Source organism: Sulfitobacter sp. 1A15258 (assembly GCF_043557045.1).
GTDB lineage: Bacteria > Pseudomonadota > Alphaproteobacteria > Rhodobacterales > Rhodobacteraceae > Sulfitobacter > Sulfitobacter faviae.
Window position 1 is genome coordinate 276,652 of sequence record NZ_JBIFFK010000004.1, and the last position, 109,621, is coordinate 386,272.

The window sequence follows — 109,621 nt, forward strand, 5'->3', positions numbered from 1 at the left end:
GTCCATCAGCCGTTTGACCTTGACTGCATCGTTCCAGTCGGGCCGCACCATCGCCGTGGTCTCACTGCCCGAGAACGCCTGTAGCTGCCCCAGAACCGAGGCCATGTCGCTGGGCGCATGTTCCATATCCAGCATCACCCAGTCATAGCCCGCATGGGCCACCACCTCGGCGGCATAGCCGTTGGAGAGGGAGACCCAGAGGCCAAGCTGCTTTTGCCCGGCGCGAATGGCCGCGAGGAAGCTGTTCTCGCGCAATTTCATATCACGGCCCTTTCGACGAATTTCTCGGAACGCACGATCCGCGCGTAGTCTAGCGGCGTAAGGTCGAGCGTGCGGTAGCCGCCGTGGGTGATCAACTCTGCCGTGCCGCGCCCGATGGCGGGGGCCTGTTGCAAGCCGTGGCCGGAAAAGCCGTTCATAAAAACGAAGTTCGCGACCTTGTCGTGCCGCCCCAAAATCGCATTCTGGTCAACGGTGTTATAGGCGTAATGCCCGACCCATTCATTAATCACCTTGACCCTCTCAAAGGCCGGAACGCGGGTGGCGATGGTGGGCCATACCTTTTCTTCCCAGATCGAATGGTCGAAGGTGAAATCATCATATGCCGCGTCGTAGTCATCCTCTGGCGGGCAACCGGCCATGTAATATTTGCCCTCTTGGCGCATATGCACGCCGCTGGGGTCGATGGTCAGCGGCAGGTCCATCTCAAGCGGCTCGGCGGCATCGAAGATGAAGGTGTAGCGTTTGCGCGGCACCACGGGCAGGGTGATCCCGGCCATCTGCGCCGTCGCCGCCGCGCGGGGGCCGGAGGCATTTACCACCGTCCCGCAGGAGACCGTCGCCCCGGACTTCAGCGTCACCGCATCCACGGCGCTGCCCGCAGGGTTCAGCACCATGCCTGTCACCTCGTCATGCACAAAGGTCACGCCGCGGCGCTTGGCCATGCGTTTGAACCAGTCGAACATCGTGCCGCCGTCGAAATAGCCCTCATCCACCGTGTTGTGATTGGCAGCGATCACATCGTCGAGCATGTAGAAGGGATAGCGTGCGGCGATCTCATCCTTGGTCATATGCTGGGTGTGCGCGCCCATGGAGGTCTGGATGCCCTGCGCCTCGCGCAGGGTCTGGGCAAACTCGGGCGTGTCGGCAAGATAGAGGTAGCCAAAGCTTTGCAGCGCCAGTTCCGGCACCTCGGGATCGTCATGCATGAACTGGCGGAAGTTTTTGATGAACTCGGCCCCGAATTGCGAAATCTGGATGTTCACGGGGGCGCTGAACTGCTGGCGGATGCAGGAATTCGTATGGCTGGTCGAGGCGAATTCATAGGTCGGATCACGCTCGACCACCAGCACCTCGCCGTCGAACCCCGGCGTGTTGGTCAGCCACCAAGCCAAAGCCGAGCCATAGATGGCCCCGCCCACGATCACCACGTCATAGGACGTCTCAAGCGCGTTTTGCATGCACAGTCTCCCTTTGCGCATTCCCCTCTGAATCGTGGGTAGCCTAAGCATCCAGAGCCTGCAATCTTTGTGAACGGTGGCGCGAATTTTCGTTTAGCGGCGATGGGTTGCGCCTGTGCCCATGAATGAGGCAGGGTTGACTTTTACTGCGGCTGCCGCACCATGAGCGCAATGCCGCAACACAGATGACCGCCCAAAGGAGTGGCCCTTGGACAGCGACCGTGAAGAGATTGAACGTCTGATTGCAAAGGTCGCAATGGGGGACCGTGCCGCTTTTGAGGCGCTTTATGATCGGGTGTCGGCGAAACTATTCGGGGTCTGCCTGCGTGTGTTGGATACACGCGCCGCAGCAGAGGATGCCATGCAGGACAGTTTCGTCAAAATCTGGAATAATTCCGACCGCTATCAGGCCAATGGCCTGTCGCCGATGACGTGGCTGATTACCATTGCGCGCAACACGGCGATCGACCGGCTGCGCGCCACCCGTAAGGGCCATCAGGATATCGACACGCCGGGGCTGGAACTGGCCGCGCCGGGGCCGAGTCCCGAACAATCCGCCGTGGCCGCGTCAGAGGCCAAGCGCCTGACCAATTGTCTGGATGATCTCGAAGCGGATCGCGGTGCGGCGGTGCGGGGCGCCTACCTCGACGGCGACAGCTATGCCGATCTGGCGCAACGTTTCAACGTGCCGCTCAATACCATGCGCACTTGGCTGCGCCGCGGTTTGATGGCCCTGCGGGAGTGTATGAGCGTATGAGCGACACCCCCATCACCCCGCCCGAAGACGACGATCTGCTGGCCGCCGAAATGGCCTTGGGCCTTTTGGAAGGCGAAGACCGTGCCGCGGCACGCGCCCGGCTGATGCAAGACCGTGATTTCGCCCGCAGCGTGGCCGATTGGCAGGAGCGTTTCGTGGCGATGACCGACGATATCGCCCCCGTCGCCCCGCCCGCGAAGCTGCGCCGCGCGCTGATGGCGCGGCTCTTCCCCGCGCGGCAGGTGCCGCTGTTGCAGCGGCTCTGGCTGTGGCAGGGGGTTTCGGTGGCAGCACTGGCTACTGTGGCCTTCCTTGCCCTGCCGATGCTGCGCGAGCCGCCGATGCAGCCCCCGGCCGAGGTCTATGCCACCCGCATGGCCGCCGAGGACAGCGCGCTGGAATTGCTGGCCGTCATGGACATGTCGCGTGGCGATATCGCGCTGCGCCGCGTCTCGGGCGACGCGCCCGCGGGCCGCGTTTTGGAGCTTTGGGCGATCCTGCCAGACCGCGCGCCGATCTCTCTAGGCGTGCTGCCTGAGGGGGAGGTCAACCGCGTGGCCTTGCCCGCTGATCTGGCGCCCGAGGCGGCGCAGATCACGCTGGCCATCACCGATGAACCGCCCGGCGGCGCACCCGGCGGTGTCCCCACCGGGGAGGTCATGGCCGCTGGTGCTGTAGCGGAACTTTAAACCCCCGAAACGCCCTGCTTTGACTGAGCGGGGCGTTTCATTTTTCATCGCCTTTACAGTGCGTTATGATTTTGTTGCGAATTTTCTGAACCATTCTGAAACTCCTCTCACGTCTGCCCCGTGGGTCCAGTATCGCCGCCCACAACGGGAGGCATTCAAGGGAGGAAACCCAATGAAGACGCTCAAGACATTCGCCGCCGCCACCGCCACTGCCGCTCTGCTGGCCACCGGTGCCATCGCCGCCAATCCCGAAGTGGGCGGCGCGCCCATGTTCGAGAATAAGAACATCGTCGAAAACGCCGTGAACTCCGCCGATCACACCACGCTGGTGGCTGCCGTGAAGGCCGCCGGTCTGGTCGATACGCTGGCCTCCGAAGGGCCGTTCACCGTTTTCGCCCCGGTCAACTCCGCCTTTGACGCGCTGCCTGCGGGCACTGTCGAGACCCTGCTCAAGCCCGAGAACAAGGACATGCTGACCAAAGTGCTGACCGCCCATGTGGTGGCCGGTAAATGGTCCGCCGCCGACATCGCCGCCAAGGCCCGCGCCTCCAGCGATGGGTTCTATCACTTCAACGCCGTCTCCGGCGATGCGCTGTCGGCGCAGGTGAAGGGCCGCAACGTCTATATCATCGACGAAAGCGGCAATGCCTCGCGCGTGACTATCGCAGATGTGAACCAGTCCAACGGGGTGATCCATGTTGTAAACAGCGTGTTGGTGCCCAAATAAGAGGCAACCCGCATGATGTGGCCGGGCCAGTACCTCCATGCTGGTCCGGCGCAATGCCACCCGAAACCCGAGGAGTAACACCATGAACAGACGTCATTTTCTGACATCGGCCTTTCTGGGCGCCACCGCCATCGGGTTCGGCGCGCGCGGCGCTTTGGCCGCTTATGTCGAGGGCGATTTCGAGATTACCCGCACTGAGGCCGAATGGCGCGCGATGTTGAGCGATTTGGAATATGCGGTCATGCGCGAAGGCGATACGGAACGTGCCTTCACCAGCCCCCTGAACGACGAGACCCGCGCGGGCACCTTTATTTGCAAGGGTTGCGATCAGCCGCTTTACGATGCTGCGACCAAGTTCAAAAGCGGCACTGGCTGGCCGAGCTTTTATCAACCGCTCGACAATGCGGTCGAGACGATGGCCGACAACAGCTTTTTCATGCGCCGGACCGAGGTGCATTGCGACCGTTGCGGCAGCCACTTGGGCCATATCTTTGACGACGGACCAGAGCCCACGGGTAAACGGCATTGCCTCAACGGGGTATCGCTGAAGTTCGTCGCGGCCTAATTTCTGGAGATCTGCAAGACCTGACCGCGCGCCGCTTTCGGCGCGCGTTGTCTTGTCAGGTGCCGCGCGGTTTGGCGCGCAGGGTCGGGTCCGCCACTGTGGGGTCTTCGGGCCACGGGTGACGCGGATACCGCCCGCGCATGTCCTTTCGCACATCGGCATAGGAGCTTGCCCAGAAGCCGGGGATGTCCATTGTGACCTGCACCGGGCGCTGCGCAGGCGACAGCAGGGTGACCTGCAATGGCTGGCCGCCCACCGTCGGGTGCCGCGTCACGCCGAACATCTCTTGTAAACGCAGCGCGATGCCGGGGGTCTCTCCGCTGTAGTCGATGGCCACGCGCCGCCCGAGCGGGGTTTCAAAATGGGCAGGGGCCGAGCGGTCCAACTCTTGTTGCTGCTCCCAGCTGAGCCGGGCTTTCAGCGCCGGGGTGACGTCGAACCCTTTCCAATCCGCGCTGCTGCGCACGCCCGTCAGATGCGGCAGCAGCCAGTCTTCCAGCGTCTCCATCAGATGCGCTTCGCTGAAATCGGGGAAGGGCGCGGGCATCAGCCGGGCGCGGGCCAGAAACAGCGCCGCCGTCTTGCCGGGGTTCAGCCCCAATTGCCGCACACCGTCCAGCATCGCGACCGCCACTGCATCGGCGGGCGCATCGGGCCATGTCCGGTCCTCCAGAACTAGCGCGCCAAAGACCTCTTGCTTGCGGGTCAGCACACGCCCCTCGCGGCGCGACCATAGGCAGACATCCTGCCAGCGGATTTGATCGGCAAAAGTGGCGCGCAGCTCGGCGTCCGAGATCAGCGCCGCCTGCCGGATACGCGCCTCACGCGGGTCGCCGTCGAGGTCGGTGGCCACCAAGAGCCGCGTGCCCGCCATCGGGTCGGTCTCCGGCAGCACCGCGCCCTTGCCGCCCGAGAGCACATAACGCGGTGCCTCGCCCTTGCGGCGCAGCCCGACGCGGTCGGGGTAGGCGAGGGCCGCCAGCACGCCCAAGGAGTCCGGCCCGTCGCCCTTCGCGCCGCGTGCAAGGCGTTTCGCCTCGGCCTTGATGCGCGCTAGCGTGGGCGCATGGGGAGGCGTGGCAGTGCGTTTGCCGGCCAGCGCGTCCATCCGCAACGCAAGGTCTACGGGCGCGCCGCGCATGGGGTCCCGTTCGGCCAGAAGGGCCGCCAGCATCGGCGCGCGAGGGCCGCCGCGCGCCACCATATGCGCCAGTCGAGGGTGAAGGGGGAGTTTCGCCAAGGCGCGGCCATGTTCGGTGATGCGCCCGCTGCCGTCGAGCGCGCCCAGCATCTGGAGCACCGATTGCGCCTCGGCCAGACGGCCCGCGTGGGGCGGGGTGACGAAGCTCAGATCACTTGCCTGCGCACCCCAGAGCGCCAGTTCCAACGCAAAACCGGTGAGGTCGCCCGCCTCGATCTCGGCCGGGGGGAAGGCCGCCAGCGCGCCTTCCTCGCCCCGGGTCCAGAGCTTGTAGGCCACCCCGGTGTCTAGCCGCCCAGCACGGCCTGCGCGCTGCGTCGCCTCGGCGCGGGTCACCCGCTCGGTCACCAGCCGGGACATGCCCGAGGCCGGATCGAAGAGCGCGCGGCGCGACCGGCCGCCATCGACGACGATGCGGATGCCTTCGATGGTGAGGGAGGTCTCGGCGATGGAGGTCGCCAGTACCACCTTGCGGCCCGTGCGGGCGGGGGCGATGGCGGCCTGCTGGGCCTTGAAGTCGAGCGCGCCGAATAGGGGCGCGAGGGGGCAGTCCTCGGGAAGGGCGGGGCGCAGAAGCGCCTCGACGCGGCGGATTTCGCCCTCGCCGGGGAGGAAGACGAGCGCCGAGCCCGGCGCCTCTGACAGCGCTTTCAGGGTAAGATCGGCCACGGCGTTCTCCAGCCGTTGCTTGCCCATCGGCTTGTCGAGCCAGCGCGGCTCAACCTCGAAACTGCGCCCCTCGGAGGTCACGATCGGCGCCTCCATCAGCGCGGCCACCGGGGCGGCGTCGAGCGTGGCGGACATGGCCACCAGCATCAGGTCGTCGCGCAGCGCACCCGCGACTTCGAGCGCCAGCGCAAGCCCCAGATCGGCGTTCAGCGAGCGTTCGTGAAATTCGTCGAAGATCACCGCGCCGACGCCCGGCAGGTCGGGGTTGTCCTGCAACATGCGGGTCAGAATACCCTCGGTGACGACTTCGATGCGCGTGGCCTTGGACACCGCCGAGGCGCCGCGCACGCGAAAACCGACGGTCTGGCCGGTCTCCTCGCCAAGGCTTTCTGCCATGCGCGCGGCGGCGGCGCGGGCGGCAAGGCGGCGCGGCTCCAGCATCAGGATGCGGCCTTGGGTCAGCCCGGCCTCCAGCATCGCCAGCGGCACCCGCGTCGTCTTGCCCGCGCCGGGGGGCGCTTGCAGCACGACGCGGCCCGTGTTGCGCAGGGCGGTGATCACATCCGGCAGAACGGCGTCGATGGGCAGGGCGAAATCAGCGTTGGACATGGCGCGGTTATCGGGCATCGCGCGCGCCGCGCCAAGGGTGGGGATGGACAATTCCACGCCGCCCCCGCAAAAGTTGCCCCATGGATATCGAGACATTGGCCGAAGGCATCATAGCAGGAGAGCGCCGCGCATTGGCGCGGGCGATCACCTTGGTGGAATCGGGCCGCGCCGATCACCGCGCGGCGGCGGCAGAGCTGTTGGCGAAGCTGCCCACCGACCGGCAGGCGCTGCGCATCGGGCTTTCGGGCACGCCCGGTGTGGGCAAATCCACCTTCATCGAAAGCTTCGGCATGATGCTGACGGCGCAGGGCAAAGGCGTGGCGGTGCTGGCGGTGGACCCCAGTTCGGCGCGTTCGGGCGGGTCGATCCTCGGCGACAAAACGCGGATGGACCGGCTGAGCCGCGACCCCAATGCTTTCATCCGGCCCTCGCCCAGCCAAACGCATCTCGGCGGCGTCGCGCGCCGCTCGCGCGAGGCGGTGCGGCTCTGCGAGGCGGCGGGCTTCGACGTGGTGCTGATCGAGACCGTGGGCGTCGGCCAGTCGGAAACCGTGGTGGCCGAGATGTCGGACGCCTTCGTGCTGCTTCTGGCCCCCGCTGGCGGGGATGAGTTGCAGGGCGTCAAGCGCGGCATCATGGAGATTGCCGATCTGATCGTGATCAACAAGGCCGACGGCGATCTGAAATCCACCGCCGCGCGCACCCGGGCCGACTATGCCGGTGCCCTGCGCCTGCTCCGCAAGCGCCCGCAAGACCCCGAGGGCTTTCCGCGTGCCACCGCCGTTTCAGCGCTGGAGGAAAACGGGCTGGAGGAAACCTGGGCCGCCTTGCAGGAGCTGACCGACTGGCGCCGTGAACAGGGGTTCTGGGACCGCACCCGCGCCGCACAGGCGCGTTATTGGTTCGAGCAGGACGTGAAGCAGCGGCTTCTGGCGCAGCTTGAGACCCCACAGGCCAAGGACGATCTGACGCGGCTCAGCGATGCCGTGGCCGATGGGGCGCGTGATCCGGCGGAAGCGGCGGCGGAATTCGTTCGCCGGCTCAGGGCAGATTAAGACGCGTTTGCGGGTTCCGAGACGGGGAAGAGCACGTCGTAGATCCAGTTAAATACGAAGGCGTAGATCAGGTAAAACACCGCCAAGGACACGTCGATCAAGAAGGCTTCGCGCAGAGAAATCTCGAGATACCACGCGATGAAGGGCAAGAGCACGAAGAGCAGCCCGATCTCGAAACTCACGGCATGAAGCACGCGGATCGGCACCGTCTTTTTCACCGTGCCGCGCAACCGGCGCAGGGCGTGGTCGAAGCCGAGGTTGTAGACATAGTTCCACCCCGTCGCGATGCTGGCGCTGACCACGGCGACGACGCCGATATGGCCGATGGGCTTGTCAAAGAGCCAAGCACTGGCGGGGGTGACGATCAGCAGGGCGATGATCTCAAAACTAAGGGCGTGGCGGATGCGGTCTGCGGTGCTGCGCATGGGGTGGTCCCGGTATTGGTCGGGTCGTCCCGAGTGGCTGCCCAAATGGGGGAGGTCGTCCTCGCTTGGGGCCAATATGGCGATTGACGCGCGGGGTGCAAGGGGCTCAGCGGCCCGCCTTGGGATGGGCGTTGTTATAGACCTCCATCAGCCGCGCAGTATCGACGGCGGTATAGGCCTGCGTGGTCGAGAGGGAGGCATGGCCCAGAAGCTCCTGAATAGCGCGCAGATCGCCGCCCGCGTCGAGCAGATGGGTGGCAAAGCTGTGGCGCATGGCGTGGGGCGTGGCGCTGGCGGGCAGGCCCAGTTGCATCCGCGCATCGGCCATCACCTGCGCCACGGCGCGCGCGCCCAAGCCACCGCCGCGGATGGCGCGAAACAGCGGGGCCTGCGCCTCACGCGGGTGCGGGCAGAGGGCAAGGTAGTCTTCGACCGCGGCGCGGGCGGCGGGCAAGACCGGCACGACACGTTCCTTCCCGCCTTTGCCGAGGATGCGCAGGCTGGCGGGCAGGGGGGCATCGCCGCCCTCAAGCGCCAGCGCCTCGGAAATACGCAGCCCGCAGCCCCAGAGCAGGGTCAGCACCGCCACGTCACGCGCGGCAACCCATGGCGCGCGGGCTTGGGTCTCGACACAGTCGATCAGCGCGCGGGCGGCGTCTTCGGCCAGCGGGCGGGGCAGTTTCTTGGTGAACTTGGGCGACCGGGCGAGCAGAACGGCAGTGGGCTCGAACCCCTCCCGCTCGGCCAGCCAGCGGTAAAAGGCTTTCACCGCCGAGAGTTTGCGCGCGACAGAGCGTGACCCCGCCCCGCCGCTGCGGGTGCTGGCCATCCATGCGCGCATATCGCTGATGGTGATTTTCGCCAGCGCCCCCAGACCTTGGGTGTCGCCCTTATGCAGCGTCATGAAGGTGAGGAATTCGGTCACATCGCCCCGGTAGGCGATGATCGTATTTTCGGCCGCGTCGTTCAGCGCGCTTTGGTGTTCCAACCACGTCTGAAGCGCGTCCCGCGCGGCGGGGCTGATCAGCAGCGGATTTGCCTTCTCGCTCAAGACAGCCAGCGGCGCATGGATCGCTCCAGCACGCCGGTAAAGAAGGTGAGCAGATCGGTGCCCTGTTGCGGGCCGAACATATGCGGGTCTTCGGCGCCCATGACCAACAGGCCGGGCAGCCGTCCGGGGCCGAAATCAAGCTTGAGACAAGCCTCGGACCGGATCCACCCCGCCTTGCTGCCATAAAGCGCTTCGGAGCCGTCTTGCAGCGCGCGCAGGGTCACCTGCCGCACCATGCCGCCGCGCCCTTGGCTGAGGTAGTCGTCGATGAACCCCGGTTCGGCCACGCTGAGCACATCGCCTAAACGCTGCACCGCCGGGTCATTGTCGTTTTGGGTGGATTCCAACACCAGCCGCACCGCGTCGACGCGCAGGATATCGGCCACTTCGCCGCCGAGATCGCGCAGGAAGGTCTCGAACTCCACCGGGTCGAGCATGCGCAGTATGGCGCGGTGGATCTGATTGGTCCCGGCAAGGTTTTCATAGGCTGCCGCGATCACGCTGCGGTGGGTGTCCTCCAGCCGGTCGAGACGGGTCTCCAGCCGCTCCATCGCGATGCCGCGCAGATCGACGATATTGCCGCCCATGGCCTTTTCATTCGCCGCAATCAGCGCCTGCATCACGTCGCTGTCGTCAAGAATGACGTCAGGCGCTGAGATGATCGCCTCCCGCAGGGCGTCGTCGATTTTGGGGCTGCTGCTCATGGGCGTCTCTTTTTGATTTGCGGTGTCATAGCATGCTGGGGCGTCAAGATCTGCCCCCAATTGGTCACGTCTCCTGCCGCCTGCGGTCTTGTTGCCGCCTTGCGTCAGGCCGGGATGTAGAACGAAGCCTGCCGGAACAAAAGCGGCGCAGACGTGTTGGCCCCGGTCGACGCGCGGATTTCAGCCGTAGGGCCGCGCGTACCTGATCGAAGCCTGCCGCATATCCCCGGATGCGGTGGAACAGGTCTTTGCCGGGAGAGGAAATCTTACATGGAACATGTCTCTGTCGATCTTTGGGCCGCCAACCTTCAGGTCGCGCCGGACTCGCTGCAAAGCTGGCTCGCCAGTGTCGAGACGCGCCTGCAACAGGCCGCCGCGCGTGAGGCGCAGCTTTTGGTGATGCCCGAGTTTTGCTGCGCGCAGTGGCTGAGTTTCGCCCCCGCCGACCTGCCTGCGGAAGAGCAGCTTGGCTGGCTCGCGCAGACCGCCACGCTGGCGCTCGACCCGATGCGGCGCATGGTTGAGCAAACCGGCGTGGCCCTGCTGCCCGGCACCTTTCCCGTGGCCTTCCCTTCGTTCGATGCGCCCGAAGGTTACCTTAATCAAGCGTGGTTCCTGAGCCCCGATGGCGGGCTGCAAGTGCAGAACAAACTGAGCCTGACCCCGCTTGAGGCGAATGGCGCCAGCGGCGTGACCATCGCGGGCACGGGGATCAACCTGTTCGAGTGGAACGGTTTGCGCTGTGTCATCGCGATCTGTCTCGATGCGGAATATACCGCGCTTTGGTCCAAACTGGGGGCGCTGAACCTCGATCTGGTGATCATTCCCGCCAAGACCGATATGATCACCGGCTATAACCGCGTGTTCAGTTGCGCACGGGCGCGGGCCATTGAGTTGCAGACCGCCGTTTGCTGTGTCGGCGCAGTGGGCGCGCCGCTGACCCCGTGGCAGCAGGATACCGGCGTGGGCGGGGCGAGCGTCTATTTGCCCTGCGACGTTTCAGTCGCTTTGGACGGAATGCATGCGGCCCTGCCGCCCCAGACGGCGGCGCAGGGCATGGATTTGGTTTTGCAAGCACCCGCAATTCCCGTGGGACAGTGCCGCCGCATCCGCGCAGGCGCGGCCGAGGCCGAGGTGCGTCCGGGCCTGTGGTCGGGCGATCACCTGACGGTCGAAGGGAGTGCGGCCTAAGGCAAAGAAAAACCCCCTCCGCCACGGGCGGAAGGGGTTTGATGTTCGCAGGCTATGGCCGGATCAGAGGATGTTCTGACCGGTCTTTTTCCAATCGGCCATGAACTGCTCCAGCCCCTTGTCGGTCAGCGGATGCGCGGCCAGTTTCTTGATCACCTCGGGCGGCGCGGTCATCACGTCGGCACCGATGCGTGCGGCGTCCAGAATGTGGTTCACGCTGCGGATGGAGGCGGCGAGGATCTGCGTCTCGAAACCGTAGTTGTCATAGATGGTGCGGATGTCTTGGATCAGGTCCATGCCATCGAGGTTGATGTCGTCGAGACGCCCGATGAAGGGCGAGATGAAGGTCGCGCCCGCCTTGGCCGCGATCAGCGCTTGGTTCGCCGAGAAGCAGAGTGTCACGTTGATCATGTGACCTTCGCCCGACAGAACCTTACAGGCTTTCAGCCCGTCCCATGTCAGCGGCAGTTTGATGGTGATGTTGTCGGCGATCTCGGCCAATTTGCGGCCCTCGGCGATCATCGCGTCGGCTTCCAGCGCCACGACTTCGGCGGAAACGGGGCCATCGACGAGGTCACAAATCTCTTTGGTGACTTCAAGGATGTTGCGGCCCGATTTCAGGATCAGGGAGGGATTGGTGGTCACGCCGTCGACCATGCCAAGGTCGTTGAGTTCGGCGATGGCGTCGATCTCGGCTGTATCTACGAAGAATTTCATGGGCTTTCCTTCCGGGTTGGAATGTGATCGCTATCGGGTCAATTCGTTGCCTTGGCTTTACCGCATGATCTGCGATGCTTAAAGCCTCAATTCCCCCAAGCGACACGGAGCATGCGGCAGACATGGCTGAATTCTACCACCATGGTGAGTTGTTGTCGGTGATGACCACCCAGCCTTTGGGCCGCGCTTTGGATTATCGCGCGCCCGAGGGCGGTTGCCATGCAGGGGCCTTTGTCGAGGTGCCGCTGGGGCCGCGCAAGGTGATGGGTGTGGTCTGGGGGGCGGGGGCCGGGGATTACGACATCAACAAGGTGCGCCATGTGATCCGGGTGCTCGACGCGCCGCCGATGCGCGAGGAGATGCGCGAGTTTCTGCTACGGTCCGCAGCCTATACGCTGACCCCGCTGCCCGCCATGCTGCGGTTGGCAACCCGTGCGCCGGGGCTGGGCGATCCGCCCTCGATGCGCAAAATCTACCGGGCCGGTGAGGGCGTGCCGTCGCGCATGACCGATGCGCGGCAAAGGGTCATGGCGGTGCTGGAGGAATATGGCGATCTGGCCTTCACGCTGAAGGAGCTTTCTGAGATGGCCGGGGTGACGTCCTCGGTCGTGAAGGGCCTGGTGGACCAAGGTGCGGTGCGCGAGGAGGAAAGCCCCCGCGATCTGCCGTTCCGGCGGCTTGATCCATCCTTGCCCGGCAAGGCACTGACCGAGGATCAGGCCAAGGCGGCGGCAGTGCTGCGCGAGGGGATCAAGTCCGAGACCTACGGCACGACGCTTCTGCGCGGGGTCACCGGCTCGGGCAAGACGGAGGTCTATCTCGAAGCCGTGGCAGCTGCGGTGCAAGCGGGGCGGCAGGCGCTGGTCCTGCTGCCCGAGATCGCGCTGACCGAGCAGTTTTTAGAGCGTGTCGAAGAGCGTTTCGGCGCCAAGCCCGCCGAATGGCACTCGGGCGTGACCATGACCGAGCGGCGCCGCATCTGGCGCATGGTGGGGCAGGGCAACGCGCAGCTGGTGATCGGCGCGCGCTCGGCGCTGTTCCTGCCGTTTCAGAATCTCGGGCTGATCGTCGTGGATGAGGAACATGACACCTCCTACAAGCAGGAGGACGGCGTGCTCTACAATGCGCGGGACATGGCGGTGCTGCGGGCCTCGATCTGCGGCGCGCAGGTGGTGCTTGCAAGCGCCACGCCGAGCCTCGAGACATGGGCCAATGCCGAGGCCGGGAAGTACCGGCGGCTGGAGTTGACCTCGCGTTTCGGCCCGGCGGTAATGCCGCAGATGGGCGCGATCGACATGCGGCAGGCGGGATTGCCGGGGGACAAGTGGATTTCGGGCGAGATGAAGCGCGAGGTCGATGCGCGATTGGCGCGCGGCGAACAGGCGATGCTCTTCATCAACCGCCGCGGCTATGCGCCGGTGACGCTTTGCCGTGCCTGTGGCGAGCAGATCGGCTGCGACCAATGCGATGCGCGGATGGTCGAACACCGGTTCCTGAAACGCCTCGTCTGCCATCAATGCGGCGAGAGTAAACCGATGCCCGAGGCCTGCCCCTCATGCGGGGTCGAAGGCAAGCTCGCGCCCGTGGGGCCGGGGGTGGAGCGTCTGGGCGAAGAAGCGGCGGCACTCTGGCCCGAGGCGCGGATCGCGACGCTGAGTTCTGACATGTACGGCTCGGCCCGCGCGCTCAAAGCCGAGATCGCAGGCATCGCCGAGGGGGCGGCGGATATCATCATCGGCACGCAGCTGGTGGCCAAGGGGCATAACTTTCCCAAGCTGACGTTGGTGGGGGTGATCGATGCCGATCTGGGGCTCACCGGGTCGGACCTGCGCGCGGCGGAGCGGACGTTCCAATTGATGCGGCAGGTGGCGGGGCGTGCGGGCCGGGCCGAGGCGCCCGGCGCGGCCCTGTTGCAGACCTATCAGCCCGAGCATCCGGTGATCCGGGCCATCCTGGCGGGCGAGGAAGAGGCTTTCTGGGCCGCCGAGGCCGGAGAGCGGCGGCAAGCCGGGGTGCCGCCCTACGGGCGTATGGCGGGGATCATCCTGAGCGGCAGCGATGCGGCGGCGGTGTTCGATCTGGGCAACCATCTGGCGCGGCATGACGGGCCTTTGCGTGCGGTAGGGGCGCAGGTTTTCGGCCCCGCCCCCGCGCCGATCGCCCGAGTGCGCGGGCGGCATCGTGTGCGGCTGCTGGTGAAGGCCGACAAGGGCGTGGCGCTGCAGGAGGCGCTGGGCCGCTGGGTCGGCGGGCTGCGGCTAAAGGGGGATCTGCGGCTGGCGGTGGATATCGACCCGCAGAGTTTTTATTGAAGCTGGCTGGCAAGACGTTTGCACCTCGCGCACCAGACCGGAATCAAGGCCGAAGGCCGCCGGGCAGCGCCAGACCGGCCCATGGTCTGGCGCTTTTGCAATCGGAGTGGCGGCTTGCGCAAGTTTCATATGAGTTGCCGCCATAAAGTGCCCAATTGAAAAGGTCGTCTGCGCTAGCCCCCGGTCCGGCGCTGCCCGGCTCTGCGCCTTTTCTCTCGCCATCCCCGGGCCTTGGGCGTAATGAAATCCCATGACCCGTTTCATCACCCTCGAAGAGGCCAAGCGCCTGCCGTTCTGGCGCCGTCCCGTGGCCCTGCTGTTTCTCATGGCGCTGGCCATGCCGATTGCTTTCAACACATGGTCGGCGCTGCTCAACAACTTCGTTATCGAGGTCGCCGATTTCGACGGGTCCGACATCGGACTGCTGCATACGGTGCGCGAGATCCCGGGCTTCTTCGCCATCGGTGTCATCGCCATCCTGCTCTTCATGCGCGAGCAGGTGCTGGGGCTGGTCTCGCTCGCGCTTCTGGGCGCGGCCACGGCGGTCACGGCCTATTTCCCCTCCATGGGCGGTATCCTGACGATCACCATGCTCAGCTCCATCGGCTTTCACTACTACGAGACGGTGAACCAGTCGCTGCAACTGCAATGGCTGAAGATTGAGGACGCCCCGCGCATGATCGGCTGGCTCATGGCCGCGGGCTCGCTGGCCACGTTGGTGGCCTATCTCGCGATCATGGCGCTGTGGGAGACGCTGAGCCTCAGCTACAGCATCGTCTATATGATCGGCGGCGGTGTCACCGTCGCTATCGCGATCACCGCCATGCTGGCCTATCCGCAGTTCGAGGCGCCCACGGTGCAGAACAAGAAAATGGTGCTGCGCCGCCGCTACTGGCTTTATTACGCGCTGCAATTCATGTCCGGCGCGCGGCGGCAGATCTTCGTGGTCTTCGCGGGCTTCATGATGGTCGAGCGCTTCGGCTTTGAGGTGCATGAGATCACCATGCTGTACCTCATCAACCTTGTCGCCAATATGCTCTTTGCCCCGCTGATGGGCCGCGCGGTGGGCCATTTCGGCGAACGCCGGACCTTGGCGGTGGAATACATCGGACTGATCTTGGTCTTTCTGGCCTATGGCGGGGTCTATTACCTCGGCTGGGGCGTGGTGATCGCGGCGGCGCTCTATGTCATCGACCATATGTTCTTTGCCCTCGCACTGGCGTTGAAGACCTACTTCCAGAAGATCGCGGACCCTGCGGATATCGCACCCACGGCGGCGGTGGCTTTCACCATCAACCATATCGCCGCGGTCTTCCTGCCGGTGCTCTTGGGGCTCCTGTGGCTGGCCTCGCCGGCGGCGGTGTTCTTCCTTGCGGCTGGGATGGCGGCTGTGTCGCTGATGCTGTCGCTGCTGATCCCGCGCCACCCCGCGCCGGGGCATGAGACGATCTTTCAACCTGTCGTGCCTCAGGCCGCCGAATAGGGCGCGAAACCCGGCACGGCTTGACCCGGCGCGCGCGCGGCCCTAGGCGAAACGCAACCGCACCGCAGCAAAGGACCGCGCCATGCCCACTTTCACCGCCCTCACCACCCTCGAAGGCCGCGACCCCGCCTATGCTCTGGGCGAGGCGATGGAGCGGCTGACTCCAGAGCCCACCGGCGTGGGCGTTTTCGAGGTCGAGGACGGCTCGGGCCTGTGGGAAGTCGGCGGCTACTTCGAAGAAGCGCCCGATACCGCAGCACTTGCCGTGCTGGCCAAGGCCATGGGCGCCAAGGAATTCACCGTCTCCGAACTGCCCGAGACCGACTGGGTCGCCCATGTCCGGCGCGAATTGGCGCCGGTGGAGGCGGGCCGCTTCTTCGTCTACGGCAGCCATGACGCGGACAAGGTGCCCGAAGACTGCGAGCCGCTGCTGATCGAGGCCGCCATGGCCTTCGGCACCGGGCATCACGGCACCACCTTGGGCTGCCTCAAGGCGCTCGACCGGCTGGCGAACGAGGGGTTCCACGGCCGCAACGTCGCCGACATCGGCTGCGGTACCGCGGTGCTGGCGATGGCCGCCGCGCGCATCTGGCCGGAAACCGTGCTGGCCAGTGACATCGACGAGGTTGCGGTCGAGGTGGCGCAGGCTAATGTCGATGCCAACGGCCTCACCGGGCGCGTCACCTGTGTCGAGGCCGCGGGCTTCGACCACCCCGCGCTGGCCGAAGCCGCGCCTTTCGATCTGGTCTTTGCCAATATCCTCAAAGGACCGCTGGTGGCGCTGGCCCCCGACATGGCGGCGGCGCTCCAACCCGGCGGCTATGCGATTCTCTCCGGCCTGCTGAACGAACAGGCGGAAGAGGTGATCGAGGTTTATGCACGATCCGGCATCAATCTGACCCGCCGCGAGAGCATTGGTGACTGGACGACACTAACGCTTCAAACGAAAGTATAATTCACGCCTCATTTTCGTTGCATTCGATCCTTTTGCCGCTTTGTTGCCACATTTGGACTTTATTCAAATTGGCAGCAAACGGTGGGGGCCGGATTGCTACGGAGGCTGTGATGGCTGAAGGACACGCACAATTCGCGAAACGGATCGAGCTTCTGGGGCGCAAGCATCGGAAGCTGGAACGAGGATATGTCACCCGCGTCGGGCGCGACGGGCTGATCTCCGTTTTGCCGAAACGCGCCCGCCGGGGTTTCCCGATGATGGGGCTTTTCCTTATCGTTCTGGTGTTTTTTGGATTCAAGGCCTTCACCCTCGCCGCGATCGGCCCGGTGACCTACAACGAACGTCTCTCACGCCTCGCCAATGGGTCGAACCTTGAGCAGATCGGCGCCAAGATGATGGCCATCGACCCGGTGACCCAGACATTGGCCGAGCTGACCGGCCCGATCATGCGGTGAAGTTGCGCCGCCCATTCTGAAAAGAAAAAGCCGTAGCGGATGCTCTCCGCTACGGCTTTTCTATTTGATGTGGTCTTATCCGGCAGGGCGCGGGGTCAGCGCACGAAGTGGTTCTGCGCGACAAGGTCGATATCGGCCCGGATCAGGCCGATGTCCTGCAACTCAAGATCGGTCAGGTCCGACAGCGCCTTGCGGGTCGCGCGGCTGTCCTGCCAAGCTTCGACAGCCGCGAAGAACGCGTCGAAAAAGCCGAGGATGCGTGTGACGGCCGAGTTGGAGCCGTAAGCGGTGCGGGTGGTGTCGAAAGCTGCCATGGGGCCGTCCTTTGTTTGATCTCAGGTTGCGTCTGCACGGGGGGGGACGGGAAGCGCCCCGTCCAGGTCTGGATTTTCGGCAAGTATGCCCGAAATCCGCCCCGCGCAATCCCTCAAAAACGACAGTGACCCCTGCGTTTTCTGCATGGGTCGAAAACAGGGTTAACCTACTATCAATACGGGAAAGATTAAGGTTTGCGCATGTCGGTTTTGAATTACAGAGAGGCGCAATTCGGCATGGTGGATCAAAAGCGACAGAGTGCCTGTCGCAAACTGTCCGCTGCGCATCAGGGCTTTGCGATGTTCGCGTTTCGTGCTAGTGCACCAAAAAAGCAACAATTTTATCGAGGGCAGAGATGATACGGGTGATCGGCATAGATCCGGGGCTGCGCAATCTGGGCTGGGGCGTGATCGACGTCTCGGGCAGCCGAATCGCCCATGTGGCAAATGGCATCTGTCACTCCGAAGGCGACGACCTTGGCGCGCGGCTCTTGTCCTTGCATGGGCAGCTTACGCGCGTGCTGACGGCATGGCGGCCCCAAGCGGCAGCGGTTGAGCAGACCTTCGTGAACAAGGACGGCGCCGGGACGCTGAAACTGGGGCAGGCGCGGGGCATTGCCATGCTGGTGCCCGCGCAGTTTGGTTTGACGGTGGGCGAATATGCCCCCAACAAGGTCAAGAAAACCGTGGTCGGCGTCGGCCATGCGGATAAGGGACAGGTGGCGCATATGGTCAAGATGCAGATGCCGGGGATCGAGATTGCCGGGCCGGATGCCGCCGATGCACTGGCCATCGCGATCTGCCACGCGCATCACGGCGGGGCCAGCACGCTGGCGCAGGCGGTGGCGAGGGCGAGCGCATGATCGGCAAGCTCTCGGGCCGCATCGACTACCGCGCCACGGATCACGTTCTGATCGACGTGCGGGGGGTGGGTTACCTCGTCTATGTCTCCGACCGGACCATGGCAGCACTCCCGGGCGTGGGCGAGGCGGTGGCGCTTTATACCGACCTCGTGGTGCGCGAGGACCTGATGCAGCTCTTCGGCTTCCAGACGCTGGTGGAGAAGGAATGGCACCGGCTGCTGACCTCGGTGCAGGGGGTGGGGGCCAAGGCCTCGCTCGCGATCCTCGGCACGTTGGGGCCGGATGGCGTGAGCCGCGCGATTGCGCTTGGCGATTGGAATGCAGTGAAGGCGGCCAAGGGCATCGGCCCAAAGATCGCGCAGCGCGTGGTGCTTGACCTCAAGGACAAGGCGCCCGGCGTCATGGCAATGACCGGCACCGTGGCTGATGCGATGGGCGAGACTGAGGCCGCCGCCGACGAGGCGGTGATCGAGGCCGCCGCCCTGCGCCCCGCACCGAAACCTGCCGCCCCCAACGCCTCTGCTCAGTCCGAGGCGCTCTCGGCGCTTGGCAACCTCGGCTATGCGCCGGGCGATGCGGCGGGCGCCGTGGCGCAGGCGGCAGGCGAGACGCCCGAGGCCGATACCAAAGCGCTCATTCGCGCGGCGCTGAAGCTGCTGGCGCCGAAGGGGTGAGCACGAATGCGCGCGGCGGCAGGTGCGTGAACCTTCCGCTGGAAGAACCACGCACCCTACGGCATAACGAGGCCCTATGACCGACATCGACCCCACCGTGCGGCCCGACCCGCTGCCCGAAGACACCGACCGCGCGCTGCGGCCGCAAATGCTCAGCGAATTCGTTGGGCAGGCGGAGGCGCGGGCGAACCTGTCGGTCTTCATCCAGTCGGCCCGCCAGCGCGGCGAGGCGATGGATCACACGCTGTTCCACGGGCCGCCGGGCTTGGGCAAGACGACACTGGCGCAGATCATGGCGCGCGAGCTTGGCGTGGGCTTTCGCATGACTTCCGGCCCGGTGCTGGCCAAAGCCGGTGACCTTGCCGCGATCCTCACCAATCTCGAGGCGCGCGACGTGCTTTTCATCGACGAGATCCACCGACTGAACGCCTCGGTCGAAGAGGTGCTCTACCCGGCGATGGAGGATTTCGAGCTTGATCTGGTGATCGGCGAAGGCCCCGCCGCGCGCACCGTGCGGATCGAGTTGCAGCCCTTCACGCTGGTGGGCGCCACCACCCGCATGGGGCTTCTGACGACGCCGCTGCGCGACCGTTTCGGCATTCCGACGCGGCTGCAGTTCTACACCGAGGACGAGCTTTACATCATCGTCGACCGCAACGCCCGCAAGCTCGGCGCCCCGGCGGACGAAGGCGGCGCGCGCGAGATCGCCAAACGCGCCCGCGGCACGCCGCGTATCGCCGGGCGGCTGTTGCGCCGGGTGGTGGATTTCGCCGTGGTCGAAGGCGATGGCCGCGTGACGCGCGAGTTGGCGGATATGGCGCTGACCCGGCTCGGGGTCGATCACCTCGGCCTCGATGGGGCCGACCGGCGCTACCTGCGCCTGATGGCCGAGAATTACCAGGGCGGCCCGGTGGGGATCGAGACGCTTTCCGCCGCGCTTTCGGAAAGCCGCGATGCGCTGGAGGAGGTCATCGAGCCGTTCCTGTTGCAGCAGGGGCTGATCCAGCGTACCCCGCGCGGCAGGATGTTGGCCGCCAAGGCGTGGAGCCATCTCGGGCTTGCCGCGCCCAGAGGGCAGAGCGACCTTTTTGGCTGACGTTTCGGAGCGAAGGTAGACCAGATGACGATGACCGCAGAGCAGATCGAGACCCTTTTCACCCGCCGCGACGGGCAGTTCGCCTTTGCCCGCTGGGGCCGTCCCATCGCCCCCGTGGCTTTCGGGATCGAGGAAGAGGCGCTGCCGGTGGTGAAAGGCGCGCTCGAAGCGGTGGCCACGCTTGCCGGTCACGACATGGCCGAAACCGACCCGGAGTTGGGCAGCAACCTGATGATGTTCTTCTTCGCCGATTGGGCGGAGCTTTTGGACGTGCCGGGTATGGATGGGCTGGTGCCCGACCTCGCGGCGCAGGTCGAGCGGCTGCAGGCCGCGGGGGCGAACCAGTACCGTTTCTTCCGTTTCGACGAGAACGGCGCGATCAAGGCGGCTTTCGTCTTCCTGCGCATGGACGAGAGCCTGCAAGACATGTCCGCGCAGGTGCTGGCGCTGAGCCAAGCGGTGCAGGTCATCCTTTTGTGGTCCGAGGATGCCTTTCAGGAGCAATCCCCGCTGGCGATGGCCGATGACGCGCTGGTGCTGCGCCCCGAGGTGGCGGATGTGATCCGCGCCGCCTATGACCCGGTGATGCCCCCCGCCGCCAATGATGCTAGCCACGCGCTGCGCCTTGCCGCGCGGGTGCAGGTGGCGTCATGAGCCATAGCTTCCCGGTCCGCATCTTCTATGAAGACACCGATATGGCGGGTGTCGTCTATTACGCCAACTACCTGCGCTATATCGAACGGGCGCGGTCGGACATTGTCGAACAGATCGGCCTTGATCAACGCGCCATGCGCGACGAGGGGCTGGTCTTTGTCGTGACGCGGGTGGAGGCGGATTACCTCGGCGCCGCGCGCTTTGGCGACCGGCTGGAGGTGCAGACGACCCATCAGGCCGAAGGGCCGGTGCGTTGGGTGTTCGACCAAGACGTGCTGCGCGATGGCAAGGTCATCTTTCGCGCCAAAGTTACCGCCGTTTGCATGACAACGGGCGGAAAACCCACGCGGCTGCCAGCGAAACTCCGCTTGTCGGACGGCGATCCGGCGCGGTGATACCATAATTCTGGCAATCTAGGTTGCAGTCCGTTAGCTTTGCTCCAAATTGAGGCCGGAAAATAGGGCCCAGAGATAGAACCCAGAGGCAGAATGCCCCGAAGGGGCGGCAGTAAAAGAGCATAGTTAAATGGAAGCAGAGACGCTGGCATTGGCACAGGGGATCGATTTCTCCCTGTGGGGTCTGTTCGCGAAGGCGACGGTCACGGTCAAACTTGTAATGATCATGCTGATCGGGGCCTCTTTCTGGTCTTGGTCGATCATCATTCAGAAAACCATCCAATACCGCAAAGCCCGTGCAGAGGCGGCGCAGTTCGATCGGGCCTTCTGGTCGGGTGAGCCTTTGGACGGTCTCTTTGACACGATTGGCGCCGATCCCGACGGCCCGTCGGAGAAGATCTTCGCCGCCGGCATGTCGGAATGGCGCCGTTCGCACCGCGAGGACGGGGCGCTCATTCCCGGCGCCACCGCGCGCATCGACCGGTCGATGGACGTGGCCATCGCCAAGGAGGCCGAGCGCCTGCAAAAGGGGCTGCCGGTGCTGGCGACCGTGGGCTCCACCGCGCCCTTCGTCGGGCTGTTCGGCACCGTCTTCGGCATCATGAACTCCTTCATCGAGATCGCGGCCCAGCAGAACACCAACCTCGCCGTTGTGGCCCCGGGCATCGCCGAGGCGCTTCTGGCGACCGGCATCGGCCTTCTCGCCGCGATCCCGGCGGTGGTCTTCTACAACAAGCTGAGCGCCGACAGTGACCGGATCCTCGGCACCTACGAGGCCTTCTCGGACGAATTCGCGACCATCCTCAGCCGCCAGTTGGACAGCTAAGCCATGGGTGCGGGTGTCATGAAAAAGCAAGGCGGCAAGGGGCGGCGGCGTGGCCGCGCCCAGCCGATGGCCGAGATCAACGTTACGCCCTTCGTGGACGTGATGCTGGTGCTGCTGATCATCTTCATGGTCGCGGCCCCGCTTTTGACCGTCGGTGTACCGGTGGAGCTGCCCAAGACCGCCGCCACGGCCCTGCCGGCGGAGCAGGAAGAGCCGCTGACCGTCACCGTCACCGCCCAAGGCGCGGTGCAGATCCAGACCACCGACACGCCACGCGATCAGCTGGTGACCAAGCTGCGCGCCATCGCGGCAGAGCGCGCCAGCGACCGAGTCTTCCTGCGCGCCGATGGCGCGGTGCCCTATGCGCAGGTCATGGAGGTCATGGGCGCGCTCAACGCGGGCGGATTTTCCAACATCGGTCTGGTGACCGACATCGGCGGCCCGGCGATGGACGGCAGCGACACGTCGGGTGGCTGAGCGGTGCATACCGGGCATTACATATCAGGTGCCGGGCATCTGGGTCTTATCGGCTGGCTGTTGTTCGGAAACATCTTCACTTCCGAGCCTGAGCCGGTTGAGATGACCGAGGTCTCAGTGATCTCGGCGGCGGAATATGACGCGCTCGTCGCGGCCCAGCAGCCGCCCGCTTCGACCACCGAGGTGGCCCAGCCCGCATTGCCCGCGCCGAGCGAGGAGGCGCCCGAGGTCACCGCCGAGCCGGATACAGAGATCGAACAGCCCGAGCCGGTGCAGACCGAAACCCCGCCCGAGGACACGCCGCCCGAGGTGACCGAGCTGGAACTGCCGCCGCAGACCGAAGTGGACGACAGCGCGCCCGAACTCAACGAACCCATCGGCGACACCGCCGTGCTGGTGCCCGAGATCGCCCCCGAGGCCCGCCCCCGCGAGGCCCCGCGCGTGGCGCCCGAGCCTGTGGCCCCGCCCGAGCCCGAAGCGCGCCCCGACCTCGACGAACAGCCCGCCGTAGCGCCCGAACCCGAGGCCGAGCCCGAAGTCGTCGTCGAAGAAGAGCCGCAAGAGGCGCAGACGCCTGAGGACAGCACGACCGAAATCGTGACCGAGGCCGATCAGGCCCCGGCGGCCTCGGCCCGCCCGCCCGGTCGCCGTCCGTCCCCGCCGCCGCCCGTCGAGGTGGCCGAGGCCCCGGAGGAACCCGAGGAGGAAGCCGCCCCCGAACCGACGCCGGAGCCCGCCGAGGAACCTGCGCAGGACAGGACCGAAGACGCCATTGCCGATGCGCTGAACGAAGTCCTCGGCCAGCCGGAGGCCGAGGCCCCGGTGCCGAGCGGCCCGCCGCTGTCGTCGGGCGAGCGCGAGAGCCTGCGCGTTGCGGTTTCGGCCTGCTGGAACATCGGCGCGCTGTCGACCGAAGCGGCGCGGACCACGGTGATCGTGGGGCTGCAGATGAATCAGGACGGCACGCCGGTAATCGGGTCGATCCGGATGCTCAGCGCCTCGGGCGGTGGCGATGCCGCAGCAAGGCAGGCCTTCGAGGCGGCCAAACGTGCAATCATCCGCTGCGGCAGCCGCGGCTACGACCTGCCACAAGAAAAATACAGCCAGTGGCAAGACATCGAGATGACATTCGATCCAATGAGGAGCCGATAACATGCTGACGAGACTTCTGGGACTTCTGGCACTGGGGGCCGCGACCGTCTTTGCGGCGGCCCCGGACACCGCGCGCGCCGAGCCGTTGCGCATCGTGATCGACGACCCGACCATCGAACCCTTGCCCTTTGCCGTCCCCAGCTTTCAGCCCGAAAGCGGTGAGGCGGGGCAATTGGCCGTCGACATCGCCCGCGTCGTTTCGGACGACCTGACCGGCACCGGCCTCTTCCGCGAGATTCCGGCCAGCGCCTATATCTCCACCGTGAGCGACTTCAACGCGCCGGTTGAATATGCCGATTGGAAGGCGATCAACGCGCAGGCGCTGATCACCGGGGCGGTCAATGTCACCGGCAACAGCGTGAATGTGAAGTTCCGCGTCTATGACGTTTTCTCGGGTGAGGAGCTGCTGGATGCCAGCGGGCAGGGCGGTTTGCAATTCAGCGGCACTGTCGATGGCTGGCGGCGCATGGCGCATAAGGTGGCCGATGCGGTTTACAGCCGGATCACCGGCGAGGGTGGCTATTTCGACAGCCGCGTGGTGTTCGTCTCTGAGACCGGGCCGAAGGACAATCGCCAGAAACGTCTGGCCGTGATGGACTATGACGGGGCGAACCTGAAATACCTCACCGAATCCGGCTCTATCGTGCTGGCGCCGCGTTTTTCGCCCAGCGGGGACCGTGTGCTCTACACCAGCTATGAAAGCGGCTTCCCGCGCATTTATGTGCTCGACATCGGCACCGTCCAACGCCGCGCGCTGCAAAGCGCCGAAGGCTCCATGGCCTTCGCGCCGCGGTTCTCGCCCAGCGGTCAGACGGTCGTCTATTCGCTGAGCCAAGGCGGCAACACGGATATCTATTCGATGGACATCAACAGCGGCCAGTCGGTGCGCCTGACGAACACGCCTGCGATTGAGACGGCGCCGAGCTTCTCGCCCGATGGCAGCCAGATCGTCTTTGAGAGTGACCGTTCCGGCAGCCCGCAGCTTTATGTCATGCCCGCCACCGGCGGAGAGGCGACGCGAATTTCCTTTGGCGAGGGGCGCTACGGCACGCCCGTCTGGTCGCCGCGCGGGGATTTGGTGGCCTTCACCAAGCAGAACAAGGGCCGCTTCCACATCGGTGTCATGCGGCTGGATGGCTCGGAAGAGCGTCTGCTGACCGCCTCCTTCCTTGATGAGGGTCCGACTTGGGCCCCCAATGGGCGGGTGATCATGTTCGCGCGCGAAACCCAAGGGGCGGGCGGGTCCTCCTCGCTTTACTCCGTCGATATTTCGGGGCGCAACCTCAAGCCTGTGCGCACGCCCGAAGGCGGTTCTGACCCCTCGTGGTCACCGCTGCAAGACTAAGGTTTCCCCATGCCACCCACGGGTGCGGGCAATTCCAATGATCCCGCGCCTGTGTTAATACCAGCAACGATAACGCCACCACAGAGAAGGCAGACCCCCATGAAACGCATCCTGACCAGCACGCTTTTGATTTCCGCATTGGCCGTGTCGGCCTGTACCAACCCTGACCGCTTTGGTGCCGATGGCATGGGCGGGGCAAATGCAGGGGCCGGGGTCAACGCCGGCGTGGTGCCGGGCAGCGCGAATGACCCGACCTCCACCGCCTATTTCCAGCAGGCCGTCGGCGACCGGGTGCTGTTCTTGGTCGACCAATCCACCCTGACCGACGAAGGCCGCGCCACGCTTGACGGGCAGGTCGCATGGCTTCAGGCCAATTCCGACTACCAAGCCGTGATCGAAGGCCATGCCGATGAGCAGGGCACACGCGAATACAACATCGCCCTTGGCGGTCGCCGCGCCAACGCGGTGCGCGAATATATGATCTCACGCGGGATCGCGGCCTCGCGGCTCAAGACCATCAGCTACGGCAAGGAACGCCCGATTGAGATCTGCTCGGCCGAGGCTTGCTATGCCAAGAACCGCCGCGCGGTGACCGTGCTGGCTGGCGGCGCGTTGACCAGCTGATCGCGGCAACAGCCCAAGCAATGACCAATCCAAGGAGGCCGATGTGCTGAAGCGATATATCTTCGTGGCCGTGATGGGGCTGATGACCGCCCCCGCCGCGCTTATGGCGCAGGACAACGATCAAACGCTGGCGGATATTCGCCAGCAGTTGACCGTGCTCAACGTCGAGGTGCAAAAGCTGCGCCGCGAACTGTCGACCACCGGCGGCGCCTCGGTCGAGACCGGCGGTAACTCCGTGTTGGAGCGGGTCAGCACCATGGAGAGCGAGTTGCAGCGCCTCACCTCCAAGACAGAGGAGATGGAGAACCGCATCAACCGGATCGTCGCCGATGGCACCAACCGGATCGGCGATCTGGAATACCGTCTGGTCGAGCTTGAAGGCGGCGATCTGGGCGCTTTGGGTGAGACGTCGACCCTCGGTGGAGGGGAGGCGCCCGCCGTGGCGGCCCCCGCCCCCGAAGCGGGCCGTGAGGTGGTCGAAGTGACCCCCGGCAGTGGTGGCGCAGGTACATCTGGCGGCATCATCACCCCCATCAACGAAGCAGAGCTGGCGGTCAGCGAGAAGGCCGATTTCGAGCGGGCGCAGGAGGCGCTCGCATCGGGTGACTTTCGCAGCGCCGCCGATCTCTTTGCGTCCTTCAATACGACCTATCCCGGCGGTCCGCTAGCCGCCGAGGCCGAGATGCGCCGGGGCGAAGCCCTGACCGGTCTGGGCGACAACCGCGAAGCGGCGCGCGCCTATCTCGCGGCCTTCAGTACCGATCCCGAAGGGCCGGTGGCCCCGCGGTCGCTCTTTGAACTAGGCCGCGCCCTTGGCGTGTTGGAGCAGACCCAAGAGGCATGCGTGACCCTCTCGGAAGTCGCCGTGCGCTTCCCGAACGCCCCGCAGGTGAGCCAAGCCGAGGCGCAGCGCCAGACGCTGGGTTGTTCCTGACCGCTGATGACTGCACCCGCCGCAACGGCTGATGCAGCGCTGACCGAGGGGTTGCTTTCTGGCTTGGGCGGCGCGCTGCCGCCCCGCCTTGGCGTCGCCGTCTCGGGCGGGGGCGATTCCATGGCGCTGCTGTCGCTTCTGCATGGGTTGGCGACGGCAAAGGGCAGCCATCTTGAGACCGTGACCGTCGACCATGGGCTGCGCCCGGAAGCGGCGGAAGAGGCCGCGATGGTCGCGCGCCATGCTGCCCGACTGGGGCTGGCCCATGAAACCCTGCACTGGCGCGATTGGGACGGGCAGGGCAATCTCCAAAACGCCGCGCGTGAGGCGCGCTATCGCTTGATGGCCGACTGGGCCGCGCGGCGCGGGCTTCCCGTCGTGGCCCTTGGCCATACGGCAGACGATCAGGCCGAGACGGTGCTGATGCGCTTGGCGCGCCGGTCGGGGGTCGATGGCCTTGCGGCCATGGCACCGCGCAGCGAACGGTTCGGTGTCACATGGCTGCGCCCGCTGCTTTTCGCCCGGCGCGCGGCCCTGCGCGATCATCTGCGGCGGGCGGGGCTGCACTGGGTCGAAGACCCCAGCAACGATGACCCGCGCTATGCCCGGATCAAAACCCGCCATAGCCTCGATGCCCTCGCGCCGCTTGGCATCGATGTAGAGACTTTGGCCGAGGTCGCGCGCAACATGGCCACCGCCCGGGCGGCATTGGACGTCCAAACCGACCGCGCCGCGGGCGATATTCTGCGTATGGAGGCGGGCGCGCAGGTGATGCAGGCCGATGCCTTTTTCGCCGCGCCGGAAGAGATCCGCCGCCGCCTGATGCTCCGGGCACTTGGGCAGATCAAAGGCGGCGCTTACCCCCCGCGCCGCGGCCCCGTCGCCGCTTTGATCGCGGGGTTGGCGGAAGGGCAGGCGGCCACGCTGGCGGGGTGTCAGGCGCTGCTCCGGCGCGGTGAAATCTGGGTCTTTCGCGAGTATAGCGCGGTGCGCGATCTGCGCGTGCCTGCGGATCAGCTTTGGGACGGGCGCTGGCGTGCGATCCCCCCCGAAGGGCAGCCCCCTGAGGCCGAATTGCGCGCGCTTGGCCCCGAGGGGCTGGCCCAATGCCCCGATTGGCGCAGCCTTGGGCGACCCCGTGCCGCCTTGCTGTCGACCCCGGCCATCTGGCAGGGCCCGCGGCTGCTTGCCGCGCCCCTTGCCGGGCTGGACCAGAAATGGCATGTCCGGCGCGAAAGCGGCGCGGAATGGAACAAAACCGCGCCATTATCGCATTGAACATGAGCGCATCATGTCTATCTTAGTATGGTGGTTGCCCGAACGGGCGCCCCTTGGGTTGCGGGACTTGCCCGCGGCCATGTGAATTTAGGAGAATTCCCTTGGGAAATGTTCGTAACCTCGCCTTCTGGGTTGTCCTGATGTTGCTTGTGCTGGCGCTGTTCAACCTGTTCAGCGGGTCCAGCGGGTCGCTGCAAAACAACGAAGTCAGCTATTCCGAATTCGTCACCTCCGTACAGGATGGTGATGTCCGAAATGTGACATTGGATGGTGAGCAGGTGCGATTCCGCCAAGCGGATGGTGCCGACTACCTGACGATCAAACCCGGCGATGCCGAGCTGACCCAGCTTCTGATCGACAACGACATCCCCGTCAAAGCGCGCCCCCAGCAACAATCCGGTTTCCAGACCTTCCTGATGTCGCTTTTGCCCATCGCGCTGCTGATCGGCGTGTGGATTTACTTCATGAACCGCATGCAGGGCGGCGGTAAGGGCGGGGCCATGGGCTTTGGCAAATCCAAGGCCAAGATGCTGACCGAAAAGCATGGCCGCGTGACCTTTGACGATGTCGCGGGCATCGACGAGGCCAAGGAAGAGTTGGAAGAGATCGTCGAATTCCTGCGCAACCCGCAGAAATTCTCGCGCCTCGGCGGCAAGATCCCGAAAGGCGCGCTGCTGGTGGGCCCTCCGGGCACCGGTAAGACGCTGCTGGCCCGTGCGATTGCGGGTGAAGCGGGTGTGCCCTTCTTCACCATTTCGGGCTCCGACTTCGTCGAGATGTTCGTGGGTGTCGGTGCCAGCCGCGTGCGCGACATGTTCGAACAGGCCAAAAAGAACGCGCCTTGCATCGTCTTCATCGACGAGATCGACGCCGTCGGTCGCCACCGTGGCGCAGGCTATGGCGGTGGCAACGACGAGCGTGAGCAGACACTGAACCAGCTTCTGGTCGAGATGGACGGTTTTGAGAGCAACGAGGGTGTCATCATCCTCGCGGCGACCAACCGCCGCGACGTACTAGACCCCGCGCTGCTGCGTCCGGGCCGTTTCGACCGTCAGGTCACCGTACCCAACCCCGACATCAAGGGCCGCGAGAAGATCCTTTCGGTCCATGCCCGCAAGACCCCGCTGGGGCCGGACGTCGACCTGCGCATCATCGCGCGCGGTACGCCGGGCTTCTCGGGTGCGGATCTGGCAAACCTCGTGAATGAGGCCGCGCTGATGGCCGCCCGCGTCGGCCGGCGTTTCGTCACCATGGTCGACTTCGAACAGGCCAAAGACAAAGTGATGATGGGCCCCGAGCGCCGCTCGATGGTGATGACCGCAGAGCAGAAGGAAATGACCGCCTATCACGAGGCCGGTCACGCGCTGGTGGGCATGACGCTGCCCAAATGCGACCCGGTCTACAAGGCCACGATCATCCCTCGCGGCGGTGCTCTCGGCATGGTGATGAGCCTGCCTGAGATCGACCGGCTAAACATGTTCAAGGACGAATGCCATCAGCGTCTGGCCATGGCCATGGCGGGCAAGGCGGCGGAAATCCACAAATACGGGCCGGATTCGGTCTCCAACGGTCCGGCGGGCGACATCCAGCAAGCGTCTGCGCTGGCGCGTGCGATGGTGCTGCAATGGGGCATGTCGGATAAGGTCGGCAATATCGACTACTCGGAGGCCGCGCAGGGCTATCAGGGGAACACCGCGGGCTTCTCCGTCTCGGCCAACACCAAGGAGTTGGTCGAGAAAGAGGTGCAGCAGTTCATCCAAGACGGCTATGACCGCGCGATGAAGATCATCACCGAGAAAGAGGTGGAGTTCGAGCGTCTGGCCCAAGGTCTGCTGGAGTATGAGACCCTGACCGGCGATGAGATCAAACGCGTCATGGACGGCCTGCCGCCGGCAGAGGACTCCGACGACGACAACTCCGACACCGGCAGCGCGCCGAGCGTCACCGCGATCCCCAAGGCGAAGGGCAAGAAGACCCCGCCGAAGGATGGCGGGATGGAACCTGAACCTTCGGTCTGATCCGACCTTCGACCCAATGAGAGACCCCGCTTCGGCGGGGTCTTTTCGTTTTCGGCACTCCCTCCGGTCGGGGCGGGAATTCCACTATCGCTTCACAGTCGCCATCGCGTTAGACAGGAACGGAATTCTGGAACAAGCCGGGTCTTATGCGACGCATCCTTTCTGCCCTCGCCCTTCTCCTCGCCCTCAACGCCGGACCGGTCTGGGCCGATCCACAGACCTATGCTGTCGCTTTAGGTGGGCGGCAGCTGGGGACTTTGCAGTTCAACGGGCAAAGCCGGAACGCGGCCTTCCTGCTGTCGCTCGACAACGCGCCTTTCGGCATCAAGAACGGCAGCTTCAAGGCGGTCACCCAGTCGCGTGGCACCGCGGTCAGCTATCTCGGGTCCAACCGGGGGAGCGAGACGCGCGATATCGCGATTGACCGGGCTGCGGGTCAGGTCACCTCGGTGGCGATCACCCCGGCTTCGGAAATGACGAAAATGTCGGAGGCCGGAGCGGTGCCTGCCGGCGTCCTCTTCCCGCCCGAGCTTTTCGCCGCCCTTGCCACCGGCAAAAGCTGCCCCGCGCCGCTGTCGCTCTACGATGGGCGCCGCGTGGTGCAGATCGCGACGCAAAGCAGCCGAGAGGAGGGGGCTTCGGTGGTCTGCGATATGTCCTACCGGGTCGTCATGGGGCCGGGCTATGTCTCTCCCTTTTATCTCAAATCTTTCGGGATGGCGCTTGTCTATACAGCGGGCACCCTTGCCAAAGCCTCATTGAGTGGGGGCGGTTTCAAGGTGCATCTGGTCCGGCAATAGGCATAGGATGCCACAGCAAACCACGTCAAAGGACGCCCCATGCCCGAACTGCGCAAGACAGACCATACCGCCCGGATCACTTGGCTGGGCATGGTCCCTCAGGACCGCGAAAACATCCGCTCGGTCGCGGTGGAACAGGTCTTTGCGACCTATGCGGGCATCGAAGGGGATTTTCACGCAGGGCTGACCCGTCCGGCCTGCGTGCGCGTGCGCAACCTGCATGCCAAGGGGACGGAGATACGCAACACCCGCCAACTCTCCATCCTCTCCGCCGAAGAGATGGCCGAGATCGCCGCCGCCATCGACCTGCCCACGCTCGACCCGACCCTGCTGGGCGCTTCGATCATCCTTGAAGGGATCCCGGATTTCACCCTCGCCCCGCCGGGGTCGCGGCTACAAAACGAGCATGGCACCACCTTGGTCGTGGACATCGAAAACGGCCCCTGCAACCTGCCGGCCCGTGAGATCGAGGTGGAGGCCCCCGGCCATGGCAAAACCTTCAAAGCCGCCGCCCAAGGCAAACGCGGCGTGACCGCATGGGTCGAGCGGGAGGGGCCGTTGAGCCTCGGGGACGAACTGCGGCTCTTTGTGCCGAACCAGCCGGTCTGGCCGCATCTGGGCTAAGCACGCGCCGTTTCGCGAACTTTGAGTGTCGGAAACACGGCCCCCCGTCGGGGGCTTGTCGCGCTATGGCTAAAGAATAAAGATCGCCACCAACGGCAACAGGGGATTCTCATGGCTTTCAAAACCGACATTCAAATCGCCCGCGAAGCGGCGAAACGCCCTATCCAAGAAATCGGCGCGAAGCTGGGCATCTCAAGCGACGACTTGCTGCCCTATGGCCATGACAAGGCGAAGGTAAGCCAATCCTTCATCGATTCCGTGCAGGAGCGCGCGAACGGCAAGCTGATCCTCGTCACCGCGATCAACCCAACCCCGGCGGGGGAGGGCAAGACCACCACCACCGTCGGGCTCGGCGACGGGCTGAACCGGATCGGCAAAAAGGCGGCGGTCTGCATCCGCGAAGCCTCGCTGGGGCCGAACTTCGGGATGAAGGGCGGGGCCGCGGGCGGCGGCTATGCCCAAGTGGTGCCGATGGAAGAGATGAACCTGCATTTCACCGGCGATTTCCACGCCATCACCAGCGCCCACAACCTGTTGGCGGCGATGATCGACAATCACATCTATTGGGGCAACGAGTTGGAGATCGACACCCGCCGCGTCACATGGCGCCGGGTGGTCGACATGAACGACCGCGCCCTGCGTCAGATCACCGCCTCCTTGGGCGGTGTGCCCAACGGTTTCCCGCGCGAGACGGGCTTTGACATCACCGTAGCCTCCGAGGTGATGGCGATCCTCTGTCTGGCCAAGAACCTTACCGATCTGCAAGAGCGCCTTGGCGCGATGATCGTCGCCTACCGCCGCGACCGCAGCCCGGTCTATGCCCGCGACATCAAGGCGGATGGGGCGATGACGGTGCTTTTGAAAGACGCGATGCAGCCAAACCTCGTCCAAACGCTTGAGAACAACCCGGCTTTCGTGCACGGCGGACCTTTCGCCAATATCGCCCACGGCTGCAACTCCGTCATCGCCACGACCACGGCGTTGAAACTGGCGGATTATGTGGTGACAGAGGCAGGCTTTGGCGCCGATCTCGGGGCCGAGAAATTCATGAACATCAAATGCCGCAAGGCGGGGCTGGCGCCTTCGGTGGTGGTCGTCGTCGCCACGGTGCGCGCGATGAAGATGAACGGCGGCGTGGCGAAAGCCGATCTAGGGACCGAGAATGTCGAGGCCGTGCAACAGGGCTGCGCCAACCTTGGCCGCCACATCGAAAACGTGAAGTCCTTTGGCGTGCCCGTGGTCGTGGCGATCAACCATTTCGTCACAGATACCGACGCCGAAGTGGCGGCTGTGAAGGACTATGTCGCGGCCCAAGGGGCCGAGGCGATCCTCTCGCGCCACTGGGAACTGGGCTCGGAAGGCTCCGCCGATCTGGCCACCCGCGTGGCAGAGATCGCCGATGGCGATCACGCGAATTTCGCCCCGCTCTATGCCGACGAGATGCCGCTGTTCGAAAAGATCGAGACCATCGCCAAACGTGTCTACCGTGCCGACGAAGTGCTGGCCGATCAAAAGGTGCGCAACCAGTTGAAGGATTGGGAGGCGCAGGGCTATGGCGATCTGCCGGTCTGCATGGCCAAGACCCAGTATAGTTTCTCAACCGATCCCGACCTGCGCGGCGCGCCCACCGGTTTCAGCGTCCCCATCCGCGAGGTGCGCCTCTCAGCAGGGGCGGGCTTCGTTGTCGTCATCTGCGGTGAGATCATGACCATGCCGGGCCTGCCGCGGGTGCCTTCTGCCGAGGCAATCAAGCTCAACGCCGATGGCGATGTGGAGGGATTGTTCTAAGGCGGGTTGCAATGACCCGCCGTCGCGGTGATGTAGAGCATGTTCAACCTGCAGCGAGCGAAAGTGAGACGGATATGGCAGCGACAATCATCGATGGCAAAGCCTTTGCAGCAACGGTGCGTGAGAAGGTCGCGGGCCATGTCGACCGGCTGAAGACGGATCACGGTGTCACCCCCGGCCTCGCCGTGGTGCTGGTCGGCGAAGACCCGGCAAGCCAAGTCTACGTCCGCTCCAAGGGTAAGATGACTCGCGAGGTCGGCATGAAGTCGGTCGAACACAAGCTGCCCGCGACCGTCGATCAGAACGACTTGCTCAAACTGATCGACGCGTTGAACAACGACCCCGAGATCCACGGCATCCTCGTGCAACTGCCATTGCCGGATCATCTGGACGAAACCCGCGTGGTCAATGCCGTCTCGCCCGCCAAGGACGTGGACGGTTTTCACATCTCCAACGTCGGTCTACTGGGCACAGGGCAGAAAAGCATGGTGCCCTGCACCCCGCTGGGCTGCCTGATGATGCTGCGCGACCATCACGGCGATCTGACGGGTATGAACGCGGTGGTCATTGGCCGTTCCAACATCGTCGGCAAACCGATGGCGCAACTGCTCTTGGGCGATAGCTGCACGGTGACCATCGCGCATAGCCGCACCCGCGATCTGCCCGAGGTGGTGCGCCGCGCCGATATCGTGGTCGCCGCCGTTGGCCGCCCCGAAATGGTGCCCGGCGATTGGATCAAAGAGGGCGCCACGGTGATCGACGTGGGCATCAACCGGATCGAGACCGGCGAGAAAACCAAACTGGTCGGCGACGTGGACTTCGACAGCGCCAGCCAGCGCGCCGGGGCCATCACCCCGGTGCCCGGCGGGGTCGGGCCGATGACGATCGCCTGCTTGCTGGCCAATACGGTCACCGCTTGCTGCCGTGCCAACGGGTTGGCAGAACCCGAAGGGCTGATCGCTTAAGCGCCTAGCACCGGCACGATGGTGCCCTGCAGGATGGCGATGAGCTTGGCCGCGCCATCCGTTTCCGCATGCACCTCCGCCGTGACCACACAAAGCCGCCGGCCCGGTTTCACCACCCGGCCCGTGGCAACCAGCCGGTCTCCCCGGGCGGGGGCCAAAAGGTTGATCTTGATCTCCGAGGTCACGACATCGACCTCCGGCGGCAACATGCTTAAGGCCGCATAGCCCGCCGCGGAATCGCCGATGGAAAAGGTCAGCCCCGCATGGCCAAAACCCTGCTGCTGCATCGCGCCCGGCAGGACCGGCGCGGCAACCCTGACCAGACCCGACTGCACTTCGATGATCTCGGCCCCCAAGGTCTGCATCATGGTCTGCTTGGCAAAACTCTCCCGCACCCGGCGTTCAATCTGATCGTCCATCATCGCTTCTTTCCGGGCATGGGGATCGCCACAGGTTGCGGCCCTGTCAGCACCGCACAGGCCTCTGGCCCCATCAAATCACAAAGTACCCGCGACTGGCTGCGCAGCCCGCCGGTATAGGTGCCATATGCAGGCAGGATCAGCCGCTTGCTGTCAAACAAAAACGCCGGACGCGAGATGCTGCGGCCCCGCGCGCGGATCGATGCCTTGGGATGATAATGCCCCGACACCTCGCCGGAGGTCCCCTCCGCCGCAATATGCCGAAAGGTCAGCGGGCCGAGCGCCAACTCACCCAAATGCGTACCGCCCAACCCAACCGGGCCCGGGTCGTGATTGCCTTCGATCCAATCCCACCGCCGCTCGGCCTGCAGGCCGAGAATCCAAAGCCGCTCTTCCTCTGGCAGTGCCCGCGCCGCGCCAAGGTCATCGAAACTATCGCCAAGGCAGATCACATGCCGCGCCTGCGTGAAAGACAGGTCGGCCGCCAACCGGTTCAACGTATGGCGCGTCTCATAAGGCGGCAACGCCGACCCGCCGCGCCGCGCGATCCGTTCCGACTTGCCCAAGTGAAGGTCGCTCACACAAAGCAAATCCCTTTCGCGCCACCAAAGCGCGCCAGAACCAAGCGCAGTCAGCCCGGCCCCGGCGAATGAAAATTCAAGTCCGTTCATCCTTTGTTCATCTGAGATCGGCACTGATTTGGCAAGGGGCCAAACGCGAAGGTTGCGCAGATGGAAAGGTCAGCGCAGAGGTATTTAAGAAAGGATGAATTGCAGAAAGCGCGCCCCGCGATCGGGTGGTCACCGGACCGGAGACGCGCCTTCATCCTTTGCGGTCATCGGCTCCTCAGCCTGTACCGCGAGAGGAAGATGCGCCACCTTAGTTAAAGATCCCTTAATCATCTTCATCCTTTTTCAAATACCTTGCAGAACCTCTCCGCCCGCGAAACGCTTCTGTTCAACGACCATCCCGCCATGGCGGCTGATCCGAGGGCGGCGGGGTGAGTTGCGCGAGGCCGGAGGCTTCCATCAAACGTTCCGCCTCTTCTGCCAACAGACGATCCTGCCCGGCGCCTTCGACCGGAACGCGGCCCATTTCGAGAAACAGCGGTGCGGCCAGGGGGCTTACGCGGGAGAGCTTGCGATGGGTGATCCGCCCGGCAATTCGCCCGAGCATTTCTTCGATTCTGCCGAAATCCACCAACCCGCTCAGCGCTTCTTCGCGGGTGATGTCGAGCATCAGGTGGTCCGGTTCATAGCGCTGCAGCGTGTCGTAGAGGATATCGCTGGAAAAGGTCGTTTGCCGTCCGGATTTGCGCGCCTGCGGGCTGTTGCGCTCGATCAGCCCGGCGATGGTGGCGGCGGCGCGAAACGTGCGTTTCATCACGGCATTGCCCGCAAGCCAACTGTCGAGGCCTTCGTGCAGCACCGTCGGATCAAGCAGCGGCGCCGGGTCGGCGACGGGGGACAGTCCCCAGATCAGCGTGGCATAGTCCGTCGCGACGAAGCCTAAGGGGCGCAGGCCAAGGTCTTCCATGCGTTTCGTGAGCAGAAGGCCGAGCGTTTGTTGGCCGTTGCGTCCGGCGAAGCCGTAGAACACCGTCTGTTCGGCAAAGTCATGGGGGAAGCTTTCCACCAGCAACGTGCCGGGCTGTGGCAGTTGGCTGACCTCACGTTGCAGGCTGAGCCATTCGGCGGTGTGGGAGGGCAGTTCGGGCCAGCTGTCTTGGGTGAACATTTGTTGTACGCGGGCCGAGAGTTGGGTGGAGGTGGCGAATTTCGTGCCGCCGAAGGTCGCCACTTTCGGCTTCTTCGCGGCGTTGCGGCTGACCTCGACCACGGTTTCACGCAGCCCTTCGTAGCGCACGATTTGCCCGCCGATCAGGAAGGTATCGCCTTTGGTCAGCGTGGCGGCAAAGCCTTCTTCGATCTCGCCTAGGGGTTTGCCGCCGCGGTTGCGTTTCATGCGGACCTTGAGCTTGTCGGTGTCCTGAATGGTGCCGATGTTCATACGGATGCGTTGCGCGGCGCGGGGGTCACGCAGTTGCCATTGCCCATCGGGGCGTTGCAGCAGCCTTTGCCAGCGGTCATAGGCGCGCAGCGCGTAGCCCCCCGTGGCGCAGAAATCGAGGCAAGCATCGAAGGCGGCGCGCGAGAGGTTGGCATAGGCGCCGGCGGTGCGGATTTGGGCAAAGAGGTCCTCGGCGTCGAAGGGGCCAGCGCAGGCGGCGATGAGGATGTGTTGGCAGAGCACGTCGCGGGGGCCGTCCCCCCGCGGGTCGCCGTCGAGCGCGCCTTCGAGCACGGCCTCCAGCGCCGCCACGCATTCCACCACTTCGAAGCGGTTGGCGGGGACCAGAAGCGCCTTCGACGGCGCATTGTAGCGGTGGTTGGCGCGGCCGATGCGCTGGACCAGACGTTTCACGTTCTTCGGTGCGCCGATCTGGATGATGAGGTCCACGTCGCCCCAGTCGATCCCGAGGTCGAGCGTGCCGGTGCAGACGATGGCGCGCAAATCGCCGCGTACCATCGCCGCTTCGACCTTTTCGCGCTGCGCGCGGTCGAGGCTGCCGTGGTGGATGGCGATGGGCAAAGCGTCCTCGTTGGCGAGCCAGAGTTTGTGGAAGAAGATCTCGGCCTGCGCGCGGGTGTTGTGGAAGATGAGCGTCGTCTTGTGTTGGCGCACCTGTTCGAGGACCGCGGGGATCGCATAGGCCGCGCCGCCGCCGGCCCAGGGCGGAGCTTCCTCGGTGCGCAGCATCTGGATGTCGGGGGCGGGGCCGGGATCGGCCAAGAGCACTTCGCAGGGGTCGGGGTGGCGGGCCATCAAGTGGGCGATGGCCGAAGGGTCTTCGACGGTGGCCGAGAGGCCCACGCGCTTAAGATCGGGGCACAGCGCTTGCAGCCGGGTCAGCGCCAGCATCAGCTGGTCGCCGCGTTTGCTTTCGGCCAGCGCGTGGATCTCGTCGATCACCACGCGTTTGAGGCCCCGAAAGGTGCGCGCGGCGTCCTCATAGGAGGTCAGCAGGGCGAGGCTTTCGGGGGTGGTCAGCAGGATATGCGGCGGGTCGGCGCGTTGGCGGCGGCGGCGCGATTGCGAGGTGTCGCCGGTGCGGTCTTCGATGCGGATCGGCAGGCGCATCTCCTCGACCGGGCGGGTGAGGTTGCGTTTGATGTCCGCCGCGAGCGCCTTGAGCGGCGAGATGTAGAGCGTGTGCATCCCCTCGTGATCATTCTCGGCCAGATCGACGAGGGTTGGCAGGAAACCGGCCAGCGTCTTGCCACCGCCTGTGGGGGCGATGAGAAGCAGGGCGGGGGCCTCGGCACGGTCCAGCATCTCTTGCTGGTGCGGGTGCAAAGACCAGCCGTTCTGGGCGAACCAATCGGCGAATTTGGGAGGTAGGGCGCGCATGCACCCAATGTAGTATCGGCAGGGCGCGGTGCCAGCGGCGGAGGTTATTTAACGATCACCTCATCGCGAACGAACATATTGGCCCATGCCCGGTCCACCAGATCGGAGTTCATCTGATAGGGGATGCCTTCGAAATCACAGATCGCGATCATTTGGTCGATCAGGAAATTCGGCTGATAATTCGCATAGACATTGTCGATGGTGGGGTATTTCACCTTGAGCAGATGAACCAGCGTCGCCTCATCCAACGGCATGCCGCGTTTGCGGGCGACCATGGCGAAGATCTTGAGGAAGTTCTCTTGGTCCGGCCCGTCGATCTTGATCTTGAAAAAGATACGCCGCAGGGCGGCTTGGTCGAAAATCTCGTTCGGGTGGAAGTTGGTAGAGAAGATCACCAGCGTGTCGAAGGGCACCTCGAATTTCTCGCCCGATTGCAGGGCGAGGATGTCTTTGCTTTCCTCCAGCGGGACAATCCAGCGGTTGATGATGCTTTGCGGCGGCTCTTTTTGGCGGCCAAGGTCGTCGACGATGAAGATGCCGCCCGTGGCCTTGAGTTGCAGCGGCGCCTGATAGGTCCGCGCCGTGGGGTTGTAGACCAGATCGAGCATGTCGAGCGTCAACTCGCCGCCCGTGATGACGGTGGGGCGTTCGCAGCAGACATAGCGGGCGTCATAGCGCGTGATCCGGCGCAGGGAGGTGGGGTCTTGCACCTCAGCCTCGGCGGCGGAATGGACGATCGGGTCATAGACGGTGATGACTTGACCTGCGTATTCGATCGCGCGGGGGACATAGACCCGATCACCAAGCGCGTCGCGTATGCCGTTGGAAATGCTGGATTTACCGTTGCCCGGCGGGCCGTACATCAGGATCGACCGCCCGGCAGAGACGGCGGGGCCGAGGTGATCCAGCAGGCTGTCGGGCAGCACCAGATGGCCCATGGCGCCGGTCAACTGGTCACGGGTGATTTGCAGGTTGCGCACGGATTGGCGTTTGACCTGCTCGCGGTAAACCTCAAGCGGGACGGGCATGGCGCCGAAATATTCCGACTGCGCCAGCGCATCCAATGCGCGCGCCTTGCCCGCGTCGGTCAATTGATAGCCCATCTCATTGCCGCTGGTGGCGCTGAGCGTGCCTGTCGCCTCTAGCAGGCGCTGGCTGCGGGCTTGATCGACCATCTCCTGCGTGACCGGGATCGGCAGGCAGAGCGCTTGGGCCAGATCGCTGACCATCTCGACGTTCTTGCGAAAGATCGTTTTCAGAAGGATATCGCGCATCATCACGATGGGCAGTTTCATATCCTCCAACCGCTTGGGGGGCGGCGGGGCAAGCACGGTGCTGGTCGGGGCGTTCATCAATGGCTTCCTTGGAAAGTCATGCGGCGGTGCGGCTTGTCGGTCAGACTGGAGGGTAAATCTTGAATATGGCGTGAATGTGGACGCTTTTGCGCGATGAAAAGAGTTTGCAGCGGGACGGTCAGACCCCGAAGAGCGCCCCCAAGATCAGATAGAGCCCCAGCGTGGTGCCAAGGGCGAGGCCCATGGGGAATTTCTTGGTCTCCTGCCAGCTTTGCCAATCGGGGGCGAGGCGGCGCAGGGGGGTGTATTTCACCCCGCGATGCGTGGCGGCGGCGGCGAGAAGGGTGGCCATGAAAAGCATCAACAGCAATCGCAGATCGCCCCATGCGATATAGGGCGCGGCGGCGGCGGCGAATTTCGCGTCACCGGCCCCCATGACCCCGGCGGCGTTCAGGACAATGCCGACCACCAGAACCACGACAAGGCTCAGCAGGCGCCAGAGATAGGTATCAAAGGGCAGCAGAAACAGCCCCAGCAGCACAAAGATCGCGGTGAGCACCAAGACCGCCTGATTGGTAATGCGCATCTGCTTCATGTCGGTGAAGGCGACATAGAAGCAGATCGGCAGGACGAAGGGCAGAAACCACAGGGCCGCCGTGGCAGAGATCGCCATGGATCAGCCGTTTTCCAATGCGCGCAGAGAGCGGACGGCGGCTTCGAAATGCTGGGGGTGCGTGTCAATCGCTTCGCGCAGCAGGCCCTTGCCGGTCTCCACATCGCCGCGTTTGATCGCCGACAGGGCCATCGTGTGCAAAAGCTGGGCGCGCTCAGATTGCTCCATCGGCATCACGGGCAGGGTGTAGTCGCGCTGCGCGGCGCGGGCCATGATGAGGTTGTTCTTGGCGGTGAAAAGCGTGTTGTCCTGACGGATCGCCTCGCCGAACAGTCGCTCGGCCTCGGCATAATCGCCGCGGGTCAGTTTGGAATAGCCCCAGTTGTTCATCACGGCGGCGGGGGTCGTGGTCAGGCCGACGGCGATCTCGTAAAAACTGTCGGCGCGGTCCCACTGTTCCTTGCTGTCGGCGACCATGGCCTCGAGCCGGTAGCGGGCAAAGGTCTCATGGGTGGGGGGGATGCCGTTGAGCACCGTCTCGGCCCGCGCCCAATTGCCCGAACGGATCAGCGCATCGGCCAGTTGCACGCGGTCTTCGGGGGTGGCGCCCTCCATTTTGACGACCTTGTCCCATTCGGTCACGGCCTCGGTCGTGCGTTTGGCGCGAACCAGTGACGCAGCGAGCCCGCGCTGGTGGTCGATCCGGTCGGGGCTTTCCTTGATGGACCGCGCGAAATAGCTCACCGCCTCATTGGGGTCGGCCACGGTCAGCATGACGTCAGAAAGGTTGGTTTCATCCACCACATTGACGTTCTTGAAGGCCCGTTCAACGGTGGCGTTCGCGTCTTTTTCACCGCAGCCTGCAAGCGCGGTGACGCCTGCCATGCAGACGGCCAGAATGATTGGATGGCGCATTTTGCGTCCTCTTACTGCTCTGCCGGGTCATGGTGTCGGACGGATCAGGTAGTCCCCGCTGCCGCGCCGCACCAATTTGTAATTATCCTCATTGACTTCTGTTATAACAGATTTTTCCGTTTTTGCGAGCGCCAAGCGCAGATTGTCCCGAATTGCGTCACTTTCGCCATTGTCGAGCGCATAGGCTTTGCGGAAAATCTGCTCGGCCTCGGCGGTCTGGCCGCTTTCCATCAGCACGACGCCAAGGTTGTTCCAGACTTCCGGCTCGGCGGCGTCTTTCTCAACGGCGCGGCGCAGCAGGGTTTCCGCCTGTCCCAAACGCCCGAGTCCGAGGTTGGCGCTGCCGAGGGCCGAGAGGATTTCCCCGGTCAGCCCATGCTCCAGCGCGGCGCGGTTGAAGGATTTGATGGCCAGTTCATATTGCCCCGCCGCAATCAGCCGGTGCCCTACTTCGACCCCGTCGACAGCCTCGGCCCGTTGGTTCACGCCGGGGGCATAGAGGTTTTCGGGTGTCTGATCCCCGCGCAACGCGGAAAAGCCGCCTGTCGAACAGGCGGCCAGAGCAAGGCCCAAGATCGGCCCGGTGAAAACGGCGCGGAGGAGGCTGCGCCGAATTTCCTTTTTCATTAATTCCCCATCTGACCCAGTTGCGAGATGCCATGTGCCGAGGGGCCGATCAGAATGATCAACAGCGGCGGCACGGTGAGGCCCATAGTGGCAAGGGTCATCTTGGTTGGCAACTTGTTTGCCGCTTCCTCGGCCCGCATCACACGTTTGTCGCGCATCTCGGCAGCATAGACGCGCAGGGCGTCGGCGATGGAGGTGCCGAAAGCCGCCGATTGGATCAGCACGGTCACGAAAGAGGAGACATCCTGCACGCCACAACGTTCGCCCATGTCGTTGAGCACCGATACTTTGTCCTTACCGGCTTTCATCTCATAGGCGACCATCTCGAACTCTTCGGAAAGGGCGCGGTAGGAGGCGCGCAACTCGCGCGCGACGCGGACGATGCATTGATCCAGCGATTGCCCGGCTTCGACGCAGACCAGCATCATATCCAGCGCGTCGGGGAAGCCCCGGGTGATCTCTTCTTTGCGGGAATCGACCCGGCGGCGGACCCAGTATTTCGGCAGGTAGTACCCGATGGCGCCGGGGCCGATGGCCCACATCATGGTCTGCTGCGTGGTCAGCCCTTCGCCGCCGCCCAGGACATTGGTATAGACCAGACCGCCCACCAGCCCGAGCATCCCAAGGGCAAATTGGGCAAAGTAATAAAGCCGCACCGCATCGCGCGAGCGGTAGCCCGCTTGGCGCAGCATCAACTGTTTGGCGCTGAGTTCTGCCACGTCCTCCGGCTCAAGGAACTTGGCGAATTTCTGCAACTGCGCGTTTTGATCCGATTGGCGCAGCTTCTCACGCGAACTGTCGCCCGTAGGGGCAGAGCTGGTGCGCTTAAGCTTGGTCAGCGGGTCTTCGGGCTGGCGCAACATCAAGACCAGCGTGATCGCCACCAGGGCGACGCCCAAAGTGCCGATGATGATGATCAGCCCCATCGGCCCCAAGGCTTGGTTGATCTGATCGTTAAGCTGATTGAAAAATTCCATCCCCGGCCTCTCAGACTTTGATATTGGTAAGGATGCGCATCACGAAAAGGTTCAGCACAAGGAAGATCCCCACAAGGAAACAGGCGGGAATGAAATAGGGGTGATCGCGCACCTCGTCGTAGTAATGCGGATCGCCGAGGTTGATCACCACCAGCGCGGCCAGCGGGAAGCCCGACAGGAACTTGCCCGACCATTTCGCCTCGGCTGTGATGGCTTTGACACGGCGGAACAGGCGGAAGCGGGCGCGGATCACCTTGGCAAGACCGGCAAGGATCTCGGCCAAGTTGCCGCCCGATTGCTGCTGAATGGTCACGGCGACGGCGAGAAAGCGCAAATCCTGCATGTCGAGCCGTTCGGCCATATCCTTGAGCGCTTCGCCCAGATCGCGGCCATAGGCGGCCTCATCGGCGATTACGCCGAATTCCGAGGCGAGCGGGTCTTGGATTTCCTTCGACACGATGGAGATCGCGTTGGAGAAAGGGTGCCCCACCCGCAGGCTGCGCACCATCAGCTCCACCGCATCGGGAAGCTGTTCTTCGATCATCGCCATGCGTTTGCTGGCCTTATGCGACACCCAAAAGAACACTGCGCCCACGCCCATGGCGATGGACATCAGCGCGCGCACCGACACGGAGGTATCGGTGCCGATGGTCAGCCCCAGAAAGGCCAAAGCGGCCAATCCGGCCATGATCATCAGCAACTGCTGCGGCGTGAAGGCAATCGCGGCCTTCTGCGCACGTTCTGACAGCAGGGAGTAGAGCGGGATCGACTTGGCGTTCATATGCTGCTGCATTTCCTTGCGCAGCTTATCGAGCACCTCTTCGCGGCGCGCGCCTTTCTCCAGCATCTCAAGGCGGCGGTTCACGCGGCTGTTGAGGCTGATGGATTTGCCGAATGCGACAAGGTACAGCCCCTCGACCAGCACCAGAACGCCGATGAAGATCAGGCCATAGATGATTGGTTCGGCACTCATTGCATCAATCCTTACTGGGCCGCCACGGGTTCGTAGATGGAGGCGGGCAGGTCATAGCCCCACATGCGGAACCGCTCAGAGAAGTGGCTGCGCACGCCGGTGGCGGTGAAATGGCCGATGATCTTGTTCTCGGGCGTCAGGCCGACGCGCTGGAAGCGGAAGATCTCTTGCATCGAGATGACCTCGCCCTCCATGCCCGTGATCTCGGTGATCGAGGTCATCCGGCGCGAGCCGTCTTGCAAGCGGCTGGCCTGCACGATCAGGTTCACAGCCGAGGAGATCTGGCTTCGCATCGCCTTGAGCGGCATTTCGATCCCGGCCATGGCGATCATGTTTTCCAGACGGCTGATGCCATCGCGGGCCGAGTTGGCGTGAATTGTGGTCATGGAACCGTCGTGGCCAGTGTTCATCGCCTGCAACATGTCGATGACCTCTTCGCCGCGCGTCTCGCCGACGATGATGCGGTCGGGGCGCATCCGAAGGGCGTTTTTCAGACAGTCGCGAGGCGAGACTTCGCCCTTGCCTTCGACGTTGGGCGGGCGGCTTTCCATCCGGCCCACATGGGTCTGTTGCAGTTGCAATTCGGCGGTGTCTTCGATGGTCAGAATGCGTTCAGCATTGTCGATGAAAGACGACAGCGCGTTGAGCGTGGTGGTCTTACCCGAGCCCGTACCGCCCGACACGATGATGTTGAGACGCGTGGCCACGGCGGCCTGCAAATAGGCGGCCATCTCTTCCGAGAAGGCGCCGAAGTTCACCAGATCGTCGATGCCCAGCTTGTCTTTCTTGAACTTACGAATAGACACGAGCGAGCCATCGACGGCCACCGGGGGCACCATGGCGTTGAAACGCGAGCCATCCTTGAGACGCGCGTCAACGTAAGGGTTGCTTTCATCCACCCGACGCCCCACCGCCGAGACGATCTTGTCGATGATCCGCAGCAGGTGTTTTTCGTCTTTAAAGGTGATGTCGGTCAATTGCAGCTTGCCGTCGCGTTCGACGAAAATCTGCTGCGGGCCGTTCACCAGAATATCGTTGACGCTGTCGTCTTTCAGCAGCGTCTCAAGGGGGCCAAGACCGGTGACCTCGTCATAAAGCTCGGAGTTCAGCGTCATGCGGTCTTCGCGGTTGAGCACGATGCTCTTTTCGGAAAGGATCTCGACGGCGATATCGTTGATTTCCTGCCGCAAATCAGCTTCCGAGGCATGTTCCAGCGCGGCGAGATTGAGGTTGTCCAAGAGCGCGCGGTGCAGTTCGAGCTTGATCTCACTCATCCGCTGCTTGCGCTTGACCTCACGGTCCTCGGGGGAAGCGGCGGCGGGTTTGACCGCGCGGCGCATTGAAACCGGTTTGGCTGCCGGTGCGGGCGCAGGTGCCGCGGGGGCGGGCTGGGCGGCTTTGGCTGGCTTGGCCTCACGCGCCGGCGCGGGGGCGGCGGCTTTCGGGGTGGCAGAGGCTGGTTTCTTGTATTTCGAGAACATCGGTACGGTCTTTCGCTAGGGGGCTCAGGCGGCTTGCGCCTGCTCGCCCTTGAGATCGTGGATGGAGCTTGCCAGTTTGGCGATTTCGCGGCGCAGCGGGCTTTTCGGCGCGGAATTGGCCAGCGGCAGCCCGTGGTCATTGGCCTGGGTCACCGCCTTGCCGCCATCGGGCATCTGCACATCGATCGAAATGCTCAACGATTCGGCCATGCGCTTGACCCGGCTCTTGGCGCTGAGATCGGTGAATTTCGGCGCGCGGTTCATCACATAGCGCAGCTTTTCAAAAGGCAGTTCCTCGGATTGCAGTGCCCGTTTGAAGCGCAGCGCGTTCTGGGCCGAGCGCATGTCGAGTTCCAGCATGGCAAAGTAGACATGCGCGCTGGTCAGCACGGTCTCGGACCATTGTACCAGCGTCGAGGGCATGTCGACGATGACATAGTCGAACTGGTTGCGCGCCATGTTGAGGATGCGGTCGATATCTTCGTTGGTCACGATGTCGAGCGGCAGCATCTCTGCCGGGGCGGTCAGCACATGCAGCTTGTCTTCAAAGGTTTGCAGCGCTTGGCCAAAGATCTCTTCGTCCATGGATTCCGTGTCGGACATCATTTCATAGACCGCCTCGCGGCGTTGCAGATCAAGGAAGGTCGCGACCGAGCCATATTGCAGGTCGAAATCCAGCAGGCAGACCGAGGGCGGGTTTTTCTTGTCGGCATTCGCCAGTTCCCAAGCGAGGTTCACGGCAAGGGTCGTAGCCCCGGTGCCGCCAGCCAAACCATGCACGACGATCAGTGCGCCATCCTTTTGCGCACCGGCCTTCAACTGCGGTGCACTGCTGTCGGCTGCGGGGGCAGGGGGGGCGTTCTCTCCGGCGCGGACGCGGGCAATGGCCTGTGCCAATTCGCCTTCGGGCAGCGGATAGGGGACGAACTCATCCGCCCCCTTCCGCAGCAGCGAATGCAACGCGGCGGGGGTCATGTCTTCGGCGATCAGGATCACCCGGATGTCGCGCGCCTTGGCCTGTGTGATGATTTCGCTCATCAAAACGAGGTTGTCCTCGTCGGTCTCATCCATGGCGAGGGCGACGAATTCCATCGCCTCGGCTTCGGGTTGGCTGAAGAATGCCAGCGCCTCGGCGAATCCCAGATCGCCCCAGCTTTCGCCCAAAGTGGCTTCCATATCTTCGATCAAGAGGTCGAAGTTCTGTACATCACGGCTGATTGTGCAGGCAACGATCGGCGCTGCTTCGGGTTGTGGCATAGTGCTGCTCATGACCTTTTGTCCTTTACATCAACGGTTTGGCCGGAGGGCGGCGATATTCTGTCGCCGCGAACGCTCTGACCTCTGCCTTATGCGCGGCGCTTGAGCCGGGCACATTTATCCTTCTGCGTCGAATATCACCCCCAACTGGGGCGAGATTGGGGCCAAAAAGCCTCTATTGTTGGGTATCTTGAAACGATACGTCCATTCGCGCCCGATTGGACATGGCTTTTCAGAGACGAAAACCCCCGCGGCCCGAAGGCGCGGGGGGATATTTTATATGCGAAAGAAGGGCTTACCCTTACTCCCCGCCGCCGCCACCTGCTTCGGTGGCACCGGAGCTTAGCTGAGAGGGGGGCACGGCGCTGGCTACATATTCGCGGTAGATGATCTGCGCATATTTGCCGTCCAGCAGCATCGGGTGGCCCTGGACGAAGCCGCTGACCTCGGTCACCGTGCGCCGGTTGCGGCGCTCGCGGCCCTGGGTCACGATCAGCGGCTGCGTTTCGCCAAAGGAAACAACGGCTTCCAAACGGCTGGGGCTGATTCCCAAGGTCGAGAGATAGCGCACCACGGCCTGCGCCCGGCGCAGCCCCAAGGCGCGGTTATAGGCCTGCGAGCCGACCAGATCAGTGTGGCCATAGACGCGGAAGCGAATCTCGGGGAATTGGCGAATCCAGCTGGCCTGCTGGCGCAGGACGGCTTTCGCATTCGCGTCCAGTTGGGCCGAGTTGAAGGCGAAGGTCACGGTCGAGCGGACTTCGTTAGAGAAACGGTTCGCCAAATCAAAGGTCACACGCTTTTCGCCGGTCATGACTTGGCGGTTGTGCAATGTGGCATTGCCGAATTGGCCCGTGTCCACGATCGACCCGGCCTCGCGGTAGAACTGCGTATAGACCGGATCGTTGCTGGGCGCGCAGGCGGCGAGCCCGGCAAGGGCCGCGGTGCCCGCGATCAACGTGATATGTCTGCGTGTCATCGGATCAATCCAGTACATAACCGTAGGAACCGCGGAAGTCCTGCTTGGCCACTTCGCCCGCAGCGCCCCGGCTGGGGGTGCGGGTGCCATCCGCCGTGCGCCCGTGCAGAAACAGGTCTTTCTCAGAGGGCGGCTTGATGCGGTCCGTGGGCAGAGCCAGCGCTTCGCCTCGGGTCGGGGTGACCAGATGGGCGGTGACGATGATGACCAATTCGGTCTGGCTGCGCTGGTAATCCGCCGAACGGAACAGCGCGCCCAGCACTGGCACATCGCCGATCCACGGCAGTTGCCGCGTGCTGTCGGTGAAGTCGTCGGTCAAAAGTCCCGCGATGGCAAAGCTTTCCCCGTCGCGCATTTCGACCGTGGTCGATGTCTCGCGGCGGGTGAAGGCGGAAATCTCGATGCCGTTGCCCAATGAAATGCTGTTGCTTGCGTCGATGGCCGAAACGGCGGCGTTCATCTCAAGATTGATGATATCCTTGTCCACGACGCGCGGGATAAAGGCGAGTTCTACGCCGAAGGGTTTGAACTCCACCGATACCGTATCACTGGTTTGGGCGACCGGGATCGGGTACTCGCCCCCGGCGAGGAACTTGGCCTCTTGGCCCGAAAGCGCCACGAGGTTCGGCTCTGCCAAGAACCGGACGACGCCTTTTTCTTCCAATGCTTCCAACAGGATGCCCACTTGGGTAGAGCCTGCGTTGAAACCGAACAGCACCGCGCCCGCGTTCTGGTTTGCCGACGGGATCGACCCACCAAGCGAGGTCGCGACCCCGCCTGACGTATTGGTGCTGCCGGTGCCCGCGCTGAAATCGGAGCCGCCGTTGATTGCCAGCGAAGAGCCGAGCGATTTCGACACGTTGCGCTGCATTTCGGCGAAGCGGACCTTCATCATGACCTGCTGGATGCCGCCCACGCTCATCAGGTTGCTGACCCGTTCGGGAGCATAGCGCTCGGCCAAGTCGAGGGCGCGTTGCAGCCGCTGTGTGGAAGAGACAATGCCCGACAGCACGATACCGTCATTAGCGGTGCGCACTTCGATCTTCTCACCCGGCAGGATCTGACGCAGCCGTTCTTTGAATTCAGAGACATCCGCCGCGACGCGGACATCGACATTGGTGATCAGCTGCCCCGCCGCGTCGAGCAGCGTGAGCGTGGTCAGCCCCGGCGATTTGCCCAACACATAGATCGTGCGGTCAGACAGGGAGGAGATATCCGCGATGCCGGGGTTGGCGATGCTAAGTTCCGCGAAGGGAATGTCGCTTTCCACCACCACGGCGCGGTTCATCGGGACGTCGAGGCTGGAATTAGTGCCGCGTTTGACAACGCGCAGCGTGTCGGCGCCAGCTGAACTGGGCAGGGTCAATGCCATCGGCATTGCGCCCAGTGTCAGCCCCAGCAGGGCCGCTTTCAGAAATCTATCGATTTTCATGTGACCTGCCTTTTTGATCACGCCTCGGGATGGGTCTTTTTGCCCTCGTTTGGCAACACTCTGCGGCAATTCCAAATTTATTGCAAGAATCAAGCTCTTCGCGGGCGCTGTGCATGTGGGCTATGCGCAACATACGTGCAAAAATGAAAGACGCCGCATGGGGGTGCGGCGCCTTCGTTAACTTAGCAAGAGGTTGTTTTCAGGTCAGTTTGTGCAGGGGATCGGCAGTTCGACCACCTCGGCCCCGCGGCGGGTGCGGATCGTGCAAACCTTCTCTTTGGTTACTTCGGCGATGGTCTCTTGCGCCTCGATTCCCAGAAGCGAGCGTTGGTCGACTTCGATGGCTTCGGCCACGGTGTCGTCATTCGTGCCGACGAGGGAGAGGTAGAGTTTGCCGGTCGATTGTGCCTGTGCAAGCGCGGCAACCTGCTGCGGGTTCACGGCAACCGTCACCGTTTTGGCAATCGATGCTTCCCCCACGACCAACGCATCGGCGCTTTGGTCGATGGCGATTAGCTGAATGGCCGATTCGATCAGCTTGGTGACATCGCCGTTGCTGGATTGGTTGCCAACGTTTACGCGGCCCGTCCAATAGATATCCACCCGGTCACCGGGGCGCAGGAAGCCCGAAACGCCGCTGGAAACATCAACTTTAAGTGCAAAGGCGCGCATGCCGCGAGCCAGACGCGAGGTCAGGCCGGAATCCTCTCCCGGTTCGGTTACTTTCACCGCCATGATCGCTTCATCTTTCTCGATGTTGCGCAGCACGATACGTTGTTCTTTGGTGTTTTCGGGAAACAGTACGGTTTCCTCGAAGAATGAACCCTCGGGAATGGCGTTCTCGGGCCACTTCACGGCGCGGACGTCTTCGCGGGTCAGGGGCTGCCCGTATTTCAAGGATTTGTCGGCCACCCAAACGGTTTTAGTTGGCACCACTTGCGCCAGCGCGGCCTGGGCTCGGGCGTTGGCAGCTTGATACTGTGAAATCCGGTCTTTCGCCAGATAAACGGCCCCACCGGCAAGTGCTATGCCTACTAAAAGAACCAATCCAAATACGGCTCGCATGATGTTACCTCTTTGCTATGGAAGCGAATCTCGGCTCGCTTTGATCACCCCGGCAAATTAGCTGCCGAATATGGCGAGAATTGGTCTGCCCGGAGGCGATCCAAAGGTGCCTGCGGTGGGGGCTAGGGCATTGTTGCTTAGGTGATCATATTTATTCGAATGTATTCGACTAATGCAGTGAGGCTGTCGGAGAATACGCTCAACACTAGTACCGCGAGCCCAACCAGCCCGGCGGTTAGGACAACCCAATCTACACTGATCGCACCGTTTTCGTCGTGGGCGAAATTTCCGACCAATCTGCGCATCGTAGTTTCCATTGATTTGGTAGGCGACGGTTAGAAAAATTAAAGAAGGGCTGCCTTCCGGACGAAGCCAGCCCTTCAAAAGAAGCTATCTATTGTAGGTGTGTTCTATTAGCCGCCGCCATCTGTGCCGCTACCTGTGCCGCCACCACCGCCGCGTTCAGCAGTAGTTTCAAAAGTCTCGATATCGTCAGCAATATTCGTCGCCATTGTCTCTGCGCTGTCGCCAATTGCGTTGAACGCAACAATAGCCAGGCCAACGATCGCAGCGGTCAGAACGACCCAGTCAACTGTCACGGCACCGTCTTCGTCTTTGCGGAAGTTTTTGATAAAGTTCATCATGTCATGTCCCTCCAAGGATCACTGAGTAAAAGGTCTTAACCTCGCCGTCCGGTTTGCCTCGCTCTCTCATTTGAAGCTGTCCGACTTGGTATGACCCTATATAGCCGTCAGATTGGGGCGCGAATTTGGCAGCAAGCGTGCCTTTTCCAGACTGCCCGCGTTTTTCTTGCGGAAACACGTTAACCCTCTGTTTGATGGCGTTTTAATTCTTGTATTGGGTCTTCCGCCTGCGCTTTCCCACCGTTTAACACCTCAATTGCGGCGAAATTGCCATGATCCCCGCCTCAAACGCTGGCCCGATTTCACGATTCGTGTGATATTGCCGCGCAAAGGCGCGTTAGACGCAAGGTAGAGCAGGCATGTATCGCATTTTGGCATTCTCGCTGGTCACGGCTCTCATGGCCCCTGCCGCCATGGCAGAGGGGCCGAAACCGTTCCCTGAGTTCTCGGCCAAACGGGTCGGCCCGCCCAAGAAGGGGGCCAAACGCATCACGGTGCAAATCGATCCGGCGGCCCGCGCCGCAGCAGCGGCGGAGGTGGACACAGGCCCCGCGGTCGCTGCGACCCCGAGCGGCGCGATTTCGCCCTTGAATGCCGGGCAGTTCGATTGGTTCTGGGATAAAATCTCTCCCGCGGCTGAGCGGAGCGGGGCAGGGCGGTTGGCGCCCGCGATGGCGGCGCTGTCCGGCGGCAAGGTGCCCGCCCCGCGCCTGCAACATCTGCAAGATATCGCGCGCAGCAATGGGGTGGATATCCTGAGCGCCACGGTTGGCACCAATGTCTCGCCCGCGCTGGTGCTGGCGGTGATCAGCGTGGAATCCGCAGGGCGTGCCGATGCGGTGAGCCGGGCGGGGGCGGCTGGCCTGATGCAACTGATGCCCGATACCGCCGCCCGTTTTGGCGTGCGCGACAGTATGGTCGCGGCCGAGAATATCTCAGGCGGGGTCAAATATCTCGACTGGCTGATGGGAGAGTTCGACCGCGATCCGATTCTCGTGCTCGCGGGTTATAACGCGGGCGAGGGCTCGGTGCGCAAACATGCGGGCGTGCCGCCCTTTGCCGAGACGCGCGACTATGTGCCAAAGGTGTTGGCGGCGTTTCAAGTGGCGCAGGGGCTTTGCCTGACCCCGCCGGAACTGATCAGCGATGGCTGCGTCTTTGCCGCGATGAACTGAGCGCGACGGGCATGCCCCCGGCGGAAGCCGCCGAGGGCTGTTTTCTTAAACGATGGTCGCTTGGGTTGCGGCGCGCAGCTCGTCCTCGGTCACGCCATCGGCGCATTCGACGATTTTCAAGCCACCTTCGACCACATCGAGCACACCGAGGTTGGTGATGATCCGGTCGACCACACCCTTGCCGGTCAGCGGCAGGGTGCATTCTTTCAGCACCTTCGAGTCCCCGGCCTTGTTCTGGTGGTCCATCACGACGATGACCTTGCGGACACCGGCCACGAGGTCCATCGCGCCGCCCATGCCCTTGACGAGCTTGCCGGGGATCATCCAGTTCGCCAGATCGCCATTCTCGGCCACTTCCATGGCGCCGAGGATCGCCGCCGCGATCTTGCCGCCGCGGATCATGCCAAAGGACATGGCGCTGTCGAAATAGGCGGTGCGGCTCAGCTCGGTAATGGTCTGTTTGCCCGCGTTGATAAGGTCGGGGTCTTCTTCGCCCTCAAAGGGGAAGGGGCCCATGCCCAACATGCCGTTTTCCGACTGAAGCGTGATGTCCTTGTCGCCGACATAGTTCGCCACCAGCGTCGGAATACCGATGCCGAGGTTCACATACATGCCGTCTTCGAGTTCCTCTGCGGCGCGTGCCGCCATCTGATCTCTATCCCAAGGCATTAGGCTTCCTCCCGCTTGCGTGTCGTGACCTTTTCGATGCGTTTCTCATGCTCGCCTTGGATGATGCGATGCACATAGATGCCCGGCAGGTGGATGTGGTCGGGGTCGAGGCTGCCGCGAGGGACGATCTCTTCGACCTCGACGATGCAGACCTTGCCGCACATGGCTGCGGGCGGATTGAAGTTGCGCGCGGTCTTGCGGAAGACGAGGTTGCCGGTGTCGTCGGCTTTCCATGCCTTCACGATCGACAGATCGGCAAAAATGCCTTCTTCGAGGATGTAATCCTCACCGTGGAACTGCTTCACTTCCTTGCCTTCGGCGATCTGGGTGCCGACGCCGGTCTTGGTGTAGAACCCCGGGATGCCGGCACCGCCAGCGCGCATGCGCTCGGCCAAGGTGCCCTGGGGGTTGAATTCCAATTCCAGTTCGCCCGACAGATACTGGCGCATGAACTCGGCATTCTCCCCCACATAAGAGGAGATCATCTTTTTAACCTGCCGCGATTGCAGCAGAATGCCGATGCCGAAGTCATCGACGCCCGCATTGTTCGACGCAAAGGTGAGGTCTTTGGCCCCGTTTTCCTTGATCGCCTGCAACAGCAATTCCGGAATGCCGCAAAGGCCAAAGCCCCCGGCGGCGATCAGCATGCCATCCGACAGAACGCCTTCCAGCGCCTCGGCGGCGGATCCATAGATTTTGTTCACGGGCGACCTCCCTACAGTTTCGCTGCGCCATATGTGACCCTGCGTCGGGGCAGTGTCAATTACGTGGTGCTACGCAGGAAAGGCCGCCCGGAAAGTCAGATGATGCGCACCTGCGTGCCCACGGGGCAGAGGCCGAAAAGTTCTTCGATCTTCTCGTTGTAAAGCCCGATGCAACCGTCCGAGGACCGCCGCCCGATCTTGCGCGTGTCATGGGTGCCGTGGATGATATAGGCAGGCCAGCTAAGATACATTGCGTGGGTGCCGAGCGGATTGTCTGGGCCCGGTGGCATGTATTTGTAATGCGGGAAACGCTCCATCATCGAGGCGGTGGGCGTCCAATCGGGGCCGACTTTCTTGCGCACGATCTCGGTATAGCCGCGTTTGGTCAGCTCTTCGGTGGCGGGCACCGAGGTGGGATAGACCTTATAGGTCTGGCCGTCCGCGCTCCAGTAATGCAGGGCGCGGCTGGTGGTGTCGGCCACGATCGCGCCTTTGCCAAGGCTGTCGAAATGGTCCTGCCAACGCTGGGTGGCAAAGCTCGACGTGTTGCGCGACACCGGAGGTTCGGCGGAATATTCGCGGGGCGCTTGGCCGGGTTCCTGCGCGCGCAGGATCTGCGGCGTCATCAGCGCCGCGCCGCTTGCGGCGATCAGCCCGCGCCGGGTGAATTTCATGCCTGACATTGATCTGCCTTTCATAGTGGTCTTGCCGCCGCCCCTGATCCGAAAATCGAAGGGGAATGGCAAATCACATATTCATGATGCTGGATATAAAGGCAGGCCACAGGCGGAACCGCGCCGATCCCCCGGCGCGGTTGCTGTGCCGAGGCGCGGCTTACGCGCTGTCGGCTTTTTTCGCGGTTGTTTTCTTGGCCGCAGGTTTCTTGGCCGCCGTCTTTGCCGGGGCCTTCTTGGTGGCCGTCTTTTTCGCCGCGGGCTTCTTGGCTGCCGTCTTTTTGGCCGGTGCCTTCTTCGTCGCCGCTTTGCGTTTGGCGGGGGATTTGGCGAGCTTCTCTTCGATCAGCTCCACCGCGCGCTCCATGGTCAGGTCCGCCGGTTCGATCTCTTTCGGGATCGTGGCGTTGACCTTTTCCCATTTCACATAAGGCCCGTATTTGCCTTCCATGACGTTGACCGCGCCGCCCATATCGGGGTGCTCGCCCATCTCACGGATCGGTTTCGCGGCCTTGCCCCGGCCACCGCGGCTGGCGACTTTCTCGGCCAACAACTGCACCGCGCGGTTCATGCCGACGGTCCAAACCTCATCGATGCCTTCGAGATTGGCATTGGTGCCGCCCCGGTGCGAGGTGCTTTCGGCGTGCTTGATGTAAGGCCCATAGCGCCCGATGTTGGCCCAGACCATGACGCCATCCTCGGGGTGGGGGCCGATCTCACGCGGGAGCGACAGGAGCATCACGCCCTGTTCCAGCGTCAGATCCTCGGGCACCCAATCCTTGGGGATCGACTGGCGCGGGGGTTTCTTGTTCTCTTCCGTCACCGGGCCGCGCTGGACATAGGGCCCGAAACGGCCCTTGAATACGCGGATCTCGTCGCCCTGATCCTCACCCAGCAGCTTGCCGTCGGGCGGAATGGCCGAGGCTTCGGCCTCCGGGTCTGGTGGGCCGAAGGGGCGGGTATAGCGGCATTCGGGGTAGTTCGAACAGCCGATGAAGGCACCGCCCGAGCGCGCGGTGCGCATCGACAGGCGGCCAATCTCGCAATTGGGGCAAAGCCGCGGGTCACTGCCGTCTTCGGTGGGCGGGAAGAGATGCGGCTCCAGTACCTCGTTGATCTTTTCCAGCACCTCGGTGATGCGAAGCTCCGACGTCTCCGCGATGGCGGCCGAGAAATCGCGCCAGAAGCGGCGCAGCACTTCTTTATAGGCGGCATCCCCGGCGCTGACCTTGTCGAGTTGGTCTTCCAGATCGGCGGTGAAGTCATAGCCGATGTAGCGGCGGAAATAATTCTCAAGGAAGGCGGTCACCAGACGGCCCTTGTCCTCGGGGATCAGGCGGTTGCCATCCTTGCGAACATATTCGCGGTCCTGAATCGTGGTGACGATGCTGGCATAGGTCGAGGGGCGGCCGATGCCCAGCTCTTCCATCTTCTTGACCAACGTCGCCTCAGTGTAGCGCGGCGGGGGCTGGGTGAAATGCTGCTCGGGCGTGACGCTGCGCTTGTCCATCGCATCACCTTGACTGATCTGGGGCAGGCGCTTGTCGTCCTCGTCGACGACATCGTCGCGGCCTTCTTCGTAGACCCGCAGGAAACCGTCGAAGAGCACGACCTGACCGTTGGCGCGCAGGCCGACCTGCGCATCGTCGCTGCCGATCTCGACGGTGGTGCGTTCCAGCCGGGCGCTCTCCATCTGGCAGGCGAGGGTGCGTTTCCAGATCAGGTCATAGAGTTTCGCCTGATCGGCATCGAGCTTCAGCGCCTTGGCGTCCTTGGTCATATCCGTGGGCCGGATACATTCGTGGGCTTCCTGCGCGTTCTTGGCCTTGTTCTTGTAGATGCGCGGCTCTTTCGGGACATAATCCGCGCCAAACCGGTCCTTGATCGCCTCGCGCGCCATCGAAACCGCCTCGGGCGCCATGTCGATGCCGTCGGTCCGCATATAGGTGATGTGCCCGGCCTCGTAGAGGCGCTGCGCGGTCGACATGGTCTGGCGTGCGCCCATCGAAAACTTGCGGCTGGCCTCCTGCTGCAGGGTCGAGGTCATGAAGGGGGCCGAGGGGTTGCGGCTCGCCGGTTTCGCCTCGACGTTCATCACCTTCAGCGCCCGGCTGGTGATCGCCTGCACCGCCATTTCGGCCTGCGTGGCGTCTGCGAGATCGAACCGCTCCAGCTTCTTGCCAGCGAGCGAGACGAGACGGGCTTCGAACTCCTGACCGCGCGGGGTGGCGAGCAGCGCCTTTACCGACCAATACTCACGGGCGCGGAAAGCCTCGATCTCCATCTCGCGCTCGACGATGAGGCGCAGGGTGACCGATTGCACGCGGCCCGCAGACTTGGCGCCCGGCAGCTTGCGCCAGAGCACGGGGGAGAGGTTGAACCCCACCAGATAGTCCAGCGCGCGGCGGGCGAGATAGGCCTCTACCAGCGGCATGTCGACCTGACGCGGGTTCTGCATCGCCTCGGTCACCGCCTTTTGGGTGATCTGGTTGAAGACGACCCGGCTGACGGGGGTGTCTTTCTTGATCGATTTGCGTTTGGTCAGCGCTTCTTGCAGGTGCCAGCTGATCGCCTCGCCTTCGCGGTCGGGGTCAGTCGCGAGGATCAATGCGTTGTCTTGGGCCAGCGCATCGGCGATGGCCTTGACGTGTTTCTTGCTGTCGCTGGCGACTTCCCATTTCATGTCGAAATCGGCGTCGGTATCGACCGAGCCGTCTTTCGGCGGCAGGTCGCGGACGTGGCCGTAAGAGGCGAGAACGGTGTAATCGTCGCCCAGATATTTGTTGATCGTTTTGGCCTTGGCTGGGGATTCGACGACGACGACGGGCATAAATACAGGCACCTTAGATCAAAAACGGGGGCGGCTTTGCGCTGTCTCATGTGGGATTGCAGGGGTGTTTGTCAATGCAGCTGCTGCGTAACACGGGTTTGCGGCGCAGCGGTTTCGCAGGCCGGATGGGCCATTTCGGCGGCATCGACCCTCGGCATTCGAGGCTTGCTTGGCCCGGCCAAGTGCCCCCCGGTTGGTCCCCGGTTTCGCGGCGCTGAGACCAGGCCGCGCTCCTTCGCGGCGTCAGGCGGAGCGGCTGAGCAGCCCACCGGGTTGGCGCTGAATTTCCCCCTCCATCTCAAGATCGAGGAGCGCGGGGGCGACATCGCTGCTGGGCACTTGCAAGTCGCGGATCAACTGATCCTCCGCAACCGGCGCATGGCCGAGACGAGAGAGGATCTGTGCATGGAGCTTCGCGACAGGGCTTTGGTTTCGCGGCGACGTTTCCGGGCGCGGGGCCGCGGGGGGCTTGCTGCGGGGTGGCGGGGTCTGAGTTTTCTCAACCGGCAAAACCTCCAACACATCCGCGGCAGAGCGCACCAGTACCGCGCCGTCGCGGATCAGCATGTTGCAGCCTGCCGCGCGGGCGTCCATCGGGTGGCCAGGGACCGCAAGCACGTCGCGGCCCTGATCCAGCGCATCGCGGGCGGTGATCAAACTGCCCGAGCGGGCCGCCGCCTCAACCACCACCGTTGCACGGCTCAGGCCCGAGATGATGCGATTGCGGCGGGGGAAATGCCGCGCCATCGGTTGTAGCCCCATCGGTTGCTCTGACAGCCGCAGCCCCTGCGCGGCGATCTGGCCCGCCAGCGCAGTGTTCTCGCTGGGATATATAATGTCGACCCCGCCCGCCTGCACAGCGATGGTGCCGCGGGGCAATGCGGCCTCATGCGCCGCCGCGTCGATCCCCCGAGCAAGGCCGGAGACGACGACAAAGCCAGCTTCGCCCAGTTCGGCGGCGAGGCTGCGGGCCATGCGCAGCCCAAGCGAAGAAGCGTTTCGCGCGCCCACGAGGGAGATCATCGGACGGCCCAGCAATGCCGGGTCGCCGATCAGCCATAGGAAGGGCGGCGCATCGGGAAGGTCGCTGAGCAGGCGCGGGTAGGGTGCCTCCCCCTCAACCAGTAGCCGGGCCCCGGCGCGGCGGGCGGCGTTGAGTTCCGCCTGAACCACCCCTTCGGGGCAGATGCGGTAGTCTGATATCCCGGCGGCACGCGCGACTTCCGGCAGCGCCTTCAGCGCCTCTTGGGCAGAGCCATGTTCATCCAGCAGGCGCCGATAGGTCGAAATACCCACACGGCGAGAGCGCAACAGACGAAGCCGGGCAAACTGTTCATCTTCCTGGGTGGGTGGGAGTGGGGGGTGAGTGGAAGAAGGATGTAGGTCCTTGTCAGTCATCCCGAAACTCCGTCCGTTGCAGAATCAGGTATAGGATTTAGTGCTTAACAACCTATGAAGATTTTCCCGCGTATTTGATTCAACCTCAGCGTGCCACCGTCAGGTCGCGGCCCCGCCGACGGTCAGCCCGCCGATCATCAGAGTGGGCTGGCCCACACCCACCGGCACCCACTGCCCCTGCTTGCCGCAGTTGCCCATGCCGGGGTCGAGCGTCGGGTCGTTGCCAATAGCGCGGATCTTTTGCAAGGCCGTGGCCCCATCGCCGATTAACGTGGCGCCTTTGACCGGCGCGCCGATCTTGCCGTTTTGCACGCGGTAGGCCTCGGTGCAGGAGAAGACGAATTTACCATTGGTGATATCAACCTGCCCGCCGCCGAAGCCCACGGCATAGATCCCGTCCTTGAGATCAGCCACGATATCGCCCGGTGCCGCCTCGCCGCCCAGCATATAGGTGTTGGTCATGCGCGGCATCGGGATATGCGCATAGGATTGCCGCCTCCCGTTGCCCGTTGAGGCGCTGCCCATCAGCCGCCCATTCTGACGGTCCTGCATATAGCCGACCAGCCTACCATCTTCGATCAGCACATTGCGCGCCGAGGGGGTGCCCTCGTCATCGACAGAGATCGAGCCGCGCCGGTCGGGGATCGTGCCGTCATCCAGCACGGTCACGCCCTTGGCTGCGATCTGTTGGCCCATCAGCCCGGCGAAGGCGCTGGAGCCCTTGCGGTTGAAATCGCCCTCAAGCCCGTGACCGATGGCTTCGTGCAGCAGAATTCCGGGCCAGCCGGGGCCAAGCACCACGTCCATCACGCCCGCCGGGGCAGGGACGGCTTCGAGGTTCACACAGGCGATCCGCAGGGCTTCGCGAACCTTGGCTTGCCAGTCTTCGGGGGCGAGCATCCCGTCGAGCCCGATCCGCCCGCCGCCGCCGACACCGCCGCTCTCGCGGCGGCCATCCTGCTCGACAATGACCGAGACATTGACCCGCGTCATTGGGCGCACGTCGCGCACCGAATGCCCTTCGGGGCGAAGAATCTCGACCTCCTGAATGCTGGCGGCGATCGTGGCGCTCACCTGTACCACGCGGGAATCGAGGCTACGGGCATAGGCGTCGATCTCGCGCAGGGTATCGACCTTGACCGGGAAGGCGTGGCCCGCAATGGGGTCTTCGTCCGTATAGAGACGCGTGTTGCTGGCCTGAGGCGCATCTGCCCAAGTGCCGCCGCCATCGCCGACCGCCAGCCGCGCCGTTTCCGCCGCGCGGCGCAGGGCGGCCTCGCTCAGCTCGGTCGAATGGGCGTAGCCTGCCACTTCGCCGCGCACGGCGCGCAGGCCAAAGCCCTCGGCGGCGTCATAGCTGGCGGTTTTGAGGCGGCCGTCGTCGAAAACCAGCGCCTCAGAGCGGCGCCGTTCGAGAAATAATTCACCGTCATCGGCGCCGGCCACGGCCTCGCGCAGCACGCTCAGAGCGGTTTCTCGGTCCAGATCGGCCTCGAAGGGGGTGAAATGCGCGCGGCTCATCGGGGGTATCCTTGCTTGCTGTCACAAAACTGTCTCGCGCGGCTCTATGACGCAAGCATGTGACTTTATCTTGTAGGCAGAATATGATTGTAAGCACCCAGGATTACAACGGCACCGGATCGCAGCAGCGGTTTGGGGTGCTTATCGGCTTCTTAATGGTCACAAGATCAGGACGACATATGAAACATCTACTCCCCCTTTCCGGTCTTTTGACCAGCCTTGCCGCCCTGCCTGCATTGGCACAGGACAGCCTGCGCATTGACGGGCTTGATGTCATCGGCAGACCTGTTGACGGCGAGACAGGCTTTCAACCCGCCGTTACCGAATTGGCGCGGGATATCCATGATTTGGATCACCTGATTCTGGTGATCATCGCCGCGATCACCGTCTTCGTGACCGGCCTGATCATCTGGGTCATGATCCGCTACAACAAAAAGCGGAACCCGAACCCCTCGTCCTTTACCCACCACACCCCGATCGAAATCGCCTGGACGATCGGGCCGATTCTCATCCTTGTGCTGATCGGTGCCTATTCGCTGCCGATCCTGTTCCGCCAGCAGGAAATCCCCGAAGCGGACATCACGATCAAGGCCATCGGCAACCAGTGGTACTGGACCTATGAATATGTCGACGAAGAGATCGCCTTTGACAGCTACATGATCGGCGCTCCGGCGACGCTGGGCGACGGTGATGAGGACGTGACACCCTTCGTGCTGGATGACGCGATGGTCGCCAAGCTCGAAGACGAAGGCTACAGCCGCGACGACTTCCTGCTGGCCACCGACACATCCGTCGTGATCCCCGTGGGCAAGACCATCGTCGTGCAGGTGACCGCCAGCGACGTGATCCACTCTTGGACCATCCCCGCCTTCGGCGTGAAACAGGATGGCGTGCCGGGCCGTCTGGCCGAACTGTGGTTCACCGCCGAGCAAGAGGGCGTCTACTTCGGCCAGTGTTCCGAGCTTTGCGGTCAGGCCCACGCCTATATGCCGATCACCGTCAAAGTGGTTTCGGAAGAGGCCTATGCGGAATGGCTTGGCAATGCCAAGGCGGAATACGCTGGCATCGAACAGCCGCTGACCGTCGCCTCTAAGTAAGCCAGTTCCACGGGGCAGGGCACAGGCCCGTGCCCCGTGTTTACCCTTGGAAGGTTCGGGATGACTGACATCACCAATACGCCAACAAGTGAATACGACGCGCAGCTGGGGGATTACTTCGCCCTGCTGAAGCCGCGCGTCATGTCGTTGGTCGTCTTCACGGCCTTCGTGGGGCTGTTGGCCGCGCCGGTTTCGGTCAATCCCGTCATCGGCTTTTGCGCGATCCTGTTCATCGCCATCGGCGGCGGTGCCTCTGGCGCGCTGAACATGTGGTGGGACGCCGATATCGATGCGGTGATGCGCCGCACGCGCGGGCGTCCGATCCCCTCGGGCCGGGTTCAACCCGGAGAGGCGCTGACGCTTGGCGTGGCGCTCTCGGGTCTGTCGGTGATGATGCTGGCGCTGGCGACCAACCTGCTGGCAGGCGGGATGCTGCTTTTCACCATCCTTTTCTACGCCGTTTTCTATACCATGTGGCTCAAGCGTCTGACGCCGCAGAACATCGTCATCGGCGGTGCCGCGGGGGCCTTCCCGCCGGTGATCGGCTGGGTCGCCGCCACGGGCAGCTTCTCGGTCGAGGCATGGCTGATGTTCGCGCTGATCTTCATGTGGACCCCGCCGCATTTCTGGGCGCTGGCGCTCTTCATGCGCTCGGACTATGACGATGCCAAGGTGCCGATGCTGACCGTGACCCATGGCCGTCCGGCCACGCGCCTGCATATCTTCGTCTACACCGTCCTTCTGGCTGCACTGGCCATCGGCACGGCCTTCACTGCCATCGGCGGCATCTTCTACTTCGCCGTGGCGCTGGTGCTGAACGCCGCCTTCCTGCTGGGGGCCTACCGTATCTGGAACCGGGATGAGGTGATGGCCGAGGGTGACGACTATGCCGAAGAGCGCAAGTTCTTCCGCCTGTCGCTGGCCTATCTCTTCTTGCACTTCGGCGCGATCTTGGGCGAAGCGGCTCTGCGCACCTTTGGCTTGGGGGGCTGGTAATGGGCATCCGACCAGAGCATGAGCTTCACAATCGCCGCCGTGGCCGCAACATCGGCGTGGGCCTGATGCTGGGCGCCTTCGTGGTGCTGATCATGGCGTTGACCTACGTCAAGATCACCCAGACCGATTTCGAACTCCCCCCGGAGCAACGTGAGGTGACACAGTAATGGCGCTTTCCGGTCCTCAGAAAACAGTGATGCAAACCGTCGGCGTGGTGGTGCTTATGGGCGGCCTCGCTTGGGCGTCGGTACCGTTTTACGACTGGTTCTGTCGCGTCACCGGCTTTGGCGGCACGCCGGGGCAGGTCTCTGCCGCCAGCGCCGACGTGCTGGATAAGACGGTCAAGGTCCGTTTCGACGGCTCCCTGAACGACGGTATGCCGTGGGAATTCAAGCCCGTGGTCCGCGAAATGGAGATCCGCATCGGCGAGACCGGGTTGGCCTTCTACGAGGCGTACAACCCGACCGACAAACCGGTGGCGGGGCAGGCGAGCTATAACGTCACCCCGTATACCGCCGGGGCCTTCTTCGAGAAGATCGACTGCTTTTGCTTTACCGAACAGGTGCTGGCCCCAGGCGAGCGCGTGCAGATGCCGGTAAGCTTTTTCGTCGACCCAGAAATGGTCGAAGACCGTGATGGGAAGTTTGTACATACCATCACTCTGTCCTATACATTCTACGAAATTGACCTGCCCGAGGGCTATGCCGCCCTTGATCAGGACAGCGCCACAACAACCAATTAACGACCTGATTGAACAAAGGTGAGGGACCCGCAACCATGGCCCATGCAAAAAACCACGACTACCATATTCTTCCCCCCTCGACCTGGCCGCTGCTGGGGTCGGTAGGCGGATTTGTCATGCTGGCGGGCGCTGTCCTGTGGATGCACGGGATGACCCCCTTCGTCTTCTTGGGCGGTCTGGTGGCCACCCTTTACGTCATGTTCGGATGGTGGGCCGAAGTGGTCTCCGAAAGCGAAGTGGGCGATCACACCGGTGTGGTGCGCATCGGCCTGCGCTATGGTTTCATCCTCTTCATCATGTCCGAAGTCATGTTCTTCGTGGCGTGGTTCTGGTCCTTCTTCAAACAGGCCCTTTACCCGATGTATGAATATGTCGGCACGGAATACGTCCAGCCCGACATTCATGCGGTCGATGCCTTCCACCTGCCGCTGATCAACACGCTGGTTCTGCTGCTGTCGGGCTGTGCCGTGACATGGGCGCACCATGCGCTGGCCCATGAAAACAACCGCAAAGACCTGATCTCGGGCCTGACCATCGCGGTGATCCTCGGCGTGCTCTTCACCGCGCTGCAGGCTTACGAATACTACGAACTGCTGGTCCATGACGATTGGACATTCGGCGGTGACATGTATTTCTCCAGCTTCTTCATGGCGACCGGCTTCCACGGTTTTCACGTGATCATCGGCACGATCTTCCTCTTCGTCTGCCTGCTGCGCGCCATGCGCGGCCACTTCACCCCCGAACGCCACGTCGGCTTCGAGGCGGCAGCGTGGTACTGGCACTTCGTTGACGTGGTCTGGCTGTTCCTCTTCTTTGCCGTCTACATGTGGGGCCAGCCCTGACCATAGGGCGGGGTTGCATCCGCGCCCCACACCCGTAAAACCCGAACGCGCGAAGCCCTCTTCGCGCGTTTGTCGTTTCAGCCAGAGAGATTCGAATGCGGCGCAGCCTGTTCTTCATCATCGTCGGCCTTGGCGGGGCAGCCATCCTCGTCGCACTCGGGGTCTGGCAGGTGCAGCGGCTGGCGTGGAAAGAAGCGATCATCGCCGACATCAACAACCGCATCGCCGCCACGCCCGTCGCCTTGCCCGCCGATCCCGATCCAGAAGCCGACGCCTATCTGCCCGTCACCGTCAGCGGAGAGATCGGGGAACAGGCGCTGCATGTGCTGGTCAGCCAAAAGCAGAAAGGGGCGGGCTACCGCGTCATTGCACCCATGGCGCTGGAAAGCGGGCGGCGCGTGCTCATCGACCTCGGCTTTACCGCCACATCGAACAAAGACGCCATCGCCCCCGCAGGCACCGCCACTCTGACCGGCAACCTGCAATGGCCTCAGGAGGTCGACAGTTTCACACCCGAGGCCGACACGGATCGCAACATCTGGTTCGCCCGCGATGTTGAGGTCATGGCCGAAACCCTCGATACTGAACCGCTCTTGATCGTGATGCGCGAAGGCACCGGGCCGGACCCAAAGATCACCCCGCTGCCCGTCGATACCGCCCGCATCCCCAACGATCACTTGCAATATGCGATCACCTGGTTTTCCCTCGCCGCCATCTGGCTGGCGATGACCGTCCTTTTCCTGCGCCGCCGCCGCGCCCCTGCAACGCCGAAAGTCGACTGACCCTATGCGCTATATCTCTACCCGTGGCTCCGCCCCTGTTCTGTCCTTCGAAGAGGCGATGCTGACCGGCCTTGCCCGTGACGGCGGCCTCTACGTCCCCGAAACGATCCCGACGCTGAGCGCGGAACAGATCGCGGCCATGCAGGGCCAAAGCTACGAAGAGGTCGCCTTCACCGTCATGCGCCCCTTCATCGGTGACACTTTCACCGACGAAGAATTCCGCGCCATCATCGCCCGCGCCTATGAAGGCTTTGGCCACACCGCCCGCGCGCCGATGGTGCAACTCGCCCCGAACCACTTCCTGTTGGAACTGTTCCACGGGCCGACACTGGCGTTCAAAGACTTCGCCATGCAGCTTATCGGCCAGATGTTCCAAGCCGCCTTGGGCCGCAAGGGCGAGCGGGTGACCATCGTGGGCGCCACCTCGGGTGACACCGGCTCCGCCGCGATCGAAGCCTTCAAGGGGCTCGACAATGTCGATGTCTTCATCCTCTACCCCCATGGCCGGGTGTCTGACGTGCAGCGCCGCCAGATGACCACGCCTGCGGAATCCAACGTGCACGCGCTGGCCATCGACGGTGATTTCGACGATTGCCAAGCGCGCCTCAAGGACATGTTCAACGATTTCGACTTCCGCGATTCCGTGCGGCTGGCGGGCGTGAACTCGATCAACTGGGGCCGGGTGCTGGCGCAGGTGGTCTATTACTTCACCGCCGCTACGAGCCTTGGCGCGCCCCTGCGTGAGATCAGCTTCACCGTGCCCACCGGCAATTTCGGCGACATTTTCGCAGGCTATATCGCCAAGCGCATGGGCCTGCCCATCGCCGATCTCGTCGTCGCCACCAACCAGAACGACATCCTGCACCGCTGCCTCTCGGGTCAAGGCTATCACAAGGGAAGCGTGACCCCCTCAATCAGCCCCTCGATGGACATTCAGGTCTCCTCGAACTTCGAACGCGCCCTCTTTGACGCCTATGACCGCGACGCCGGTGCCGTGGCGCAGTTGATGGACGAGTTGGGGCAGGGCGGTTTCGACGTCTCTCAAGGGGCGATGCAAGCGCTGCAAGACATCTACCGCTCGGGCCGCGTCTCCGAAGAGGAAACCACCGCCACCATCGCTGACCGCCGGCGCACCACGGGTGAGCTGCTCTGCCCGCATTCCGCCGTCGGCGTGAAGGTCGCGGATGATCTGCGCGATCCGGCCACGCCGATGGTCACGCTGGCCACCGCCCATCCGGCAAAATTCCCCGAGGCGGTCGAAGCCGCCACTGGCATCCGCCCGGGCCTGCCGCCCCGTATGGCGGACCTTTTCGACCGGGAAGAACGTTTCACCCGGCTGCCTAACGACCTCGACGCGCTCAAAGCGCATATCAAAGGAAACCTCTCCGCGTGAGCCTACAACAGACCACATTGCCCAACGGCTTTCGCATCGTTACCGAACATATGGAGGGGCTTGCCTCCTCCGCCATCGGCGTCTGGGTCAACGCAGGCGCGCGGCATGAGACGCCGCAGCAAAATGGCATCGCGCATTTCCTCGAACATATGGCGTTCAAAGGCACCGCGACCCGTTCTTCGCTGCAAATCGCCGAGGCGATTGAGGATGTGGGCGGCTATATCAACGCCTATACCTCGCGCGAAGTCACCGCCTATTATGCCCGCGTGCTGGAAAACGATGTGGCGCTCGGCCTCGACGTGATCGCCGACATCCTGCGCAACCCGGTGCTGGACCCTTCGGAAGTCGAAGTCGAACGCGGCGTGATCCTGCAAGAGATCGGCCAAGCGCTCGACACGCCCGACGATGTGATTTTCGACTGGCTGCAAGAGCAAGCCTACCCGGATCAGCCCATCGGTCGCACGATCCTTGGGCCGAGCGAGCGGGTCTCCGCCTTCTCGCGCGATGACTTGCAACGTTTCATCGCCGATCACTACGGGCCCGAGCAGATGATCCTTTCGGCTGCCGGTGCGGTGGACCACGACAAAATCGTCAAACTCGCCGAAAGCCTCTTTGGCGACATGCCCGCCAAGACGCTCTACCAGATCGACAGCGCCCGTTTCGGCGGCGGCGAATATCGACAGGTCAAACAGCTGGAACAGGCCCATTTCGCCCTCGGCTTTGAAAGCCCCGGGTACCGCTCCGACGACATCTACATCGCCCAGATCTACGCCTCGGCTCTGGGCGGCGGCATGTCCTCGCGCCTGTTCCAAGAGATTCGTGAGAATCGCGGCCTTTGCTATACGATCTTCGCCCAAGCGGGCGCCTATGCCGATACGGGGATGACCACGATCTACGCCGGCACCAGCGCCGAACAATTGCCCGAACTGGCCAATATCACCATCGACGAGATGAAGCGCGCGGCCTCTGACATGTCGCCTGCCGAAGTCGCCCGCGCCCGTGCGCAGATGAAGGCCGGGCTGCTCATGGGGCTGGAAAGCCCCTCAAACCGTGCCGAACGTCTGGCCCGGCTGATCCAGATCTGGGACCGCGTGCCGCCGCTGGAAGAAACCGTCGCGCAGATCGACGCGGTGACCACCGGCGACGTGCGCGACTTCGCCGAACGCATGGCAACGCAAGCCCCTGCGGCTCTCGCGCTCTACGGTCCGGTCGATGCCGCCCCGACGCTGGACGACCTTCACAACCGACGCGCCGCCTGATGCTGGGGCGACGCAAACTGCGGATTGAAACGGAACGGCTGACCCTGCGCCCGCCGATCCATGCCGATTTCCGCGCCTGGGCGGCCCTGCGCCGCGCCAGCAACGACTACCTGCGCCCGTGGGAGCCGACATGGGCCGAGGATCATTTGACCCGCAAGGCTTTTACAAACCGTGTCTACTGGGCGCAGCGCTCGGTCTCCTCCGGCAACGCCATGCCGCTCTTTCTGATCCGGCGCAGCGATCAAAACCTCGTCGGTGCGATCACCCTCGACAACATCCGCCGCGGGCCGGCCCAATCCGGCACCTTGGGCTATTGGACGGGCGAACCCTTTGCCCGCCAAGGCTACATGCGCGAGGCGATCGAAGCGACGGTGCATCAGGCCTTCACCCGGCTCGACCTGTCGCGCATAGAGGCCGCCTGCCTGCCGGAAAACCAAGCCTCCCGCGGCCTGCTCGAAAAGGCGGGCTTCAAATACGAGGGCGTCGCGCAGAGCTATCTGCAAATCGATGGCCGCTGGCGGACCCATGTGCTCTATGCCTCCCTGCGCAAAGACCGGCGCGGTCGCACGGACGTAGGCTAAGCCTCAACGCGAAACGCTTCGCTGACAACATAAGCATCGCCGGGGCATGATCGCCACGCCTCATGCCCCGCATTCTCCCAGACGTTCCGGCGCTTTGCCCTTGCATCCGCGCGCTCCGCGCAGGATCAAAGGCCCATGACATTGAACCCCGCCGACACCGCCTTCATCGACACCCTGCGCGCGCAACTGCCAGACGATGTGCTGCGCGACCCAGAGCAGCGCTACCTCGAAGAACCCCGCGGCCGCTACGCGGGGCAGGGAGGCGTCTTGGCCCTGCCGCGCACCACCGAAGAGGTCGCCATCCTGATCCGCGCCGCCCATGCCGCCCGCGTGCCGGTCGTGCCCTATGGCGGCGGCACCGGGCTTGTTGCCGGGCAGATCAGTAGCGATGGCCCGGCACCGCTGATCCTCTCCCTTGAGCGCATGAACCGCATCCGCGCCGTGCTGCCCGAAGAGAACGTACTCGTCGCCGAAGCGGGCACGATCCTCGCCGATGTCCAAGCCGCCGCCGAAGAGGTAAACCGCCTCTACCCCCTGTCCCTCGCCGCCGAGGGCACCGCGCGGATCGGCGGCACACTCTCGACCAACGCAGGCGGCACTGGTGTACTGCGCTACGGCAATGCCCGCGACCTCTGCCTCGGCCTCGAAGCCGTCCTGCCCGACGGCCAAATCTGGCACGGCCTGACCCGCCTGCGCAAAAACAACACCGGCTACGATCTGCGCAACCTGCTGATCGGCGCCGAGGGCACCCTCGGCGTGATCACCGCCGCGGCCCTCAAGCTTTACGCGCGCCCCGCCCGTAGTGGCACCGCACTCATGGTGGTCGAGAGCCCCGCCGCCGCATTGGCGCTCCTCTCCCTCGCGCGCGATCACTTGGGCGAAATGATCAGCGCTTTCGAATTGATGCACCGAAGAGGTTTCGATTTCCTTAACGAAACCCTGCCCAGCATCCGCCAACCCTTCGCCAAAACCCCGCAATGGTGCGTCCTGGTCGACATCGGCACCCCCGGAGAGATCGATACCGACGCCGCCCTAGAGGCCCTTTTCGCCGCCGCCCTCGACGCGGGCCTCGTCTCCGACGGCCTCATCGCCCAGAACGCCCAACAGGCCCAAGACTTCTGGACCATCCGCGAAACCATCCCCGAGGCCAACCGCCTGATCGGCTCGGTCTCCAGCCACGACATCTCAGTGCCCCTCGGCGCGATCCCTGAATTCATCACCCGCGCCACCGATGCGCTCTCGGCCCTCGGCGATTTCCGCATCAACTGCTTCGGCCATGTCGGAGACGGCAACCTGCACTACAACGTCTTCCCCGCAAAGGGCAAAAGCCGCGCCGATTACGAAGACAAGCGCGACGCCGTGAAACGTCTGGTGCACGACCTCGTCCACGACCTTGGCGGCTCGTTCAGCGCGGAACATGGCGTGGGCCGCATTAAGGTCGACGACCTCGAACGCTACGGCGACCCCGCCAAACTCACCGCCATGCGCGCCATCAAAACGGCGCTCGACCCTCAAGGCATCATGAACCCCGGCGCCGTCCTAAGGGCTTAAAGCCCGTCGAAAGCGCAGAGCGCATGCACCTCTTTGCCAAGCGCTTCCAAACGCTTGCGCCCGCCCAATTCCGGCAGATCAATGATAAAGGCGCAGGAAACGATCTCGCCGCCCAAACGCTCAATCAGTTTGATCCCAGCCTCCGCCGTGCCGCCGGTGGCCAAAAGGTCATCCACAACCAGAACCTTTTCGCCCGGTTTGATCGCATCGTCATGCAACTCGACAATGGCCTCGCCATATTCAAGCTGATAGTCCTGACTGATCACCGTGCCGGGCAACTTGCCCTTCTTGCGGATCGGCACGAAACCCACGCTCAACTGGTGCGCAATCGCCCCGCCAAGAATGAAACCGCGCGCCTCCAGCCCCACGACCTTATCAATCGCAATCCCCGCATAGGGGTGCAGCATCTGATCGATCGCCATGCGAAACCCGCGCGGATCGGCAAAAAGCGTTGTCACGTCACGAAACATGATCCCCTCATGGGGAAAATCGACGATCGTGCGAATATAGTCCTGAACCTGTTTCATGCCGCCCTTCCGCGTGTTTGACCGGACCCGTCTTAGCGCAACGCGCCGCCCGGGCGAACCCCCCATCTGCGCCCGCCGCACAACATCCAGGAAGGGGCGCCAACCCCACTCCCTTCATCCTTTCGTAAATACCTTCCGCACTCAGCCAAGCAAAGCCGCCGCCTGCGGTCAAAGCATCCGCCCCGCCACCGCATCCAACTTGGCCAGCAATTCCGGATCCCGCGCATCCGGCTGGGTCAGGATCGCAAACTCCAGCGCCCGGTCACAGCCATGCGGGCAGGGCGCGCGCTCGGCCCCCAGAAGCGCGGGCAGGCGCGAGACCATGGCGCGGCCCTTGTCGGCGTTGCCCATAAGCGTGGCGATGATCTGTGTCACATCCACCTCGCCGTGGTCCGGGTGCCAGCTGTCGTAATCGGTGATCATCGCGACACTGGCATAGCAAAGCTCCGCCTCGCGGGCGAGTTTCGCTTCGGGCATATTGGTCATGCCGATCACATCCGCCCCCCAGCTGTCGCGGTACATTTTGGATTCCGCGAGCGTCGAGAATTGCGGCCCCTCCATCGCCAGATAGGTGCCGCCGCGGTGGACGTTGATGCCCGCGTCTCGTGCTGCGGTCTCGCAGGCGTCCCCCAGTCGCGGACAGGTGGGATGGGCGACCGAGACATGGGCCACGCAGCCGGGGCCGAAGAAGCTCTTTTCGCGCGCCATGGTGCGGTCGATAAATTGGTCGACGATGACGAAGTCGCCCGGGGCCATCTCCTCGCGGAACGACCCGCAGGCTGAGACGCTGATCACATCCGTGCAGCCGAGCCGTTTCAGCGCGTCGATATTCGCGCGGTAGGGGGCAGAGGTTGGCGTATGCACATGCCCGCGGCCATGGCGCGGCAGAAAGACCATGGCGACCCCATCCAGCGTGCCAGTCAGCACTTGATCCGAGGGTGCGCCCCATGGGGTCTCCACGGTGACCCAATCGGCATACTGAAGCCCGTCGATGTCGTAAATGCCGGAGCCGCCGATCACGGCGATTTTCGTATCTGTCATGAGGGGTAAGCCTGTGCCTTGGATGGTTGCGGGTAAGGGTCAAAGAACCTCATAGAATGCCACGGGGATCAAGTGTTTTTGCCGAGAGGCAAGACACGACTGCGTCAGGCGAGGGGGTGAAAGTGTTTCTGCATTGCAGCAACCTCCGTGGCCCAATCGCCAAGCCGCTTTTCTTTGCGGCGAAATTCCTCTAGGTGCAGCCAAAAGCGCCCCGCATCCGCGGTCAGGGCGCTATACCCGTTTTCCGAAAGTCAAAGGACGCCCCCATGCGCGCCACGCTGCACAATTTCGCCAAGAACCTCGATGTGACCGATCTGCGTTGGATGCCGGATGACGGTTTCTCCATCGGTCGGCTGCGGATCGAACTGCTGTCGGGGCTGACCGTAGCGCTGGCGCTGGTGCCCGAGGCGGTGGCCTTTGCCTTCGTCGCCGGGGTGCACCCGCTGGTCGGGCTCTATGCCGCCTTTCTCGTCGGTCTCATCACCGCGCTGATCGGTGGGCGGCCCGGGATGATCTCGGGCGCGACCGGCGCGCTTGCCGTGGTCATGGTGGCGCTGGTGGCGCAGCACGGGGTCGAATACCTCTTTGCCACCGTCGTGTTGATGGGGCTGTTGCAGATTTTCGCGGGCGTCATGCAATGGGGCAAGTTCATCCGGCTGGTGCCGCATCCGGTGATGCTGGGCTTTGTCAACGGTCTGGCGATCGTGATTTTCCTTGCCCAGATGAGCCAGTTCAAAGTGCCCGGCACCATGGTCGACACCGGTCATGGCGTGGGCGGTGGTGAATGGCTTTCGGGTCAGCCGCTCTACCTGATGCTGGCGCTGGTGGCGGCGACCATGGCGATCATCTGGATCACCCCGCGCATCACTAAGGTTATCCCCGCGCCGCTTGCGGGCATCGGCGTGATTGCCGCCGTGGTGATCGGTTTCGGCCTCGACGTGCCGCGGGTGGGTGACTTGGCGTCGATCCAAGGTGGCTTGCCGAGCCTCCACATCCCCATGGTGCCGCTGACATGGGAGACGTTGGAAATCATCCTGCCTTACGCCGTCATTCTCGCCGCCATCGGTCTGATCGAAAGCCTGCTGACGCTGAACCTCGTCGGTGACCTCACCGGCAAACGTGGCGGCGCGAGCCAAGAGTGTATCGCCCAAGGTGTGGCCAATACGGTCACCGGTTTCTTCGGCGGCATGGGCGGCTGCGCGATGATCGGTCAGTCTATGATCAACGTGAAATCCGGCGGTCGCACCCGTGTCGCTGGGATCGCCGCGGCGGTATTCTTGCTGCTCTTCATCCTCGTCGGCTCCTCGGTGATCGAGCTTATTCCGCTGGCCGCTCTGGTGGGCGTGATGTTCATGGTGGTGATCGGCACCTTCGCGTGGAACTCCCTCACCATTCTGCGCAAAGTGCCGCTGATGGACGCTTTCGTCATCATTCTGGTGACTGTGGTGACCGTGATGGAAGACCTCGCCGTGGCGGTGGTCGTCGGCGTGATCGTCTCGGCGCTGGCCTATGCATGGAACAACGCGCGGCGCATCCACGCGACCACGCGGGAATCGGTGACCGAGAAGGGCGCCAAGGTCTATGAGATCCACGGGCCGCTGTTCTTCGGCTCTTCCGATGGCTTTGCCGAGCTTTTCGACGTGGAGAACGACCCCGAGGTGGTGATCGTCGATTTCGCCGACAGCCGCGTGGTGGACCAATCCGCCCTGCAGGCGATCGAAGCGATGGCCGCGAAATACGAGGCCGCGGGCAAACGTCTGCAACTGCGCCACCTCAGTCGCGACTGCCATCGTCTGCTGAACAAGGCGGGGCATTTGATGGTCGATAGCGATGACGACCCCGATTACGAATTGGCGGTTGATTACGATGTGCGCACCGGGGTTCTGGGCGGGCATTGAATGGAAAACCCGGCGCCGAAAGGTGCCGGGTTTTTTGTAGCCTTCTTAGTCAGCAACTTCTCGGTCGAGTTTGCCACCGGCCCGGAATCAAGCCGCAGGCGCCGGGCCATCGCCTGCCCGCCCGTCACGCCAAAGGCGTGCCGTATTATTCTGAGCGCACCTCCGGTGCGACCGGGTAGGCGATCTGGTGAGGCTGAGCGCGACATAGAGAACGCACATCACGGCTGAGCCATAAAGTGGCACGACCCTAGCGTTGCATCTCCGACCCGCGGGCAGGCGATGGCCCTCGCATCTTAACTCCGGCCCTCAGCCCTCAATCATCAGGCCGCTTCAACTCGAACACATCCCGCACCACCGTGTAATCGCGGTACCCCAGACGCGACAGCGGCTGGAACCGGGTCACGTCGAACCGCCCGTCAACCACGCAATCGTCGCGCATGTGCACGCCCACGACCTCGCCGAAGACCGCGAAGTTCGCCTCGCCCGGCAGTTGCACGATCTGGGTCAGCTTGCACTCAAGACTGGCGGGCGCATTGGCCACCCGCGCGCAGGCGATCTGTTCGCACTCGGCCTTGTCGATCCCGGCGCGGGCGAATTCATCCTCGCCATGGGGCAGGGTGGCGGAACTCACATTCATCACGTCGCGCGCCGCATATTCCACCACGTTCACGCAGAACACCCCGGTTTCCCGAATATTGGCCACGGAATCCTTGGTGCCGTCCACGTCTTCCTTGGCGCTGGTCGAGGCGAACATCACCTGCGGCGGCACATAGGCCACGGCGTTGAAAAAGGAATAGGGCGCGAGGTTGCAGCGCCCCTGACCATCGCGCGTGGAAATCCAGCCGATTGGGCGGGGGCTGATGATGGCGTTGAACGGGTTATGCGGCAGACCATGGCCGTCTTCGGGACGATAGAACATGTACACTCCTTGATGGTTTGCACCCATGGCTAGCCTCATGCTACGTCCAGCGCCACCCGCAATTGCTCCCGAAAGCCTCCGGCCTTGCATCAGACGCCCTACAAGATGACCCCGGAGGTGCCCGCCGACCATTGGGAGGTCGAAGCGCTCTATGACACCTGTTTCGCGCCGGGGCGCGAGGCGCTGTCGTCGTATCGGTTGCGCGATGGCGTGCCGCCGGTGGCGGGGCTAAGCCATGTGGCCCGTGACAGTGGCGGAATTCTGGCCGGGGCGATCCGCTATTGGCCCGTCCGCATCGGCACGGCAGAGGCGCTCTTGCTGGGGCCGGTGGCGGTACACCCGACAAGGCGGGGCGAAGGGCTGGGCGCGGGGCTGATCGAAACCTCGCTTGCGCAGGCGGCTCCGCTGGGCTGGGAGCGGGTGATGCTGGTGGGCGACGCGCCCTATTACAATCGCTTTGGCTTTGCCCTGTTGCAGGGTGTCGAGATGCCCCCGCCTACGAACCCTGCGCGGATCTTGGGTCGCGCCCTGGCCGAGGGGGCTTGGGCCGGGGTGACGGGCAAGGTTCGCCGCTGGCACGATTGATTTTACCCCGCCCGCGACCCACATTGAGCCTAAGCTCAAAGAGGGACGCCCATGCAGATCGAAAGCAACCTGCCCAGCACCATTGATGTCGATGCCCGGCTGGATGAGATCGCCCGCCGGTATAAACAGGCGGGTGGCGTGGGCATCCATGTGCTCAACCTTATCGGCGGCAGCGCGGATGGGTTGATCGACCGTTTGCCGGGGGTGGTGCGCCGCAACCTTGAAGGGGCGACGATGAAGGCGCTTGGCCATGCCATGCAGGCCGCCCATTCCAGCCGCAGCTATGTGAAAGACCAGCAGGGTTGGCTGAACCAAGCCGTCTCGACCGCCATGGGCGCCGCAGGCGGGGCCGGGGGGCTGCCGACCGCCTTGGCTGAACTGCCGGTGACCACCACGCTGCTGTTGCGGGTCATCCAAGGGGTGGCGGCGGAACATGGGTTCGATCCCTCGGCGGAGAATGTGCAGTTCGACTGCGTGCATGTCTTTACCGCCGCGGGGCCGCTGGCAGATGACGATAGCGCCGATCTGGGGTTTCTTACCGTGCGCATGGCGCTCACGGGCCGCGCGATGAATGCGGTGATCGCCCGCGTGGCGCCGCGTCTGGCGCTGGTGCTGGGGCAAAAGCTCGCCGCGCAGGCGGTGCCCGTGTTGGGCGCTGTGGCTGGGGCTGCGACGAACTATGCCTATACCAGCTATTACCAAGACATGGCCCATGTGCATTTCGGCCTGCGCAAACTGGCGATAGAGGCGGATATCCCGCAAGAGGAACTGGTCGCCCGCCTACGCAAGAAAATGGGCAGGACGCCGCCCAAACTGTGATCAGCGCCCGATGCTGCCCGGGGCCACGGTGGTGGCCTTGAGGATGGCATAGCAGCCCATGCCCTCGCGCAGATCAAGGTCGCGGACCGCTCGCGCCGTAACCCGCGCCAAAAGGCGGTCTCCGCCAGCGTCGAGCGCGATGGCCGCACCCGGCCCGTCGCCCGGATGCACGGCCTCGACCCGGACGGGCAGGATGTTGACCGAAGACAGCCCCTCGGGTCGCGCGCGCGACAGGATCACATCCTGCGCCAAGACCCGCAGCCGCACCCGCGCACCCACCGGCGCTTGCACGCCGGGAAGCTCCAACTGCCCCGCCCGCACGGCAAGGGTCGAAAGCCCATCTTCGGCATGGGCGATGACATCAGCCTCCAGCACCGCGCCGGCTTCGCGCACGCCGAGCAGCGGCACGGCTGCCGGGTCGGCCATCACGTCGAACAGCGCGCCTTGGGCCTTCAACCGCCCGTTTTGCAGCAGCACCAAGCGATCGGCGAGGCGGGCGATTTCGTCCACCGCATGGCTGACGTAGAGGATCGGCAGGCCCAACCCCCCGTCGCGCAACCGTTCGAGATAGGGCAGGATCTCTTGCTTGCGCGGGCCATCGAGGCTGGCCAGCGGTTCGTCCATCAGCAACATGCGCGGATGGCACAGCAGGGCGCGACCAAGGGCGACGCGCTGTTTCTCCCCGCCTGACAGCGTTGCCGGGGCACGGTCGAGCAGGGGCTCGAGCCCCAGAAGCGCCACGACATCGGCAAAACCCGCGCCTTGGCTGCCGCGCGGGGCATAGCGCGCGCCGAAGGTCAGGTTGCCGCGCACGTCCAAATGGGGAAAAAGCCGCGCGTCTTGAAAGACATAGCCCAGCCTGCGGCGATGCGGCGGCACCCAGATGCCCCGCTGCGTATCCAAAAGTACCTCACCGTCCAGCACCACGCGCCCGACATCGGGGCGCAGCAATCCGGCAAGCGCATTGATCACCGTTGTCTTGCCCGCGCCGGAGCGGCCAAAGAGCGCGGTGATCCCGCCTTGGGTCGTGAAAGACAGGTCCAGATCGAAGCCGTCGAACCCATGGCGCAGCGTGACTTCAAGCATCAGTGCGCCCCCGAAATGCGTTTGGCGACCCGCCGTGCCAAGGCTTCGGACAGCAGCACGGCAGCCAGCGCCACCAACCCGGCCAGCGCGGCCATGGCCAGTGCGCGGTTTTCACCGCCGGGCACCTGCAAGGCCGTCCAGATCGCGCTTGGCAGGGTTTGGGTCTGACCGGGGATATTGGCGACGAAGGTAATCGTAGCGCCGAATTCGCCCATCGCCTTGGCAAAGCCCATCACCGCCCCGGCAAGGATGCCGGGAAAGATCAACGGCAGGGTAACGCGGCAAAATACGCTCAAGCGGGGCGCGCCAAGGGTGGCGGCGGCCTCCTCGATCCGCGGGTCCACCGCTTCGATCGCCAATCGCATGGCGCGAACCATCAGCGGGAATCCCATGATCAGCGCGGCCAGCACCGCACCCGTCCAATGAAAGGCAAGACCGATGCCGAGGCTCTCTAACAAACGACCCAAAGGGGCGTTCCGGCCAAAGATGAGCAGCAGCAGATAGCCCGTCACCACCGGCGGCAGCACCAGCGGCAGATGGACCAGCGCGCTCAGCACGCCTTTGCCGCGAAACTCTTTCCGGGCGAGAATCCACGCCACCCAAAGCGCCAGCGGCAGGGAGCAGAGCATCGCCACGCTGGCCACCCGCAGCGACAGCAACAGCGCGCTCCAAGCGGCGGCCTCAAGATCCATGATTGGCCCGAAGAAAGCCGTGGTCCACAAAGATCGCCTGCGCCGCCTCGGTCGTCAGGAAATCGACCAGCGTCTTGCCCTCGGGCGTCAACGCCGCGGCGGGATAGGTGATCGGGGCATGGGCCTCGGCAGGGACCTCATAGACGGTTTGCACCTCTGGCTCGGCCTGCGCGTCGCTGGCATAGACCACGCCAAGCGGCGCATTGCCCCGCGCGACCAGCGCCAGGGCGGCGCGGACATTGTCGGTCTCGGCCAATTGGGTTTGCAGCTGCTGCCAAAGCCCTGCATGGGTGAGCCATGCAAGGGCATAGCTGCCTGCGGGAACGGCATCGCGTTGCCCCATGGCAAGCCGCCCCTCGGGGCCAAGCCGGGCGGGCAGCTCGGCGGGATCGGCAAGTGGGGCGCTGTCGGCGGGGGCAATCAGCACGAGGCGGTTGCGGGCGATGATCTGCGCAGTCTCTGCCCCCTCCACGCCTTTGTCCGTGAGCCATGTCATCCAGTCGCTATTGGCCAGCAAGACCACATCGGCGGGCGCTCCGGAGGCGACTTGCCGCGCCATCGTGCCGGACCCGCCGTAAGACAGCACCACCGGCGCGGGGAAATCCGCCGTGACCTCCTCCAACGCGCCGCGCAGGCTGGCGGCGGCAAAGACCGTCACGGGCGCCTCGGCCCGAAGGGGCAAGGCAAGGCTGCAAAGCACTGTCAGAAGAGCGGAAAATCTTATCATTTTGGTAGTATCTTTGATGCGATGAAAGGGGGCAAGGGGATATGGCCAGACGGGGATCGCCGCGCTAGGGTCTAAGGGAAACAACCTGCCAAGGGGCGCAGCTGCAACGGATGGTGAAACAGGCTCCGATATCCTTGAACGGCGGACAGAAGGATGAGCTGCGCATTCAGTTCGCGGCGCTTTGCTGGCGTCGTAAACGGGGCAAGTTGCAGGTCCTGCTGATCACTTCGCGCGGGAGCAAACGTTGGATCATTCCCAAGGGTTGGCCGATGGAGGGCAAGACCCCCGCCGCCTCGGCCTTGGTCGAGGCTTGGGAGGAAGGCGGCGTTGTGGGGCAGGCGCGGGGGCAATGTCTGGGCGTCTACAGCTATGCCAAAACCGGCGCGGATGGGACCTTGCCCTGTCTGGCGATGCTCTACCCGGTAAAGGTCAAGGCGCTGGCCAAACACTTCCCCGAGAAGGGACAGCGCAAGCGGATGTGGTGTTCGCGCCGCAAGGCCGCGCGGCTGGTGGAGGCCCCCGATCTGGCACGGCTGATCCGTGATTTCGATCCGCGCAGCGGTGGCTTGGCGGGCTGATCGCGCGGCGTTGCGATCCGCGCCGCGCGCGCGCCTGTCTTGACCTCTTTCGCGCCGCAGCCCATTTAAAGCAGAGAGTTTGAGGACCGGGCGAATGATCCGTTATGCACTGAAATGCGAGGCCGGGCATGGTTTCGAAAGTTGGTTCCAATCTGCGGCAGCCTTTGACAGCCTCGCCCGTGCGGGCCATCTGAGCTGTGCGGTCTGCGGGTCGACGGAGGTGAGCAAATCGCTGATGGCCCCGCGGGTCACCTCGGGCGGCAGCGCTCCGGCTGCGCCGGAAGCGGCAGAAAAACCGCAACCCGCCGAGACACCCGCCCCGGCCCTGTCCAATCCGGCAAGTGATGTGGAAAAGGCGCTGACCGCCCTGCGCAAAAAGGTCGAATCCACCTCCGATTACGTCGGCAAGAATTTCGTGCGCGAGGCGCGGGACATGCACGCAGGGCGCAGCCCCGAGCGCCCGATCTATGGCGAGGCTCGGCTGGATCAGGCGCGGGAATTGGTGGCCGAGGGCGTGCCCCTGATGCCGCTCCCGTTCAAACCCAAACGCCAACTTTCCTAAAGGCCCATTTTCATAAAGGATCGCCCATGACCATCGTTATCACAGGCGCCAGCCGCGGCATCGGCGCGGCGCTGGCCCGCCAGTATAAAGACGCGGGCGAAGAGGTGATCGGCACCGCACGCGGCGCAGGCGCGCAGGCCATCCTCGACGTGACTGACCCGGCAAGCCACGCGTCCTTCGCCGCAAGCCTGCAAGACCGTCCGCTGGACCTGCTGATCTGCAATGCGGGTGTGTATCTCGACAAGGGCGATGACTTGGATACCGGCTTTGGCCCCGACCTCTGGGCCCAGAGCTTTGCGACCAATGTGACCGGGGTTTTCCTCACCGTGCAATCTCTGCTGCCCAACCTGCGGGCGGCGCAGGGGGCGAAAATCGCGATCATTGCCTCGCAGATGGGCTCGCAGACGCGGGCGCCGGGGGGCAGCTATATCTACCGCGCCTCCAAAGCGGCGGCGATCAATCTGGGGCGCAATCTGGCGGTGGACCTGAAGCCCGAGGGTATCGCGGTGGGCATTTACCACCCCGGCTGGGTGCGCACCGATATGGGTGGCGATCAGGGCGAGATCAGCGTTGAGGACTCGGCGCAGGGCCTCGCCGGGCGGATCGCCGCGCTGGACATTGCCCAAACGGGTTGTTTCGAAACATGGGATGGCCGCGCGCATCCGTTCTAAGCGGCGCTACATAACGTCATGTTAAATAGGCTTGCCCTTGCCGTGCCGTGGGCTTAGACCGCGCTGGACTGTTGCGCGGGGGACAATATGCCTGTTCTGGTTATGAAATTCGGTGGGACTTCGGTTGCCACTTTGGACCGTATCCGCCGCGCGGCAAAGCGCGTCGGCGTCGAGGTGGCCAAGGGCTATGACGTGATCGTCATCGTATCCGCCATGTCGGGTGAGACGAACAAGCTGGTGGGCTTCGTCAATGAGACTTCGCCGCTCTATGATGCGCGTGAATATGACGCCATCGTGTCGAGCGGGGAGAATGTCACCGCTGGTCTTATGGCGCTGACTTTGCAGGAAATGGACGTGCCCGCGAGGTCTTGGCAGGGCTGGCAGGTGCCGGTGCGCACCACCGACGCCCATTCCGCCGCCCGGATCGAAGAGATCCCCACAGACAACATCACCGCCAAATTCGGCGAAGGCATGAATGTGGCCGTGGTCGCAGGTTTCCAAGGCATTAGCCCGCAGGGCCGGATCACCACGCTGGGCCGGGGCGGGTCTGACACGACCGCCGTCGCCTTTGCCGCCGCCTTTGGCGCGGAGCGTTGCGATATCTATACCGACGTCGATGGTGTCTACACCACCGACCCGCGGGTCGAATCCAAGGCCCGCAAACTTGACAAGATTTCCTTTGAAGAGATGCTGGAACTGGCCTCTCTCGGGGCGAAGGTTTTGCAGACCCGTTCGGTCGAACTGGCGATGCGCTACAAGGTTAAACTGCGGGTGCTGAGCAGTTTCGAAGAACAATCTGACGACGCCGGGACGCTCGTCTGCGATGAGGAGGAAATCATGGAAAGCAATGTGGTGGCCGGGGTCGCGTTTTCCCGTGATGAGGCAAAGATGACCTTGGTGTCCGTGGCGGACCGCCCCGGCATCGCCGCGACGATCTTTACCGCGCTCAGCGAGGGCGGCGTGAACGTCGATATGATCGTTCAGAACATTTCCGAAGAGGGGCGCACCGATATGACGTGGTCCTGCCCCGTCGATCAGGTGATCCGCGCAGAAAAGGCGATGGAAAAGGCCCATGAAGAGGGGATCATCAACTATCAGGAGTTGATCGCCGACAAGGCTGTGGCCAAGGTTTCCGTGGTGGGGATCGGCATGCGCAGCCATACCGGCGTGGCCGCCAAGATGTTTAAGGTGCTCTCGGACGAGGGGATCAACATCAAGGTGATCACCACCTCCGAGATCAAGATCAGCGTGTTGATCGACCGCAAGTATATGGAATTGGCCGTGCAAGCTCTGCACGACGCTTTCGAGCTTGATAAAGCGGGCTAAACACCTGCGATGACACGGGTTTTACGCAAGGTGACCCCTTGCGTAAATCTGCAGCATCCCGCCGATATGCTGGCTGAGGATGTAGGGTATGGCGCGAATAGCATTTCTATCCTTGCGCGAGTGCGCTAAACCCTGCTCCAGAGGGACAGGGACCGGATCATATGGCCGAACGGGTTGAGACAGAAAGCCGCAAGCTGCTGGGGCGGCTGCGTGATGCGATGGCCAGCGATGTGGCGGGCCAGGCGCGGCTGGACAAGATCACCCAGTTGATCGCCAATTCCATGGGCTGCGAAGTCTGCTCGATCTATCTGTTCCGCGACGAAGACACGCTTGAGCTTTGTGCCACCGAAGGTTTGAACGAAGCGGCGGTGCATGAAACGCGCATGAAACTGGGCGAAGGTCTGGTCGGTCGGGTCGCCAAGAGGCGCACGGTCATCAACACGCCCGACGCGCCCCAAGCCGCCGGTTTCCGCTTCATGCCCGAGACGGGGGAGGAGATTTATTCCTCCTTCCTCGGGGTGCCGGTGCAACGTCTGGGCGAGACGCTGGGCGTGCTGGTGGTGCAGTCCAAAGTCGCGCGAGAGTTTTCCGCCGATGAGGTCTATGCGCTTGAGGTCGTGGCGATGGTGCTGGCCGAAATGGCCGAGCTTGGGGCCTTTGTCGGCGAGGGGGCTGCGATGTCGGCCCGGCATAGCCAGCCGGTGCTGCTGCGCGGCACCGTGGGGCAGGAGGGCGTGGCCGAGGGGCACGTCTGGCTGCATGAGCCGCGGGTGGTGGTCTCCAACCCCATTGCCGACGATCCTGAACGTGAGACGGAGCGGCTGACCGAAGCGGTCGAGCAATTGCGGCTCAGCGTTGACCAATTGTTAAGCCTTACCGCCGACAAAGAGCAGCAGAAGGTGCTCGAAGCCTACCGCATGTTCGCCAATTCCAAAGGCTGGATGCGGCGCATGGTGGAGGATATTCAAAGCGGGCTGAGTGCTGAGGCCGCGGTCGAGAAAGAGCAATCCATGGCCCGCGCCCGTCTGGGGCAGGTCAATGATGCCTACCTGCGGGAACGGTTGTCGGATCTGGATGATCTGTCGAACCGCTTGCTGCGCAATTTGACGGGGCAGGGCAGCGATACCGGGGCCGAGATGCCGGTCGATCCGATCCTTGTGGCGCGCAACATCGGCCCGGCGGAACTGCTGGATTACGGGCGGTCGTTGCGCGGCATCGTGCTGGAGGGCGGCTCGGTCGGATCGCACGCCGCTGTCGTCGCGCGGGCGCTGGCGATTCCGCTGATCGTCCATGCCAGCCGCGTGACCAATGACGCGCTGAACGGCGATCACATCATGGTCGATGGTGAGCAGGGTGTGGTGCATCTGCGCCCCGACGATACCGTGGCCACGGCCTTTCGCGACAAGATCGCGATGCAGGCGGCGGCGCAGGAACGCTATGCCTCGATCCGCGACAAACCGGCTGAGACGAAATGCGGGCGGATCATCAGCCTACAGATGAACGCAGGTCTGATGGCCGATCTGCCCTCGCTCGAAGGGTCGGGGGCCGAAGGGGTCGGGCTCTTCCGCACCGAATTGCAGTTTCTGGTGCGCAACCAGATGCCCCGCCGGACCGAGCTTGCCGCGCTTTACGCGCGCGTGCTCGATGCCGCCCATGGCCGCCGCGTGGTCTTCCGTACGCTCGACATCGGGTCGGACAAGGTGCTGCCCTATATGAAGCCCCATGATGAGCCGAACCCGGCCCTCGGCTGGCGCGCGATCCGGGTGGGGCTGGATAAGCCCGGTGTCATGCGGATGCAGTTGCAGGCCCTGATCCGCGCCGCCGCGGGCCGCCCGCTGGCGGTGATGTTCCCCTTTATCGCCCAGTTCGAGGAATTCCGCGCCGCCCGCGCCGAGGTCGACAAAGCGATGGAGCGTGAGCGTATTCTGGGCCATGTCTTGCCCGAAAAGCTGGAGGTCGGCGCCATGCTGGAGACCCCCAGCCTCGCCTTTGCCCCAAAGAAATTCTTTGAAGAGGTCGAGTTCCTGTCGATCGGGGGCAATGACCTTAAGCAGTTCTTTTTCGCCGCCGACCGTGAGAACGAGCGGGTGCGGCGGCGCTATGACACGCTGAACGTCTCTTTCCTGACCTTCCTTGAGGGCATCGTAGAACGCTGCGCCGAAACAGATACTGCGCTGTCTTTTTGCGGGGAGGATGCGGGCCGCCCGGTCGAGGCGCTGTGTTTCGCGGCCATCGGGCTCAAGACCCTGTCGATGCGCCCGGCATCGATCGGGCCGGTCAAAAGCCTGCTGCGGCGTTGCAATCTCGACGACGTGCGCGCGGTCATCCATGCCGCACGAGAGCAGGGCGAGATGTCGGTCAGGGGCGCGGTGATGGACTACGTCCGCCAGCAGCACCAGCACTAAGCGCTGCGGCTATCTGCCGTGATAGTCCCGAAACCAAGCGACGAAACGCGCGATGCCTTCGTGAATGTCGGTCTGTGGGCGGTAGCCGGTGAGCCTATGTAGCAGGGTCGCATCGGCCCATGTGGCGGGGGCGTCACCCATCTGCATCCCCATGTAATTGCGGACCGCCCGTTTGCCGAGCGCGGCTTCGATCGCCTCGACGAAATCGAGCAGGCGCACCTTTTCGGAATTGCCGATATTCACCACGCGGTAGGGGGCCGCGGGGGAGAGCGAATCCCAGTCCGGCGGCGGTGGCGCCGTGCCCGGTTGCGGCGGGACGCAATCCATCAGCAGCCGGATGGCGCGCACCAGATCGTCGACGCAGGTGAAATCGCGGTACATCTCGCCGTGGTTGTAAATATTGATCGGGCGGCCATCGAGGATCGCGTCGACAAATTTACTCAAGGCAAGGTCGGGCCGCCCCCAAGGCCCGTAGACGGTGAAAAACCGAAACATCGTCGTCGGCAGACCCCAGAGATGAGCATAGGCATGGGCCATCCCCTCATTCGCCTTTTTCGTGGCGGCGTAGATCGACAGGGGCCGGTCGGTGGCCCCGGCCTCGGCGAAAGGCATATCGGTATTGGCCCCGTAGATCGACGAGGAAGAGGCCATGAGCAGGTGTTTCACCTCCAGCCGCCGCGCGGCCTCCATCACGTTGAAGGTGCCGGTGATATTCGCCTCCAGAAAGGCGCGAGGGTGGTCAATGCTGTGACGCACGCCCGCCTGTGCGGCAAGGTGCACGATCATGTCGGGGGCAAAGTCATCAACCAGCGCGTCGAAGGTCTCGCGGTCTTCCAGCAGCGCTTCCTTGGTCGTGAAATGCTCGTGTTGCAGCAACATTGCGTGGCGACGTTGTTTCAGGGAGACGTCGTAGTAATCGGTCATCCCGTCATAGCCCTGCACCCGCGCGCCTTCGGCCAGCAGCAGCCGGGCAAGGTGAAAGCCGATGAAGCCGCCCGTGCCGGTGACAAGTATCCTTTGCGTGCTGTTCATTCTGGCATCCTCGCTGGTCCGGCTTGAGTTGCCTTTCCCAATGTCCTGGTAGAGGTTGGGCGGTGAATGCTAAAAATTTGGTTAAATTTGGGCTAGAAACTGCAAGGCATTGTCAGGCGGGCCAAAATTAAGTCTCGGCACGACGAAACGCTTCGCGGGCAGGGCGCGCGAAGGACCATCACAGGGAAAGCGGCTCATGCCCAAGAACGTTCTTTTCATCATGTGTGACCAGCTTCGCTGGGATTACCTTTCCTGCACCGGCCATCCGCATCTGCACACGCCGCATATCGATGCGTTGGCCGCGCGCGGGGTGCTTTTTGACCGCGCCTATGTGCAATCGCCGATTTGCGGCCCCTCGCGCATGTCGTTCTACACGGGCCGCTATGTCAGCTCGCATGGGTCGACTTGGAATGGCATCCCGCTGAAAGTGGGGGAGATGACGCTGGGCGACCATCTGCGCCCCTTGGGCGTGCGCACAGCGCTTTGCGGCAAGACCCATATGGCCGCCGATATCGAAGGGCTGCGCCGCCTTGGCCTGTCGCCCGACAGCGAGATTGGCGTGCTGATCTCGGAATGCGGGTTCGAACCCTATGAGCGGGACGACGGGCTGCACCCCGACGGCGGGCCCTACGCCCGCAACCCCGCCTATGACGCGCATATGAAGGACCGCGGGTGGCAGGATGAGAACCCGTGGCATTCCGTCGCCAACAGCGCCGAAGATGCAGAGGGCAATATCCTGAGCGGCTGGTTTCTGGACCACGCCGACAAACCGGCCCGCGCGGCGGATGAAGAGAGTGAGACACCCTATATCACGGGCCGCGCCATGGATTTCATCCGCGAGGCCGGCGATCAGCCGTGGTGCCTGCACCTGAGCTATATCAAACCGCATTGGCCCTATATCGTCCCCGCGCCCTATCATGATCTCTATGGGCCCGAGAGCCATCTGGACCCGGTGCGAAGCGCGGCGGAAAAGCGCGATCCGCATCCCGTCTATGGCGCATTCATGCAGGAGCGCGTCTCGCAAGCCTTTTCCTATGATGCCACCCGAAGCCGGGTTCTGACCGCCTATATGGGGCTGATCAAACAGCTCGACGACCAGATCGGTCGGTTGATGGCGTTTCTCACCGAAGAGGGGGTCGCGGATGATACGATGATCGTCTTCACCTCGGATCACGGCGATTACCTTGGCGACCACTGGATGGGCGAGAAAGAGCTCTTTCACGACCCCTCCGCGCGCATCCCGATGATCGTCGTTGATCCCCGCCCCGAGGCCGATGCGACCCGCGGCGCAAAATCCTCGGCACTGGTCGAGGCGATCGACGTGGTGCCCACCATCCTTGATTATTTCGGCGGTACCGCCGTGCCGCATATCATCGAGGGCCGATCCCTCTTGCCGCTGCTGCATGGCAAGGCCGAGCGGCTGCGCGATTTCGTGGTCTCGGAATACGACTACGCGCAGCGCGACGTGCGCAAACGCTTGGGGGTCGAGGTGAAGGACGCCAAGCTGACGATGCTCTTCGACGGGCGGTGGAAATACGTTTTTGCCGAAGGGTTCCGCCCGATGCTGTTCGACCTTGAAAGCGACCCCGATGAGCTGGTGGATCTGGGGGCCGACCCCGCCCATGCGCCTGAGCGCGCCCGGCTAGAGCAACTGCTGTTTCGCTGGACGCGCCGCACCGCTCAGCGCACCACCATCTCCGACGCCAAGATCGCAGCCAGCGATGCCACGATGGGCGAGGCGACGGCGGGTATTCTGATCGGCTACCGGAATGAGGATGAGTTGCGCGAGGTTTTGGCGGCGGCGGGGAAATGTGGTGGGGGGTGAGGCATGGCCGCGCCGTTGATGACGAGGGGGCCTGGGTGGCTTTTAAGAGGAGCGCGCGCGAATAGTGGTTTCGCCGGGGGGGGGGGGGCGGTATCGCGTAACCGCTCATGCTGGAGGAAATGGAGGCGAGTACCGGAATCGAACCGGTGTACACGGATTTGCAATCCGCTGCGTAACCACTCCGCCAACTCGCCGACCGGTGGTTGGCGCACTGCTAACGGATCACGAAGGAGGCCGCAAGTCCCATATGCGCGCGAAAATGCGGTCAGGGCGTTGCCGCTGGCCCGGCAATGTGGCACATCACTCTTCAGACACCCTGAACGAATGAGTTTAGCTGATGAGTGATTTCGCCGCCCGCCGCGTAACCATGGTAGATACGCAGGTTCGTCCTTCGGATGTAACCAAGTTTCCAATCATCGACGCGATGCTGACCGTGCAGCGCGAAGACTTCGTGCCGGCGGCACAGCGCGAGGCTGCCTATCTGGGTGAAAACCTCGATCTGGGGCAGGATCGGGTGCTGCTCGACCCGCGGACATTGGCCAAGATGCTCGATCACCTCGACATCACCAATGAGGAACTCGTGCTCGATATCGGCTGCGCCATGGGCTATTCCAGCGCCGTGATCGCGCATATGGCCGAGGCCGTCGTCGCCGTTGAGGAAGACGAAGCCATGGCCGCCGAGGCGCAAGAGGCGCTGGCGCAGGCGGGCGCGGACAATGTGATCGTCCATGTCGCCCCGCTGACCGAAGGCGCGCCGCAGCATGGGCCCTATGATGTGGTCATCGTCCAAGGTGCGGTGGGTGAGCTGCCCGCAGCGCTGGTGGAACAGGTGAAAGAGGGCGGGCGGATCGCTTGCCTCTTTATGGATCGGGGTCTGGGCGAGGTGCGCGTGGGCTACAAGCGTGGCGGTCAGGTGTCTTGGCGGCCCGAATTCAACGCCGGTGCGCCGGTGCTGCGTGGCTTTGAACGTCAGGCAGAATTCCAGCTGTAAGCGACAGGATGGCGCGCCGGTCATACCGCGCGCCACTTCGCCTTCAGGGGAGGGGCACCCGCCCCGATCGGCCTACGGGCCGGTCCAAAGGTCTATAAAAGCCATTCAGGGGCATTGAGCCATGAGCGCGAACAGTTTTACGAAATCCCTCAAACGTTTTGCCATCGCCGTGCCGGTGAGCCTTGTCCTCGCCAGCGGCGCTGCCCTGCCGCGTGTGGCTGCCGCCGAAACATTGGCCGACGCGCTGGTGGGGGCCTATGAGCATTCTGGCCTGCTGGAGCAGAACCGCGCGCTTTTGCGGGCCGCGGATGAGGATGTGGCCGCGGCGAAATCGGCGTTGAAGCCGGTGCTGCGGTGGGCTGCGGGGCTGACGCAGAGCTTTGGCACCACGCGCAGCTCCTCCCTTTTGCCAGCCCAATCGACCGAAAGCCTCAAAGCGTCGATCAGCCTGATTGGCGAGCTTTTGCTCTATGATTTCGGCGCGAGCGCCTTTCGGGTGGAGGCGGCGAAAGAGGCCGTTCTGGCCACCCGCCAGACTTTGGTCAACCTAGAGCAGCAGGTGCTGCTGCGCGCGGTTGCGGCCTATATGGGCGTGATCGAAGCCTCGGAAACGGTTGAGCTGCGCAACAACAACCTGCGGCTGCTGACCCAAGAGCTGCGCGCCGCGCGGGATCGTTTCGACGTGGGCGAAGTTACCCGCACCGATGTGGCCTTGGCCGAAGCGCAGCTTGCCAATGCCCGCAGCGGGCTGGCGGGCGCCGAAGGCGTGCTGCTGCGCGCGGTCGAGGAATATCGCAATGCAGTGGGCCATGCCCCGGGCAACCTTAGCCAACCGCCGAGCCTGCCGAATGTCGGCGGCAACCTCGCCTCGGCCAAGGCTCTGGCCGTGCGCACTCACCCGTCGATCATCGCCGCACAGCATCAGGTGGCGGCAGCCGATCTGAGCGTCGAAGCCAATGAGGCCGCCATGGCCCCGCGGATCACCCTGAACGGGCAATATGGCCTGAACGAGACTTTCGACAGCGAAGCCTATACCCGCAGCGGCAGCGTCGGGGTCGAGGTCGGTCAGACCATCTATCAGGGCGGGGCGCTGTCCTCGGCCGTGCGCAGCGCGATGGCGCAGCGGGACGCGCAGCGCGCGAACCTGCATGTGGTGCGCCAAAACGTCGAGCAGGAAGTGGGCAACGCCTATGCCGCGCTGGCCTCGGCACGGGCGCAGTTGGAGGCTTCCGACCGCCAGATCCGGGCGGCGCGTATCGCCTTCCGCGGTGTCCGTGAAGAAGCGACCCTCGGCGCGCGCACCACCTTGGACGTGCTGGATGCAGAGCAATCGCTGCTGGATGCGGAATCGACCCGCGTGTCGGCCCGCGCCAACCTCTATGTGGCGGCTTATTCCGTGCTGGCGGCCACGGGCCGTCTGACCGCGCAGGATCTGAAGCTGCCGGTGCAGATCTATGACGCGGGGGCCTATTACAACCTTGTTAAGGACGCCCCTGCTAAATACTCGAAAGAGGGCCAAGCGCTGGATCGGGTGCTGCGCGCGCTGCAAAAAGACTGACGGTTTGCGCGGTCGTTTGGCATTTTGCACCGCCCCATTGTGAGAATCCTCCCACGCGGTTAAGCTATCCGCGAGGCAAGAGTGGTAGAGAAATATGTCCGAACCCGTCACAAACGCGGAGGTGGAAGACGTCCTGTCGTCGATTCGCCGATTGGTGTCCGAAGACAAGCGTCCCCTGCAAACGTCCAATCCTACGCCGGTTTCCAAGCCAGAGGCTGGCAATTCTGCTGATGACACCGGGGCCGCGTTCAAAAGCATGCGGGGTGCATTGGACGAGCCGACATCGGACAGCGTGACCTCTGAGGATTTCACCCCGCATCTGTCGCTGCGCACAGCCTCGGGCGGCACGGCGCGTCCCGCTTCTGACGAGGGCGTCGGTGAAACACATAAAGCCGCGCCACAGCCGCTGAGCCTGACCCAAGCCATGCAGACCGAAGCGGAAGACAGTGCCGATGAGGCAGAGCGTCCATTCGTCTCGGCCCGTCACCCCGCGACCCCGCCTGCCGAGAAGGCTCCCGCGGCGTCGAGCGACCGGTTGGTGCTGACCCCCGCGCTCAGGGTCGCCACGTCGGATGGCGAGGATCGCCCAAAGGCCGCTGCCGTTGATCCGGCCAAGGTCTCGCCCTTGGGCTATGACATGCTGCATGACGATCCGAGCGATTTGCATGCCGAGGACTATCGCGCCCCCGCGCCGGAGACCGCGGATGAGGCCCGGTCCCGCGCCGTTTCCGACGCGGCGGCTAAGGCGACCGGGGCCAGCCGCAGCGACAAGCTGGCGGCGCTTGAGACGGCCATCGGCAAGATTTCTGACGACTGGGACCCTGACGCGCCCGGCGATAATGACTATTCCGGCACCGAACCTCCGGCGATGGAGTGGAAAGACGATGCGGAGCTTGACGCGCCAGAGGCCCCGATTGCCGATACGGCGACGGTAGAGGCTGAGACGCCAGCGCCAAGCCGTCCGCAGCCCACGACACCGCAGCTCGAAGAGCAGGTGCGCCGTTTCGCCGACAGCGGCCCGCGTGTGGCCGATCCTGCCGCCACCGCGCCGGAATTTGACTATGCCGCCCCCGCGCAGGAGGCGGGCGGCGCGGGTGAGGATCAGTTCCTCGACGAGGAAGCACTGCGCGACATGGTGACCGAGATCGTCCGCGCCGAGCTTCAGGGTGCCTTGGGCGAGCGGATCACCCGCAATGTGCGCAAACTGGTCCGCCGCGAAATTCACCGCGCGCTGACGGCGCAAGACCTCGAATAAGCGAAGCGGCGGCACCCGCCGCCATGCCCGCCCCGCCAAGGTGACGCTGCGCGACCCGCTTCGCGCGGTCTTGCGCGATAGGCGCTGCCCGCTACATTGGGGGGCACCAGCGCGGAAGGATCACCGATGGAATTGACGGTTAACGGCACGGTCCACGAGGTGGACGTGGAAGACGACATGCCGCTGCTCTGGGTTTTGCGCGATGAGTTGGGCATCACCGGGCCGAAATACGGCTGCGGCATCGCGCAATGCGGTGCCTGCACGGTGCATGTTGATGGACTGGCCGTGCGGTCTTGTCAATTGCGGACGGCGGATGTGAACGGCGATGTCACCACCATCGAAGGCTTGGGCACGCCCGAAGCGCTGCATGTGGTGCAGGCAGCATGGGTGGAGCATCAGGTCGCACAATGCGGTTACTGCCAATCGGGGCAGATCATGCAGGCGGCCTCGTTCCTGGAGCTGAACCCCGAGCCGACCGACGATCAGATCGACGCCGCGATGAGCGGGAACCTCTGCCGCTGCGGCACCTATCCGCGCATTCGCGCCGCTGTTCACAGCGCCGCCGCGCGGCTGCGGGGGGCCTGACATGTCGCGCCTGCGCACCATCACCCGCCGCAGTTTCATCGTCGGCTCCGCCGCCATTGCCGGGGGCGTGGCCTTTGGCACCTATCTGTACAAACGTGACCTGAAGAACCCGCTGCTCGAAGGCTTGCCACCCGGTGCGGCGGCGATCACGCCCTATGTCAAGATTGATGCAAGCGGCGTCACCCTGATCACCCCGCGCGCCGATGTGGGGCAGGGGGCCTATTCGATCCAAGCCCATATGATTGCCGAGGAATTGGATGTCGACCTCGACACGGTGCAGATCACGCCCGGGCCGCCCTCGCCGGTCTATTACAACGGCGTGGTCGGGGTAGAAGCGATGCCGATCGCCGCGACCTCGGAAACGCTGCTGGCGCGGACCGGGCGCGGCGCCTCGGATGTGGCGGGAAAGCTGCTTGGCCTGCAATTGACTGGCGGCAGTTCGACCGTGCCGGATATGTACGACCGGCTGCGCATGGCCGGGGCCGTGGCCCGCGAAACCCTGTTGGCCGCCGCCGTGGCGCAAACCGGGCTAGAGCGCAGCCAACTCAAGACCGAGGCGGGCGCGGTGGTGCTGCCCGACGGCATGCGGCTGGCCTATCAAGACCTCGCCGCGGCCGCGGCGGAGATCGACCCAGTGACCGAGGTCACGCTGCGCGACCCCGGCGCGTGGCGGCACCTTGGCAAGCCGCAAATGCGCACCGATATCATGGCCAAATCCACTGGCACCCAGACCTATGGCATCGACATGGCGATGGAGGGGATGCTTCACGCCACGACCCGTACCAACCCGGCGCAGGGTGGCGAGATCATGGGCTTTGATGCGGGCCGCGCCGAGAAGATGCGCGGCGTGAAAGCGGTCTTGCCGATTACCGGCGGCGTCGCGGTGGTGGCCGACAATACTTGGCGGGCCTTTCAAGCCGTGCAGGCGGTGAAATGCGACTGGGGGCCGTCGCCCTATATCGGCGACACGGCTGAGCAATTAGAGGCCGTGGCGGCCTCCTTTACTGAAGATCGGCAGGACAGCCGGTTCCGAGATGACGGCGATGTGAGCGCCGCTTTGACGGGTGGGGAAGTGCTGGAGGCCGAGTACCGCATCCCCTATCTGGCCCATGCCCCGCTGGAGCCGATGAGCGTGGTGGTGAAGCTGGAGAAGGCCCGCGTCGATATTTGGACCGGCACGCAGATCCCGCGTTTCATGCAGGCCAATGTCGCCGCGCTGACCGGGATCGACGCTGAGAATGTGCATATCCATGTGCTGATGTCGGGCGGCAGTTTCGGGCGGCGGCTTGAGGATGACTATACCCTGCGCGCCGTCGAAGTGGCGATGCAGATGCCCGGCACGCCGATCAAGATGGTCTGGTCGCGCGAGGAGGATTTCACCCATGACTTCCCCCGCCCGCTGGCCATGGCGCGGGCGCGGGGCAAAGTCTCGGAGGGGCAGATCGCGGCCTATGATCTGGCCATCGCGGCATCTTCGACGGCGGAATCGCAGATGGCGCGGTTGAACCAGCCGGTCTTCGGCCCCGACATCGCCATCGTGGCGGGCGCGTGGGATCAGCCCTTCGCGATCCCCGATTACCGCGTGACCGGCCACCGGGTGCCCGCAATGGTGCCGGTCAGCTCTTGGCGGTCGGTTGGGGCATCGGGCAACGGCTTCCTGCACGAAAGCTTCATGGATGAGATGTGCCATGCGGCGGGTGTCGACCCTTTGGAGGAACGGTTGCGCCTTTGCACCCATGCGCCCTCGCGCAAGGTGTTGAAGGCTGTGGGCGAAATGTCGGATTGGGGTGCGGACCTCGGGCCGGGGCGGGGCCGCGGGCTGGCCTTTTGCCTGTCCTTTGGTGTGCCGGTGGCCGAGGTGGTCGAGGTTAGCCAGACCGACGCGGGCCTCAAGATCGATCGCGTTTTCGTCGCCGCCGAAGTGGGCCGCGTGATGGACCCGGTGAACTTCGAGGCGCAACTGTCCGGGGCGGTGATTTGGGGCTTGGGCCATGCGATGAACTGCGAGCTTACCTATCGCGAAGGGGTGCCGCAGCAGGACAATTATCACCTCTATGAAGGGCTGCGGCTGTATCAGACGCCCAAGATCGAGGTGCGCGGCTTGGAGAATGGCGGCAAGCTGCGCGGCATTGGTGAGCCGGGCGTGCCGCCCGCCGCGCCTGCGCTGGCCAATGCAATCTTCGCCGCCACGGGCCAGCGGATCCGTGAACTTCCCCTCTCCAAATCCGTGGATTTCGCATGAGATATCTATCGACCTGCGCCGCACTCATGCTGGCCGCCCCCGCCTTTGCGCAGGAGGCGCCTGATCGCGCCGAAGGGCTGGCCGCTTGGGATCGGATTTTCACCGTCACCGCGCATCCGCGCTGCACCAATTGCCATGTGGGCGAAGAGGGCCGGCCGATGTGGCAGGGCTTGGGCTATGGGCCGGAGGCGGTGCACGGCATGAATGTGCGCGCGGGCGAGAGCCGGATCGGGGCCGAGAGCATCCCTTGCGACGCCTGCCACGTCACCTCTGCCGCCGCGAACACGGTGCCCCATGCCCCACCGCATATCGACGATGCTTGGCGGCTGCCGCCGGTGGAATTGGCGTGGCTCGGCAAATCTTCGGCAGAGGTTTGCACCCAATTGCGCGACCCTGAGACCAATGACGGCCATGACATCGCCTCTCTGGTCGACCACCTGCAAAACTCGGCCTTCGTGAACTGGGGTTTCGCCCCCGGTGCGGGGCGGTCGGTGCCCGAAGGGTCGCTCGATGCGTTGATGCATGATGTGACGGTCTGGGGCGCTGCGGGCACCCCCTGCGCGGGAGATCAGGGCTGATCGCTCATCGCGCGGGCCAGTCTGCGGATGCGCAACGCGCGGTTCAACTCTCCGCCAAAGATCAGCACCAGTGCGGCGAGATACATGAAGTAAAGCGCCGCGATGATCCCCGCCATGCCCGCGTAATAGCTGGCATAGGTGCCAAAGCTGCGCAGGTAGGATGAAAAGAGCACCGCCAGCACCGTCCAAGCGGCGGCGGTGGCCACAACCCCGGGCCAGATGTTGTTAAACCGCGTCCGCCGTGCGGGCAGGATCACATGGGCGGCAAAAAGCGCGACCAGCAGGATCGTCGCCGAGGCGGGAAAACGGACCAGCCCCACGGTGACCGAGCGCGGATCGAAGCCCGGCATCAGCATATGCAGCCAAGACCCGGCCCGCGGGGCCAGCACCAAAAGGTACCCTACGATCACGAGGATCAGGCTCGCCAGCAGCACCATGGCCACCTGCACCGCGTAGATCGTAAAGACCGACCGCGTCTCGCGCAGCCCATAGGCGCGGTTTAACCCCACGCGCACCCCATCGACCCCGCCCACGGCGAACCAGACGGTCAGCAGGATACCCACGCTCAGCAGATCGCCGCGCGGCACGGTCATGACCTTTTCCACCTCCGACACGATCGGTTCGATCAGGGCAGGGGGGACAATGGCGATCAGGAAATGGATCAGGTCATCGGCCATCGACCGGTCGCCGACAAAGGCAGTGAGCGAACTGGTGAAGATCAGAAACGGAAAAATCGCCAGAAGCGCGCGAAAGGCCACATTTCCGGCCATGCCGAAGGCATCATCGCTCCACAGCCGCAGCACCGCCTCGTGCAGGACGGCCCGCACGACCCGCAGCCCGGTGCCGTGAAACAGATCCTCGGGATCCTCGCTGAGAACACCGTGGGTCATGACGACCTCGCGCTTTTGGTCTTGGGCCGGTCTGGCGTCCATTCCAATGCCTCGTTTTCATCCCGTGAGGCTAAGCTAGTGCCCCTTGGGCCGGGCTGCCACCTTGATGACGGGCCGGTGGCAAGAGCAGGCTCATGCGATTGATCTTGCCAAAGGGGCATCGCTCCACTTGACGCTCAGGGAGCGATAAAATAGGAGAGGACCCGTAGCGCGGGCGTTGTGTAATGGTAAGACCTCAGCCTTCCAAGCTGATGATACGGGTTCGATTCCCGTCGCCCGCTCCACTCTTTCCCCGAAGCTTTCATGACCGCCGCCGCGCGGGATAGATGCGCCCGCCGCTGTCTGTCGGGGGCGGCAGATTGTCCTTATCGGGGCGGTCTTGCTTGACCCCGCCCAGCCCCCGCGCCATGACCGATGTGGAAAGACAAAGGAAAGCCCATGGCACGCACCCCAGCCCCCGCACCAAGCGCCAAAGACGAACGCGAAAAGTCGCGGCGGATCGGGGCTTTGGCGGCGCTGATGCCCTTCATGGCGCCCTATCGCTGGCTGATGGCCGCCGCCGGGGCGGCGCTGGTGCTGACCGCGATGATCTCGCTCACCTTGCCCTTGGCGGTGCGGCGGGTGATCGACAATTTCGGCACGGGGGAGAGCGAATTGCTCGACCTCTATTTCATCGCCGCGCTCTTGATCGCGGGGCTGCTCGCCCTTGGCACCGGGCTGCGCTATGCACTGGTGACGCGTTTGGGCGAACGGGTGGTGGCCGATATCCGGCGCGCGGTGTTTGACCGTGTCGTGGGCATGAGCCCCGCCTTTTATGAACGCATCATGACCGGCGAAGTGCTCAGCCGGATCACCACCGACACGACGCTGATCCTCTCGGTGATCGGCTCCTCGGTCTCGATCGCGCTGCGCAACCTGCTGATCTTTGTGGGCGGCTTGGGGCTGATGCTGCTGACCTCAGCCAAGTTGACCGGGCTGGTGCTGCTGATCGTGCCCGCCGTGGTGATCCCCATCCTGACGTTGGGCCGCCGCCTGCGGGTGCTCAGCCGCGAGAACCAAGACTGGATCGCGGCGAGTTCGGGCAATGCTTCTGAGACGTTGGGCGCGGTGCAAACGGTGCAGGCCTTTACCCATGAGGCCGCAAGCCGGGGCCAATTCGCGCAGATGACTGAAGCCTCTTTCGATGCCGCGCAGCGCCGGATCAAAACCCGCGCCGTGATGACGATGATCGTGATCTTTCTGGTCTTCGCGGGTGTCGTGGGCGTGCTGTGGATCGGCGCGCGCGACGTGCGGGCGGAGGTGATGAGCGCAGGCGCGCTGGTGCAATTCGTGATCTACGCGGTCATGGTCGCGGGCGCGGTCGCCGCCCTGTCAGAGATCTGGGGCGAGTTGCAGCGCGCCGCGGGCGCCACGGAACGGTTGATCGACCTGTTGCAAAGCGAGGATACGGTGCAAGACCCGGCGCCCGCAAGCCAGTCCACCTTACCGCAACCTGTCGCGGGCCGGATCGCCTTTGAAGACGTGCGCTTCACCTATCCGGCACGCCCCGATGTGGCGGCGTTGGATAGTGTCGACCTTGAGATCAACCCCGGTGAGACGGTGGCCTTTGTCGGCCCCTCGGGCGCGGGGAAGACGACGATCATCCAGATGATCCTGCGCTTTTATGACCCGCAGTCGGGGCGGATCACCTTGGATGGGGTCGACCTGCGCGATGTGGCGCGGGACCACTTCCGCCGTTCGGTGGCGCTGGTGCCGCAAGACCCGGTGATCTTTGCCGCCACGGCGGCCGAGAATATCCGTTTCGGGCGCCCCGATGCCAGTGACGCCGAGGTCGAGGAAGCCGCCCACGCCGCCGCCGCGCATGACTTCATCACCGCGCTGCCCGATGGCTATGACAGCTATCTGGGCGAGCGCGGCGTGATGTTGTCGGGCGGGCAGAAACAACGCATCGCCATCGCCCGGGCCATCCTGCGCGACGCGCCGGTGCTGCTGCTGGACGAGGCGACCTCGGCGTTGGATTCCGAGAGTGAGGGGCTGGTGCAGGCCGCCGTCGACCGGCTCAGCGCGGATCGCACGACGCTGATCGTAGCGCACCGTCTGGCCACCGTAAAAAAGGCCGACCGCATCGTGGTGATGGAGGCCGGGCGCATCGCGGCCATCGGCACCCATGACGAATTGGTCGCCAGTGACGGGCTTTATGCGCGTCTGGCGCGGCTTCAGTTCACCGATGGGGCCGCCGCCGCGGCCTGAGCCGCCCTTGAACAGTGCAACCCCGGCGTTACGTCACCCGAGTGTGACGTTGCGTTTGTTGCCGCCGATTGCTTGCGAAACGGCGCGTTTCGCCGCAATCTGGCGCGAGGAGAATAAGCCGGAACACCGGCACAGGGGAGGAGACACCATGACATTCGCCGGGATCGAAGACCGCAATGCCATCGCGGCGGAAATGCCGTGGGAAGACCGCGACGTGGCCAAGACGCTTTACGGAATGCTAAGCAATACGGCCGCGAAATTCCCCAGCCATAATGCCGTTAGCTATCAGATTTTCTCGGGCCCAAAGGACAAGGCCGAAACGCTGTCTTGGAAAGAGTTGCATGGCCGCGTGACGCAGGCGGCGAACCTCTTCCGCAGCCTTGGCGTGGGTGAGAAGGACGTGGTGGCCTATGTTCTGCCCAACTGTAACGAGACGACGATCACCCTGTTGGGCGGTGCCGTGGCCGGGATCGTGAACCCGATCAACCCGCTGCTGGACGCCGAACAGATCGGTGCCATCCTGCGCGAAGTGGGCGCCTCCGTCGTCGTCACCCTGCGGCCTTTCCCCAAAACCGATGTGGCCCAAAAGACCGCCGAAGCGGTGCGGCTTGCGCCCAAGGTGCACACGGTGCTCGAAGTTGATCTGGTGCGCTATCTCACCCCGCCGAAAAGCTGGATCGTCCCGCTGGTGCGGCCCAAGGGGATGGTGAACAACCAAGCCAAATACCTCAACTTCAACGCGGAGATCGCCAAGCAGAACACCTCGCTCAACTTCGAGGATGTGCAAGAGGATCGCGTTGCCTGCTATTTCCACACTGGCGGCACCACCGGCATGCCCAAAGTGGCGCAGCACAAGTATTCGGGCCTCATTTACAACGGCTGGCTGGGGCATCGGCTGCTGTTCAGCGAGCAAGACAATATCATGTGTCCGCTGCCGCTGTTCCACGTCTTTGCCTGCCATGTGATCCTGATGGCCGCCGTCTCGTCCGGCGCGCATGTGGTCTTCCCGACGCCGCAGGGCTATCGCGGGGATGGTGTCTTTGACAACTTCTGGAAGCTGGTGGAGCGGTGGAAGATCACCTTTATCATCACCGTGCCGACGGCGATTTCGGCCAAGATGCAGCGCCCGATCAATGCGGATGTCAGCACGGTGAAAACCGCCTTCTCCGGCTCCGCCCCGCTGCCGCTGGAACTTTTCCGGCGGTTTGAGAAGGCCACGGGCGTCACGCTGGTCGAAGGCTATGGTCTGACCGAGGCGACCTGCCTTGTCTCTTGCAACCCGACGGACGGCATCAAGAAGGTCGGCTCCATCGGTATCGCCTTCCCCTATTCGGACGTGCGGATCATCAAGGGCACCGTGGATGGGCCGATCGACGCGGAGACGGATGAGATTGGCGAGATCTGCGTGTCGAACCCCGGCGTCTTCTCGGGCCATACCTATGTCGAGGAAGACAAGAACAAAGACCTTTTCTACCACGGCAAATACCTGCGCACCGGCGACCTGGGCCGGATCGACAGCGATGGCTATATCTGGATCACGGGCCGGGCCAAGGACCTGATCATTCGCGGCGGGCACAACATTGACCCCGCCGAGATCGAAGAGGCGCTGCTGGGCCATGAGGCCGTCGCCTTTGCGGGTGCCATCGGCCAGCCCGACCCCCACGCGGGCGAGGTGCCCTGCGCCTTTGTCGAACTCGTTGAGGGTGCCAATGTCACCGAAGAGGAACTGTTGGCCTATGCGCGCGAACATGTCGCAGAACGCGCAGCCCAGCCCAAGCACCTCAAGATCATGGACGAGCTGCCCAAGACGGCTGTTGGTAAGATCTTCAAACCCGATCTGCGCAAGGATGCGATCACGCGGGTCTATAACGGCAGCCTTGAAAAGGCGGGCTGTGCCGCGCGGGTAACCGAGGTGGTGGACGACAAGAAACGCGGCTTGGTGGCGCAGGTCACGATGAACGACGCGACCCATGACGAGGTTTCAAAGGTACTCAGCGTCTACACGCGCCCTTGGGAACCGGTCAGCTAAACGACTCGCGCAAGAAAGGGCGGCACGCCGCCGCCCGTCCCCAAATCCCCTGATTGCAGCCCCGCTGCGTTGCGCCGATGCACATTTCCTGTGTATCGGCGCAAAAATTTTAAGCTGTTTACCTGTAGTTAGCCCCCGGCCTTTCGTTTCGGGCATAGCGCCTATGCAAATTCTGCGGGTTCAAAATAGGGTCAGAGCGTACTACTTCTGCATTGCAGCATTGATAATGCACTTGCAGCATTCTGAAAGGAGTTGCGCTTATGACGATGGCAATCTCACGTGGCACTACCCTGAGCTCCGCGCTCGATGGGCTTCATCACAGCGTTGACGGCATGCGCCGTCGCGTGGCCCAGATCAAAGCCCGGCGCGCAGCTTACAACCGAACTTTCACAGAACTCAACGTACTGAGCGATCGCGAACTGTCCGATATCGGCATCGCACGGTGCGAGATCCGGCGTGTGGCGTCGGAAGAACTTTCAAAGGAACAGACCTATGAAGTATGACAACACCCTATCCGCCCCCCATGGTTTCTCCCTGCGTGATGCAACCGCTCCGGTTTTCGGTGCCTTTGGTGCCGCTGCGGGCAAAATCGGCTCCCTGCTGGCACGCGGCGTCACTCAGATGCAGATCTCGCGCATGCAGTCCGTCCTCAACAGCATGAGCGACGCACAGCTTGAGCGCGCGGGCATCGACCGCAACCAGATCCCCCAGCACGCCCAAGCGCTGGTGACCGAAGAATACGACGGTCTCTAAGCCGCAGCGCTTATGACCTTCAGCTATCAATGTCGCGCCCAGAGCGCTGCATTGTCAGGTGCCGGACCCCGCTCCTTCCCGGGTTGATCTGACACCGCATATTAACGGTCCTCCTCCTCCCGGACCCGTTATACCGGCCGGCAAGCTTACCTCCTCCCAAGCTTGCCGGCCCATGCTTTCCACCGAATTATCAGGGCGCCGCCGTATCGAGCCAGAGGGTCACCGGCCCATCGTTGACCAGCGCCACGGCCATATCCGCGCCGAACTGTCCGGTCTGCACGGGGATGTCGAGCCCGGCGAGGCTGCGGGCGAAATGGGTGTAGAGCGCCTTGGCCATGTCAGGCTTCGCCGCGCCGGAAAAGCCGGGACGGTTGCCGCGCGAAGTATCGGCGGCGAGGGTGAACTGGCTCACCACCAAGGCGCCGCCAGCGGTCTGGGCAAGGCTCAGGTTCATCTTGCCACCCTCATCCTTGAACAGCCGCAGTTTGGAGATTTTCAAGGCCAGTTTCTCGGCGGTTTCTTCGGTGTCTTCGGGCATGGCGCAGACGAGGATCAGCAGGCCGGGGCCGATCTCGCCGATAACCTCGCCCTCGACCGTGACCGAAGCCTCGTTCACCCGTTGCAGCAATGCGCGCATGTCAGTCTTTCCAATCGATGATGTCAGAAGGGGCGGCCCGCTCGGTGCGAAAGGCGTTCGCGGGATGCGTCTCATCGGCATAGCCGAAGGAGATTGCGCAGAGCACCAGCCGATCCTCGGGCAACGCCAGCACCTCGCGCACCAAGGGCGCATAGGCGGCGATGGCGGCTTGCGGGATGCTGGCCACGCCAAGCGCCGTCGCGGCGAGGGTGAAGGCGGTGACGAAGCCGCCGCAGTCCATCGCGCCATAGGGGCCAAGCTCGGCCGGGGCGGTCACGATGGCCACATGCGGCGCGTCGAAAAGCGCGTAGTTGCGCAGCATCTGCGCCTGACGCGCGGCGCGGTCGGATTTTGCGATGCCAACCGCGTCGTAAAGCTGGAAACCGCAGGTCCGGCGGCGTTCGGCATAGGCGCCGGAGTAGCCCGTGGGCCATGGCAGGTCCGGCGCGACCGGGGTGTCGGCGCTGGCGGCTTCAAGGAGGGCTGCGCGAAAGGCATCGGTGCCCGCGCCGCGCGTGATGGTCACCTGCCATGGCTGCGCGTTGCACCATGAGGGCACATTGCGCGCGGCGCTGACGATCTGGGTGATGCTGTCTTTGGGGACGGGATCGGGCCGAAAGGCGCGGCAGGAATAGCGCGCCTGCAAGAGGTCGGTGAACTGGTCGTAGGTCTGGGTCATTGCTGGGCCATGAAATAGCCGACGATGGCGGCGGCGATCAGCCCCAGCACCACGGCAAAGGTGATTTTGAAGGCGGAATAGGGGCGTTCGCCCTGCACCTTGCCGGAATGGCCGTTCACCACGAAACGATAGGTCTTGCCGCGGTATTTATAGGCAGCAAGCCAGACCGGCAGCAGGATATGTTTAAAGGTCACATCGCTGATTTGGGTATTGATGTCATGCACCCGCTGGCGGTCGCCGCCGATGTCGAACTTCACGTCCCGCTCGATCACCCGGTCCATATGGGCGCGGGCCTGAACAAAGCCTTCCTCCAGCGTGATGCCGTAAGCCTCGGCCCGGAAACCGGCGAGGTACTCAGGCGCATAGGGCTCCAGCGCCGAGAGGTCCCAAGGGTGCAGCGCGTCGGTGTGTTTCTTGGGCAGCGACCGGGAGGCCAGCACCAGTACGTCGTCAAAGAAGCGTGCCACCCGCCCCGAAGCGGCCCGCCAGCGGATTTTCGGGACCTGCTGCTGCACCCGCTTGCCATCGCGCATGACGGTGCGGGTGACGTAATAGACGGTTCCACGCTCCCCGCGATAGCTAGAGGCGGTCTGTGCGTCATAGGTCCAGAAGGGCACATAGATGCCCTGCATCCGGCGGCCCTTGCGGGCATATTGTTGCAGCCCGTTGGGGGCGAACCAAAGGCTGCCGAGCCAGTCTTTCATCGCGTCGCGGGCGCGCTCTTCGGGCAGGGCGAAGGGCAGCACGGCGCGCGGTTTGATATGGCGGTTGGTGCCGGTGTCGATCACCACGGGCGTCGCGCAGAAGGGGCATTCGGCGGCGTGTTTGCCGGGCTCGAATTCCACCTGCGCTGCGCAGTTGGGGCAGGTGGTAACGCGGGTCTCTTCCATCTCGGCGGCGGGCAGGGCGGCCTGCAACCCGGCGCGAAAATCCTGTTCGGCGATGGCATGGGCGTGGCGTCCACTGCCGTCGATCGGCTCCACATTGCCGCAGTGATCGCAGATCAGCAGCGACTGCGCCGGATCAAAGCGCATGTCCGACCCGCAGGTGTCACAGGGGAAACGGTGCTCTTCAAGCGGGGCGGCGGGGGGCAGATCGGTGGCGGACATAAGGGGTGCTTTGCAAGGTCAATCGCGGCGGAGCGGATGGGGGTGGCCCGTGGACCTGAGGGGCCACGGGCGGGACGCGCGAAGGTCTTTTGCCCACGCGCCTGCGGATCAGGCCGGGGGCGGCGGCGGTGGCGGGGGCATCACGGTGAAAAGCTGCGCCAGTTCTGCCACGTCTTCGGCCCGCTGCCAGCCATCTTGGCCCGGCGTCCAGACCAGAGAATCGCGGGTAAGACTACCCTCGCTCGCCTTGCGGCCCATCGCGGCTTTGGAAAACGGGCCTGAGGTCGCGCCGTCCTTGGCGATATGCCAGACCTTTTCGACCGGCGGCGGGGGTGGCGGCACCGGGGCGGCGGCGGTGGGGGCAGGGCGCGCGCCCCAAGGGCCGGCCTGCGCAGTGGCGGCTTGAGCCATGCTCATCCCCAACCCCGCGCCGAGGCCCGTTTGCATCGCGGCCCCGCCCGCACCTTCGCGGCCAAGCGCCTCAGCCGCTTGGAATTGCATGTATTCGTTGAGGTTGCCGACCACGCCCATCGAAGTGCGCTTGTCCATCACCGCCTCGACCGCGGGCGGGAGGGAGATGTTTTCGATATAAAGCTCGGGCATCGCCAACCCGTATTCTGCGATCTGGGCGGCGATATCCTTGCCCACCAACTGCCCCAACTCGCGCGTGTTGGCGGCCATGTCGAGCACCGGGATGCCGGAGGAGGCGAGCGTGCGGGAGAAAGCCTGAACGATGATGTTGCGGATCTGGAACGAGATTTCGTCCATGGTGAACTCACCATCGGTGCCGACAATCTCGGTCAGGAATTTCGCGGGGTCGCTCACCCGCACCGAATAGGTGCCATAGGCGCGCAGGCGCACGGGGCCAAACTCAGGATCGCGGGCGATGATCGGGTTCTTGGTGCCCCATTTCAGGTCGTTGAAGCGGGTCGTATTGACGAAATAGATCTCGGATTTAAAAGGGCTGCGAAAGCCGTGATCCCAATGCTGCAGGGTCGTCATGATCGGCATGTTGTTGGTCTCAAGCATATAGAGACCGGGGGTGAAGACATCCGCCAGCTGCCCCTCATGCACGAAAACCGCCGCTTGCCCCTCACGCACTGTCAGCTTGGCGCCGTATTTGATCTCATGGCCCTCACGCTCGAACCGCCAAACCATCGTGTCGCGGGTGTCGTCGGTCCAATGGATGACGTCGATGAACTGGCCAGAGAGGAAATCGAAAATGCCCATGGGGATGGTCCTTATTCTTTCGTCGTAATGCTGCGTTACACCGGGCCGTCCGTCAACTCGCGCGCGATGATCCGGGTGATCGGGTTGACCTGCTCTGCCGTCATGCCGGGGCGCAGGCGCCGGTCGTAGAGCATCTTGAGCAGAAGTTCGTCATGTTTGGTAAGCAGGGCGAATTCGTCGTCGTCATTGAAGATCGACGGTCGCGCGGCGGGGCTGTCATTGGCAAGTCCCAGACCCTGCGCCAATTCCTCGTGAATGCAGGAAAGCCGCAGCAATTCGGGGTTTTCCGAGCGGATCACGGCCACGGCGGCGGTATAGACGTTGGGGTTGTCGCCCGCAGCATAGGCGGCCACGGCGCAATAGGTGTCCCGGCGCATGTTGCGCATGGCCCGGAGCGAGGATTTGCTGACGCCCGCGACCTCTTCCGCCGCTTGAGCCAGCGCATCGACGCGGTCATCTTCCGAGGCGACGACCACCATGAAATTCGGCCTGTCGCTGATAGAGACCGAATGCCCGGTCACCCGCGCCAAACGGCGGGCAAAGGCGCTGATCTTGGCGGTGTCGGATCGGCGCTGCGAGGGCGGCACGCTGTCGCCAAAGATGATCTGCATCCGCACCGGCGCATCCCAACGGCGCAGCGGGCTGGCGCCGCCTTGGCCTGAGAAATTGCCGTCATATTCGTTATACAGCGCGATCTGCTCGAAATTGCGCGCCAGCATTTCGCTGGTAAAGGGCGTGTCCACTCCGCCCCCGTCTTGGCGCAGCAGATCTTGGCCCAACTGCGCCTTTTCGACCTGATGCAAATAGCTGCGCAGCATGGCGCTTTTTTGCGAGGTCGGTTTCGCCACCGCCGCCGGGGAAGGGGTGGCGGCGGCAGGGCGGGCCTGCGGTTTGGCGACCTTTTGCAAGACGGGCGCAGGCTCGGCGCAGGCCAAGAGCAGCGTGCTCAGCGCCAGCGCCCCTGCGGCGCGCAGATTTCTGCGCAGACGTCCTTGCATGGCCTGTTCCCTCATGTCGGTTTTAGCTTGGCACCGCGTTGCCGGTGGTATCGCCCAACCCCGTTTCGTGGGCCTTGGCGGCGGCGAGCGTGTCGCGCAGGCGGCCTTCCATCTCCTGCAACTCTTTCTCGGCATTGGCGCGTTTCGCCTTGCCCTCATCCGCGATTTGCAGGGATTCCTCAATGGTGCCGATCAGGTCTTCATTGGCCTGTTTCACCGCTTCGATGTCGAAGACGCCGCGCTCCATCTCCTGACGGATCACCTTGTTGCTGTCGCGCAGGTTCTTGGCGTTGGAGGTCAGCAGTTCGTTGGTAAGGTCATTGGCCTCGCGCACTGCATTTGCCGCCTCGCCGCTGCGCTGGATGGTTACGGCCTGCGCCAGCTGCGTCTCCCACAGGGGCACGGTGTTGACCAAGGTCGAGTTGATCTTGGTCACAAGGCTCTTGTCATTCTCCTGCACCAGACGGATCGAGGGCAACGACTGCATGGTGACCTGCCGCGTCAGTTTCAGGTCATGCACCCGACGTTCCAGATCATCACGCGCGGCACGCAGATCGCGCAGCTCCTGCGCGCGCATCACCTGATCGTCCTCGCTCGCCTTATCCAGCGCGGTCTGTTTGGCGGGGATGGTCTTGTGATCCAGCTCTTCGATCTTGGCCTCACCGGCAGAGATATAAAGCGCCAGTTCGTCGTAGAATTGCAGCGTCTTTTCATAAAGCAGGTCGAGCGATTTGATGTCTTTCAACAGCGTATGCTCATGCGCCAGCAGGTTGTCGGTGATCCGGTCGATCTGGCTTTGCACCTCTTCGAACCGAGCGGTGAACTTGGCAAAGGGCGTGGCACGGCCCAGCAGTTTTTCCCACCAGCTTTGCTTGCGCCGCACGTCCAATTCCGAGACCGAAAAGCCCCGGATCGCGCTGACCATGGTGCGCAGGCTATCACCCGCGGGGCCGACATCTTTGTTGCGCACATCGGCCAGCATGGATTGGCTGATCTCTTGCAACTCGGCCTGTGCGGCAGAGCCGAAGCTGACGATGGACTGGGTATCGGTCACGTCGATCTCGGCCATACGCTTTTGGATTTCCGCGCTCTGTTCGGGATCGGCTTTGTTCAGCGGCACGATGGCATTGGCATCCGCCGGTTCGGGCAAAACGGTTGCGTTCACTTCTTCCACCAACCCTTGCGATTGGGCAGCTTTTTCACGGAGGGCATCGGTCATCACTGATTTTCCTTAGTATTTGCAGGGGCGGGCTGTTCCAGTCGGACCCCCTCACGAGAGAGGCGCGCCCGCAGCACGTCGATTTCCACGTTCAGATCGCTGCGGTCGTCCAGCAGAGACTTCGCCGTGCGGGCGGCAAAGTTCTGATCCAGATCGTCCAGCAAGGCGAGGTAGTCATCGCGTGCTTGGGTGTCTTGGTTGCGGGCATAGAGGTCGGCGAATTTCACCGTCGCATCATGCGCGCCGCGCAGATAGACGACAAGGTATTTACGGGCGGCGGTCAGGTCGCGGGGGTCTTCCTCGACGGTTCGGATCAAATGCCGGGCGGTTTCTTGAAACTCGGCCAGCCGCGCTTCGGCGCGGCGGTCGCCCGCGCGCAGGATCGCTTGGCTCATGCCCGAGAGCAGTTTTTCGGCCTCATCCACCACTCGGGCGACGCGATCTTGCTGGAAGGTGTCGATGCCCTCCATGCCCTTGTTCTGTAGCGGGTCGATGCCGAAGGCGGCGAGGTGCAGCGCAGTGGCGGCGATGCCATAGAGCAGGGCCGCGGCGAGACTGGGATCGTTGCTATAAGCGGCGAGGGCCGCGCCCGCACCAGCCAAGAGGGCCGCGAGGATCTTGCGCGGCAGGACAGGGCGGCGGGCGACTTTGCGCTCGTGGTATTCCGCCTCGGCCAAAAGGCCATCGCGCAGCAACCAGACGCCCGAAGCCAGCAGGAACGCGCCACCAAGGCCAAGCACCAGCGTGCCCGCCCCCCCTATGAGCGAGGTTGCCGCCAAGAGCACCGGCGGCAGGAACATCAGGTTCACCCGACCGCCCGCCGGATCGACGCGCAGGCGCGCGGTTTTGCGCGGGGCGCTGCCGGGGGTGGCGTCGGGGTCGGGGCTATATTTGCCGCCAAAGCGCTGCGCCATAGGTCAAAGCCCCCCGAGAAAACCGCTGGTGAGCCCAAGCAGCAGCACCAGCAACGCGCCAAAGGCGATTTTCTGAAAGGTTGTTGGCGCCATCATGTTTCCCCTTTTGCTGCCCCAGATCGGGCGCAACGCCGTGCCGGCACTGTCAGCCGCACGCCCCACGAGCGAGGCTGCGCCGAGGATGATAACCACGAGCGCGGCCAAGGCCACCAAAAACATCACTATTCGCGCCATATTGCCCTTTTCTGACAGCGGTTTCGCGCTGATCTTGCCTGCCGTTCTCTATTCAACGCACGCAGGTCGGCCGCGTTCCGGAAACGCGCAGGGGCAGCTTGGGGCCGGGCCGGTCAGCGGCGGGGTTTTGGCCCCCGGCCTGTGGGTTCTGGCCCCGATTTGCCATTCGGCCGCCCCGTCGGGCGCGCCCCCGGTTTGCCGCTCACCTTGCCGCCTGCTTTGCCAGCCGTCTTGCCCATCGCGGCCTTGCCACGCGGTGCGTTCTTTGCCTTGCCGCCCCCACGGCGGGGCGGCGGTTCGTCGTCTTCGCCCCGTTGCACGGGCAGGCCCGGTTGGCCCGCGCCGCCGAAACCGCCGGGCTTGCGGCGCGGCGGGCGGCGCAGACCGGTGGGTTTCTTGGTGGCGGTGCCGCTGGGGTCTTCCAGCTCGAGCCCCAGCTGATCGCGCACGACCTTGCGGCGCAGCTCTTCCACCTCGCCGATCTTCAATTCGCCCAGTTGGAATGGGCCGTAGGAGATGCGGATCAGCCGGTTCACGGTCAGGCCCACGGCCTCCATCGCGCGGCGAATCTCGCGGTTGCGGCCTTCGCGCAGGCCGACGGTCAGCCAAGCGTTGGCCCCTTGTTGGCGGTCGAGCGTCACGTCCATCGGCTGAAAGTTCTCGCCCTCCACGGTGATGCCTTTGCGCAGCGGCTCCAGCATCTCATCCGTGGGGCGGCCATTCACCCGTGCGCGGTAGCGGCGCAGCCAGCCGGTGCTGGGCAGTTCCAGCTTGCGCTTCACCCCGCCGTCATTGGTCAGCAGCAAGAGCCCTTCGGAGTTGAGGTCGAGCCGACCCACGGTCATCACGCGGGGCATATCCTCGGGCAGGGCGTCAAAGATCGTCTCGCGACCCTTTTCATCGCGGGCGGTGGTCACCAGACCGGCAGGCTTGTGGTACAGCCAAATGCGCGGCGGTTCGGGCGCGCCGACGGGGGTGTTGTCGACGGTGATCTTATCCTCGGGTGTCACGTTCAGCGCGGGCGAGGTGATCTGCTCCCCGTTCACGCGCACGCGGCCCGCTTCGATCATGCGCTCGGCCTCGCGGCGCGAGGCGATGCCGGCGCGCGACAGCACCTTGGCGATGCGGTCGCCGGTGGGGGTGCCTGCACTTGCATCGGTGTCAGAGTTTTGCGGGCCGGAGCCGGAGGGGGGCGTTTTTGCGTTCATACACTGCGCTTACCCTGTTTCACGGGCTTGCGAAAGGGTGGCGTTTGCGGCCATGTGACGGGATGGAGTTTCGCTCGTATATGGGGCAGGCCTTGGCCGAGGCCCGCGCCGCCGCCGCGCGCGGCGAGGTGCCGGTGGGGGCAGTCGTCGTCTCTCCGAAAGGGCAGATCGTTTCCGCCGCAGGCAATGAGACCCGCGCCCGCAATGACCCAACTGCCCATGCCGAGATGCTGGCCCTGCGCGCCGCCTGCGCCGCCGTCGGCTCGGAACGGCTGATCGGTCACGCGCTTTACGTCACGCTTGAGCCCTGCGCCATGTGCGCCGGTGCCATCGCCGCCGCCCGGGTGGAGCGGCTCTACTACGGCGCGGCGGACCCCAAATCTGGCGGCGTGGCGCAGGGCGCGCGGGTTTTCTCGCATCCGCAGTGCCACCATGTGCCCGAGGTGTTCGACGGGATCGCGGCGGGAGAGGCGGAAGAGATGCTCGTGAGGTTTTTTCGTGAGAAGAGAGACCGCTAGCCGGGCAGCGCCGGACCGGGGATGGCATTCAGGCGTCTCAACGATTATCCGAACGCCCCGCGTCCGGATCTCGCCCGACCCGCCCCCAGGGCGGGCGCGCTATGCGCCCCCGGTGCTGAAGCACCCGCTGGCCTCAAAAGGTCCACCGGACCTTTTGCGAGAGGGCCATCGGCCCCGGGTCGGGCGCGATCCAGCCCTGCACAACGCAAAAGGCCACGCGAAACCGCGTGGCCCTTTGAAACTCAAAAGTCAGGCGATCTTACTTGATCTTGCCTTCTTTGTATTCGACGTGCTTGCGCGCAACGGGGTCGTACTTTTTGATGACCATCTTTTCGGTCATGGTGCGTGCGTTTTTCTTGGTCACGTAGAAATGGCCTGTGCCCGCGGACGAGTTCAGGCGGATCTTGATCGTGGTTGGCTTCGCCATGTGTCTTCTCCTGCTGCAGCGCCGCGCAGGCCTGCGTGAATTCTGAATTTCGGGTTCTAGTCAGACCCGCGCCCGAGTCAACCGCTATTTGCCCGCCCGGTGCCGAAAGACGCCGGTTTCGTCGAAAAACCTGCCTTTCAGCCTCGAAAGAGCAGGAATATGCGCGGAAGGCCTATAAGCCGGATTTTGTACCTGTCCGAAAACAGGCGATGACCATTCCTCTGACCGCACCGTTGCCGATGCGGCTATAGCTGCCAACCCGGACCTGCTGGGGCAGAAGAGCCCCGCCTTTGACCCGAGGATCATCGGCGCGCGGTCCCTATTTGGCATTGCTCCCGGTGGGGCTTGCCATGCCGGGGCTGTTGCCAGCCCCGCGGTGGGCTCTTACCCCACCGTTTCACCCTTACCCCTCGGCTGATCCGGCAAGCCGGACCGTAGGGGCGGTTTCATTTCTGTGGCGCTTTCCGTCGGGTTGCCCCGCCCGGGCGTTACCCGGCACCGTTTCTTCTTGGAGTCCGGACTTTCCTCTACGTCGCTTTGCCCCGCAAAAGCGACGCCGCGGACGTCACACATGCGTGTGACGAGAGCGGACGTCGGTCATGCGACGCGAGTCGACGCAGCGGCCATCCAGCCTTCCGCGCAGGCCCGCCCTAGACGCCGCCGCGCGGCGCGTCAATGGGGGCGGGCAGGGCAGTGAGGTCAGCGGGGGTGAGAGGGCCGCGCCCCCATGGCCTGAAACGCAACCGCACGGTGTCTAGCAGCGTGTCGTCGTCGCAGGGCGCAGTGAAGCCTGCGGCCTGCGCAGCGGCGCGAAAGGTTGCGGTGGTTACGCTGTCAGGGCGGGGGGCATCGCCCGCAGGCAACGCCAGCCCGCGCCGTGCCAGCCGGGCCCAATCGAATCGGGGGCCGGGGTCGATCTTGCGGCCCGGTGCCATGCAGGAATGGCCGATCACCCCTTCGGGCGGGATGTCGTGGCGTGCCATGATGCCGGGCAGGAGGGTTTCGAGCGCCTGCATCTGTGGCTCGGAAAACGGGTGGTCGCCACGGTTGTCTAACTCGATCCCGATGGAGCGTGAGTTGATGTCCTCCAACCCCGCCCATTCGCCCGCGCCTGCATGCCAGGCGCGTTGCTCTTCCTCGACCATCTGAATGACCTCTCCGCGCCCTGAAATCAGGTAATGGGCTGAGACTTCGGCGGAGGGGGCGCACAGCCGTTCCAACGCCGCTTGGGCGCTGGTCATGGCGGTATAGTGCAAGACGATCAGCCGGGGGCGCAGCCCGTCGCGCCGCGGGCCGCAATTGGGCGAGGGATGCGCCGTCACGTCAGGCGCGGCAGGCATCTGTCAGCCCTGTGCAGCCCGGCGGAAGGGGGTGGGATCCCAGTCGCAGGCGAAACCATCGCCATCGGGGTCCATGCCAAGGCGGTCTTTCTCGGGGCCACCGGCCTCAAGGAAGGCGATCTGCGCTTGGTCGGCGTGGCCGTATTGCGCGCAGGCGCGTTCGAACTTGCGGGCCTTGTTGAAACCGATGCGGCTATAAATCTGCTGACCGACCGACTGATTGGTTTGCAGCGCATAGGCGACGATGTTCGGGCCGACATTGCGGCGTTCGGGCAGGGCCTCGGGTTGGACGACCTCATATTGCGCGCGGTTTGCGGCCACGCGGGCGGCGTCGTCTTGAATGCTGCGCTGGCCCGACACGGCGTCAAAGTTGTTCTCGTTCGAGATGCCCACGGCGTTGACTGCGGCGGGGGGCGGGTTCGACGGGCTGGCGTTCACCGGGGCCACGCCCGAGTTGGTGGCCGCGTCATTGCCCAGACCGTTGCTGGTCCCGCCCGGACGGGTGGCGGCGAGAACACGGGCGGTTTCCGCCGCCGTCGCTTCGGGAGAACCGTCATCCAAAGGCTGGGCGGTCACCTCCGAGGCGGCGGGCATGTAGCTGCCGTCGCCCGCCAGCGCGGCATCGCGCGCGCGCTGCTCGGCCTCGAAACTGCCGTCGCCAAAACCGACACCGCGCCCGGTGTTGATGTTCCCGGAATCGGGGATCGCCGGTTGGCAGGCTGCCAAAAGACCGCCTGCCGTCATCGCTAGAAGTGTCCGTGTGATCATCTGACCCGCTCTCGCCTCTTGTTCACCGCTCTGCGGCTTACCACCATTTTTCGGGCTTGGCCACAAAACCAGCGGCCTTCTCCAGCGCATAGGCGGAGGACAGCAGGTCTGCCTCTTCCCACGGGCGCCCGATCAGTTGCAGACCCAGCGGCAGACCCGTGCTGCTTTGCCCCGTGGGCAGCGCCACGCCGGGCAGACCGGCGAGGTTCACGGTCACGGTAAAGACGTCGTTAAGATACATCGCAACCGGATCGGCGTCCTTCATCTCGCCCAGACCGAAGGCCGCCGAGGGGGTGGCGGGGGTCAGGATGCTGTCGATGCCTTGGGCGAAGACGTCCTCGAAATCCTTCTTGATCAGCGTG

At 63.9% G+C, this 109,621-nt stretch carries 108 protein-coding genes, 2 tRNA genes and 1 other RNA gene (2 of these 111 running past the window's edge); 59 read left to right on the plus strand and 52 right to left on the minus strand.

The features are described 5' to 3' along the window. Positions 1-261 carry the beginning of an HpcH/HpaI aldolase/citrate lyase family protein gene (locus ACGYK9_RS10945; protein WP_394410263.1) on the minus strand. It extends 519 nt beyond the left edge of the window, so 261 of the gene's 780 nt are visible here — the first part of the coding sequence; the start codon lies at positions 259-261; its stop codon lies off the left edge, out of view. Then, entirely contained in the window at positions 258-1,460 is a 1,203-nt protein-coding gene (locus tag ACGYK9_RS10950; protein ID WP_394410260.1) for an NAD(P)/FAD-dependent oxidoreductase, read from the minus strand. Before ACGYK9_RS10950 ends, ACGYK9_RS10945 begins: the two co-directional genes overlap by 4 nt. Positions 1,461-1,716: 256 nt before the next feature. Here ACGYK9_RS10950 and ACGYK9_RS10955 point away from each other — a divergent pair, with 256 nt between their 5' ends. The 4 genes from ACGYK9_RS10955 (at position 1,717) to msrB (ending at position 4,198) form a co-directional block, all read left to right on the plus strand. Next, positions 1,717-2,217 (plus strand): sigma-70 family RNA polymerase sigma factor, encoded by a 501-nt coding sequence (locus ACGYK9_RS10955; protein ID WP_394410800.1) that lies wholly within the window; start codon positions 1,717-1,719, stop codon positions 2,215-2,217. Continuing rightward, positions 2,214-2,906 (plus strand): anti-sigma factor domain-containing protein, encoded by a 693-nt coding sequence (locus ACGYK9_RS10960; protein WP_394410257.1) that lies wholly within the window; start codon positions 2,214-2,216, stop codon positions 2,904-2,906. The genes ACGYK9_RS10955 and ACGYK9_RS10960 overlap by 4 nt, the downstream gene beginning before the upstream one ends. Before the next feature lie 172 nt (positions 2,907-3,078). Continuing rightward, positions 3,079-3,633, plus strand: a complete 555-nt coding sequence (locus ACGYK9_RS10965) for a fasciclin domain-containing protein (RefSeq protein ID WP_067268384.1) — start codon at positions 3,079-3,081, stop codon at positions 3,631-3,633. Positions 3,634-3,715: 82 nt separating this feature from the next. Then, positions 3,716-4,198: a peptide-methionine (R)-S-oxide reductase MsrB gene (msrB, locus tag ACGYK9_RS10970; protein WP_394410254.1), complete on the plus strand. Its 483-nt coding sequence runs from the start codon at positions 3,716-3,718 to the stop codon at positions 4,196-4,198. Positions 4,199-4,253: 55 nt separating this feature from the next. Here the strand turns inward: msrB and hrpB are convergent, their stop codons facing one another. Beyond that, a complete protein-coding gene (gene hrpB / locus ACGYK9_RS10975) occupies positions 4,254-6,695 on the minus strand; it encodes an ATP-dependent helicase HrpB (RefSeq protein WP_394410797.1) in 2,442 nt (813 codons plus the stop codon). Between the two features lie 62 nt (positions 6,696-6,757). Here hrpB and meaB point away from each other — a divergent pair, with 62 nt between their 5' ends. After that, complete coding sequence (gene meaB / locus ACGYK9_RS10980) at positions 6,758-7,732, plus strand: methylmalonyl Co-A mutase-associated GTPase MeaB (protein WP_394410251.1); 975 nt, start codon at positions 6,758-6,760, stop codon at positions 7,730-7,732. Here meaB and ACGYK9_RS10985 read toward each other — a convergent pair. The 3 genes from ACGYK9_RS10985 to ACGYK9_RS10995 form a co-directional block, all read right to left on the minus strand. After that, entirely contained in the window at positions 7,729-8,157 is a 429-nt protein-coding gene (locus tag ACGYK9_RS10985; protein WP_067263523.1) for a PACE efflux transporter, read from the minus strand. The two genes, meaB and ACGYK9_RS10985, sit on opposite strands and share 4 nt — an antisense overlap. 106 nt (positions 8,158-8,263) lie before the next feature. Then, on the minus strand, positions 8,264-9,208 hold the full coding sequence (locus ACGYK9_RS10990) for a tyrosine recombinase XerC (RefSeq protein WP_394410248.1): 945 nt from the start codon (positions 9,206-9,208) through the stop codon (positions 8,264-8,266). Beyond that, positions 9,205-9,912, minus strand: coding sequence for a DUF484 family protein (locus ACGYK9_RS10995; RefSeq protein WP_067263525.1), 708 nt, complete (start codon positions 9,910-9,912; stop codon positions 9,205-9,207). Before ACGYK9_RS10995 ends, ACGYK9_RS10990 begins: the two co-directional genes overlap by 4 nt. Positions 9,913-10,182: 270 nt before the next feature. Here ACGYK9_RS10995 and ACGYK9_RS11000 point away from each other — a divergent pair, with 270 nt between their 5' ends. Continuing rightward, the gene (locus ACGYK9_RS11000; protein WP_394410245.1) at positions 10,183-11,103 is read left to right on the plus strand and encodes a nitrilase-related carbon-nitrogen hydrolase; all 921 of its coding nucleotides are present in this window, start codon (positions 10,183-10,185) and stop codon (positions 11,101-11,103) included. A gap of 63 nt (positions 11,104-11,166) precedes the next feature. On the opposite strand, the gene fsa is transcribed toward ACGYK9_RS11000, so the two are convergent. Beyond that, complete coding sequence (fsa, locus tag ACGYK9_RS11005; protein ID WP_067263530.1) at positions 11,167-11,820, minus strand: fructose-6-phosphate aldolase; 654 nt, start codon at positions 11,818-11,820, stop codon at positions 11,167-11,169. Between the two features lie 122 nt (positions 11,821-11,942). On the opposite strand from fsa, the gene ACGYK9_RS11010 reads away from it, so the two are divergent. The 4 genes from ACGYK9_RS11010 (at position 11,943) to ACGYK9_RS11025 (ending at position 17,025) form a co-directional block, all read left to right on the plus strand. Further along, positions 11,943-14,132 (plus strand): primosomal protein N', encoded by a 2,190-nt coding sequence (locus ACGYK9_RS11010; protein WP_394410242.1) that lies wholly within the window; start codon positions 11,943-11,945, stop codon positions 14,130-14,132. Between the two features lie 250 nt (positions 14,133-14,382). After that, entirely contained in the window at positions 14,383-15,615 is a 1,233-nt protein-coding gene (locus ACGYK9_RS11015) for an MFS transporter (protein ID WP_394410240.1), read from the plus strand. Positions 15,616-15,697: 82 nt separating this feature from the next. Further along, positions 15,698-16,570: a 50S ribosomal protein L11 methyltransferase gene (locus ACGYK9_RS11020; protein WP_394410237.1), complete on the plus strand. Its 873-nt coding sequence runs from the start codon at positions 15,698-15,700 to the stop codon at positions 16,568-16,570. 110 nt (positions 16,571-16,680) lie between these two features. Then, entirely contained in the window at positions 16,681-17,025 is a 345-nt protein-coding gene (locus tag ACGYK9_RS11025; protein WP_394410234.1) for a hypothetical protein, read from the plus strand. Positions 17,026-17,120: 95 nt separating this feature from the next. Here ACGYK9_RS11025 and ACGYK9_RS11030 read toward each other — a convergent pair whose 3' ends face one another. Continuing rightward, on the minus strand, positions 17,121-17,339 hold the full coding sequence (locus ACGYK9_RS11030) for a DUF1127 domain-containing protein (protein ID WP_394410231.1): 219 nt from the start codon (positions 17,337-17,339) through the stop codon (positions 17,121-17,123). 356 nt (positions 17,340-17,695) lie between these two features. On the opposite strand from ACGYK9_RS11030, the gene ruvC reads away from it, so the two are divergent. The 17 genes from ruvC to folD all read left to right on the plus strand — a co-directional run bounded on the left by ruvC (position 17,696) and on the right by folD (position 33,852). Further along, on the plus strand, positions 17,696-18,202 hold the full coding sequence (gene ruvC / locus ACGYK9_RS11035) for a crossover junction endodeoxyribonuclease RuvC (RefSeq protein WP_067263543.1): 507 nt from the start codon (positions 17,696-17,698) through the stop codon (positions 18,200-18,202). Beyond that, positions 18,199-18,876: a Holliday junction branch migration protein RuvA gene (ruvA, locus tag ACGYK9_RS11040; RefSeq protein WP_394410228.1), complete on the plus strand. Its 678-nt coding sequence runs from the start codon at positions 18,199-18,201 to the stop codon at positions 18,874-18,876. The genes ruvC and ruvA overlap by 4 nt, the downstream gene beginning before the upstream one ends. A 76-nt stretch (positions 18,877-18,952) precedes the next feature. After that, positions 18,953-19,972 (plus strand): Holliday junction branch migration DNA helicase RuvB, encoded by a 1,020-nt coding sequence (gene ruvB, locus ACGYK9_RS11045; RefSeq protein ID WP_271693148.1) that lies wholly within the window; start codon positions 18,953-18,955, stop codon positions 19,970-19,972. Positions 19,973-20,002: 30 nt separating this feature from the next. Further along, positions 20,003-20,626 (plus strand): hypothetical protein, encoded by a 624-nt coding sequence (locus ACGYK9_RS11050; protein WP_271693792.1) that lies wholly within the window; start codon positions 20,003-20,005, stop codon positions 20,624-20,626. Beyond that, on the plus strand, positions 20,623-21,021 hold the full coding sequence (locus ACGYK9_RS11055; protein WP_209218189.1) for a YbgC/FadM family acyl-CoA thioesterase: 399 nt from the start codon (positions 20,623-20,625) through the stop codon (positions 21,019-21,021). Before ACGYK9_RS11050 ends, ACGYK9_RS11055 begins: the two co-directional genes overlap by 4 nt. Positions 21,022-21,151: 130 nt before the next feature. Then, entirely contained in the window at positions 21,152-21,847 is a 696-nt protein-coding gene (gene tolQ / locus ACGYK9_RS11060; protein ID WP_271688060.1) for a protein TolQ, read from the plus strand. A 3-nt stretch (positions 21,848-21,850) separates the two neighbouring features. Next, positions 21,851-22,324 (plus strand): protein TolR, encoded by a 474-nt coding sequence (gene tolR / locus ACGYK9_RS11065; protein ID WP_209218187.1) that lies wholly within the window; start codon positions 21,851-21,853, stop codon positions 22,322-22,324. Between the two features lie 102 nt (positions 22,325-22,426). Further along, positions 22,427-23,476, plus strand: coding sequence for an energy transducer TonB (locus tag ACGYK9_RS11070; protein ID WP_394422512.1), 1,050 nt, complete (start codon positions 22,427-22,429; stop codon positions 23,474-23,476). Between the two features lies 1 nt (position 23,477). After that, positions 23,478-24,821 (plus strand): Tol-Pal system beta propeller repeat protein TolB, encoded by a 1,344-nt coding sequence (gene tolB / locus ACGYK9_RS11075; protein ID WP_394410222.1) that lies wholly within the window; start codon positions 23,478-23,480, stop codon positions 24,819-24,821. A gap of 99 nt (positions 24,822-24,920) precedes the next feature. Continuing rightward, positions 24,921-25,445, plus strand: coding sequence for a peptidoglycan-associated lipoprotein Pal (pal, locus tag ACGYK9_RS11080; protein ID WP_067262930.1), 525 nt, complete (start codon positions 24,921-24,923; stop codon positions 25,443-25,445). Positions 25,446-25,518: 73 nt separating this feature from the next. After that, entirely contained in the window at positions 25,519-26,379 is an 861-nt protein-coding gene (gene ybgF / locus ACGYK9_RS11085; protein ID WP_394410793.1) for a tol-pal system protein YbgF, read from the plus strand. A gap of 6 nt (positions 26,380-26,385) precedes the next feature. Further along, positions 26,386-27,657 carry a tRNA lysidine(34) synthetase TilS gene (gene tilS / locus ACGYK9_RS11090; protein WP_394410219.1) on the plus strand — a complete coding sequence of 424 codons (1,272 nt, stop codon included), beginning with the start codon at positions 26,386-26,388 and terminating at the stop codon, positions 27,655-27,657. A 101-nt stretch (positions 27,658-27,758) separates the two neighbouring features. Next, entirely contained in the window at positions 27,759-29,675 is a 1,917-nt protein-coding gene (gene ftsH, locus ACGYK9_RS11095; protein ID WP_067262909.1) for an ATP-dependent zinc metalloprotease FtsH, read from the plus strand. Positions 29,676-29,821: 146 nt separating this feature from the next. Further along, on the plus strand, positions 29,822-30,475 hold the full coding sequence (locus ACGYK9_RS11100) for a hypothetical protein (protein WP_394410216.1): 654 nt from the start codon (positions 29,822-29,824) through the stop codon (positions 30,473-30,475). A gap of 39 nt (positions 30,476-30,514) precedes the next feature. After that, the gene (locus ACGYK9_RS11105; RefSeq protein ID WP_394410213.1) at positions 30,515-31,099 is read left to right on the plus strand and encodes an MOSC domain-containing protein; all 585 of its coding nucleotides are present in this window, start codon (positions 30,515-30,517) and stop codon (positions 31,097-31,099) included. A gap of 111 nt (positions 31,100-31,210) precedes the next feature. Further along, positions 31,211-32,887, plus strand: coding sequence for a formate--tetrahydrofolate ligase (locus tag ACGYK9_RS11110; RefSeq protein WP_394410210.1), 1,677 nt, complete (start codon positions 31,211-31,213; stop codon positions 32,885-32,887). Between the two features lie 74 nt (positions 32,888-32,961). After that, the gene (gene folD / locus ACGYK9_RS11115) at positions 32,962-33,852 is read left to right on the plus strand and encodes a bifunctional methylenetetrahydrofolate dehydrogenase/methenyltetrahydrofolate cyclohydrolase FolD (RefSeq protein ID WP_394410790.1); all 891 of its coding nucleotides are present in this window, start codon (positions 32,962-32,964) and stop codon (positions 33,850-33,852) included. Here folD and ACGYK9_RS11120 read toward each other — a convergent pair. The 15 genes from ACGYK9_RS11120 to ACGYK9_RS11190 all read right to left on the minus strand — a co-directional run bounded on the left by ACGYK9_RS11120 (position 33,849) and on the right by ACGYK9_RS11190 (position 49,940). Then, positions 33,849-34,271 (minus strand): PaaI family thioesterase, encoded by a 423-nt coding sequence (locus ACGYK9_RS11120; RefSeq protein ID WP_394410208.1) that lies wholly within the window; start codon positions 34,269-34,271, stop codon positions 33,849-33,851. The two genes, folD and ACGYK9_RS11120, sit on opposite strands and share 4 nt — an antisense overlap. After that, on the minus strand, positions 34,271-34,942 hold the full coding sequence (gene pdeM / locus ACGYK9_RS11125) for a ligase-associated DNA damage response endonuclease PdeM (RefSeq protein ID WP_394410205.1): 672 nt from the start codon (positions 34,940-34,942) through the stop codon (positions 34,271-34,273). Before pdeM ends, ACGYK9_RS11120 begins: the two co-directional genes overlap by 1 nt. Positions 34,943-35,228: 286 nt before the next feature. After that, positions 35,229-37,682, minus strand: coding sequence for a ligase-associated DNA damage response DEXH box helicase (locus tag ACGYK9_RS11130; protein ID WP_394410202.1), 2,454 nt, complete (start codon positions 37,680-37,682; stop codon positions 35,229-35,231). Between the two features lie 44 nt (positions 37,683-37,726). Beyond that, positions 37,727-39,034: an ATPase gene (locus ACGYK9_RS11135; RefSeq protein ID WP_394410199.1), complete on the minus strand. Its 1,308-nt coding sequence runs from the start codon at positions 39,032-39,034 to the stop codon at positions 37,727-37,729. A 121-nt stretch (positions 39,035-39,155) separates the two neighbouring features. Continuing rightward, the gene (locus ACGYK9_RS11140; RefSeq protein WP_394410196.1) at positions 39,156-39,650 is read right to left on the minus strand and encodes a prepilin peptidase; all 495 of its coding nucleotides are present in this window, start codon (positions 39,648-39,650) and stop codon (positions 39,156-39,158) included. Positions 39,651-39,653: 3 nt separating this feature from the next. Beyond that, positions 39,654-40,505, minus strand: coding sequence for a tetratricopeptide repeat protein (locus tag ACGYK9_RS11145; RefSeq protein ID WP_394410193.1), 852 nt, complete (start codon positions 40,503-40,505; stop codon positions 39,654-39,656). Positions 40,506-40,532: 27 nt separating this feature from the next. Next, positions 40,533-41,132, minus strand: coding sequence for a tetratricopeptide repeat protein (locus ACGYK9_RS11150; protein ID WP_394410190.1), 600 nt, complete (start codon positions 41,130-41,132; stop codon positions 40,533-40,535). Beyond that, positions 41,132-42,109, minus strand: a complete 978-nt coding sequence (locus ACGYK9_RS11155; protein ID WP_271688038.1) for a type II secretion system F family protein — start codon at positions 42,107-42,109, stop codon at positions 41,132-41,134. The genes ACGYK9_RS11150 and ACGYK9_RS11155 overlap by 1 nt, the downstream gene beginning before the upstream one ends. A 10-nt stretch (positions 42,110-42,119) precedes the next feature. Continuing rightward, positions 42,120-43,082 (minus strand): type II secretion system F family protein, encoded by a 963-nt coding sequence (locus ACGYK9_RS11160; protein WP_271693166.1) that lies wholly within the window; start codon positions 43,080-43,082, stop codon positions 42,120-42,122. 11 nt (positions 43,083-43,093) lie between these two features. Next, positions 43,094-44,563: a CpaF family protein gene (locus tag ACGYK9_RS11165; RefSeq protein WP_271688036.1), complete on the minus strand. Its 1,470-nt coding sequence runs from the start codon at positions 44,561-44,563 to the stop codon at positions 43,094-43,096. A gap of 24 nt (positions 44,564-44,587) precedes the next feature. Further along, positions 44,588-45,832, minus strand: coding sequence for a CpaE family protein (locus tag ACGYK9_RS11170; protein WP_394410187.1), 1,245 nt, complete (start codon positions 45,830-45,832; stop codon positions 44,588-44,590). A 289-nt stretch (positions 45,833-46,121) separates the two neighbouring features. Continuing rightward, positions 46,122-46,799 carry an OmpA family protein gene (locus ACGYK9_RS11175; RefSeq protein ID WP_394410184.1) on the minus strand — a complete coding sequence of 226 codons (678 nt, stop codon included), beginning with the start codon at positions 46,797-46,799 and terminating at the stop codon, positions 46,122-46,124. Positions 46,800-46,803: 4 nt separating this feature from the next. After that, on the minus strand, positions 46,804-48,231 hold the full coding sequence (locus ACGYK9_RS11180; RefSeq protein ID WP_067267251.1) for a type II and III secretion system protein family protein: 1,428 nt from the start codon (positions 48,229-48,231) through the stop codon (positions 46,804-46,806). Between the two features lie 204 nt (positions 48,232-48,435). Continuing rightward, positions 48,436-49,296 (minus strand): Flp pilus assembly protein CpaB, encoded by an 861-nt coding sequence (gene cpaB / locus ACGYK9_RS11185; RefSeq protein WP_394410182.1) that lies wholly within the window; start codon positions 49,294-49,296, stop codon positions 48,436-48,438. A 413-nt stretch (positions 49,297-49,709) separates the two neighbouring features. Further along, on the minus strand, positions 49,710-49,940 hold the full coding sequence (locus tag ACGYK9_RS11190; RefSeq protein ID WP_394410179.1) for a Flp family type IVb pilin: 231 nt from the start codon (positions 49,938-49,940) through the stop codon (positions 49,710-49,712). A gap of 359 nt (positions 49,941-50,299) precedes the next feature. On the opposite strand from ACGYK9_RS11190, the gene ACGYK9_RS11195 reads away from it, so the two are divergent. Further along, a complete protein-coding gene (locus ACGYK9_RS11195; protein WP_394410176.1) occupies positions 50,300-51,115 on the plus strand; it encodes a lytic transglycosylase domain-containing protein in 816 nt (271 codons plus the stop codon). A gap of 45 nt (positions 51,116-51,160) precedes the next feature. Here the strand turns inward: ACGYK9_RS11195 and ACGYK9_RS11200 are convergent, their stop codons facing one another. The 6 genes from ACGYK9_RS11200 to tldD form a co-directional block, all read right to left on the minus strand. Next, the gene (locus ACGYK9_RS11200; RefSeq protein WP_394410173.1) at positions 51,161-51,784 is read right to left on the minus strand and encodes a CoA transferase subunit B; all 624 of its coding nucleotides are present in this window, start codon (positions 51,782-51,784) and stop codon (positions 51,161-51,163) included. After that, a complete protein-coding gene (locus ACGYK9_RS11205; protein ID WP_271688029.1) occupies positions 51,784-52,488 on the minus strand; it encodes a CoA transferase subunit A in 705 nt (234 codons plus the stop codon). The genes ACGYK9_RS11200 and ACGYK9_RS11205 overlap by 1 nt, the downstream gene beginning before the upstream one ends. Positions 52,489-52,583: 95 nt before the next feature. Further along, a complete protein-coding gene (locus ACGYK9_RS11210) occupies positions 52,584-53,171 on the minus strand; it encodes a L,D-transpeptidase (protein ID WP_271693172.1) in 588 nt (195 codons plus the stop codon). A 151-nt stretch (positions 53,172-53,322) separates the two neighbouring features. Continuing rightward, positions 53,323-55,992 carry a type I DNA topoisomerase gene (gene topA, locus ACGYK9_RS11215; RefSeq protein WP_394410787.1) on the minus strand — a complete coding sequence of 890 codons (2,670 nt, stop codon included), beginning with the start codon at positions 55,990-55,992 and terminating at the stop codon, positions 53,323-53,325. A gap of 243 nt (positions 55,993-56,235) precedes the next feature. Then, entirely contained in the window at positions 56,236-57,390 is a 1,155-nt protein-coding gene (gene dprA, locus ACGYK9_RS11220) for a DNA-processing protein DprA (protein ID WP_394410170.1), read from the minus strand. A gap of 99 nt (positions 57,391-57,489) precedes the next feature. Further along, positions 57,490-58,911 carry a metalloprotease TldD gene (gene tldD / locus ACGYK9_RS11225; RefSeq protein ID WP_394410167.1) on the minus strand — a complete coding sequence of 474 codons (1,422 nt, stop codon included), beginning with the start codon at positions 58,909-58,911 and terminating at the stop codon, positions 57,490-57,492. Between the two features lie 179 nt (positions 58,912-59,090). Between tldD and coxB the strand changes: the two genes are divergently transcribed. The 10 genes from coxB (at position 59,091) to ACGYK9_RS11275 (ending at position 68,154) form a co-directional block, all read left to right on the plus strand. Then, positions 59,091-60,008 carry a cytochrome c oxidase subunit II gene (gene coxB / locus ACGYK9_RS11230; protein WP_394410164.1) on the plus strand — a complete coding sequence of 306 codons (918 nt, stop codon included), beginning with the start codon at positions 59,091-59,093 and terminating at the stop codon, positions 60,006-60,008. A gap of 60 nt (positions 60,009-60,068) precedes the next feature. Beyond that, positions 60,069-61,004, plus strand: coding sequence for a heme o synthase (gene cyoE / locus ACGYK9_RS11235; RefSeq protein WP_394410161.1), 936 nt, complete (start codon positions 60,069-60,071; stop codon positions 61,002-61,004). After that, positions 61,004-61,171 (plus strand): cytochrome C oxidase assembly protein, encoded by a 168-nt coding sequence (locus tag ACGYK9_RS11240; protein WP_271688021.1) that lies wholly within the window; start codon positions 61,004-61,006, stop codon positions 61,169-61,171. Before cyoE ends, ACGYK9_RS11240 begins: the two co-directional genes overlap by 1 nt. Then, positions 61,171-61,746 (plus strand): cytochrome c oxidase assembly protein, encoded by a 576-nt coding sequence (locus ACGYK9_RS11245; protein WP_394410158.1) that lies wholly within the window; start codon positions 61,171-61,173, stop codon positions 61,744-61,746. Before ACGYK9_RS11240 ends, ACGYK9_RS11245 begins: the two co-directional genes overlap by 1 nt. Before the next feature lie 35 nt (positions 61,747-61,781). Continuing rightward, on the plus strand, positions 61,782-62,588 hold the full coding sequence (locus ACGYK9_RS11250; RefSeq protein WP_271688018.1) for a cytochrome c oxidase subunit 3: 807 nt from the start codon (positions 61,782-61,784) through the stop codon (positions 62,586-62,588). A 95-nt stretch (positions 62,589-62,683) separates the two neighbouring features. After that, complete coding sequence (locus ACGYK9_RS11255; protein WP_394410155.1) at positions 62,684-63,370, plus strand: SURF1 family protein; 687 nt, start codon at positions 62,684-62,686, stop codon at positions 63,368-63,370. Between the two features lie 4 nt (positions 63,371-63,374). Beyond that, positions 63,375-64,763, plus strand: coding sequence for a threonine synthase (gene thrC / locus ACGYK9_RS11260; protein ID WP_394410152.1), 1,389 nt, complete (start codon positions 63,375-63,377; stop codon positions 64,761-64,763). After that, entirely contained in the window at positions 64,760-66,022 is a 1,263-nt protein-coding gene (locus ACGYK9_RS11265) for a pitrilysin family protein (RefSeq protein ID WP_271693184.1), read from the plus strand. Before thrC ends, ACGYK9_RS11265 begins: the two co-directional genes overlap by 4 nt. Next, entirely contained in the window at positions 66,019-66,603 is a 585-nt protein-coding gene (locus tag ACGYK9_RS11270; RefSeq protein ID WP_067267819.1) for a GNAT family N-acetyltransferase, read from the plus strand. Before ACGYK9_RS11265 ends, ACGYK9_RS11270 begins: the two co-directional genes overlap by 4 nt. A gap of 135 nt (positions 66,604-66,738) precedes the next feature. Next, positions 66,739-68,154, plus strand: coding sequence for an FAD-binding oxidoreductase (locus tag ACGYK9_RS11275; protein ID WP_394410148.1), 1,416 nt, complete (start codon positions 66,739-66,741; stop codon positions 68,152-68,154). Here the strand turns inward: ACGYK9_RS11275 and ACGYK9_RS11280 are convergent. Beyond that, positions 68,151-68,681, minus strand: a complete 531-nt coding sequence (locus ACGYK9_RS11280) for an adenine phosphoribosyltransferase (RefSeq protein ID WP_067267801.1) — start codon at positions 68,679-68,681, stop codon at positions 68,151-68,153. The two genes, ACGYK9_RS11275 and ACGYK9_RS11280, sit on opposite strands and share 4 nt — an antisense overlap. Before the next feature lie 168 nt (positions 68,682-68,849). Further along, positions 68,850-69,722, minus strand: a complete 873-nt coding sequence (locus ACGYK9_RS11285) for an S-methyl-5'-thioadenosine phosphorylase (protein ID WP_394410145.1) — start codon at positions 69,720-69,722, stop codon at positions 68,850-68,852. Between the two features lie 266 nt (positions 69,723-69,988). Between ACGYK9_RS11285 and ACGYK9_RS11290 the strand changes: the two genes are divergently transcribed. Continuing rightward, positions 69,989-71,620 (plus strand): SulP family inorganic anion transporter, encoded by a 1,632-nt coding sequence (locus ACGYK9_RS11290; RefSeq protein WP_394410142.1) that lies wholly within the window; start codon positions 69,989-69,991, stop codon positions 71,618-71,620. Positions 71,621-71,933: 313 nt separating this feature from the next. Here the strand turns inward: ACGYK9_RS11290 and ACGYK9_RS11295 are convergent, their stop codons facing one another. Beyond that, complete coding sequence (locus ACGYK9_RS11295) at positions 71,934-72,539, minus strand: flavin reductase family protein (protein ID WP_394410139.1); 606 nt, start codon at positions 72,537-72,539, stop codon at positions 71,934-71,936. A 105-nt stretch (positions 72,540-72,644) separates the two neighbouring features. Between ACGYK9_RS11295 and ACGYK9_RS11300 the strand changes: the two genes are divergently transcribed. Together ACGYK9_RS11300 and ACGYK9_RS11305 are read left to right on the plus strand one after the other, a co-directional pair. Further along, positions 72,645-73,124 carry a GNAT family N-acetyltransferase gene (locus ACGYK9_RS11300; RefSeq protein ID WP_394410136.1) on the plus strand — a complete coding sequence of 160 codons (480 nt, stop codon included), beginning with the start codon at positions 72,645-72,647 and terminating at the stop codon, positions 73,122-73,124. 51 nt (positions 73,125-73,175) lie between these two features. Continuing rightward, positions 73,176-73,943, plus strand: coding sequence for an EcsC family protein (locus tag ACGYK9_RS11305; RefSeq protein WP_394410133.1), 768 nt, complete (start codon positions 73,176-73,178; stop codon positions 73,941-73,943). On the opposite strand, the gene modC is transcribed toward ACGYK9_RS11305, so the two are convergent. Genes modC through modA form a run of 3 tightly spaced genes read right to left on the minus strand, consistent with a single transcriptional unit; the run spans position 73,944 to position 76,448 of the window. Continuing rightward, positions 73,944-75,029, minus strand: coding sequence for a molybdenum ABC transporter ATP-binding protein (modC, locus tag ACGYK9_RS11310; RefSeq protein ID WP_394410130.1), 1,086 nt, complete (start codon positions 75,027-75,029; stop codon positions 73,944-73,946). Next, entirely contained in the window at positions 75,029-75,721 is a 693-nt protein-coding gene (modB, locus tag ACGYK9_RS11315) for a molybdate ABC transporter permease subunit (RefSeq protein ID WP_394410127.1), read from the minus strand. Before modB ends, modC begins: the two co-directional genes overlap by 1 nt. Then, positions 75,711-76,448: a molybdate ABC transporter substrate-binding protein gene (modA, locus tag ACGYK9_RS11320; RefSeq protein WP_394410124.1), complete on the minus strand. Its 738-nt coding sequence runs from the start codon at positions 76,446-76,448 to the stop codon at positions 75,711-75,713. Before modA ends, modB begins: the two co-directional genes overlap by 11 nt. A gap of 110 nt (positions 76,449-76,558) precedes the next feature. Here modA and ACGYK9_RS11325 point away from each other — a divergent pair, with 110 nt between their 5' ends. The 5 genes from ACGYK9_RS11325 (at position 76,559) to ptsP (ending at position 81,990) form a co-directional block, all read left to right on the plus strand. Next, positions 76,559-77,026: an NUDIX hydrolase gene (locus ACGYK9_RS11325; RefSeq protein WP_394410121.1), complete on the plus strand. Its 468-nt coding sequence runs from the start codon at positions 76,559-76,561 to the stop codon at positions 77,024-77,026. A 94-nt stretch (positions 77,027-77,120) separates the two neighbouring features. Beyond that, positions 77,121-77,588 (plus strand): DUF1178 family protein, encoded by a 468-nt coding sequence (locus ACGYK9_RS11330; protein ID WP_394410118.1) that lies wholly within the window; start codon positions 77,121-77,123, stop codon positions 77,586-77,588. Between the two features lie 26 nt (positions 77,589-77,614). Then, positions 77,615-78,259: an SDR family oxidoreductase gene (locus ACGYK9_RS11335; protein WP_394410116.1), complete on the plus strand. Its 645-nt coding sequence runs from the start codon at positions 77,615-77,617 to the stop codon at positions 78,257-78,259. An 87-nt stretch (positions 78,260-78,346) separates the two neighbouring features. Continuing rightward, positions 78,347-79,585, plus strand: a complete 1,239-nt coding sequence (locus tag ACGYK9_RS11340) for an aspartate kinase (RefSeq protein ID WP_394410112.1) — start codon at positions 78,347-78,349, stop codon at positions 79,583-79,585. Between the two features lie 161 nt (positions 79,586-79,746). Then, entirely contained in the window at positions 79,747-81,990 is a 2,244-nt protein-coding gene (gene ptsP, locus ACGYK9_RS11345; RefSeq protein WP_067263814.1) for a phosphoenolpyruvate--protein phosphotransferase, read from the plus strand. Between the two features lie 9 nt (positions 81,991-81,999). Here the strand turns inward: ptsP and ACGYK9_RS11350 are convergent, their stop codons facing one another. Beyond that, complete coding sequence (locus tag ACGYK9_RS11350) at positions 82,000-83,022, minus strand: NAD-dependent epimerase/dehydratase family protein (protein ID WP_394410109.1); 1,023 nt, start codon at positions 83,020-83,022, stop codon at positions 82,000-82,002. Between the two features lie 196 nt (positions 83,023-83,218). Between ACGYK9_RS11350 and ACGYK9_RS11355 the strand changes: the two genes are divergently transcribed. Then, a complete protein-coding gene (locus ACGYK9_RS11355; RefSeq protein WP_394410106.1) occupies positions 83,219-84,847 on the plus strand; it encodes an alkaline phosphatase family protein in 1,629 nt (542 codons plus the stop codon). Between the two features lie 120 nt (positions 84,848-84,967). On the opposite strand, the gene ACGYK9_RS11360 is transcribed toward ACGYK9_RS11355, so the two are convergent. Beyond that, positions 84,968-85,041 (minus strand) — tRNA-Cys (locus ACGYK9_RS11360). A gap of 143 nt (positions 85,042-85,184) precedes the next feature. Between ACGYK9_RS11360 and ACGYK9_RS11365 the strand changes: the two genes are divergently transcribed. The 6 genes from ACGYK9_RS11365 (at position 85,185) to ACGYK9_RS11390 (ending at position 92,056) form a co-directional block, all read left to right on the plus strand. After that, on the plus strand, positions 85,185-85,838 hold the full coding sequence (locus ACGYK9_RS11365; RefSeq protein ID WP_271687992.1) for a protein-L-isoaspartate O-methyltransferase: 654 nt from the start codon (positions 85,185-85,187) through the stop codon (positions 85,836-85,838). A 121-nt stretch (positions 85,839-85,959) separates the two neighbouring features. Continuing rightward, positions 85,960-87,396, plus strand: a complete 1,437-nt coding sequence (locus ACGYK9_RS11370; protein WP_394410103.1) for a TolC family outer membrane protein — start codon at positions 85,960-85,962, stop codon at positions 87,394-87,396. Positions 87,397-87,490: 94 nt separating this feature from the next. Further along, positions 87,491-88,651, plus strand: coding sequence for a hypothetical protein (locus ACGYK9_RS11375; protein WP_394410101.1), 1,161 nt, complete (start codon positions 87,491-87,493; stop codon positions 88,649-88,651). 126 nt (positions 88,652-88,777) lie between these two features. Further along, entirely contained in the window at positions 88,778-89,236 is a 459-nt protein-coding gene (locus tag ACGYK9_RS11380) for a (2Fe-2S)-binding protein (RefSeq protein ID WP_394410098.1), read from the plus strand. 1 nt (position 89,237) lies between these two features. Beyond that, positions 89,238-91,478: a molybdopterin cofactor-binding domain-containing protein gene (locus tag ACGYK9_RS11385; protein WP_394410095.1), complete on the plus strand. Its 2,241-nt coding sequence runs from the start codon at positions 89,238-89,240 to the stop codon at positions 91,476-91,478. Continuing rightward, positions 91,475-92,056, plus strand: coding sequence for a hypothetical protein (locus tag ACGYK9_RS11390; RefSeq protein ID WP_394410092.1), 582 nt, complete (start codon positions 91,475-91,477; stop codon positions 92,054-92,056). Before ACGYK9_RS11385 ends, ACGYK9_RS11390 begins: the two co-directional genes overlap by 4 nt. Here ACGYK9_RS11390 and ACGYK9_RS11395 read toward each other — a convergent pair. After that, a complete protein-coding gene (locus ACGYK9_RS11395; RefSeq protein WP_067267703.1) occupies positions 92,047-92,988 on the minus strand; it encodes a YihY/virulence factor BrkB family protein in 942 nt (313 codons plus the stop codon). The two genes, ACGYK9_RS11390 and ACGYK9_RS11395, sit on opposite strands and share 10 nt — an antisense overlap. Before the next feature lie 168 nt (positions 92,989-93,156). On the opposite strand from ACGYK9_RS11395, the gene ACGYK9_RS11400 reads away from it, so the two are divergent. The 5 genes from ACGYK9_RS11400 to ACGYK9_RS11420 all read left to right on the plus strand — a co-directional run bounded on the left by ACGYK9_RS11400 (position 93,157) and on the right by ACGYK9_RS11420 (position 97,978). Then, a tRNA-Gly gene (locus tag ACGYK9_RS11400) sits at positions 93,157-93,230 on the plus strand. 154 nt (positions 93,231-93,384) lie between these two features. After that, positions 93,385-95,196 carry an ABC transporter transmembrane domain-containing protein gene (locus ACGYK9_RS11405; RefSeq protein WP_394410089.1) on the plus strand — a complete coding sequence of 604 codons (1,812 nt, stop codon included), beginning with the start codon at positions 93,385-93,387 and terminating at the stop codon, positions 95,194-95,196. 148 nt (positions 95,197-95,344) lie between these two features. Then, positions 95,345-97,225, plus strand: coding sequence for an acyl-CoA synthetase (locus tag ACGYK9_RS11410; protein WP_394410086.1), 1,881 nt, complete (start codon positions 95,345-95,347; stop codon positions 97,223-97,225). Positions 97,226-97,485: 260 nt separating this feature from the next. Next, entirely contained in the window at positions 97,486-97,728 is a 243-nt protein-coding gene (locus ACGYK9_RS11415) for a DUF1127 domain-containing protein (RefSeq protein ID WP_067267708.1), read from the plus strand. Next, positions 97,718-97,978: a hypothetical protein gene (locus tag ACGYK9_RS11420; RefSeq protein ID WP_394410083.1), complete on the plus strand. Its 261-nt coding sequence runs from the start codon at positions 97,718-97,720 to the stop codon at positions 97,976-97,978. The genes ACGYK9_RS11415 and ACGYK9_RS11420 overlap by 11 nt, the downstream gene beginning before the upstream one ends. Before the next feature lie 190 nt (positions 97,979-98,168). On the opposite strand, the gene dtd is transcribed toward ACGYK9_RS11420, so the two are convergent. The 9 genes from dtd to ACGYK9_RS11465 form a co-directional block, all read right to left on the minus strand. Beyond that, positions 98,169-98,615, minus strand: coding sequence for a D-aminoacyl-tRNA deacylase (gene dtd / locus ACGYK9_RS11425; RefSeq protein WP_394410080.1), 447 nt, complete (start codon positions 98,613-98,615; stop codon positions 98,169-98,171). 1 nt (position 98,616) lies between these two features. Continuing rightward, on the minus strand, positions 98,617-99,294 hold the full coding sequence (locus ACGYK9_RS11430) for a nitroreductase (RefSeq protein WP_394410077.1): 678 nt from the start codon (positions 99,292-99,294) through the stop codon (positions 98,617-98,619). After that, positions 99,291-100,403: a primosomal protein N' (replication factor Y) - superfamily II helicase gene (locus tag ACGYK9_RS11435; protein WP_394410074.1), complete on the minus strand. Its 1,113-nt coding sequence runs from the start codon at positions 100,401-100,403 to the stop codon at positions 99,291-99,293. Before ACGYK9_RS11435 ends, ACGYK9_RS11430 begins: the two co-directional genes overlap by 4 nt. A 108-nt stretch (positions 100,404-100,511) precedes the next feature. Continuing rightward, a complete protein-coding gene (locus ACGYK9_RS11440; protein ID WP_209219081.1) occupies positions 100,512-101,633 on the minus strand; it encodes an SPFH domain-containing protein in 1,122 nt (373 codons plus the stop codon). Positions 101,634-101,668: 35 nt separating this feature from the next. Next, positions 101,669-102,631 (minus strand): DUF2927 domain-containing protein, encoded by a 963-nt coding sequence (locus ACGYK9_RS11445; RefSeq protein WP_394410071.1) that lies wholly within the window; start codon positions 102,629-102,631, stop codon positions 101,669-101,671. Between the two features lie 22 nt (positions 102,632-102,653). Beyond that, complete coding sequence (locus ACGYK9_RS11450; protein WP_394410068.1) at positions 102,654-103,850, minus strand: toxic anion resistance protein; 1,197 nt, start codon at positions 103,848-103,850, stop codon at positions 102,654-102,656. Next, on the minus strand, positions 103,850-104,764 hold the full coding sequence (locus ACGYK9_RS11455; protein WP_394410065.1) for a 5-bromo-4-chloroindolyl phosphate hydrolysis family protein: 915 nt from the start codon (positions 104,762-104,764) through the stop codon (positions 103,850-103,852). The genes ACGYK9_RS11450 and ACGYK9_RS11455 overlap by 1 nt, the downstream gene beginning before the upstream one ends. A 3-nt stretch (positions 104,765-104,767) precedes the next feature. Further along, positions 104,768-104,983 (minus strand): hypothetical protein, encoded by a 216-nt coding sequence (locus ACGYK9_RS11460; protein WP_067267561.1) that lies wholly within the window; start codon positions 104,981-104,983, stop codon positions 104,768-104,770. Positions 104,984-105,111: 128 nt separating this feature from the next. Next, positions 105,112-106,206: a pseudouridine synthase gene (locus tag ACGYK9_RS11465; RefSeq protein ID WP_394410062.1), complete on the minus strand. Its 1,095-nt coding sequence runs from the start codon at positions 106,204-106,206 to the stop codon at positions 105,112-105,114. 62 nt (positions 106,207-106,268) lie between these two features. Here ACGYK9_RS11465 and ACGYK9_RS11470 point away from each other — a divergent pair, with 62 nt between their 5' ends. Continuing rightward, entirely contained in the window at positions 106,269-106,724 is a 456-nt protein-coding gene (locus tag ACGYK9_RS11470; RefSeq protein ID WP_067267564.1) for a nucleoside deaminase, read from the plus strand. A gap of 259 nt (positions 106,725-106,983) precedes the next feature. On the opposite strand, the gene rpmG is transcribed toward ACGYK9_RS11470, so the two are convergent. From rpmG to gatA, 5 genes are all read right to left on the minus strand, one after another. Beyond that, entirely contained in the window at positions 106,984-107,151 is a 168-nt protein-coding gene (gene rpmG / locus ACGYK9_RS11475) for a 50S ribosomal protein L33 (protein WP_007119221.1), read from the minus strand. Positions 107,152-107,310: 159 nt separating this feature from the next. Beyond that, positions 107,311-107,790: RNase P RNA component class A (rnpB, locus tag ACGYK9_RS11480), an RNA gene on the minus strand. Between the two features lie 11 nt (positions 107,791-107,801). Continuing rightward, positions 107,802-108,491 carry an N-acetylmuramoyl-L-alanine amidase gene (locus tag ACGYK9_RS11485; protein ID WP_394410058.1) on the minus strand — a complete coding sequence of 230 codons (690 nt, stop codon included), beginning with the start codon at positions 108,489-108,491 and terminating at the stop codon, positions 107,802-107,804. 3 nt (positions 108,492-108,494) lie between these two features. Beyond that, positions 108,495-109,259 carry a hypothetical protein gene (locus ACGYK9_RS11490; RefSeq protein WP_394410055.1) on the minus strand — a complete coding sequence of 255 codons (765 nt, stop codon included), beginning with the start codon at positions 109,257-109,259 and terminating at the stop codon, positions 108,495-108,497. Between the two features lie 37 nt (positions 109,260-109,296). Beyond that, positions 109,297-109,621 carry the 3' portion of an Asp-tRNA(Asn)/Glu-tRNA(Gln) amidotransferase subunit GatA gene (gene gatA, locus ACGYK9_RS11495; protein WP_394410052.1) on the minus strand. 1,163 nt of this gene lie beyond the right edge of the window, so 325 of the gene's 1,488 nt are visible here — the last part of the coding sequence; the start codon falls outside the window, past its right edge — the gene reads right to left on this strand; the stop codon is at positions 109,297-109,299.

What these genes read in the sequence shown, in the direction of transcription:
- ACGYK9_RS10950 (WP_394410260.1), bottom strand. Translation starts at nt 1,460, where the DNA reads ATGCAAAACGCGCTTGAGACGTCCTATGACGTGGTGATCGTGGGCGGG.
- ACGYK9_RS10955 (WP_394410800.1), top strand. Translation starts at nt 1,717, where the DNA reads ATGGGGGACCGTGCCGCTTTTGAGGCGCTTTATGATCGGGTGTCGGCG.
- ACGYK9_RS10960 (WP_394410257.1), top strand. Translation starts at nt 2,214, where the DNA reads ATGAGCGACACCCCCATCACCCCGCCCGAAGACGACGATCTGCTGGCC.
- ACGYK9_RS10965 (WP_067268384.1), top strand. Translation starts at nt 3,079, where the DNA reads ATGAAGACGCTCAAGACATTCGCCGCCGCCACCGCCACTGCCGCTCTG.
- msrB (WP_394410254.1), top strand. Translation starts at nt 3,716, where the DNA reads ATGAACAGACGTCATTTTCTGACATCGGCCTTTCTGGGCGCCACCGCC.
- hrpB (WP_394410797.1), bottom strand. Translation starts at nt 6,695, where the DNA reads ATGCCCGATAACCGCGCCATGTCCAACGCTGATTTCGCCCTGCCCATC.
- meaB (WP_394410251.1), top strand. Translation starts at nt 6,758, where the DNA reads ATGGATATCGAGACATTGGCCGAAGGCATCATAGCAGGAGAGCGCCGC.
- ACGYK9_RS10985 (WP_067263523.1), bottom strand. Translation starts at nt 8,157, where the DNA reads ATGCGCAGCACCGCAGACCGCATCCGCCACGCCCTTAGTTTTGAGATC.
- ACGYK9_RS10995 (WP_067263525.1), bottom strand. Translation starts at nt 9,912, where the DNA reads ATGAGCAGCAGCCCCAAAATCGACGACGCCCTGCGGGAGGCGATCATC.
- ACGYK9_RS11000 (WP_394410245.1), top strand. Translation starts at nt 10,183, where the DNA reads ATGGAACATGTCTCTGTCGATCTTTGGGCCGCCAACCTTCAGGTCGCG.
- fsa (WP_067263530.1), bottom strand. Translation starts at nt 11,820, where the DNA reads ATGAAATTCTTCGTAGATACAGCCGAGATCGACGCCATCGCCGAACTC.
- ACGYK9_RS11010 (WP_394410242.1), top strand. Translation starts at nt 11,943, where the DNA reads ATGGCTGAATTCTACCACCATGGTGAGTTGTTGTCGGTGATGACCACC.
- ACGYK9_RS11015 (WP_394410240.1), top strand. Translation starts at nt 14,383, where the DNA reads ATGACCCGTTTCATCACCCTCGAAGAGGCCAAGCGCCTGCCGTTCTGG.
- ACGYK9_RS11020 (WP_394410237.1), top strand. Translation starts at nt 15,698, where the DNA reads ATGCCCACTTTCACCGCCCTCACCACCCTCGAAGGCCGCGACCCCGCC.
- ACGYK9_RS11025 (WP_394410234.1), top strand. Translation starts at nt 16,681, where the DNA reads ATGGCTGAAGGACACGCACAATTCGCGAAACGGATCGAGCTTCTGGGG.
- ACGYK9_RS11030 (WP_394410231.1), bottom strand. Translation starts at nt 17,339, where the DNA reads ATGGCAGCTTTCGACACCACCCGCACCGCTTACGGCTCCAACTCGGCC.
- ruvC (WP_067263543.1), top strand. Translation starts at nt 17,696, where the DNA reads ATGATACGGGTGATCGGCATAGATCCGGGGCTGCGCAATCTGGGCTGG.
- ruvA (WP_394410228.1), top strand. Translation starts at nt 18,199, where the DNA reads ATGATCGGCAAGCTCTCGGGCCGCATCGACTACCGCGCCACGGATCAC.
- ruvB (WP_271693148.1), top strand. Translation starts at nt 18,953, where the DNA reads ATGACCGACATCGACCCCACCGTGCGGCCCGACCCGCTGCCCGAAGAC.
- ACGYK9_RS11050 (WP_271693792.1), top strand. Translation starts at nt 20,003, where the DNA reads ATGACCGCAGAGCAGATCGAGACCCTTTTCACCCGCCGCGACGGGCAG.
- ACGYK9_RS11055 (WP_209218189.1), top strand. Translation starts at nt 20,623, where the DNA reads ATGAGCCATAGCTTCCCGGTCCGCATCTTCTATGAAGACACCGATATG.
- tolQ (WP_271688060.1), top strand. Translation starts at nt 21,152, where the DNA reads ATGGAAGCAGAGACGCTGGCATTGGCACAGGGGATCGATTTCTCCCTG.
- tolR (WP_209218187.1), top strand. Translation starts at nt 21,851, where the DNA reads ATGGGTGCGGGTGTCATGAAAAAGCAAGGCGGCAAGGGGCGGCGGCGT.
- ACGYK9_RS11070 (WP_394422512.1), top strand. Translation starts at nt 22,427, where the DNA reads ATGACCGAGGTCTCAGTGATCTCGGCGGCGGAATATGACGCGCTCGTC.
- tolB (WP_394410222.1), top strand. Translation starts at nt 23,478, where the DNA reads ATGCTGACGAGACTTCTGGGACTTCTGGCACTGGGGGCCGCGACCGTC.
- pal (WP_067262930.1), top strand. Translation starts at nt 24,921, where the DNA reads ATGAAACGCATCCTGACCAGCACGCTTTTGATTTCCGCATTGGCCGTG.
- ybgF (WP_394410793.1), top strand. Translation starts at nt 25,519, where the DNA reads ATGGGGCTGATGACCGCCCCCGCCGCGCTTATGGCGCAGGACAACGAT.
- tilS (WP_394410219.1), top strand. Translation starts at nt 26,386, where the DNA reads ATGACTGCACCCGCCGCAACGGCTGATGCAGCGCTGACCGAGGGGTTG.
- ACGYK9_RS11100 (WP_394410216.1), top strand. Translation starts at nt 29,822, where the DNA reads ATGCGACGCATCCTTTCTGCCCTCGCCCTTCTCCTCGCCCTCAACGCC.
- ACGYK9_RS11105 (WP_394410213.1), top strand. Translation starts at nt 30,515, where the DNA reads ATGCCCGAACTGCGCAAGACAGACCATACCGCCCGGATCACTTGGCTG.
- ACGYK9_RS11110 (WP_394410210.1), top strand. Translation starts at nt 31,211, where the DNA reads ATGGCTTTCAAAACCGACATTCAAATCGCCCGCGAAGCGGCGAAACGC.
- folD (WP_394410790.1), top strand. Translation starts at nt 32,962, where the DNA reads ATGGCAGCGACAATCATCGATGGCAAAGCCTTTGCAGCAACGGTGCGT.
- ACGYK9_RS11120 (WP_394410208.1), bottom strand. Translation starts at nt 34,271, where the DNA reads ATGGACGATCAGATTGAACGCCGGGTGCGGGAGAGTTTTGCCAAGCAG.
- pdeM (WP_394410205.1), bottom strand. Translation starts at nt 34,942, where the DNA reads ATGAACGGACTTGAATTTTCATTCGCCGGGGCCGGGCTGACTGCGCTT.
- ACGYK9_RS11130 (WP_394410202.1), bottom strand. Translation starts at nt 37,682, where the DNA reads ATGCGCGCCCTACCTCCCAAATTCGCCGATTGGTTCGCCCAGAACGGC.
- ACGYK9_RS11135 (WP_394410199.1), bottom strand. Translation starts at nt 39,034, where the DNA reads ATGAACGCCCCGACCAGCACCGTGCTTGCCCCGCCGCCCCCCAAGCGG.
- ACGYK9_RS11140 (WP_394410196.1), bottom strand. Translation starts at nt 39,650, where the DNA reads ATGGCGATCTCTGCCACGGCGGCCCTGTGGTTTCTGCCCTTCGTCCTG.
- ACGYK9_RS11145 (WP_394410193.1), bottom strand. Translation starts at nt 40,505, where the DNA reads ATGCGCCATCCAATCATTCTGGCCGTCTGCATGGCAGGCGTCACCGCG.
- ACGYK9_RS11150 (WP_394410190.1), bottom strand. Translation starts at nt 41,132, where the DNA reads ATGAAAAAGGAAATTCGGCGCAGCCTCCTCCGCGCCGTTTTCACCGGG.
- ACGYK9_RS11155 (WP_271688038.1), bottom strand. Translation starts at nt 42,109, where the DNA reads ATGGAATTTTTCAATCAGCTTAACGATCAGATCAACCAAGCCTTGGGG.
- ACGYK9_RS11160 (WP_271693166.1), bottom strand. Translation starts at nt 43,082, where the DNA reads ATGAGTGCCGAACCAATCATCTATGGCCTGATCTTCATCGGCGTTCTG.
- ACGYK9_RS11165 (WP_271688036.1), bottom strand. Translation starts at nt 44,563, where the DNA reads ATGTTCTCGAAATACAAGAAACCAGCCTCTGCCACCCCGAAAGCCGCC.
- ACGYK9_RS11170 (WP_394410187.1), bottom strand. Translation starts at nt 45,832, where the DNA reads ATGAGCAGCACTATGCCACAACCCGAAGCAGCGCCGATCGTTGCCTGC.
- ACGYK9_RS11175 (WP_394410184.1), bottom strand. Translation starts at nt 46,799, where the DNA reads ATGACACGCAGACATATCACGTTGATCGCGGGCACCGCGGCCCTTGCC.
- ACGYK9_RS11180 (WP_067267251.1), bottom strand. Translation starts at nt 48,231, where the DNA reads ATGAAAATCGATAGATTTCTGAAAGCGGCCCTGCTGGGGCTGACACTG.
- cpaB (WP_394410182.1), bottom strand. Translation starts at nt 49,296, where the DNA reads ATGCGAGCCGTATTTGGATTGGTTCTTTTAGTAGGCATAGCACTTGCC.
- ACGYK9_RS11190 (WP_394410179.1), bottom strand. Translation starts at nt 49,940, where the DNA reads ATGATGAACTTTATCAAAAACTTCCGCAAAGACGAAGACGGTGCCGTG.
- ACGYK9_RS11195 (WP_394410176.1), top strand. Translation starts at nt 50,300, where the DNA reads ATGTATCGCATTTTGGCATTCTCGCTGGTCACGGCTCTCATGGCCCCT.
- ACGYK9_RS11200 (WP_394410173.1), bottom strand. Translation starts at nt 51,784, where the DNA reads ATGCCTTGGGATAGAGATCAGATGGCGGCACGCGCCGCAGAGGAACTC.
- ACGYK9_RS11210 (WP_271693172.1), bottom strand. Translation starts at nt 53,171, where the DNA reads ATGTCAGGCATGAAATTCACCCGGCGCGGGCTGATCGCCGCAAGCGGC.
- topA (WP_394410787.1), bottom strand. Translation starts at nt 55,992, where the DNA reads ATGCCCGTCGTCGTCGTCGAATCCCCAGCCAAGGCCAAAACGATCAAC.
- dprA (WP_394410170.1), bottom strand. Translation starts at nt 57,390, where the DNA reads ATGACTGACAAGGACCTACATCCTTCTTCCACTCACCCCCCACTCCCA.
- tldD (WP_394410167.1), bottom strand. Translation starts at nt 58,911, where the DNA reads ATGAGCCGCGCGCATTTCACCCCCTTCGAGGCCGATCTGGACCGAGAA.
- coxB (WP_394410164.1), top strand. Translation starts at nt 59,091, where the DNA reads ATGAAACATCTACTCCCCCTTTCCGGTCTTTTGACCAGCCTTGCCGCC.
- cyoE (WP_394410161.1), top strand. Translation starts at nt 60,069, where the DNA reads ATGACTGACATCACCAATACGCCAACAAGTGAATACGACGCGCAGCTG.
- ACGYK9_RS11240 (WP_271688021.1), top strand. Translation starts at nt 61,004, where the DNA reads ATGGGCATCCGACCAGAGCATGAGCTTCACAATCGCCGCCGTGGCCGC.
- ACGYK9_RS11245 (WP_394410158.1), top strand. Translation starts at nt 61,171, where the DNA reads ATGGCGCTTTCCGGTCCTCAGAAAACAGTGATGCAAACCGTCGGCGTG.
- ACGYK9_RS11250 (WP_271688018.1), top strand. Translation starts at nt 61,782, where the DNA reads ATGGCCCATGCAAAAAACCACGACTACCATATTCTTCCCCCCTCGACC.
- ACGYK9_RS11255 (WP_394410155.1), top strand. Translation starts at nt 62,684, where the DNA reads ATGCGGCGCAGCCTGTTCTTCATCATCGTCGGCCTTGGCGGGGCAGCC.
- thrC (WP_394410152.1), top strand. Translation starts at nt 63,375, where the DNA reads ATGCGCTATATCTCTACCCGTGGCTCCGCCCCTGTTCTGTCCTTCGAA.
- ACGYK9_RS11275 (WP_394410148.1), top strand. Translation starts at nt 66,739, where the DNA reads ATGACATTGAACCCCGCCGACACCGCCTTCATCGACACCCTGCGCGCG.
- ACGYK9_RS11280 (WP_067267801.1), bottom strand. Translation starts at nt 68,681, where the DNA reads ATGAAACAGGTTCAGGACTATATTCGCACGATCGTCGATTTTCCCCAT.
- ACGYK9_RS11285 (WP_394410145.1), bottom strand. Translation starts at nt 69,722, where the DNA reads ATGACAGATACGAAAATCGCCGTGATCGGCGGCTCCGGCATTTACGAC.
- ACGYK9_RS11290 (WP_394410142.1), top strand. Translation starts at nt 69,989, where the DNA reads ATGCGCGCCACGCTGCACAATTTCGCCAAGAACCTCGATGTGACCGAT.
- ACGYK9_RS11295 (WP_394410139.1), bottom strand. Translation starts at nt 72,539, where the DNA reads ATGTTCTATCGTCCCGAAGACGGCCATGGTCTGCCGCATAACCCGTTC.
- ACGYK9_RS11300 (WP_394410136.1), top strand. Translation starts at nt 72,645, where the DNA reads ATGACCCCGGAGGTGCCCGCCGACCATTGGGAGGTCGAAGCGCTCTAT.
- ACGYK9_RS11305 (WP_394410133.1), top strand. Translation starts at nt 73,176, where the DNA reads ATGCAGATCGAAAGCAACCTGCCCAGCACCATTGATGTCGATGCCCGG.
- modC (WP_394410130.1), bottom strand. Translation starts at nt 75,029, where the DNA reads ATGCTTGAAGTCACGCTGCGCCATGGGTTCGACGGCTTCGATCTGGAC.
- modB (WP_394410127.1), bottom strand. Translation starts at nt 75,721, where the DNA reads ATGGATCTTGAGGCCGCCGCTTGGAGCGCGCTGTTGCTGTCGCTGCGG.
- modA (WP_394410124.1), bottom strand. Translation starts at nt 76,448, where the DNA reads ATGATAAGATTTTCCGCTCTTCTGACAGTGCTTTGCAGCCTTGCCTTG.
- ACGYK9_RS11325 (WP_394410121.1), top strand. Translation starts at nt 76,559, where the DNA reads ATGGTGAAACAGGCTCCGATATCCTTGAACGGCGGACAGAAGGATGAG.
- ACGYK9_RS11330 (WP_394410118.1), top strand. Translation starts at nt 77,121, where the DNA reads ATGATCCGTTATGCACTGAAATGCGAGGCCGGGCATGGTTTCGAAAGT.
- ACGYK9_RS11335 (WP_394410116.1), top strand. Translation starts at nt 77,615, where the DNA reads ATGACCATCGTTATCACAGGCGCCAGCCGCGGCATCGGCGCGGCGCTG.
- ACGYK9_RS11340 (WP_394410112.1), top strand. Translation starts at nt 78,347, where the DNA reads ATGCCTGTTCTGGTTATGAAATTCGGTGGGACTTCGGTTGCCACTTTG.
- ptsP (WP_067263814.1), top strand. Translation starts at nt 79,747, where the DNA reads ATGGCCGAACGGGTTGAGACAGAAAGCCGCAAGCTGCTGGGGCGGCTG.
- ACGYK9_RS11350 (WP_394410109.1), bottom strand. Translation starts at nt 83,022, where the DNA reads ATGAACAGCACGCAAAGGATACTTGTCACCGGCACGGGCGGCTTCATC.
- ACGYK9_RS11355 (WP_394410106.1), top strand. Translation starts at nt 83,219, where the DNA reads ATGCCCAAGAACGTTCTTTTCATCATGTGTGACCAGCTTCGCTGGGAT.
- ACGYK9_RS11365 (WP_271687992.1), top strand. Translation starts at nt 85,185, where the DNA reads ATGAGTGATTTCGCCGCCCGCCGCGTAACCATGGTAGATACGCAGGTT.
- ACGYK9_RS11370 (WP_394410103.1), top strand. Translation starts at nt 85,960, where the DNA reads ATGAGCGCGAACAGTTTTACGAAATCCCTCAAACGTTTTGCCATCGCC.
- ACGYK9_RS11375 (WP_394410101.1), top strand. Translation starts at nt 87,491, where the DNA reads ATGTCCGAACCCGTCACAAACGCGGAGGTGGAAGACGTCCTGTCGTCG.
- ACGYK9_RS11380 (WP_394410098.1), top strand. Translation starts at nt 88,778, where the DNA reads ATGGAATTGACGGTTAACGGCACGGTCCACGAGGTGGACGTGGAAGAC.
- ACGYK9_RS11385 (WP_394410095.1), top strand. Translation starts at nt 89,238, where the DNA reads ATGTCGCGCCTGCGCACCATCACCCGCCGCAGTTTCATCGTCGGCTCC.
- ACGYK9_RS11390 (WP_394410092.1), top strand. Translation starts at nt 91,475, where the DNA reads ATGAGATATCTATCGACCTGCGCCGCACTCATGCTGGCCGCCCCCGCC.
- ACGYK9_RS11395 (WP_067267703.1), bottom strand. Translation starts at nt 92,988, where the DNA reads ATGGACGCCAGACCGGCCCAAGACCAAAAGCGCGAGGTCGTCATGACC.
- ACGYK9_RS11405 (WP_394410089.1), top strand. Translation starts at nt 93,385, where the DNA reads ATGGCACGCACCCCAGCCCCCGCACCAAGCGCCAAAGACGAACGCGAA.
- ACGYK9_RS11410 (WP_394410086.1), top strand. Translation starts at nt 95,345, where the DNA reads ATGACATTCGCCGGGATCGAAGACCGCAATGCCATCGCGGCGGAAATG.
- ACGYK9_RS11415 (WP_067267708.1), top strand. Translation starts at nt 97,486, where the DNA reads ATGACGATGGCAATCTCACGTGGCACTACCCTGAGCTCCGCGCTCGAT.
- ACGYK9_RS11420 (WP_394410083.1), top strand. Translation starts at nt 97,718, where the DNA reads ATGAAGTATGACAACACCCTATCCGCCCCCCATGGTTTCTCCCTGCGT.
- dtd (WP_394410080.1), bottom strand. Translation starts at nt 98,615, where the DNA reads ATGCGCGCATTGCTGCAACGGGTGAACGAGGCTTCGGTCACGGTCGAG.
- ACGYK9_RS11430 (WP_394410077.1), bottom strand. Translation starts at nt 99,294, where the DNA reads ATGACCCAGACCTACGACCAGTTCACCGACCTCTTGCAGGCGCGCTAT.
- ACGYK9_RS11435 (WP_394410074.1), bottom strand. Translation starts at nt 100,403, where the DNA reads ATGTCCGCCACCGATCTGCCCCCCGCCGCCCCGCTTGAAGAGCACCGT.
- ACGYK9_RS11440 (WP_209219081.1), bottom strand. Translation starts at nt 101,633, where the DNA reads ATGGGCATTTTCGATTTCCTCTCTGGCCAGTTCATCGACGTCATCCAT.
- ACGYK9_RS11445 (WP_394410071.1), bottom strand. Translation starts at nt 102,631, where the DNA reads ATGCAAGGACGTCTGCGCAGAAATCTGCGCGCCGCAGGGGCGCTGGCG.
- ACGYK9_RS11450 (WP_394410068.1), bottom strand. Translation starts at nt 103,850, where the DNA reads ATGACCGATGCCCTCCGTGAAAAAGCTGCCCAATCGCAAGGGTTGGTG.
- ACGYK9_RS11455 (WP_394410065.1), bottom strand. Translation starts at nt 104,764, where the DNA reads ATGGCGCAGCGCTTTGGCGGCAAATATAGCCCCGACCCCGACGCCACC.
- ACGYK9_RS11460 (WP_067267561.1), bottom strand. Translation starts at nt 104,983, where the DNA reads ATGTTTTTGGTGGCCTTGGCCGCGCTCGTGGTTATCATCCTCGGCGCA.
- ACGYK9_RS11465 (WP_394410062.1), bottom strand. Translation starts at nt 106,206, where the DNA reads ATGAACGCAAAAACGCCCCCCTCCGGCTCCGGCCCGCAAAACTCTGAC.
- ACGYK9_RS11470 (WP_067267564.1), top strand. Translation starts at nt 106,269, where the DNA reads ATGGAGTTTCGCTCGTATATGGGGCAGGCCTTGGCCGAGGCCCGCGCC.
- rpmG (WP_007119221.1), bottom strand. Translation starts at nt 107,151, where the DNA reads ATGGCGAAGCCAACCACGATCAAGATCCGCCTGAACTCGTCCGCGGGC.
- ACGYK9_RS11485 (WP_394410058.1), bottom strand. Translation starts at nt 108,491, where the DNA reads ATGCCTGCCGCGCCTGACGTGACGGCGCATCCCTCGCCCAATTGCGGC.
- ACGYK9_RS11490 (WP_394410055.1), bottom strand. Translation starts at nt 109,259, where the DNA reads ATGATCACACGGACACTTCTAGCGATGACGGCAGGCGGTCTTTTGGCA.